General features: G+C 38.2%; 108 protein-coding genes and 1 pseudogene (2 of these 109 only partly in view). 31 read left to right on the top strand and 78 right to left on the bottom strand.

Going from position 1 to position 115,343, the window contains the following annotated elements; genetic code table 11:
- Positions 1 to 815, top strand: the 3' portion of a protein-coding gene (locus AOR04_RS19065; RefSeq protein WP_096794339.1) for an IS110 family transposase. 454 nt of this gene lie to the left of the window's left edge; the window shows 815 of its 1,269 coding nt (coding positions 455-1,269); the start codon falls outside the window, past its left edge; it ends in the stop codon at positions 813 to 815.
- 39 nt (positions 816 to 854) lie between these two features.
- Here AOR04_RS19065 and AOR04_RS19060 read toward each other — a convergent pair whose 3' ends face one another.
- From AOR04_RS19060 to AOR04_RS19045, 4 genes are all read right to left on the bottom strand, one after another.
- Entirely contained in the window at positions 855 to 1,400 is a 546-nt protein-coding gene (locus AOR04_RS19060; RefSeq protein ID WP_096794338.1) for a hypothetical protein, read from the bottom strand.
- 139 nt (positions 1,401 to 1,539) lie between these two features.
- Positions 1,540 to 2,163 carry a hypothetical protein gene (locus AOR04_RS19055; RefSeq protein ID WP_033038243.1) on the bottom strand — a complete coding sequence of 208 codons (624 nt, stop codon included), beginning with the start codon at positions 2,161 to 2,163 and terminating at the stop codon, positions 1,540 to 1,542.
- Between the two features lie 516 nt (positions 2,164 to 2,679).
- A complete protein-coding gene (locus AOR04_RS19050) occupies positions 2,680 to 2,931 on the bottom strand; it encodes a Rho-binding antiterminator (protein ID WP_096794337.1) in 252 nt (83 codons plus the stop codon).
- A 10-nt stretch (positions 2,932 to 2,941) separates the two neighbouring features.
- Positions 2,942 to 3,781: a DUF417 family protein gene (locus AOR04_RS19045; protein ID WP_096794336.1), complete on the bottom strand. Its 840-nt coding sequence runs from the start codon at positions 3,779 to 3,781 to the stop codon at positions 2,942 to 2,944.
- 299 nt (positions 3,782 to 4,080) lie between these two features.
- On the opposite strand from AOR04_RS19045, the gene AOR04_RS19040 reads away from it, so the two are divergent.
- The gene (locus AOR04_RS19040; RefSeq protein ID WP_096794335.1) at positions 4,081 to 5,547 is read left to right on the top strand and encodes a DASS family sodium-coupled anion symporter; all 1,467 of its coding nucleotides are present in this window, start codon (positions 4,081 to 4,083) and stop codon (positions 5,545 to 5,547) included.
- A 97-nt stretch (positions 5,548 to 5,644) separates the two neighbouring features.
- Entirely contained in the window at positions 5,645 to 6,079 is a 435-nt protein-coding gene (locus AOR04_RS19035; RefSeq protein ID WP_096794334.1) for a GNAT family N-acetyltransferase, read from the top strand.
- A gap of 2 nt (positions 6,080 to 6,081) precedes the next feature.
- On the opposite strand, the gene AOR04_RS19030 is transcribed toward AOR04_RS19035, so the two are convergent.
- The 3 genes from AOR04_RS19030 to AOR04_RS19015 form a co-directional block, all read right to left on the bottom strand.
- Positions 6,082 to 6,717 (bottom strand): trimeric intracellular cation channel family protein, encoded by a 636-nt coding sequence (locus AOR04_RS19030; RefSeq protein ID WP_096794333.1) that lies wholly within the window; start codon positions 6,715 to 6,717, stop codon positions 6,082 to 6,084.
- Positions 6,718 to 7,463: 746 nt separating this feature from the next.
- Positions 7,464 to 8,060 carry an RDD family protein gene (locus AOR04_RS19020; RefSeq protein WP_096794332.1) on the bottom strand — a complete coding sequence of 199 codons (597 nt, stop codon included), beginning with the start codon at positions 8,058 to 8,060 and terminating at the stop codon, positions 7,464 to 7,466.
- A 105-nt stretch (positions 8,061 to 8,165) separates the two neighbouring features.
- The gene (locus AOR04_RS19015; RefSeq protein WP_081824533.1) at positions 8,166 to 8,336 is read right to left on the bottom strand and encodes an ATP-binding cassette domain-containing protein; all 171 of its coding nucleotides are present in this window, start codon (positions 8,334 to 8,336) and stop codon (positions 8,166 to 8,168) included.
- 225 nt (positions 8,337 to 8,561) lie between these two features.
- Here AOR04_RS19015 and xdhA point away from each other — a divergent pair, with 225 nt between their 5' ends.
- Genes xdhA through puuE form a run of 8 tightly spaced genes read left to right on the top strand, consistent with a single transcriptional unit; the run spans position 8,562 to position 17,620 of the window.
- Positions 8,562 to 10,061 carry a xanthine dehydrogenase small subunit gene (gene xdhA / locus AOR04_RS19010; RefSeq protein WP_096794331.1) on the top strand — a complete coding sequence of 500 codons (1,500 nt, stop codon included), beginning with the start codon at positions 8,562 to 8,564 and terminating at the stop codon, positions 10,059 to 10,061.
- A complete protein-coding gene (gene xdhB / locus AOR04_RS19005) occupies positions 10,048 to 12,387 on the top strand; it encodes a xanthine dehydrogenase molybdopterin binding subunit (protein ID WP_096794330.1) in 2,340 nt (779 codons plus the stop codon). The genes xdhA and xdhB overlap by 14 nt, the downstream gene beginning before the upstream one ends.
- The gene (gene xdhC, locus AOR04_RS19000; RefSeq protein ID WP_096794329.1) at positions 12,380 to 13,270 is read left to right on the top strand and encodes a xanthine dehydrogenase accessory protein XdhC; all 891 of its coding nucleotides are present in this window, start codon (positions 12,380 to 12,382) and stop codon (positions 13,268 to 13,270) included. The genes xdhB and xdhC overlap by 8 nt, the downstream gene beginning before the upstream one ends.
- Positions 13,267 to 13,767: a 2-oxo-4-hydroxy-4-carboxy-5-ureidoimidazoline decarboxylase gene (gene uraD / locus AOR04_RS18995; RefSeq protein WP_096794328.1), complete on the top strand. Its 501-nt coding sequence runs from the start codon at positions 13,267 to 13,269 to the stop codon at positions 13,765 to 13,767. The genes xdhC and uraD overlap by 4 nt, the downstream gene beginning before the upstream one ends.
- On the top strand, positions 13,764 to 14,102 hold the full coding sequence (uraH, locus tag AOR04_RS18990; protein ID WP_096794327.1) for a hydroxyisourate hydrolase: 339 nt from the start codon (positions 13,764 to 13,766) through the stop codon (positions 14,100 to 14,102). Before uraD ends, uraH begins: the two co-directional genes overlap by 4 nt.
- 2 nt (positions 14,103 to 14,104) lie before the next feature.
- Complete coding sequence (gene guaD, locus AOR04_RS18985; RefSeq protein WP_096794326.1) at positions 14,105 to 15,469, top strand: guanine deaminase; 1,365 nt, start codon at positions 14,105 to 14,107, stop codon at positions 15,467 to 15,469.
- 5 nt (positions 15,470 to 15,474) lie between these two features.
- A complete protein-coding gene (locus AOR04_RS18980) occupies positions 15,475 to 16,686 on the top strand; it encodes a urate hydroxylase PuuD (protein ID WP_096794325.1) in 1,212 nt (403 codons plus the stop codon).
- 1 nt (position 16,687) lies between these two features.
- A complete protein-coding gene (gene puuE, locus AOR04_RS18975) occupies positions 16,688 to 17,620 on the top strand; it encodes an allantoinase PuuE (protein WP_096794324.1) in 933 nt (310 codons plus the stop codon).
- 102 nt (positions 17,621 to 17,722) lie between these two features.
- Here the strand turns inward: puuE and AOR04_RS18970 are convergent, their stop codons facing one another.
- Positions 17,723 to 20,227, bottom strand: a complete 2,505-nt coding sequence (locus tag AOR04_RS18970) for a S8 family serine peptidase (RefSeq protein ID WP_096794323.1) — start codon at positions 20,225 to 20,227, stop codon at positions 17,723 to 17,725.
- A gap of 581 nt (positions 20,228 to 20,808) precedes the next feature.
- Here AOR04_RS18970 and AOR04_RS18965 point away from each other — a divergent pair.
- The 4 genes from AOR04_RS18965 to AOR04_RS18950 are packed head-to-tail and all read left to right on the top strand — an operon-like array spanning position 20,809 to position 23,936.
- The gene (locus AOR04_RS18965; protein ID WP_096794322.1) at positions 20,809 to 22,311 is read left to right on the top strand and encodes a curlin; all 1,503 of its coding nucleotides are present in this window, start codon (positions 20,809 to 20,811) and stop codon (positions 22,309 to 22,311) included.
- A gap of 38 nt (positions 22,312 to 22,349) precedes the next feature.
- Positions 22,350 to 22,751, top strand: a complete 402-nt coding sequence (locus tag AOR04_RS18960; protein ID WP_096794321.1) for a curli production assembly/transport protein CsgE — start codon at positions 22,350 to 22,352, stop codon at positions 22,749 to 22,751.
- Positions 22,741 to 23,163 (top strand): curli assembly protein CsgF, encoded by a 423-nt coding sequence (locus tag AOR04_RS18955; protein WP_033015061.1) that lies wholly within the window; start codon positions 22,741 to 22,743, stop codon positions 23,161 to 23,163. Before AOR04_RS18960 ends, AOR04_RS18955 begins: the two co-directional genes overlap by 11 nt.
- Entirely contained in the window at positions 23,163 to 23,936 is a 774-nt protein-coding gene (locus AOR04_RS18950) for a CsgG/HfaB family protein (RefSeq protein WP_096794320.1), read from the top strand. The genes AOR04_RS18955 and AOR04_RS18950 overlap by 1 nt, the downstream gene beginning before the upstream one ends.
- Positions 23,937 to 24,001: 65 nt before the next feature.
- On the opposite strand, the gene AOR04_RS18945 is transcribed toward AOR04_RS18950, so the two are convergent.
- The 4 genes from AOR04_RS18945 to AOR04_RS18930 form a co-directional block, all read right to left on the bottom strand.
- Entirely contained in the window at positions 24,002 to 24,691 is a 690-nt protein-coding gene (locus tag AOR04_RS18945; protein ID WP_008134135.1) for a helix-turn-helix transcriptional regulator, read from the bottom strand.
- Between the two features lie 96 nt (positions 24,692 to 24,787).
- Entirely contained in the window at positions 24,788 to 26,299 is a 1,512-nt protein-coding gene (locus tag AOR04_RS18940) for a trehalase family glycosidase (RefSeq protein ID WP_096794319.1), read from the bottom strand.
- A 14-nt stretch (positions 26,300 to 26,313) separates the two neighbouring features.
- The gene (locus tag AOR04_RS18935) at positions 26,314 to 27,552 is read right to left on the bottom strand and encodes an MFS transporter (RefSeq protein WP_096794318.1); all 1,239 of its coding nucleotides are present in this window, start codon (positions 27,550 to 27,552) and stop codon (positions 26,314 to 26,316) included.
- Positions 27,553 to 27,727: 175 nt separating this feature from the next.
- Positions 27,728 to 28,735, bottom strand: coding sequence for a LacI family DNA-binding transcriptional regulator (locus AOR04_RS18930; RefSeq protein WP_007378432.1), 1,008 nt, complete (start codon positions 28,733 to 28,735; stop codon positions 27,728 to 27,730).
- 285 nt (positions 28,736 to 29,020) lie between these two features.
- Here AOR04_RS18930 and AOR04_RS18925 point away from each other — a divergent pair, with 285 nt between their 5' ends.
- Positions 29,021 to 31,273: a TonB-dependent receptor gene (locus AOR04_RS18925; protein ID WP_096794317.1), complete on the top strand. Its 2,253-nt coding sequence runs from the start codon at positions 29,021 to 29,023 to the stop codon at positions 31,271 to 31,273.
- A gap of 80 nt (positions 31,274 to 31,353) precedes the next feature.
- Here the strand turns inward: AOR04_RS18925 and AOR04_RS18920 are convergent, their stop codons facing one another.
- The 5 genes from AOR04_RS18920 to AOR04_RS18900 form a co-directional block, all read right to left on the bottom strand.
- The gene (locus AOR04_RS18920; RefSeq protein ID WP_096794316.1) at positions 31,354 to 31,872 is read right to left on the bottom strand and encodes a hypothetical protein; all 519 of its coding nucleotides are present in this window, start codon (positions 31,870 to 31,872) and stop codon (positions 31,354 to 31,356) included.
- Between the two features lie 75 nt (positions 31,873 to 31,947).
- Entirely contained in the window at positions 31,948 to 33,486 is a 1,539-nt protein-coding gene (locus AOR04_RS18915; RefSeq protein WP_096794315.1) for an EAL domain-containing protein, read from the bottom strand.
- Between the two features lie 88 nt (positions 33,487 to 33,574).
- Entirely contained in the window at positions 33,575 to 34,198 is a 624-nt protein-coding gene (locus AOR04_RS18910; protein WP_096794314.1) for an SGNH/GDSL hydrolase family protein, read from the bottom strand.
- Positions 34,198 to 34,707, bottom strand: a complete 510-nt coding sequence (locus AOR04_RS18905) for a DsrE family protein (protein ID WP_096794313.1) — start codon at positions 34,705 to 34,707, stop codon at positions 34,198 to 34,200. The genes AOR04_RS18910 and AOR04_RS18905 overlap by 1 nt, the downstream gene beginning before the upstream one ends.
- Positions 34,708 to 34,979: 272 nt before the next feature.
- Positions 34,980 to 35,453, bottom strand: a complete 474-nt coding sequence (locus AOR04_RS18900; RefSeq protein ID WP_007377069.1) for a flavodoxin family protein — start codon at positions 35,451 to 35,453, stop codon at positions 34,980 to 34,982.
- 74 nt (positions 35,454 to 35,527) lie between these two features.
- On the opposite strand from AOR04_RS18900, the gene soxR reads away from it, so the two are divergent.
- The gene (soxR, locus tag AOR04_RS18895; protein ID WP_008134124.1) at positions 35,528 to 36,010 is read left to right on the top strand and encodes a redox-sensitive transcriptional activator SoxR; all 483 of its coding nucleotides are present in this window, start codon (positions 35,528 to 35,530) and stop codon (positions 36,008 to 36,010) included.
- A 544-nt stretch (positions 36,011 to 36,554) separates the two neighbouring features.
- Here soxR and AOR04_RS18890 read toward each other — a convergent pair.
- The 38 genes from AOR04_RS18890 to tagH all read right to left on the bottom strand — a co-directional run bounded on the left by AOR04_RS18890 (position 36,555) and on the right by tagH (position 79,372).
- Positions 36,555 to 37,721, bottom strand: coding sequence for a lipase family protein (locus AOR04_RS18890; protein ID WP_096794312.1), 1,167 nt, complete (start codon positions 37,719 to 37,721; stop codon positions 36,555 to 36,557).
- A 27-nt stretch (positions 37,722 to 37,748) separates the two neighbouring features.
- A complete protein-coding gene (locus tag AOR04_RS18885; protein ID WP_007377072.1) occupies positions 37,749 to 38,267 on the bottom strand; it encodes a DUF6795 domain-containing protein in 519 nt (172 codons plus the stop codon).
- A gap of 321 nt (positions 38,268 to 38,588) precedes the next feature.
- Positions 38,589 to 38,855: a hypothetical protein gene (locus tag AOR04_RS18880; RefSeq protein ID WP_096794311.1), complete on the bottom strand. Its 267-nt coding sequence runs from the start codon at positions 38,853 to 38,855 to the stop codon at positions 38,589 to 38,591.
- Positions 38,856 to 38,904: 49 nt separating this feature from the next.
- The gene (locus AOR04_RS18875) at positions 38,905 to 39,501 is read right to left on the bottom strand and encodes a tetratricopeptide repeat protein (protein ID WP_096794310.1); all 597 of its coding nucleotides are present in this window, start codon (positions 39,499 to 39,501) and stop codon (positions 38,905 to 38,907) included.
- Positions 39,495 to 40,268 (bottom strand): ChaN family lipoprotein, encoded by a 774-nt coding sequence (locus AOR04_RS18870; protein WP_096794309.1) that lies wholly within the window; start codon positions 40,266 to 40,268, stop codon positions 39,495 to 39,497. Before AOR04_RS18870 ends, AOR04_RS18875 begins: the two co-directional genes overlap by 7 nt.
- A gap of 244 nt (positions 40,269 to 40,512) precedes the next feature.
- Positions 40,513 to 41,103: a hypothetical protein gene (locus AOR04_RS18865; protein ID WP_232525566.1), complete on the bottom strand. Its 591-nt coding sequence runs from the start codon at positions 41,101 to 41,103 to the stop codon at positions 40,513 to 40,515.
- Positions 41,097 to 41,870, bottom strand: a complete 774-nt coding sequence (locus tag AOR04_RS18860) for a ChaN family lipoprotein (protein WP_096794308.1) — start codon at positions 41,868 to 41,870, stop codon at positions 41,097 to 41,099. Before AOR04_RS18860 ends, AOR04_RS18865 begins: the two co-directional genes overlap by 7 nt.
- Before the next feature lie 304 nt (positions 41,871 to 42,174).
- Entirely contained in the window at positions 42,175 to 42,900 is a 726-nt protein-coding gene (locus AOR04_RS18855) for a hypothetical protein (RefSeq protein WP_096794307.1), read from the bottom strand.
- Entirely contained in the window at positions 42,897 to 43,769 is an 873-nt protein-coding gene (locus AOR04_RS18850; RefSeq protein WP_096794306.1) for a hypothetical protein, read from the bottom strand. The genes AOR04_RS18855 and AOR04_RS18850 overlap by 4 nt, the downstream gene beginning before the upstream one ends.
- 263 nt (positions 43,770 to 44,032) lie before the next feature.
- Entirely contained in the window at positions 44,033 to 44,389 is a 357-nt protein-coding gene (locus AOR04_RS18840) for a hypothetical protein (RefSeq protein WP_096794304.1), read from the bottom strand.
- Positions 44,390 to 44,591: 202 nt separating this feature from the next.
- A complete protein-coding gene (locus AOR04_RS18835) occupies positions 44,592 to 44,978 on the bottom strand; it encodes a hypothetical protein (protein WP_096794303.1) in 387 nt (128 codons plus the stop codon).
- 9 nt (positions 44,979 to 44,987) lie between these two features.
- Positions 44,988 to 45,710: an EndoU domain-containing protein gene (locus AOR04_RS18830; RefSeq protein WP_198403038.1), complete on the bottom strand. Its 723-nt coding sequence runs from the start codon at positions 45,708 to 45,710 to the stop codon at positions 44,988 to 44,990.
- A gap of 229 nt (positions 45,711 to 45,939) precedes the next feature.
- The gene (locus AOR04_RS18825) at positions 45,940 to 46,914 is read right to left on the bottom strand and encodes a transposase (RefSeq protein WP_096794301.1); all 975 of its coding nucleotides are present in this window, start codon (positions 46,912 to 46,914) and stop codon (positions 45,940 to 45,942) included.
- A 41-nt stretch (positions 46,915 to 46,955) separates the two neighbouring features.
- The gene (locus AOR04_RS18820) at positions 46,956 to 47,660 is read right to left on the bottom strand and encodes a hypothetical protein (RefSeq protein WP_232525565.1); all 705 of its coding nucleotides are present in this window, start codon (positions 47,658 to 47,660) and stop codon (positions 46,956 to 46,958) included.
- Positions 47,661 to 48,555: 895 nt separating this feature from the next.
- On the bottom strand, positions 48,556 to 48,873 hold the full coding sequence (locus AOR04_RS18810) for a hypothetical protein (RefSeq protein ID WP_096794299.1): 318 nt from the start codon (positions 48,871 to 48,873) through the stop codon (positions 48,556 to 48,558).
- 9 nt (positions 48,874 to 48,882) lie between these two features.
- Positions 48,883 to 53,106 carry an RHS repeat-associated core domain-containing protein gene (locus AOR04_RS18805; protein ID WP_232525564.1) on the bottom strand — a complete coding sequence of 1,408 codons (4,224 nt, stop codon included), beginning with the start codon at positions 53,104 to 53,106 and terminating at the stop codon, positions 48,883 to 48,885.
- Positions 53,106 to 53,957, bottom strand: a complete 852-nt coding sequence (locus AOR04_RS18800) for a hypothetical protein (protein WP_096794298.1) — start codon at positions 53,955 to 53,957, stop codon at positions 53,106 to 53,108. Before AOR04_RS18800 ends, AOR04_RS18805 begins: the two co-directional genes overlap by 1 nt.
- On the bottom strand, positions 53,954 to 54,982 hold the full coding sequence (locus tag AOR04_RS18795; protein ID WP_096794297.1) for a hypothetical protein: 1,029 nt from the start codon (positions 54,980 to 54,982) through the stop codon (positions 53,954 to 53,956). The genes AOR04_RS18800 and AOR04_RS18795 overlap by 4 nt, the downstream gene beginning before the upstream one ends.
- A gap of 2 nt (positions 54,983 to 54,984) precedes the next feature.
- Positions 54,985 to 55,275 carry a PAAR domain-containing protein gene (locus AOR04_RS18790; protein WP_007377083.1) on the bottom strand — a complete coding sequence of 97 codons (291 nt, stop codon included), beginning with the start codon at positions 55,273 to 55,275 and terminating at the stop codon, positions 54,985 to 54,987.
- 40 nt (positions 55,276 to 55,315) lie between these two features.
- Entirely contained in the window at positions 55,316 to 55,672 is a 357-nt protein-coding gene (locus tag AOR04_RS18785) for a hypothetical protein (RefSeq protein WP_007377084.1), read from the bottom strand.
- Positions 55,673 to 55,679: 7 nt separating this feature from the next.
- Entirely contained in the window at positions 55,680 to 57,557 is a 1,878-nt protein-coding gene (locus tag AOR04_RS18780) for a type VI secretion system Vgr family protein (RefSeq protein ID WP_096794296.1), read from the bottom strand.
- 73 nt (positions 57,558 to 57,630) lie between these two features.
- A complete protein-coding gene (locus tag AOR04_RS18775; protein ID WP_007377086.1) occupies positions 57,631 to 58,110 on the bottom strand; it encodes an Hcp family type VI secretion system effector in 480 nt (159 codons plus the stop codon).
- A 239-nt stretch (positions 58,111 to 58,349) separates the two neighbouring features.
- Positions 58,350 to 60,953: a type VI secretion system ATPase TssH gene (gene tssH / locus AOR04_RS18770; RefSeq protein ID WP_008137754.1), complete on the bottom strand. Its 2,604-nt coding sequence runs from the start codon at positions 60,951 to 60,953 to the stop codon at positions 58,350 to 58,352.
- Positions 60,954 to 60,975: 22 nt separating this feature from the next.
- Positions 60,976 to 61,965, bottom strand: a complete 990-nt coding sequence (gene tssG / locus AOR04_RS18765) for a type VI secretion system baseplate subunit TssG (RefSeq protein WP_033028453.1) — start codon at positions 61,963 to 61,965, stop codon at positions 60,976 to 60,978.
- On the bottom strand, positions 61,962 to 63,788 hold the full coding sequence (gene tssF, locus AOR04_RS18760) for a type VI secretion system baseplate subunit TssF (RefSeq protein WP_096794295.1): 1,827 nt from the start codon (positions 63,786 to 63,788) through the stop codon (positions 61,962 to 61,964). Before tssF ends, tssG begins: the two co-directional genes overlap by 4 nt.
- Complete coding sequence (gene tssE / locus AOR04_RS18755; protein ID WP_096794294.1) at positions 63,785 to 64,270, bottom strand: type VI secretion system baseplate subunit TssE; 486 nt, start codon at positions 64,268 to 64,270, stop codon at positions 63,785 to 63,787. The genes tssF and tssE overlap by 4 nt, the downstream gene beginning before the upstream one ends.
- A 17-nt stretch (positions 64,271 to 64,287) precedes the next feature.
- Entirely contained in the window at positions 64,288 to 65,064 is a 777-nt protein-coding gene (locus tag AOR04_RS18750) for a type VI secretion system accessory protein TagJ (protein WP_007377091.1), read from the bottom strand.
- Positions 65,065 to 65,066: 2 nt separating this feature from the next.
- Positions 65,067 to 66,593 carry a type VI secretion system contractile sheath large subunit gene (tssC, locus tag AOR04_RS18745; protein WP_096794293.1) on the bottom strand — a complete coding sequence of 509 codons (1,527 nt, stop codon included), beginning with the start codon at positions 66,591 to 66,593 and terminating at the stop codon, positions 65,067 to 65,069.
- Between the two features lie 36 nt (positions 66,594 to 66,629).
- On the bottom strand, positions 66,630 to 68,120 hold the full coding sequence (tssC, locus tag AOR04_RS18740; RefSeq protein WP_007377093.1) for a type VI secretion system contractile sheath large subunit: 1,491 nt from the start codon (positions 68,118 to 68,120) through the stop codon (positions 66,630 to 66,632).
- Entirely contained in the window at positions 68,117 to 68,620 is a 504-nt protein-coding gene (gene tssB / locus AOR04_RS18735) for a type VI secretion system contractile sheath small subunit (RefSeq protein WP_007377094.1), read from the bottom strand. The genes tssC (AOR04_RS18740) and tssB overlap by 4 nt, the downstream gene beginning before the upstream one ends.
- A 16-nt stretch (positions 68,621 to 68,636) precedes the next feature.
- Entirely contained in the window at positions 68,637 to 69,752 is a 1,116-nt protein-coding gene (gene tssA, locus AOR04_RS18730) for a type VI secretion system protein TssA (RefSeq protein WP_096794292.1), read from the bottom strand.
- 203 nt (positions 69,753 to 69,955) lie between these two features.
- The gene (locus AOR04_RS18725) at positions 69,956 to 70,753 is read right to left on the bottom strand and encodes a PP2C family protein-serine/threonine phosphatase (RefSeq protein WP_007377096.1); all 798 of its coding nucleotides are present in this window, start codon (positions 70,751 to 70,753) and stop codon (positions 69,956 to 69,958) included.
- Positions 70,746 to 71,474 (bottom strand): type VI secretion system-associated protein TagF, encoded by a 729-nt coding sequence (tagF, locus tag AOR04_RS18720; protein WP_007377097.1) that lies wholly within the window; start codon positions 71,472 to 71,474, stop codon positions 70,746 to 70,748. The genes AOR04_RS18725 and tagF overlap by 8 nt, the downstream gene beginning before the upstream one ends.
- Positions 71,456 to 74,965, bottom strand: coding sequence for a type VI secretion system membrane subunit TssM (tssM, locus tag AOR04_RS18715; RefSeq protein WP_096794291.1), 3,510 nt, complete (start codon positions 74,963 to 74,965; stop codon positions 71,456 to 71,458). Before tssM ends, tagF begins: the two co-directional genes overlap by 19 nt.
- Positions 74,966 to 74,975: 10 nt before the next feature.
- Positions 74,976 to 76,256 carry a type VI secretion system protein TssL, long form gene (gene tssL, locus AOR04_RS18710; protein ID WP_096794290.1) on the bottom strand — a complete coding sequence of 427 codons (1,281 nt, stop codon included), beginning with the start codon at positions 76,254 to 76,256 and terminating at the stop codon, positions 74,976 to 74,978.
- A gap of 19 nt (positions 76,257 to 76,275) precedes the next feature.
- The gene (gene tssK, locus AOR04_RS18705) at positions 76,276 to 77,604 is read right to left on the bottom strand and encodes a type VI secretion system baseplate subunit TssK (RefSeq protein ID WP_008137773.1); all 1,329 of its coding nucleotides are present in this window, start codon (positions 77,602 to 77,604) and stop codon (positions 76,276 to 76,278) included.
- A gap of 16 nt (positions 77,605 to 77,620) precedes the next feature.
- Positions 77,621 to 78,085 (bottom strand): type VI secretion system lipoprotein TssJ, encoded by a 465-nt coding sequence (tssJ, locus tag AOR04_RS18700; RefSeq protein ID WP_007377101.1) that lies wholly within the window; start codon positions 78,083 to 78,085, stop codon positions 77,621 to 77,623.
- A gap of 15 nt (positions 78,086 to 78,100) precedes the next feature.
- Positions 78,101 to 79,372 carry a type VI secretion system-associated FHA domain protein TagH gene (gene tagH / locus AOR04_RS18695; protein WP_096794289.1) on the bottom strand — a complete coding sequence of 424 codons (1,272 nt, stop codon included), beginning with the start codon at positions 79,370 to 79,372 and terminating at the stop codon, positions 78,101 to 78,103.
- A gap of 523 nt (positions 79,373 to 79,895) precedes the next feature.
- On the opposite strand from tagH, the gene AOR04_RS18690 reads away from it, so the two are divergent.
- Positions 79,896 to 81,869, top strand: a complete 1,974-nt coding sequence (locus AOR04_RS18690) for a serine/threonine-protein kinase (protein ID WP_008137777.1) — start codon at positions 79,896 to 79,898, stop codon at positions 81,867 to 81,869.
- A 208-nt stretch (positions 81,870 to 82,077) separates the two neighbouring features.
- Positions 82,078 to 82,425: a hypothetical protein gene (locus AOR04_RS18685; RefSeq protein ID WP_007377104.1), complete on the top strand. Its 348-nt coding sequence runs from the start codon at positions 82,078 to 82,080 to the stop codon at positions 82,423 to 82,425.
- A 90-nt stretch (positions 82,426 to 82,515) separates the two neighbouring features.
- On the opposite strand, the gene AOR04_RS18680 is transcribed toward AOR04_RS18685, so the two are convergent.
- The gene (locus tag AOR04_RS18680) at positions 82,516 to 82,887 is read right to left on the bottom strand and encodes a DUF1294 domain-containing protein (protein ID WP_096794288.1); all 372 of its coding nucleotides are present in this window, start codon (positions 82,885 to 82,887) and stop codon (positions 82,516 to 82,518) included.
- Between the two features lie 51 nt (positions 82,888 to 82,938).
- Between AOR04_RS18680 and AOR04_RS18675 the strand changes: the two genes are divergently transcribed.
- Positions 82,939 to 83,472 (top strand): hypothetical protein, encoded by a 534-nt coding sequence (locus AOR04_RS18675; RefSeq protein ID WP_033028445.1) that lies wholly within the window; start codon positions 82,939 to 82,941, stop codon positions 83,470 to 83,472.
- A gap of 62 nt (positions 83,473 to 83,534) precedes the next feature.
- Here the strand turns inward: AOR04_RS18675 and AOR04_RS18670 are convergent, their stop codons facing one another.
- A complete protein-coding gene (locus AOR04_RS18670; protein WP_007377107.1) occupies positions 83,535 to 84,077 on the bottom strand; it encodes a carboxymuconolactone decarboxylase family protein in 543 nt (180 codons plus the stop codon).
- A 111-nt stretch (positions 84,078 to 84,188) separates the two neighbouring features.
- Between AOR04_RS18670 and AOR04_RS18665 the strand changes: the two genes are divergently transcribed.
- Complete coding sequence (locus tag AOR04_RS18665; protein ID WP_007377108.1) at positions 84,189 to 84,776, top strand: TetR/AcrR family transcriptional regulator; 588 nt, start codon at positions 84,189 to 84,191, stop codon at positions 84,774 to 84,776.
- Between the two features lie 66 nt (positions 84,777 to 84,842).
- Here the strand turns inward: AOR04_RS18665 and AOR04_RS18660 are convergent, their stop codons facing one another.
- From AOR04_RS18660 to AOR04_RS18640, 5 genes are all read right to left on the bottom strand, one after another.
- The gene (locus AOR04_RS18660; RefSeq protein ID WP_096794287.1) at positions 84,843 to 86,963 is read right to left on the bottom strand and encodes a methyl-accepting chemotaxis protein; all 2,121 of its coding nucleotides are present in this window, start codon (positions 86,961 to 86,963) and stop codon (positions 84,843 to 84,845) included.
- Between the two features lie 105 nt (positions 86,964 to 87,068).
- Complete coding sequence (gene arsJ, locus AOR04_RS18655) at positions 87,069 to 88,286, bottom strand: organoarsenical effux MFS transporter ArsJ (RefSeq protein ID WP_096794286.1); 1,218 nt, start codon at positions 88,284 to 88,286, stop codon at positions 87,069 to 87,071.
- A gap of 24 nt (positions 88,287 to 88,310) precedes the next feature.
- Entirely contained in the window at positions 88,311 to 89,321 is a 1,011-nt protein-coding gene (locus AOR04_RS18650) for an ArsJ-associated glyceraldehyde-3-phosphate dehydrogenase (protein ID WP_096794285.1), read from the bottom strand.
- Positions 89,322 to 89,353: 32 nt separating this feature from the next.
- Entirely contained in the window at positions 89,354 to 89,710 is a 357-nt protein-coding gene (locus tag AOR04_RS18645; RefSeq protein WP_096794284.1) for a metalloregulator ArsR/SmtB family transcription factor, read from the bottom strand.
- Positions 89,711 to 89,874: 164 nt separating this feature from the next.
- Entirely contained in the window at positions 89,875 to 90,303 is a 429-nt protein-coding gene (locus AOR04_RS18640; RefSeq protein WP_096794283.1) for an organic hydroperoxide resistance protein, read from the bottom strand.
- A gap of 123 nt (positions 90,304 to 90,426) precedes the next feature.
- Here AOR04_RS18640 and AOR04_RS18635 point away from each other — a divergent pair, with 123 nt between their 5' ends.
- Positions 90,427 to 90,861 (top strand): MarR family winged helix-turn-helix transcriptional regulator, encoded by a 435-nt coding sequence (locus tag AOR04_RS18635; protein ID WP_008137797.1) that lies wholly within the window; start codon positions 90,427 to 90,429, stop codon positions 90,859 to 90,861.
- 67 nt (positions 90,862 to 90,928) lie between these two features.
- On the opposite strand, the gene AOR04_RS18630 is transcribed toward AOR04_RS18635, so the two are convergent.
- Positions 90,929 to 91,897: an IS30 family transposase gene (locus AOR04_RS18630; protein ID WP_096794282.1), complete on the bottom strand. Its 969-nt coding sequence runs from the start codon at positions 91,895 to 91,897 to the stop codon at positions 90,929 to 90,931.
- 107 nt (positions 91,898 to 92,004) lie between these two features.
- Between AOR04_RS18630 and AOR04_RS18625 the strand changes: the two genes are divergently transcribed.
- Both AOR04_RS18625 and astB read left to right on the top strand, forming a co-directional pair.
- Complete coding sequence (locus AOR04_RS18625) at positions 92,005 to 93,111, top strand: L-dopachrome tautomerase-related protein (RefSeq protein ID WP_096794281.1); 1,107 nt, start codon at positions 92,005 to 92,007, stop codon at positions 93,109 to 93,111.
- Between the two features lie 637 nt (positions 93,112 to 93,748).
- Entirely contained in the window at positions 93,749 to 95,095 is a 1,347-nt protein-coding gene (gene astB / locus AOR04_RS18620; RefSeq protein WP_033039790.1) for an N-succinylarginine dihydrolase, read from the top strand.
- 81 nt (positions 95,096 to 95,176) lie between these two features.
- Here the strand turns inward: astB and AOR04_RS18615 are convergent, their stop codons facing one another.
- On the bottom strand, positions 95,177 to 96,031 hold the full coding sequence (locus AOR04_RS18615; protein ID WP_096794280.1) for a mechanosensitive ion channel family protein: 855 nt from the start codon (positions 96,029 to 96,031) through the stop codon (positions 95,177 to 95,179).
- Positions 96,032 to 96,307: 276 nt separating this feature from the next.
- Between AOR04_RS18615 and AOR04_RS18610 the strand changes: the two genes are divergently transcribed.
- A complete protein-coding gene (locus AOR04_RS18610) occupies positions 96,308 to 96,988 on the top strand; it encodes an SDR family oxidoreductase (RefSeq protein WP_096794279.1) in 681 nt (226 codons plus the stop codon).
- A gap of 127 nt (positions 96,989 to 97,115) precedes the next feature.
- On the opposite strand, the gene AOR04_RS18605 is transcribed toward AOR04_RS18610, so the two are convergent.
- On the bottom strand, positions 97,116 to 97,454 hold the full coding sequence (locus AOR04_RS18605; RefSeq protein ID WP_096794278.1) for a carbon starvation protein CstA: 339 nt from the start codon (positions 97,452 to 97,454) through the stop codon (positions 97,116 to 97,118).
- 228 nt (positions 97,455 to 97,682) lie between these two features.
- On the opposite strand from AOR04_RS18605, the gene AOR04_RS18600 reads away from it, so the two are divergent.
- Positions 97,683 to 98,861, top strand: a complete 1,179-nt coding sequence (locus AOR04_RS18600) for an IS4 family transposase (protein ID WP_096792381.1) — start codon at positions 97,683 to 97,685, stop codon at positions 98,859 to 98,861.
- Positions 98,862 to 99,261: 400 nt separating this feature from the next.
- On the opposite strand, the gene AOR04_RS18595 is transcribed toward AOR04_RS18600, so the two are convergent.
- From AOR04_RS18595 to AOR04_RS18575, 5 genes are all read right to left on the bottom strand, one after another.
- The gene (locus AOR04_RS18595; protein ID WP_096794277.1) at positions 99,262 to 99,642 is read right to left on the bottom strand and encodes a VOC family protein; all 381 of its coding nucleotides are present in this window, start codon (positions 99,640 to 99,642) and stop codon (positions 99,262 to 99,264) included.
- A 425-nt stretch (positions 99,643 to 100,067) separates the two neighbouring features.
- Positions 100,068 to 100,598: a hypothetical protein gene (locus AOR04_RS18590; protein WP_157770568.1), complete on the bottom strand. Its 531-nt coding sequence runs from the start codon at positions 100,596 to 100,598 to the stop codon at positions 100,068 to 100,070.
- A gap of 25 nt (positions 100,599 to 100,623) precedes the next feature.
- Positions 100,624 to 102,169 (bottom strand): IS3 family transposase gene (locus AOR04_RS18585; RefSeq protein ID WP_096794275.1). Its coding sequence is split into 2 segments (ribosomal slippage): positions 100,624 to 101,689 and positions 101,688 to 102,169, totalling 1,548 coding nucleotides; the frame shifts between segments, so codons are not numbered across the junction.
- A gap of 34 nt (positions 102,170 to 102,203) precedes the next feature.
- Positions 102,204 to 102,545: a hypothetical protein gene (locus tag AOR04_RS18580; protein WP_096794274.1), complete on the bottom strand. Its 342-nt coding sequence runs from the start codon at positions 102,543 to 102,545 to the stop codon at positions 102,204 to 102,206.
- Between the two features lie 612 nt (positions 102,546 to 103,157).
- The gene (locus tag AOR04_RS18575) at positions 103,158 to 103,550 is read right to left on the bottom strand and encodes a hypothetical protein (protein ID WP_033028434.1); all 393 of its coding nucleotides are present in this window, start codon (positions 103,548 to 103,550) and stop codon (positions 103,158 to 103,160) included.
- A 311-nt stretch (positions 103,551 to 103,861) separates the two neighbouring features.
- Here AOR04_RS18575 and AOR04_RS18570 point away from each other — a divergent pair.
- Positions 103,862 to 104,443 (top strand): annotated as a pseudogene (locus AOR04_RS18570) (transposase); the annotation flags it as partial.
- 40 nt (positions 104,444 to 104,483) lie between these two features.
- Here AOR04_RS18570 and AOR04_RS18565 read toward each other — a convergent pair.
- Positions 104,484 to 105,278, bottom strand: a complete 795-nt coding sequence (locus AOR04_RS18565; RefSeq protein WP_096794273.1) for a hypothetical protein — start codon at positions 105,276 to 105,278, stop codon at positions 104,484 to 104,486.
- A 125-nt stretch (positions 105,279 to 105,403) separates the two neighbouring features.
- Complete coding sequence (locus AOR04_RS18560; protein ID WP_096794272.1) at positions 105,404 to 106,030, bottom strand: LysE family translocator; 627 nt, start codon at positions 106,028 to 106,030, stop codon at positions 105,404 to 105,406.
- 396 nt (positions 106,031 to 106,426) lie between these two features.
- Between AOR04_RS18560 and AOR04_RS18555 the strand changes: the two genes are divergently transcribed.
- Positions 106,427 to 107,740, top strand: coding sequence for a M20/M25/M40 family metallo-hydrolase (locus AOR04_RS18555; protein WP_096794271.1), 1,314 nt, complete (start codon positions 106,427 to 106,429; stop codon positions 107,738 to 107,740).
- 6 nt (positions 107,741 to 107,746) lie between these two features.
- On the opposite strand, the gene AOR04_RS18550 is transcribed toward AOR04_RS18555, so the two are convergent.
- Positions 107,747 to 108,640 (bottom strand): LysR family transcriptional regulator ArgP, encoded by an 894-nt coding sequence (locus tag AOR04_RS18550; protein ID WP_007379089.1) that lies wholly within the window; start codon positions 108,638 to 108,640, stop codon positions 107,747 to 107,749.
- A gap of 95 nt (positions 108,641 to 108,735) precedes the next feature.
- Between AOR04_RS18550 and AOR04_RS18545 the strand changes: the two genes are divergently transcribed.
- Positions 108,736 to 109,338, top strand: coding sequence for a LysE/ArgO family amino acid transporter (locus AOR04_RS18545; protein WP_096794270.1), 603 nt, complete (start codon positions 108,736 to 108,738; stop codon positions 109,336 to 109,338).
- An 87-nt stretch (positions 109,339 to 109,425) separates the two neighbouring features.
- Here the strand turns inward: AOR04_RS18545 and AOR04_RS18540 are convergent, their stop codons facing one another.
- The 4 genes from AOR04_RS18540 to AOR04_RS18525 all read right to left on the bottom strand — a co-directional run bounded on the left by AOR04_RS18540 (position 109,426) and on the right by AOR04_RS18525 (position 112,846).
- Entirely contained in the window at positions 109,426 to 110,223 is a 798-nt protein-coding gene (locus tag AOR04_RS18540; protein ID WP_007379040.1) for a response regulator transcription factor, read from the bottom strand.
- 154 nt (positions 110,224 to 110,377) lie between these two features.
- Complete coding sequence (locus tag AOR04_RS18535) at positions 110,378 to 111,094, bottom strand: SIR2 family NAD-dependent protein deacylase (RefSeq protein WP_096794269.1); 717 nt, start codon at positions 111,092 to 111,094, stop codon at positions 110,378 to 110,380.
- Complete coding sequence (locus AOR04_RS18530; RefSeq protein ID WP_096794268.1) at positions 111,091 to 112,107, bottom strand: Kelch repeat-containing protein; 1,017 nt, start codon at positions 112,105 to 112,107, stop codon at positions 111,091 to 111,093. Before AOR04_RS18530 ends, AOR04_RS18535 begins: the two co-directional genes overlap by 4 nt.
- Before the next feature lie 106 nt (positions 112,108 to 112,213).
- Positions 112,214 to 112,846: an NAD(P)-dependent oxidoreductase gene (locus tag AOR04_RS18525; protein WP_096794267.1), complete on the bottom strand. Its 633-nt coding sequence runs from the start codon at positions 112,844 to 112,846 to the stop codon at positions 112,214 to 112,216.
- A gap of 101 nt (positions 112,847 to 112,947) precedes the next feature.
- Between AOR04_RS18525 and AOR04_RS18520 the strand changes: the two genes are divergently transcribed.
- Complete coding sequence (locus tag AOR04_RS18520; protein WP_096794266.1) at positions 112,948 to 113,847, top strand: LysR family transcriptional regulator; 900 nt, start codon at positions 112,948 to 112,950, stop codon at positions 113,845 to 113,847.
- 21 nt (positions 113,848 to 113,868) lie between these two features.
- On the opposite strand, the gene AOR04_RS18515 is transcribed toward AOR04_RS18520, so the two are convergent.
- Positions 113,869 to 114,735, bottom strand: coding sequence for a diguanylate cyclase domain-containing protein (locus AOR04_RS18515; protein WP_096794265.1), 867 nt, complete (start codon positions 114,733 to 114,735; stop codon positions 113,869 to 113,871).
- Between the two features lie 474 nt (positions 114,736 to 115,209).
- Here AOR04_RS18515 and AOR04_RS18510 point away from each other — a divergent pair, with 474 nt between their 5' ends.
- Positions 115,210 to 115,343, top strand: the 5' portion of a protein-coding gene (locus AOR04_RS18510; protein ID WP_096794264.1) for a TonB-dependent receptor plug domain-containing protein. It continues 1,927 nt past the right edge of the window; the window shows 134 of its 2,061 coding nt (coding positions 1-134); it begins with the start codon at positions 115,210 to 115,212; its stop codon lies beyond the right edge, outside the window.

Raw genomic sequence — 115,343 nt, 5'->3', positions numbered from 1 at the left:
ATCGTGTTAATTTAACCAATAAAATAGCCACAACGCTAAAAAATTATTATCCCCACGTGATTGATTGGTTTAAAGAAAAAGACACTCAAATATTCTGTGACTTCTTACTGCGCTGGCCCTCTCTTGCTCACGCTAAAAAAGCGAGGAAACAAACACTACTCGACTTCTTTAATCAACATAATTCCCGCTATCCACTCGTTAATGAAAAGCGGATAAAAGAAATCAAGGATGCAGAAATACTCACCGAAGATATGGCGGTGATCACGCCAAATTTATTGCTTATTGAATGCCTCGTTCCGCAACTTAAACAGCTGATGTTGGCAATAACACTATTTGATGACGAAATTAAAACACTTTATAAGCAACATACAGATCGCGCTATTTTTGATAGTTTACCTGGGGCGGGGCCACAATTAGCACCTCGATTATTAGCCGCTATGGGATCAAATCGTGACCGCTATAAGTGCGCCGCTGACATACAAAAATACGCAGGCATTGCTCCAGTAACCGAACGCAGTGGCAAAAAGGAATGGATACACTGGCGATACTCGTGCACTAAATTTTTAAGGCAAACATTTGTGGAATGGGCAGGATTATCTGTGCGCTATTCATTTTGGGCAAAAGCCTATTATCGGCAGCAAGAAGCCAAAGGAAAACCCCATAATACCATCATCAGATCATTGGCATTTAAGTGGATACGAATTCTATTTAGGTGCTGGAAAACATATATGCCTTACGACGAATCAACTTACTCAACTGCATTGAAAAGTAAGGGATCACCGCTGTTAAAATTTGCGGTGGAAAGTGAGCTTTAGCGCTTGCTGTCCACCTCAGGGCGTGTTGTTTTATGTTTGTTACTTTTTCTTAAGGTCAATACCATCAAGTAATTTATTAAGTACTATTGCTGTTAAATCTGAGGATGGGTATCCAGGTAAAGGACTGTCTACTTTTTTGTCTTTAGATGAAAACACTGTCGAAGGATTATATATAAAAGCATCATTTGTTAGGGACTCTCTTACCTCAGAATTAAAACCCTGATCTGTATGATTATTAGCGGCTACGCGGATTCGCATAAACCCCATTTTATAATGTTCTGAGCGTGCAATTTCATTTAAATGAAAGCGATACACAGCCATTAAAACACCGAATACAACAACAAAAATGACAAACAAACCATACAATACACTTTCTGGTATTCTTGAAACTTCAGTTTTAGCCGTTACCTCTGCCGTTTTCAAAAATGCCGTCGGAAAAATGTATAACATCATAATGACCATCAAGATTGAAATACTGAACATCATTAAATAAGTTAAAAGTCTTCGAGCTGATTCTTGGTTTTTACCAACATAACTCTCTAATGCTTCAATTGAAACATCAATGCTATTCATTTCTTCTGACATATAATAATCCTTTAAAATTGTAACTACTGACTATGAGCAACACTGACATATAACGTCATTTAACAGGCAAGAAACAGATGGTTAAAATTAGCGACGGAGGAGCAAAACCAACTATTTTTTATCCTTGTTTAACAGCTTGTTAGCTTTTGTTAGTTAATGCATTAAAAATCGGAATAATGTGTTCTTTCGCGGTACCATAAAGACTTGCAACTTGTTCAAAATGTTCTGGAGCTACTGCACATGTGACACTAGTTATGATGCTATATGTTGTTTGTCTCCAACTAGTTTTAGTACTATTTTCAAGATTTTTATTTATTAAATCGAACGCTTTTCTAGTAAACTCAGCTTGTTCTTTAGTGAATTCGTACATGGAGTGTAACTCACTCTCCATAGATTCCAATTTAGACTTAAGTTCATTTATTTCACTTGAAGAAAATTTTTCATCCGAATCTGATACGCTAAATAGATCTGAATTAGCTAAAACACTGCAGATACTATTACTAACTTTCTTTTCCCCAATTTGAATGTTTACCGTGTAGCTTTCAATTTTAAAAATCCTAAATTCAAAAATAAGACCAAAGTTAAATACATGTGTTTGACCTCGCTCTAGGGTGATAGTTTGAGAGTCAAATCCATCAAATCCTACCGTAACACTTACTGCTTTTTGACCATCCGTATGATCAATATCCACGTAAAGACAGCCGTCAAAAAAAGTAGCTGTTTCGTCATAACGAATTGTCATATCTTGTTTATTGAAACTCAAATTAATCTCCTGGGTAGATAAAAAGCCTAACAGCTTCTGAACACAACTTTCGAGATCATAACACCCCAAAAACGGTGTATATTACATTGTTTAATAATTCCACTAAATAACTTTAATGTAAACAAGTAATTAGGCATGTTATAAAACGGCGTTTAATAATGTTATTGGACAAAGCAAAAATAGCTATTTATACAAACAGTTGGTTCTGTAAGTTAGCTTTATTTATGTAGCTACCTTTTACGACCATAATTAACAAACACACGGATACTAAGCGCTACACAAAAGCTTATTGAGGCTTACTTATACTGGTTTAGCATTTTTATACGCTTTAATAGTTGGCGTTTAGCCTTATTCGGTAAAAAAACTCGATTAAAAACAGAGGAAAGTAATACGAATATTTTGGCTTTATGTATTTAGCACGTATGAGCTAAAGCATTAGTTAGATAAGCGAGCCTTAACATATTGATGATACAGGCTCGCTGAGGTGTTTATGATAAAAACGAATGAATGAGGTATTTACTTTACATCAAAGTTCACATGGTCAAAGTATGGGTTTTTCTCACGCGCTTTAAGTACACTTATTGTAGTAAGCACAATGAGTTGCAGTTCGTTATTTACGTTAACAACTATGCATTCGTCTTTTTTTGCATTGCGCTTTGTGTCAGTTGCTACGCCACATACACCATCACCATTTTTTAATATAAGCTCAATGCTTAAATGGTGCATACAGGCAATTTCGATGTAGTCGTATTGGTTGCAACTGATCATAACGCTCTCTTTATTTAGTCGGCTTAAAAATCATTAAAAAAGCAATAACAACAAGGTTGGCTATATACCACAAATCTTTAATTACAAATTGCCCTAAACGATCCAATAAAGTGGATGAACTAAATGCACCGGTTGCGGTAATTAAGAATGTTTGGGTCATCATAAATACGCTTAAACACGCTAAGCCACTTACAATAATTAGCTTTTTATTATTTAAAAATAGCCCTGAGCCCAATAACACGGCAAATAATACATCAAACCCGCCAATCACGTTAGACGCGCCTTGTACGCTAAATACCGTGTATAACCACGACATAAACGGTGAGGTTTCTACTAAACTTACAATGCCTTTTGCTTCAAACTCATAAAACTTCATGCCGCCAATCCACAATAAAACCATAGCAACCGGTATAAAGTTTAAAAGTACGTGTTGTTTGTCGGTAAGTTTGTCTTTATAAAATAAAAACAAATACAAAGGCACTACTGCAAAATATTTAATTATGCCCTGCCCGCTACCAATGATTGGAAAGCCGCCAAGTTGAGCCATCCAGCGGTTACTGGCAAACAAGGTAAATAATGCAACTAAACTTATAATTGCTGCAAGTAAAAGTGCTGGCGTAGGTTTCATTAGTTTAAGGCGAGCGAGCACGGTGGCAAACGCTAGAGCAACCATAAATGAGCCACTAATTAAACCTAACGCAGATACAGACATTAGCGAATCAACGCCATAAAAACTAAACGTAGCCGTTAACGTATTAGGGTTTGATCCTAATGCAAACGACAAGCCAAGTAGCAAAAAGCTACTCGCTAATAAAAAAGTAATCACGTTATTGGTTAGTTTTAAGTTCATTGTATTTCCAAGTATTCGTTGAGGTTTATAAAGACCTTACGAGCCGATAAAACAATTCAAGCTAACTCTTAAAAATCATAGTTGATTAAGCACACTGTAAGCTCTTATCGGGTAATGTAATCAATCACTTTAGTTTATAGTTTATAGTTTATAGTTTATTTCCTCTTTATTAATAAAATTAAATAAGTCTAATATTCATATGATGTGCGTCATCTTTTTTATTATTAAATGAAGTAGAATAACGTCGCCTTTTCAATAAACAGAATGCATGCATTTCTAAAACTTAGGGACATTTTTTAATGAAGGGTACTGATATTCGAGTTACCTCTGGACTGATTTCTGTGGCCATTGTTTTACTACTTTGGTTTGCTGTACCGCCTCCGCAAGGTGTTACCGAAAACGCATGGCATTTGCTCGCTTTATTTATTGGTACTGTAGTTGCCATTATTGGTAAAGCAATGCCTATCGGCGCCATTGCTATTTTAGCTATTACTTCTGTTGCGTTAACCGGCGTAACTAATGACAGCCCATCTGGCGCTATTAAAGATGCATTAAGTGGCTTTTCTAACTCATTAATTTGGTTGATTGGTATTGCTATTATTATTTCTCGGGGTTTAGCTAAAACTGGTTTGGGAAATCGTATTGGCTATAATTTTATTTCTCTTTTTGGTAAAAAAACAGTTGGTATTGGCTATGCACTCGCACTTTCTGAACTTGTTATAGCACCTGTAACGCCAAGTAATACCGCGCGAGGCGGCGCTATTATTCACCCAATAATGAAGTCTATAGCAACAAGCTTTGGCTCATCCCCTGAGGAAGGCACATCTCGTAAAATTGGGCACTACCTTGCTTTAGTGAGCTACCATATAAACCCTATTACATCAGCTATGTTTATTACAGCGACTGCGCCAAACCCGCTAATTGTAAAACTTATTGCAGATGCTACTGGTGCAAATATCAGTATTACTTGGAGTACGTGGGCGCTCGCAGCGCTTGTTCCTGGTTTGCTATGTATTGCCCTTGTGCCTTTGGTTGTTTATGCCATTTACCCACCTGAAGTTAAAAGTACGCCCGACGCTAAAACCTACGCAGAATCTAAATTAACTGAAATGGGCCCAATGAGTTATGGCGAAAAAATAATGGTGGGTGTTTTTGCTATGCTGCTTGTTTTATGGGCCGGCGTACCTGCAATGATTTTAGGGGCTGACTACGCAGTTAATACAACCGCAGTGGCTTTTTTAGGTTTGTCGGTTTTATTAGTCACTGGTGTATTAAGCTGGGACGATGTACTTAAAGAAAAGTCTGCGTGGGATACCGTTGTTTGGTTTTCAGCATTAGTAATGATGGCCACTTTTTTAAATAAACTAGGTTTGGTAACGTGGTTTTCAACACTTGTTGAGAGCAACATTGCGCAACTGGGCTTTGACTGGATTGTATCGGCCATTATACTGGTAGCTGTGTATTTTTACGCTCATTACTTTTTTGCCAGTACCACAGCACATATTACTGCTATGTTTGCCGCATTTTACGCCGCAGGTTTGGCGCTTGGCGCTCCGCCTTTATTTTTAGGTTTACTGTTAGCTGGCGCTTCATCACTCATGATGTCGTTAACGCATTACGCAACAGGCACATCACCCATAGTGTTTGGCTCAGGCTATGTATCGTTAAAAGACTGGTGGGTAATGGGCCTTATAATGAGTGTTATTAATTTAAGTGTATGGGGAATTGTTGGCGGGCTTTGGTGGAAAGCACTTGGGTATTGGTAGTATTGCCTTTGTTAGTTTGGCTTGCACATTTAATACTGCGCACTTATTTTGATTCGTTCTACAAATATAAACATTGAGGCTGTTGCAAGGGAGCACTATGGTTTTTAAATTTATAAAGGCAGCATATTCAGACCGAGACTACTTATTAAGCCTCAGAAAGCTGACTATGGTCGAACACTTAGAAAATGCCGGGTTATTTTTAACAGATCAACAGCATGTTTTAAGGCTTGATGATCAATATGACTGCTCCCATCTTATAGTTATAAATGAGGTACTAATTGGTACTTTAAAATACCAAACGCACGCTCAACACGTTGAAATAATGCAATTACAAATACATCCATTGCACCAAAATAAAGGGTATGGGAAAGCGGTTATTGAACAAGTAATTACAAATGCGCAGTCAAAACCCATTAAACTCACCGTGCTTAAAAACAACCCAGCATTAGGACTTTATAAGCGGCTGGGTTTTACTATAACGGATGAGGATAATTACGAGTACCACATGCAAACACGGGCTATTCGTAGCTAAAATTAGTCGCTTTGATCTCTGAAGTCTTTTTTTCTGAAAATAGTTAAATGCCAACCCCAATGCAAAGAGCCTAATCTTAAAAAGATAGTCGTGAAAAATGAGCCTAAAATACACCAAATGTAATCTACATTAAGGCTAAATAAAGCAGCATAAACTGCGCCACCCGCTAAACACGCAGAGGCGTAAGGTTCGCTGCGCATAACAGTTGGTACTTCACGGCAAATTACGTCACGTATTAAACCACCAAATATACCTGTAGTGATACCCATGGTAATTGCGACCACCATGCCAGAGCCATTAATGAGTGCTTTTTCTATCCCCATAATATTAAATAGCGCCATACCCACAGCGTCTACCAATAAAAAGTAGTAGTTATTAACGCGCGGTAAATATCTAATAAAGGCAATTGTTGCTATAACGGCCCCATAGGTTGAATATAAATACTGTGGGGTAGCAATCCAAAATACCGGTTTGTTTAAAAGTATATCTCTGAGGGTACCGCCCCCTAATGCTGTAACAGTTGCAACCACTACGACGCCAAAGCCACTAATGTTTTTTTCATACCCAAGCAATGCCCCTGCAACAGCAAAAAATGCAACACCGAGTAACCCTAGTACCATAAAGTATTCAGCAGTCATGGTAATTCCTTTTTAAAGTTTATTAGGAGTTGTATCAACTTACGTGCCAAAAAACTGAGTAAATATAAATAAACTCACAATTTAAGTGACTGAAATTTATAAGCTTAGTTCATTTATTAAAAAACGTTAGCTATGTGATATTTAGTGAAGGATTAACAAGAGTAATTATTTTAATTATGGGTAGTTTTTACACGTTAAAGTACAGAGGGATTTTGTTACAGAGTTGCAGTCGAGCACTTTTAAATTTTAAGCAAAAATTAAATGAACAATAAAGCTATTACCAATATTACAAAAATAATAGGCAATATTGCATGTTGCCAGTTTTGTTCTTTATTTTGATTATAGAGTGTTTGCATTGAGCTTTTATCATTATTGGTAAAACTATGCTGGCACTGCATACAGTTTTGGGCTTTTATGCTAACCCAAGTACCACATTTAATACATGCGTAACACCTCGACAGTTTATCAAACTCGTTTGTGTTCCTAAATATTCTCATTTATCACCTCATTGATTTTCGCCGCAGTAAGAAACCCAATGAATAATATATATGTTGAGTAACAAATTAAAGAAGCCGCTAGTGCTAAAATTAGCTGTGTGTTGTTTTTCATAATCATCCTTGGTTACTAGTCAAAAAACAATCGGTAAGGTTTATTAATTATATTACCAATTTAGTGAAATACGCCATTTTGTAACTTTTGCTAATCAAACTTAAATCCGGGCAAAGTTGTCCTAATTAATATCTTGATTAATCTACATAACTCACTTTTGTTCCCGCTAAATGATCATGTAAACATCGTTTATCTTTTCCAAATATAAATAATGGATTAACAAAACCAGCTATAAACTGACCTACCGAAGGGACAAGTGATAATAGTTGCATACAAAGCATGCGTTTAAAGTAAATTGTAGTAAAGCTTGCTTGTGTACCATCTAAATTTTCAATACGGATAGACAGTAAAGATTTACCAATTGTTTGTCCGCGTTGGTACATAAGGTAACCATGAAGCACTAACGTGCTTAATATGCCATAACCTAGCAAACCTGCAGATAAAGTAAGTGTTGGTTGGCTTAAATTATCAAACCCTACGAGCATGAATACAGGTACAAAACAAACAACACCTAAAACGCCATCAACAATAGCAGCCACTAACCTATCTGAGCGCGTTGCTTTTTCTCCTGCTACTTTTGATACAACATTTACAGATGGGCTCTGCGCTTCTCGCGTTTTAATTAAGTTGTCTATTTCTTTTGCTCGATCTGGGTAGGCTTCGCGATCTATAGCTTTCGCTGATGAGTAAAGCTCATCTAAAGTGTAGGTAGAAAAATCAATTTGAGAGTCCATTTAAATCAAGTCCGCATTTTCATTTAATCGTAATTTAACACAATTAATTTAGGTTATTCAAATGTTTATGTGATTTTAATAACATACCATAACGTGTTGACGTTGTTATAACTCGAACCGCAAGCGTGCTGCTAAATCGCGCGTATCAGCAAGTTCTTTTATATTCATTATAAAAAACATGTCCCCTTGGTCAGGTTTAATCACACCATAAAGCATTTTCATTAATGTGTTTTTACCAGCACCATTTTCACCTTTGGACCCACATATTAAAAGCATCCACTTTACCTAGCTTTATTTTTAAGGCTACGCCGTTATTACCTACACCTCGACAATTTTGCCGCTTCGAATCACCAACTGACCAAGCGGTCAACAATGGCATAGTAACTGCAATAAGCTAACTAAAGATGAAAAAGTATTTTTGTTACCCGTGCGCAAACAACAAGAAAAAACATACGCCAAGCCTTTATGTATCAGGGCTTTATAAAAATTAAGGGGGTCTGTGTGATTCAATTTTTATTAAATAACACGCCAATTGAAGTACAAGAATATTCGCCAAGTCTCACCATTTTGGACTGGCTACGCACCAAAAAAGGGAAAGTGGGCACCAAAGAAGGGTGTGCAACTGGCGACTGTGGCGCGTGCACAATTTTAGTGGGTGAAGAGCGTATAAATGCAAACGGGCAAACTAGTTGGCAATACAAAACAATGAACAGCTGTTTATTGTTATTAGGTAATGCGCATGCAAAACATATAGTAACAGTAGAGGCTGTGACTACTGGCTTATACCCAAACTTAACCGATTTACACCCCGTACAACGTGCACTGGTAGAGTGCCATGGTTCGCAATGTGGTTTTTGCACGCCCGGTATAATAATGAGTTTGTTGGCTCTTTATATTAATGAGCCAACGTACCCTGGTAAAAAAGCGATTATTCATGCACTTGGCGGTAACTTATGCCGTTGTACAGGTTATAGCCCTATATTACTTGCAGCCGAAAAAGCCTATAGCTATGAACGCAAAGCTGAACCGTACTCAGCAATGGCCGTTCAATTTAAAGCATCACTTAATACGCAATATGATGACGATATTCCATTTTTAAAAAATGGTCCTCGCAAATTTTACTTACCACAAACTGCCCAGCAACTTGTTGAGCTAAAAGCGCTTTATCCTTATGCACATTTAGTTGCTGGTGGCACCGACTTTGCCATTGAGCTTAGCCAAAACATGCTCTTACCGGATGTAATTATTTCCCTTAGCCAAGTAAAGGATCTTTGCACCTTGGCAGATAATAACGGTGAGTTACACATTGGTGCAGCACTTCCTTATAGCCAATTTGTTGAAGTATTTTATAACCATTACCCAGAGTCAAAAGAGCTATTTGAACGCTTAGGATCAAGCCAAGTACGTAACAGCGGCACACTGGGTGGCAGCATAGGGAATGCCTCTCCTATTGGCGATCCAGCTCCCCTTTTAATCGCTCTTAATGCATCAATGGATTTATTAAGCAGCGCAGGCACGCGCACTATTAAAGTTGCCGACTACTTTATTGATTACAAAAAAACGGTTCTTAAAAGCGATGAAGTAATTAGTAAGTTCACCATCCCAAAGCGCCCAGAGTCACTAAAACTGGCATGTCATAAAATATCAAAACGCTTTGAAGACGATATATCTACCGTTTGTTTGGTACTTGCTATAGAGCATTCACAAAACATGATTACTCAAGCCCGCTGCGCTATGGGCGGTATGGCAGCTATTCCTAAGCGCGCGCAGCATATTGAGCAAAAGCTGATATCTCAATCGTTACAAGTAAGTAGCTTTATAGACGCAGCAACGGCTATTAACGATGACTTTACACCTATGAGCGATGTAAGAAGCAGTGCGCATTATCGCACTACGGTAAGCAAAAACTTATTACAACGCATTGGTATTGAGTTTTGTGAGTCGCAAGCACGCAACAATAACAACATTGCCATTACGAGGATCTCACATGCGTCACTTTGAAATGGATAAACTAAAAGCGCAAGGTGGTAGCGTTGGACAGTCTAAATATCACGAAAGCGCTATTAAACAAGTTTGTGGCAGTGCAAATTTTGCCGACGATAACCCTGAGCCATACGGTTGCCTGCATGCTTACCCAGTGCTCGCCCCTGTTACAAGCGGCTTTATTAAATCAATAGATACAAGTCACGCACTGGCAGTTGAAGGCGTTAAACGTATTTTATCGGCCGAAGATGTACCGGGTAAATTAGATATTGGCCCAGTATTTCCTGGTGACGTATTACTCACTAACCATGAAATTCAATACCACGGACAACCTGTATTAATTGTCGTTGCCGACAGCTACACCATAGCACGTCGCGCGGCACGTTTAGTGGTTATAGAGTGCGAGCAAACCACACCCATACTCGATATTAAAGAAGCTATTAGCAAAGAGCATTGGGTAAGGCCGCCCCATTCACTTAACCGTGGTAACAGCGAAAACGCCATTAATAACGCAGCCCACCAGCTTAAAGGCGAAATAAACATAGGCGGGCAAGAACACTTTTATTTAGAAGGCCAAATTGCGCTGGCGCAACCTGATAACGACGGAGGCATTCATGTTCAGTGCTCTACGCAACACCCTACTGAGGTGCAGCACTTAGTCGCTAAAATTTTAAAAAAGCCATTTAGCTTTGTAAACGTAGAAACCCGCCGTATGGGCGGTGCTTTTGGCGGAAAAGAAACCCAAGGCGCACCATGGGCATGCCTTGCAGCTCTTGCGGTTTACCACCTTGGCTGCGCAGTAAAAATGCGCCTAGCCCGTAGCGACGATTTTAAATTAACCGGTAAGCGCCACCCGTTTTATAATCACTATCATGTTGGTTTTGACGAAAATGGTTTAATAGAAGGTGCCGACATTACCGTAAACGGATTTTGTGGCTACTCGCCTGATTTATCAGATGCAATTGTAGACCGCGCCATGTTTCATGTCGATAACGCCTACTACTACCCAGCCGCCACAATTAAGGGTAATCGCTGTAAAGTAAATACCGTAAGCCATACCGCATTTAGAGGATTTGGTGGCCCGCAAGGCATGATTATGGGCGAGCTAATAATGGACGATATAGCCGCCAAATTAGGTAAAGATCCGCTTGAGATCCGAAAACTTAATTTATACAAAAAAGGCCGCGATACCACGCCGTACCATCAAACCGTAGAGCAACATATTTTAATAGATATGATAAACCAGCTTGAGGAGTCGGGTGACTACTGGGCACGTAAAGAGGCTATTAAAGCATTTAACGTATCGTCACCTATTATCAAAAAAGGCTTTGCGATGACGCCGGTTAAATACGGTATTTCGTTTACCGTACAACATTTAAACCAAGCTGGTGCATTAGTACATGTATATAGCGATGGCTCTATACATTTAAACCACGGCGGCACCGAAATGGGCCAAGGGCTAAACACCAAAATTGCGCAAATTGTAGCCCATGGTTTTGGGGTCGATTTTAACGCGGTAAGTATTAGCGCTACGCGTACCGACAAGGTGCCAAACACTTCACCAACAGCGGCCTCAAGTGGTACCGACTTAAACGGTATGGCGGCGCTAAATGCAGTAAACACAATAAAAGGGCGCTTAATTGATTTTATTACCGAGCACTTTGAAGTAGACAGCCAAAGTATTACATTTAAAGATAACCTCATTACTTTTAGTAAAGGTGAAATTAGCTTTAGCGAACTTGCAAACCTTGCTTACATGAATCGTATATCGCTTTCATCTACCGGTTATTACGCCACACCAAAAATTCATTACGATAGAGCCAAAGGCGAAGGCCGCCCATTTTTTTACTACGCTCACGGCGTAGCACTCAGTGAAGTAGAAGTAGATACCCTAACCGGCGAAAACACGGTAACCCGCGTTGACATACTGCACGATGTAGGCAGTTCAATTAATCCAGCACTTGATATAGGGCAAATTGAAGGCGCCTTTGTACAAGGTATGGGCTGGCTAACAACCGAAGACTTACAATGGAATGACAAAGGCCAACTTGCAAGCTTTGGCCCTGCCAACTACAAAATACCAGCCATTGGCGATACCCCTGCCGAATTTAACGTCAATCTTTATAACTCAGCAAATCCAGAAACCACCGTGTTTAGATCAAAAGCCGTAGGCGAGCCGCCATTTATGCTGGCCTTTAGTGTATGGAGCGCTATTCGTAATGCCATAAGCAGTGTGGCTGATTACAAATACACAGCCCCACTGGATACACCCGCAACCCCAGAGCGAGTATTAAATGCAATTGAGCAAACCGCTAGCTGGTTTAAGGAGAATCAACATGACTAATTTAAATGAGTCGTTTCAGGGTTTTCATACGCAAAACTGGGCGCAGGCTATAAACGAGCACGAACAAAGCGGCACTAATTATGTAATTGCCACGGTACTTGGCACTAATGGCTCAACCCCACGTGGCACAGGCTCAAAAATGGTAATAAGCGGCGAGCATATTTACGACACCCTTGGCGGCGGCCATCTTGAGTACGTAGTAATAGAAAAAGCCCGCGAACTACTTGCCAAAGGCGAAGCCGCCCAAGTAATTGAGCAATTTAACCTAGGTGCAAATTTAGGCCAGTGCTGCGGCGGGGCTGCCACCGTTATGCTTGAATGCATGCAATGCGAGCGCTTTACCTTAGACATTTATGGCGCAGGCCACGTAGCACAGGCGCTTATTGGTATATTGGCACAACTACCTATGCGCATACGCTGGATAGATAGCCGCGCCGATGTATTCCCACAAGCTATTCCAAATAACGTAGTAAAAGTGGTTGATGAAGAACCAACAGAGCAAGTAAAACGCGCACCAAAAGCTAACAATTACTTAATATTAACCCATAACCACCAGCTCGACTTTGCACTCACCCAAGCCATTATTAAACGCGCTGATGCCAATTGGCTGGGCGTCATTGGCTCTGACACTAAAGCCAAACGTTTTAAGCAACGCCTAGCCCATCGCGATTTTACAGCCGACCAAATACAGCAAATGACCTGCCCTGTTGGGCTTAATAACATTACGGGCAAATTACCAATGGAAGTGGCTATTTCGATTAGTGGACAGCTAATTGGCCTTTATCAGGCTATGCAAACCCAAGAGCCAAAACGCCAAGGCTTGCAATGGCGCACACTAAAAAATGCCTTAATTAGCACCACGCAAGAGGAAGTAAACGCATGAGTAGTTTACAAATAAATACGCTAAATGATGCACAAGTAAAACAAGCACTTGAGCATTGCTGCGCGGCCCCTAACTGGGTGGCGGGCATGGTAAAAGCAATGCCATTTAAAAGTGCTCAGCAGCTGTTTGAATGCGCACAAAGCATATGGGATAGCCTTGGCGAAAGCGACTATTTAGCTGCCTTTGAAGGCCACCCGCAAATAGGCGACTTATCAACCCTTAGCAAAAAATACGCTGCTACCGCACAAAAAGCGGGGCATGAGCAATCGGGTATGAGCAAAGCAAACGAAGCCGTACTTACCAAAATGATTGCCCTCAATAAAGAGTACCTGAACAAGTTTGGCTTTATTTTTATTGTGTGCGCCACCGGTAAAACGGCCGAACAAATGCTCGAACTCATAGAGCAGCGCATACACAACACCCGCAGTACAGAGCTAAATATAGCCGCGGGCGAACAAGCCAAAATAACAAAAATAAGATTGGAGTCACTGCTATGAGCAAAAGCCCTATAACCACCCATATACTCAATACCAGCACCGGAAAACCAGCAGCAAACGTTGCTGTTAAGCTATTTAAACTTACAAATAACGAATGGGTACAACTAACCCAAAGCAAAACCGATTCCGATGGGCGTATTACCGACTGGCTAAATACAGAAGTAGAATTTGCAACCTATAAGCTAGTATTTGATTTAGATAGTTATTACCAAAACCAACCTACCCCTGCGTTTTACCCAGAGGCGCAAATAACGTTTAGATTACAAGATACTAAACATCACCATATTCCGTTGTTGCTTAGCCCGTTTGGCTACTCTACATACAGAGGTAGCTAATAATGAGCACGCAAAACAATAATAACTTAACAGTAGTTTGTGCCGATATACTCGACTTTGTTGACGACCCTGCCATTGCTGGCGAAAACGCCCATCGTTTTTTTGAAAAAGGCGCATTAGTTATCAAGCACGGCAAAGTAGTTAAGCTTGGCTACGAGCACGACATACTGCCAACAATTGATAAATCAGCGCGTGTTATCCGCCACGATGGCAAACTCGTTATGCCTGGTATGATTGACACCCACATACACTTACCACAAACCGAAATGGTGGGTGCGTACGGCGAGCAACTGCTAAGTTGGTTAACCGAGTATGCGTTTCCGACAGAGAAAAAGTTCACGTGTAAGCATTATTCAAAAGAGATATCTAACCGCTTTTTAGACGAGCTGCTGCGTAATGGCACAACCACTGCCCTTGTATTTGGCACAGTGCATCCGCAATCGGTTGATGCGTTTTTTAAAGAATCACAAAAACGCAATTTACGCATGATTGCCGGTAAAGTAATGATGGATCGTAACTGCCCTGACGACTTATCTGATTGCGCGCAAACAAGTTATGACGAATCTAAAGCCCTCATCGAAAAATGGCACAATATTGATAGGTTAAGCTACGCAGTTACGCCGCGTTTTGCCCCCACATCAACCCCAGAACAATTACAAAAATGCACTCAGTTACTTGAAGAATACCCAGACACCTACCTGCATACACACTTATCTGAAAACAAAGACGAGTGCGAATGGGTAAAAGGACTATTTCCAGAAGCCGAAGATTACTTAGGCGTGTACGAGCAAGCAAAAATGGTACGTAAACGCTCAGTATTTGCCCATAGTATTCATTTATCTGAGCGCGAGCTATGCTGCCTTGCAGATAACAATGCGGCAATATCGCACTGCCCTACCTCAAACCTATTTTTAGGATCAGGACTTTTAAATTTAAAAGCCTGTGAAGAGCACGGCATAAACGTAGGCATGGGTACCGATGTAGGCGCGGGAACAAGCTTTTCTATGCTACAAACAGGTAACGAAGCGTACAAAATTCAGCAATTACAAGGTCAAAAGTTTTCAGCATTTAAAGGGTTGTATTTAGCAACACTCGGCGGTGCTAGAACGCTCAATTTAGAAGGGACAATTGGTAATTTTGAAGCCGGTTGTGAAGCCGATTTTATTGTAATGGATTGTTCAGCAACCCCATTTTTAAAATTTAGAATACAGCATGCCAAAACCCTGCATGAAAAACTGTTTGCAATGATGATGTTAGGCGACGACCGCTGCGTTGAGCAAACCTACATTATGGGTAAAAGTGTGTATAAGCGCGATGATAACAATCAATTTTCAGACACCCGCTCACCGGTATTAGAAGAGGCTTAACCGTTATGGAAAACTATTTATTTGAGCTTGCTCATTTAGTACTGCGTTATTTTCATGTTATTGCTGGTATAGCATGGATTGGCGCTTCATTTTATTTTGCATGGCTTGATAACAACCTACAAACACCACCGCAGTGGAAAATAGATAAAGGCATAAAAGGCGATTTATGGGCCGTGCATGGTGGTGGCTTTTACGAAGTGGCTAAGTATCAAAATGGCCCTGAACAAATGCCTCATACTCTGCATTGGTTTAAGTGGGAAGCCTACACAACGTGGATCACCGGTATATTACTATTTAGCTTACTTTATTATGTTGGCGCCGATGTGTATTTAATTGATAACAGTAAAAGTGAGCTAAGTAAATTTGCAGCTATTGGCGCATCCCTTGGTTTTATTGGCTTAGGCTATGGTGTTTATCGTTTATTGTGTAAAACCCCACTGGTCGAAAACGGCAAAGTGTTTATTGCTGTAGTTATTGGTTTATTAGCTCTGTGGACTTTTGGGGTAGATCAATTATTTAGCGACCGCGCTGTGTATATTCATGTAGGTGCACTTATTGGCACGTGTATGGTGGGGAATGTATATCACATTATTATGCCAGGCCAGCGCTATATGGTAAGTGAAGTAGAAGCCGGTAGAATCCCTGATTCAGCGCCAGGTTTAAAGGCAAAGCTGTGTTCTATTCATAATAACTACGCCACATTACCTGTAGTATTTATAATGCTTAGCAATCACTTTCCTTACACGTATAGCCACAACTTTGGCTGGCTTATTTTAATTGCGCTGTTTGGTATTGGTATGTGGATACGCCATTATTTTAACTTAAAGCATCAAGGCGTTAATAAACCCTCAGTACTTGTAAGCGGTATTGCAGCCTTTTTTGCCCTTATGCTCGCCATAGCCCCTTGGCCCAGTACACCAACAAATGCAGGCGAAAGCGCGCCTTTACAAGCAAGTATTACCGACGCACAAACGTGGGATATAATTAGTAAGCACTGTACACAGTGCCACAGCGAAACACCCACCTCTGCGCTTTTTCAAACAGCGCCGCTAGGCTTTAAGCTCAACTCTATTAGTGATGTAAAAAAAGCCAGCACGCTTATTCATACCCGCGCGGTTATAACCAAAGACATGCCACTGGCTAATATGACCCAAATGACTGACACAGAGCGCGAAACGCTCGGGTCTTGGCTCACAGCACTTAAAAAGGAGCAATAAAATGAGTGAGCAATTTAAAAACTACCCGCGCGATTTAATTGGTTATGGCCCTGATGTACCCCATGCAAATTGGCCCAATAAAGCACGTATTGCCGTCCAAGTGGTATTAAATTACGAAGAAGGCGGCGAAAACTGCGTGCTGCATGGTGATGCTGCGGCTGAAACGTTTTTATCAGAAATAGTCACTGCCCCGCATGTTGAAGACCGCCATATAAGCATGGAGTCTATTTACGAATATGGCTCACGCGCTGGCGCGTGGAGGCTACTGCGTTTATTTAAAAAATACGATATACCGGTCACCATTTTTGCAGTGGCGATGGCCCTTGAGCGCCACCCCGATATAGCTAAAGCATTTGTTGAAGCGGGTCACGAAATTGCAAGCCATGGCCTGCGCTGGATTAATTATCAAAATATAGATAAGCAAACCGAGCGCGAGCACATGCAACAAGCCATTGAGATCATTCAAACGCTTACCGGTAAAAAGCCCAAAGGCTGGTATACCGGCCGAACTAGCCCAAATACCGCAGCACTTGTAGTTGAAAATGGTAATTTTTTATATGATGCCGACGATTACAGCGACGACCTACCTTTTTACAGTATTAAAGAAGGTAAACCACAGTTAATAGTGCCCTACACGCTTGATGTAAACGACATGCGCTTTGCTGCCGTGCAGGGCTTTAATGCCGGGGATCAATTTTATAATTATTTAAAAGATGCCTTTGATACGCTTTATGAAGAAGGCGACCCACAAGGTGAAAACGCCCCAAAAATGATGTCGATAGGTTTGCATTGTCGCTTAATTGGCAGACCAGGAAGAATAAAAGCATTAGCACGGTTTTTAGAATATGCCCGATCGCATGAGCAAGTTTGGTTTGCCACGCGTGAACAAATAGCCGAGCACTGGCTTAAAACCCACCCGTATAAAAAAGCATAGCTGTAATCCATTAAAAATAAATTCTAATTACTTATTACCCTCATCGTAAACATAAAAAAGCCCAGCTTTGCTGGGCTTAAATTACTTTAGATGTAATAAAGTTTATTCAAAAGAAACGGTGATGATATTTGAACACACATTTTCTGTTACACATAATTGGTAATCGTACGATGGTAACGTAGCTCCACGCACGTAATCACGGTAACGACCGTTATCTGAAACGGTATCAACTAACTCGCCATTACGGTAAACGCTTAATGACTCTGCACCCACTTCTTCCCAGCTAAGTTCTACACGCATTGTACCTAAACGTGTTTTGTTAGCGCGTTTTAAGTTCAGCTCAAGGGTCACGTCACTTACAACAACCGTTTGAGTAAATGAATCAGTATTACCTTCACTATCTGTAACCGTTAACTCTACATCGTAACTACCTGATTGGGCATAGGCATGTACTGGTCTTGAGTCAGTTGATGTTGCACCATCACCAAAGTTCCAGCTCCACTGTGTTATATCATTATTAGCATCACTGCTTGTGTCTACAAATGCAGCGGTTAACCCTTGTGTATCAACAGTGAAACTAGCAAGAGGTGGTTGTGCACCTACTTCACCAATAGCACTGAACGTAAGTGACCAACTATTAATATTACCTGTATCTATACCTGCCGTATCGACAACATTTAATGTCCAATCACCGGTTCCTACTTCGCCATTAAATACACTTGATGTAAACGTTTTAACAATATCGTCTTCGCTACCACCTTGATTACTTTGTAGAGTGACTTCAGAGCCTTGCGGTGAAATAAGTGTAAGTACTAAATCGCCAGACCACGTATGTGTGATATTTACATCTGCTGAAGTACCAAAAATAGTTAAATCATCAGCAACTGTGATAACCGAATTAACGCCTAATGGATCGTTATCAGGGATCGGTAGATTTTCTTCATTACTATACGTAAAGTCATTTAAACCAGCAGGTTGTAACATTAAACTTACTGTTTTTTCTTTAACAATATCATCTGATGTTGCTGTAACAGTAAACTCATAATCACCCCATGGCGTATTTTCATCGGTCTCAACACTAAGCTGTACTGTTTCGCCTGGACGTGCTGTTAATGCAGATAAATATGCACCACCAAGACTAGATGTTAAATCAAGTGTTACTTCACCATCCCACTGTGCAATAGAACCTATTTCAAATGTATACGATGCAGTTTCGCCTACTGTTTTTTGCTGTGATACAGGTGTCACAGACATTATAAAACTCGGGGTTGGGTCTGCATCAAGTAATGCTTGGTTTGCATTGAGTCGAGTGCCAGCAACCGTTTTACCTTGTAATGCAGTATTTACATCACCACTGCTCATCAATAACTGTTTAAGTTCTGTGGTTGTTAAATCTGGGTTGATTGACAACACAAGTGCAGCAACACCTGCAACATGAGGTGTTGCCATTGAAGTCCCTGAGTAAGTAGCATAACCGTTACCAGGGACTGTTGATAAAATAGCACTACCAGGTGCCCCCATATCAACACTGGTTAAACCCCATTGTGAGAAGTCAGATAAATTATCGCTGCTATCAGTACTCGCAATAGAAAAAACACTCTCGTGTTCATAGCTTGATGGGTAATGCGGGTTTGCATCATTATCAACTGCATCATTACCGGCAGCGGCAACAAATAAAATGTCAGCTTGCTCACTTACTGTAATTGCATCAGCTAAAGCTTGGCTAAAACCACCACCACCCCAACTATTGTTTAGAACACGTAAATTAACACCTGAATTTTTAAGGTTAACCATATAGTCAATACACTTAATTGCATCTGATGTTGAGCCATTACCAGCCGCATCTAAAAACTTACAACCAACAATAGATACTTCTTGGTTTACACCTACAATACCCGTTGAATTGTTACCGCTTGCACCGATTGTGCCTGACACATGAGAACCATGTCCTTGGTCATCCATTGGGTCGCCAGCATCTGTAATCGCGTTAATACCATGAATGTCATCAATATAACCATTGCCGTCATTATCAATACCATCACCAGCAATTTCGCCCGTATTAACCCATGCGTTATCAACTAAATCGGGATGACTATAATCAACACCTGTATCAATAACACCCACTACAACATCGCGGCTACCGATAGAAATGTCCCACGCTTCAGGTGCATCAATATCGGCATCTGTAACACCACCTGTTTGGCCCTCATTATTTAAACCCCATAGCTCATCAAAACGAGGATCATTAGGAGAGCTTGTAGCAATACTCACTCGGTAATCTGGCTCTACATATTCAATAGCTTGATTTGACTTCAAACGCTCAATAGCTTCTTTGGTACTCATACCAGAGACTTTAAACTTAGCTAAACGGCCCGAAAATAATGACGTAAAGTTATCATCAACCTCATCATTATTTAAATCCGATATTTTAGCTTTAACCATAGCGCGTACTTGTTTACGCATTTGTGGCGTTGTATTTTTTTTATATTTAACAATTATAGAGTCACTACTTGCAGTAACTTGTTGCAGTGCACCTGCATCAGGTAACTTTGCAGAAGCTAAACAAGGTAGTAGCGCGAGCGTAATAATAGATAATTTTGTTTTCATTGTTCTATCCATAGTAGGGAAGGCTTAGAAACACTAAGCAAGTTTTTCACTACTTCAAGTACAAGGGATCACATGGCAAGATATAAGCAAACAACCAAACACCAAATTAAACAAGTAATAAAGATTAAAAATAACAAAAAACCATTATTTTTAACTAGAATTGGCAAAAAAAAACACCTAATACAGTCATTATAATGAATTTATTACACTTATCTCTACCCAATATAGGGTCATGTTTTTTTACTGCTTTTTTCGAATAAAATCTAAAAAAGCAAGGGTATAAGCTTAACCATTTGAAATATAAAATAAAAAAATTGGTAAAAAATGATGATTTAAGAAATTCATATTGAGGAATACAGTTAGTACTTGATTATGAATTTAAGCTTAAACTTTGTCAGTGTTAGCTTTATGACAAGACTCGTTCTTACTCAATAATCATATATTTCGCTTCACTCACTTACATAAGTAACTAAAGCGGATCACAAAACATTATATCGGCACGGCATGCTGAGACAGCAAATACCTTATTAAAACCTATAACATTTAAGGTGTTTGATTTTATCATTTCAAGGAGAAAAATAATGAAGTTGAACAAATCAATTCTAAGCTGCGCGGTTGCAATTGCAATGAGTACTAGCTTTGCCTCATATGCTGAAACAGGTAATAAATCAGTATCTAGCTCTGAACTTAACACCAAGGTATCTATTGCAAGTACAGCTAATTCAATGACACTTGCTCAAACATTGAATAATAATACGGCATTGTTAATACAAAATGGCGATAGCAATACCATGCTTGTCACAACAACAGGCAATAATAACGATACAGAAGTAACCCAAGCACAGTTTGGTAACTATGCTGAAGTAACTACAATTGGTGATAGCAACTCACAAGCATACGCTCAAGATGGTACTGCGAATGGATTAATAACCGAAGTTACTGGTAATAATAACCTCTTACTTGTAACACAGGTTGGCCAAGGTGTTTTGGTCAATAACGAAGCTATAAATACAGTAACTGGTGATGACAACTTGATTGAAGTAGAACAAGGCACTGGCGGTCATTGGTTCTACAACATGGATATGCAAGGTAATGGCAACGAAATAACTTCGCTGCAAACGGGTGAATGGCATGAAGCTGAAATAACAATGCTCACTGGCGATCAAAATACACTCGATTTAGAGCAAGCAGGTTACTGGAACACCTTTAAAGTCAGTTCTTTACAAGGTAACGACAACGAGCTTGATATTGAGCAAGATGGCGATCGTAATGCGGTAACACTCAGTGCTATTTCTGGCGACGCTAACGAGTTTTCCATTGAACAAGATGGCAATACAAATGCTGTAACATTTGCAGCGGTTGTGGGTAATGATAACGAAATAGACATTGACCAAGAAGGCAGTAACAACACCGCAGACTCAGCGTTATTTGAAGGTCAAAACAATGAAGTAACCATTACTCAAGTAGATACATACAACACTGCTACCGCTGAACTTATTGGTGATAATAATGAGCTAACAAGTAATCAAAATGGTTTGTTCAATGACGCTTACATGGGCGTGTTAGGTTCTGATAATGAATTTACGATTGATCAGGTAGGTGAATTTAACTCAGCACATTTAGTTAACTTCAATGGCTCTGATAACGACATAAATCTAACACAAACAGGCCAAGATAATACCGCTGTTGTGGAGTCATCCTACCCAGACACTTCACTTACTTCAAACGATAACGATATTGATATTGTTCAAGATGGTGCTCTAAATGAAACAATGCTAACACTTGCTGGCATTTTAGACAGTAACGGTAGTCAAATTGATATTGCTCAAACTGGCGAAATGAATGTTATTGATTTAATGGTTGAAGGCAATGACCACAGCATTGATATTTCACAACAAGGTGAAAATAACTGGGTTGGCGGAACAGAGCAATCAGCCTTTTTAGTTGGCGGTGAAAACGTATCATTTAGCGTAACTCAGTTGGGTAACGATAATATTGTTGAAGGCGCTGTCATTGGCTTTAACAGTACAGTATCTGTTACTCAAATGGGTGATGGTAATACGGCAACAATTACACAAATGTAATTGCAAAGGTTGGGGAGAGTAACTCTCCCCTTTTAATTATGAACAATAAAAAAAATAGCTTCGCTGGTTTCTTATTCGTAATTTCATTATCTTTTAGCACTGCAGGTTATGCAGCTGATGAGTTGGAAATAGACGGTTTATTACTCGATAGAAGCATTAGTCGCTTTGGTCATCAATTTTATTACGAGTTCTCAAATTACTGGCGAGATTTACCCTCAACTACAGGGTTTAATATTGAAATTAAAGAAACAGTAATCCCAAAAGCAGGCACTAAACTTTCTTTAATAATGAACAATAGACTGGTGTATGCAACATACTTAGGCCGAAGGTTAGAGCCATTAGATGAACGTGTTGAACAAGCCGTGTATACCGTAATTGATGCAATGGCTCGTGAAAATATGGCAGTGTCGTCTCCCGATATGGCCATAAATGGATGGTAAAATGAGAATAATAATATTTATAATAACAACATTAAGCTTTTCAGCCGCCGCGACTGAAATAATTTATACCCCAATTAACCCAAGCTTTGGCGGTAACCCTCTCAATGCGAATATGCTACTTAGCAAAGCACAAGCTCAAAATAAACATAAAGCTCCAGTAATAGAAAAAAGTTACACCGAGCAATTTCAAGATTCTTTAGAACGCACTTACTTAAATCGAATGGTAAGAGAAATAACAGATATGGCGTTTGGTGAAAACATAGACGACAGTATTTTCAATCAAGATTCCATATTTATGAGTGGCGATTACCAAATAGAAGTTATAACCAGTACCACAGATAGCATTACCGTAAGAATAACAAATATAATTGATGACACCGTGGTGATCATTGAAGTACCGAGGTTTGGATAATGTATAAACTATTTATAACAATTGTAGTTCTTAGCGTAACGGGCTGCGCAAGTTTGGGAAATTTAATACCACCACAGCAGCAGCAAGCAATGAGCTTAGAACCAACAGAAATTTTTTCTGATTTAAAAAACCTACCCAAACCCATGGGTAGTATTCCTGTTTCAGTTTATTCATTTAGAGATCAAACAGGCCAATATAAACCGCAAACAAATGTGAGTTCATTTTCTACCGCTGTAACTCAGGGGGCTAATTCAATACTAATACAAGCCTTACATGAGTCGGATTGGTTTACACCGGTTGAACGTGAGGGTCTGCAAAATATACTAACAGAGCGAAAAATCATTCGGGCGGCTCAATCAGATAATCCAAATCAACCAGATTTACCCCCATTAACAACCGCCAAAATAATTTTAGAAGGCGGTATTATTAGCTACGACACCAATGTAAAAACAGGTGGTTTAGGTATGGAATACTTTGGAATAGGCGCATCAGAGCTTTACCGTGAAGATGCTATTTCAATATACTTACGTGCTGTTGATGTACGAACAGGGCAAGTATTACTATCGGTAGCAACCAGCAAAAAAGTACTGAGCCAAGAAATGCGTGCCGGATTTTTTAGGTACGTAAGTTACAAACGATTAGCTGAAGCAGAAGCTGGCTTTAGTGATAACGAACCTATGAGTATTTGTGTTACCCAAGCAATAGAAAAAGCACTTACAGACCTAATAACAAAGGGCATTGATAAAGGGTTATGGGCCAAAAAAGTAAGTTAATAATTAAAATAAATAAGGCTACTTTTAAGTCGCCTTATTTATACAAAAATTTAATCCTGAAAAGGTTATTTAGCCATTGGCAGTAAAACAGAAATATAACGTTGTGCCCAATTAGCTAGCTCTACTCGATTACGCGAACTAGTTTTTTTAAACGCACTGTATAAATGGGTTTTTACTGTGTGGTCACTTATATTAAGTTTATCGGCAATAGCATTATTACTGGCACCTTGCGCTATGAGATAAATAACCGATTTTTCTCGTTTAGTTAAATGATCATAATCATCTTTTTTTATTTCTATACCATCGTACAAACTGTTAAATGATGATGCTACAGCCAAAATATCATTGAATGCGATTGAAATAATTTTTCGTGCAAACCAGAGTTCACCAGCATTTATTTTAACTAATCCTTTAAAAATAACTTCTGGAGGATCCGATTTATAAAATACGCCATTGAAATGATTGAGAAGTAAGTTCTTTTCACATACCGTTTCTCGCTCAACATTAAAGACAACAACGTTACAGTGCTTCGCTAAGCAAATTAAATCGGTGGGAATAAGGTCTTGCCAATTATTTTTAGTGCCATCAATCAAAAACAAATCATAGTGCGATCGTTCTTCTAGCTGAGGTACTGTGTCATCCATTTTTATATCGGTAAACAGCGCTTGTAGTGTTCTTAATATAGCGGTGTAACTATGAGAGTGGAAAGATGACTGAAAAGTTGTTCTTACAAATACGTGATTTTTATGTGACATAAATTTCATCCATGAAACGTTTATGCAACATTACCTAAGTTATAGGTAACATACAATCCGATAATGGTATTAAAAAATTATAAGTAACCCAATTATTTAAAACTCTGGATTATTTAATAACGTATAAAATCTTGCCGTTACACCATTAGTCCAACCAAAACCCGGCTGTACTTGATATTCACCACCACCGGCTAAAACCGCTGGTGTGCACACATTGTATTTTTCGAGTAAACACTTATTTGCTGCAAAGTTTTGCTCAACCATATTTACCCAATTTTGCATTATATGTGTACTCAATTGTGTTATACCGTAGTTATTAAGCCCTTTTACCGCAAACCATTGTAGTGGAGCCCAACCATTTGGACTATCCCACTGCTGAGCCGTTTGAGTAATAGTTGTAACAATGCCACCCTCTTTTAAAAATTCATTGGCTAATCTTGTAGCTACCTTAGTTGCTTGCTCATTACTGGCTAAATTAACAAATAAAGCAGTAGTTGCCGCTGCACTAAGTATTGGAGATTGAGTCGTTGTACGGCAGTTATAATCAACAAAAAAACCGGTTGCTTCATTCCAAAGGTAAGCATTAATAAGCGCCTTGCGATTGCTAGCAAGTAATTGGTAATGCTCTGCTTGTTCACTATTGCCGAGCAATTGAAAGAATTTGCTTAACTGATTCTCTAAGTTATACATAAGGCAGTTTAAATCTATAGGAACAATATCAGTTGTTTGAATAGAGCTTAGTAAATTAGATTCACCAAGCCAACGAGAACTAAAGTCCCAACCCGACTCACACGCTGCGCGAATATTACGATAAAAATCAGATTTTTTCTCCTTCGCCAACCCTTCCGCTAGCGCTAAATCTTCACGCAATGACTCTGCCCTTGGCTCACTTACATCGTCCCAATAACGATTTAAAATACCACCACAAGGCATTCTTACTACCCGCTTTGAGCTCAATACATTAGTCGAAAGCAACTGAGCGCCTTGCATCCAAAATATATATTCTTTTTCAAGTGCTGCAACACACATGGCAAGCCATTGCGTATTGAGTGATTTACTATGCGTATGTTCCCATAATAATTCGACCATGAGTGCTAAAACCGGTGGCTGCGAGCGTGATAAATAATAGCGACGGTTACCATTTGGAATACAACCATAATCGTTAATTAAATCGACAAAGTTAAGTAGCATATCTTCAACTACATCACCTTTATCTGCATCGATTAAACCCAATGCTGTAAAATAACTATCCCAATAGTAAATCTCTTGAAAGCGCCCGCCAGGCACAATATAGCTGTGCTTTAGTGCTAGTAATGAATCTTGCTTTGGGGTATCCGCCTCTCTTCTAAGGCCACTCCACAACGAGTTTATATAATGTTTAACCGATGTCGTATCAGCCTCAGTGCCCATTGCTAGCACTGGGGAAGTAATAAAGTGTGCGTTTACAAACTCACTAAGCTGCGTATTAGTTAAAGGCGCTAATTGCTCATAACTTTTACATGCACTTTGCCAATTAACACGCGCAATTGCATCTGCGAATGTTTTACAGTCGCTAAATATATGCTGCGTTTGAACATCTTTAAATAATTGGCTGTCAAAAAAACTCATAACTTTCCTTACTGTTAAGCTGTCGTTGCATGTTGCGAGATAGCGTCGGTTCGCTTTTTGAAAAAAATCACGCTGATAAAAATCAAACTAATGGGTACCAAAGAAAGGTAAAATGCATGCTGCCCACTAAAATTCTCAAACACATAACCAGTTATTATTGAACCGGTTGTTCCTCCAAGTGCTGAAAAAACCACAATTAAACCAGTCATAGCTGCATGGCGATGTTTTTCAAGAGCGCTGAGCATAACTGAGTTAAGTACCGGATAAATAGGCGCCATGAAAAAACCAATTAACGGTAAAATAAATGCAGCAAGTGGTGCATCAAATAAACTAATTACTGTATTTTCAGTAACATTCTCAGTAAGCGGTAGGGTAATAAGTATGAGGCCAGCCATCGCAATTAAACAACTGCTCAATACAACAAACCAGTGAATGTGTTTAAGTACTTGCCCTGCCACTAAGCGCCCAAACGCAAGTGCCGCAGCAAAAATACTGGCCAGCTGAATACTAATAGCTATAGGAAGTTTTAAAACTTCATTATTGAATGTGGGTAGCCAAGTACCTACGCCCTGCTCAATTAATACGTATAAAAAAGCGCTAATTATAAATATGAGTACCAGCGGTTGATATGTTAGCTTAAGCATGGCGATAAAATCGAACCAACCAGAGCGTTTAGTTTTACTTATAATGGCGGGCTTTATAGGCGCAGCAATTACGCTCGCTATAACAATTAGGGTTAGCGCTGCCAGTAAGTAATAAACGTTGAGCCACGCGGTTGAATCGTTTGGATCTATAAAAGCAGTAAAAATCCAATAGCCACTTAACACACCAACCATGAAAATGCCTTCAATGGTGTTTAACAATGAAGAGTGGCTATTTGCATCATCTGTCACTTGGCCGATAATAGAGTAAACCGACACTTTAACCACAGCAAAGCCACAACCAATGGCGGCAAATAAAATTTTAAACGCATAAAAGTCACTAATTAAAGCCGTACTTACACAAGCAAGGGCAACAACAGTAAGTGCCCCAAGCATGGCCAGTTTATAGCCTAGGCGAGGAATAAACGAAGCCACTACAAATGACATTATCGCAATGGATAAATCTTTAAACCCCTCAAGCACTGAAGCTTCTGTTTTACTTACCCCAAGGGTATTTATTGCCTGCAAAATAACGGTGCCCACGCTATTTAACAAAATAGCGAAAATAAAGTAACTTGCTGCAATTGCCAGTGTGACTTTTGTTTTACTCATAATTACCCTCGCTTTAAAGCGTTATTTAAACGCTATAACGACCTTTATTGTATGCCCATAACAAGTGCATACACAGTGTGTGTTTATATCAGTGAGGTTTGAGTTTAGTTTAGAATAGCTACCAATGCAATCGTTTGCATTTTAAATTTAACATTAACTCAACATGATTTATAAACTATCGTTTACTTGATTGGCGGGTAATCAGTTCAATATCAATTACTTGTGATTCAACTTTTTCACCAGCTAGTTGCTGCATCAACTTTTGAACTAATAGCGTGGCTGCGTACTGTGTGTTTTGTCGGATAGTTGATAATGAAGGGTGGCTAATGTCGGCCATAGCAATATCATCAAAACCTACTAGAGCGACATCATTAGGAATGCTTACATAACGCTCTTTTAAGGCTTTCATGGCACCTAAGGCAACCATATCACTACATGCAACTATAGCATCAAAATAAAGGCCTTTTTCACGCAGTAATTGGTTGATTGATTGATACGCTGAGCTACTTGTTATATCAATAGATACAACATGTTGCTCTAATTTATGAGATGCTAATGCGGCAGAGTACCCTCTGTGACGCTCACTAATTTCACCATGTTCTGGATCGCCTAAAAATACGATGTTTTTAGCTCCGTGCTCTATTAAATGCGTTGTTGCTTGCAAGCCTCCCAAGTAATTGTCACTTCCTACAATGGGGTAATTGCTAGGTGTTTTAGGATCTCCCCATACCACCAGCGGAATACCTGCGTTAGCTGCATTTTCTATATTGGTTTGGTTTTTACCTTGACCTACAACAATAATACCGTCTGCACGGCGGCTATTAATAAAATAATTAGCCCAATCGTCTTGCGCCATGATTGAATTAGATAGTAAAAGCTCTAACCCTTGCTGATTAAGTGCAAGATTAATTTCGCTCACTACTTTAAGTAAAAACGGATCGCTAATCGACTGCTCTGTTTGTTCGTCAAGGTTAATTATAACCGCAACTACATTGGTTTTTTGTGTCCGCAACCGACTTGCAGCCGTATTAAGACTAAAATTATGCTCTTTAGCTAAGCGCTGAAGTTTATCGCGCGTTTCTTGTTTAATTAGCGGGTTATCATTAAGCGCACGTGAAACTGTAGAGGTAGACACGCCTGCTAGTTTCGCTAAATCAGTTAATTTAATTTTTTTGTTATTCATGATCTTCCTAAATAGTCGCTTACCACTGATCAATACAATTATCTAACTCGCTGACAATATAGCATTATTATTTTTTGCTGGCGCGAACAACGACCTAAAAAGTGTTTAACATATAAATAAGCTCAATAAATAAACTATATAAATTCATAAATAATTTACAAATAAATATTGCAAACGTTTGCATTTATCTCTACGGTTTCAATATACACAGCCTATTTACAATGATTTTTAGTAAAAAGACTGCAGAAATACACTGTTTAATACACTAAAAACGGGATCACACACATGAAAATCAGTAAAGCAAAAAGTACACTAGCGTGTGCCATTACTTTAGCGCTTAGCACTCAATGCGCATTTGCTGCAGAGCAAACACAAGAAAAACAAAAAGTTGAGCGTATTGTAGTATCAGGAACACCCACAGGTGTTGGAATAAGAAAAATAGATGCCAGCTATGCGGTAACTAATATCGATAGTGAACAAATTATTAAATTGTCTCCAAAAAGCACCGCTGACTTATTTAAAGCAATACCTGGAGTTTGGGTAGAAAGCTCAGGTGGTGAGTCAGGTGCGAATGTATTTGTTCGTGGTTTTCCTGGCGGTGGAGATGCCCCATTTTTAACGCTAAGTATTGAAGGTTCACCAATTTACCCAGCGTCAACCTTATCGTTTTTAGAAAATTCATCAATGTTTCGTGTTGATGAAACCATTGAAACTGTAGAAGCACTACGTGGTGGGCCAAACCCTGTTTTATCTAACGGACAACCTGGGCTAACAACCAACTTTAGGTTAAAACGTGGTGGCGAAGAAACAGAAGGCTTATTTAAATACACAACTTCTGATTACGACTTACAGCGCATTGATGCTGTAATGAGTGGTGAAATTACTGACGATTTATACTTTATGGTTGGCGGGTATGTAAAAAGTTCACCAGGTATTCGTGATGCGGGCTTTACGTCAGAAAAAGGCAGCCAATTTACAATTAACATCACTAAAAACTTAGATAACGGCGAGCTTAACTTTTATACCCGCCAAACTGACGACCACGGCGCGTGGTACTTACCAACGCCACTCAATGTTGATGGTATTGACGCACAATACACACAACTAGGCACGCTAAATCGCCAAGCAACAATATTTACAGGGCCTGATTCACAAGCACACGATATTGACTTAGGTGATGGCCGAGGCTGGGACGGTCATGTTTCAGGCGGAAGTATTAAGCTCGAACTTAAAAATGGTTGGCACTTTTCAGACCGTTTTAACATTACTAAAGGCGATGCAAACACCTACGGTTTAGTACCAAGTGGCTCAGCAACAACCATTGGCGCAGTCGCTGATAACGGCCAAACTGCATTTGGAGCAGTTACAAACACTGAATACGCAAGCGATACCCCTGTCCAACAACTTGGTCGATGGGTAGTACTTAAAGAAATCAGCTCATTTACTAATGATTTAGCTTTTTCAAAAAAGTTTGGTGATTTATCAACAACCTTTGGTTACTACACCGCAAGCACTTCGGCAAAAGATTGGTGGAGCTTAGGTAACACTGCATACCATGTACTTGAATCAGGTGGCGAAGCATTAACCGGTATTGAATGTAACCAAAGCACCGATGGCTGTGATTTTAACTACGATATTAGCTCAACAGGTGATGCCCGAACTCACGCGTTTTATGTTACTGGTGAATACAAATTTGCTGATGCATTCACACTGGATGTTGGCGTACGTCAAGAAAACCACGAAGTACATTACAGTGTAGATGAAGGCCTTGACGGCATTATTACTAAAGCCGTTAGCTACGATGAAAGTAAAACCTCTTGGACTACAGGTTTAAACTACTCAATTAACAATGATATGGGTGTGTTTGCCCGTGTTAACCGTGGTTATAAAATGCCGTATTTTGATGATTTTAGAGATAATTTTGATGCTTACCAAGGTGGCGAAAAGCTTATTAAAGAAATTACTCAAGGTGAACTAGGTTATAAATTAATTACTGAATCAACCGACTTTTATGCGACCGTATTTGTAAACGAAGTAAAAGGCGACACCTTTGTACGTCGCCCAGGTGTACCAGCAGAAATTTTAACAAATGAAGCGTACGGTATAGAGCTCGATTATAACTTTAACCATGAGTCTGGTTTTTCTGTTAATTTAAACACCACATTACAAGATGCTGAAATTACTCAAAGTCCAACAAACGATGGCAACCAATCCCAGCGCCAACCAAAATGGCAAGTACGTGTAACGCCAAGTTACGACTTTGAGCTACAAGGTATGTATGCAACTTTATACGGTACACTTTCAGCGGTTGATGATCGCTTTGGCAATAACGAAAACACTGTAACACTCGATGGCTACGAAAAAGTTGATTTAGGTTTAATACTAGAACCAATGGAAGGCATTAAGCTTCAAGTAGCAATAGATAACTTAACGGATGAGCAAGGCATTACAGAAGGTGATCCACGTAATGCTGATGCACCAAATGGTCGTTACATTATGCCTCGTACAACGCGCTTTAGTGTAAGTTACGCGTTTTAAATAAAATACAATATAAAGGGAGCATTAGCTCCCTTTCACTTTAATTAACCTAAGCAAATAAATTTAAAGGCTAAAGTGAATTACTCAATACTCGCTTTTAATTTATTTAACGCATCAACCGAAAAACCTCGGTCATAAAAATATAAAATTTCGCCGCTGCTATTTATAAGTACCACACGTGAGTTATTTGGGCTTTGATTACCTGTAAACTTTTGTACCGCTTCACCATCTTTATAGATAGTAATTACCCCACCCCATAATTCTTTAGGTATGCCTTTGCGCATACCGCTGTCTATAAATGTGCTAAACATACGTGGTGCCATACCTGCAATGGTTGGTAGTTCGTAAGTTGGAAGCGTTACACCCGCCATATCTAAACCAATTAACCAACGGTCTATATCAAACTGGCTGTCTTGCTTGTAACCAATAAGCAGCAGTGTTTTATCTGCGTTAAAGTCGCGGGGTATAGTCACTATGTTTTGCTCTAAGCTTTCACCGCTAATATTGGGAAACTGCTTACCCGTAACTTGCTGATTTGGGTACTGCGATGTACATGCGCTCAGTAATACAAAAATAAAAACACTTAGTATTGATTTCATTATGATTAAGTTCCTAACATTTTAGTTTTATAATAACGTTTGTTTATATGTTTTAAAAATTACAAATATCTAAATTTAAACACTCTGTTTTGCCATATATTCATGAAACTTATCAACCTTCATTGGTCGGCCGTACTTCCAACCTTGCCCGTAATGCACTCCCGCAGTTTTTAAGATAGCTTCTTGCTCACTAGTTTCAATGCCCTCTGCAACACAGGTATAATTAAACTTTGTCACAAGCTCCATAATGTTCGGGATCATAGAAGCCTTTAGACCCTCAGTTGCTATATCTTGCACAAATGTACGGTCTATTTTTAACTGATGAAAGCTCAAATTTTGTAAATTTTTTAAATTAGAATAACCCGTACCAAAATCGTCTAATGACAAGTTAAAACCCGATTTAACCAACGCTCTAAAATGCGCATGAGCAATACTGGTATCAAGGTATTCATCTTCGGTAATTTCAAGGCAAATAATAAATCGAGAATTAGTAAGTTCAGAAACTTGCGTTAAAGATGATACATTTCCTTGCTCTACATCATATGGAAATATATTAAGCGATACTTTAAAACCCTCAGGTAAAATATCAATAGCTGTAAGTTCCTTAAGCACCTTTGCAATCATTGCTTCAGTGAATTTCCAAGTTAAATTATTTTTTCTGAGTAACGGAATAAACTGATCTGGGTAGAGTGTTCCATATTTATCTTTAAAACGAGCAAGTACTTCACAACCTATTACTGTGCCTGTTTGCAAACAAATAATAGGTTGGTAGGTCCAATAAAAAGAGTTTTTATTTAAACCTAAACGAATACGATTAAATGTAGAACGACGATCGGCAATCAGATTATCAACAAGTAATGCACTCGATACTCCAGCCAAGCAGGTTAAAATGAGGGATATAATTAGTAAAAAGTGATTTTTAGCAAAAAATTTATTCCAAGGCATATGAAGTGCAACGCAGTAATTGCTATTTTGTTCACTGCATACCAGCTGCCTTTCATAAGGAAGATAAACATTATTGACTAACGTATCGTAAACACCACTTTGCCCTGCCAAATGATTAATAGAACGCTTATGTTTATAAACAACTTCCCACATGGGTGAGCTAATTACGTCATCATTGAATACTTTAGTATCTATTATTAGGTTGTAGTCACCTTGACGCACTATAATAACTTCCATAGGGCGGTCACTAAACAACAATAAATACAATTGAGGTTCAAAGCGTACTCGAATATTTTCATCTACAATAATATAATCTGGGCTTTTATCATTAATAACTTTATCTAACAACCCAGCTCCTGTAGTACATACAAGCTGATCGTTCTTAAAAAAACCTATATCTATTACATATTTTGCATCAAATAAAGCACGACGCATCTCAAGCAACGTTGCTTGGTCACATTGTTTAAAACCGAGGTTATTTAATGGAGTAAGAATTCTGCGCCGTTCTTGTACTGCGGTATCGATATGCTTAACTAGGTGTGTAGCGTCTTCACTTATTGTAGCTGCTAGCTTTTGGCCTGCAAAATAAAGTAGTATCAAGCTCCCTGTCACAAAAACCAATATGCCAGTTAGCAGTGCTATTATTGATTTCTTATGGCCTTTTTTCATCGTATCCTTACTAATATAGTGTGTGCTTTAAATACACATTTTATAAATACATAATGACTTAAAAAATAAATAAATGGCTTAACCAAGTTTACTTTTTCACAACATCGTAAAGCGCTTTGGCTATTACTTGATGCTGATTTTCACAAATATGAATTCCATCTTCTATTGATACGTGCACTAAAGATTGAAGATCAATAAATATAATTTTTTTATTTTGTGCAATATTTTTGAATTGCTCTTTTAGCGCAACGTTTTTGCACTCCGCACCTTCATAAATATGCTTGTAAGGGCCTCTACAACGTACATAGGCCGGGCTCAAAATAATTATTTTTGGCTTTTCATCATGTTGATTATTTAAACTATAAAAATCAAAAATATCATTAATTAAATTATTTAACCCCAGAGCAATGCATTCTGGAGCTAAATTAAAACGCTTTTTCAGATCGTTTGTCCCAAGTGCAATAATAATTACATCGAGCGCATACTCTTCCAAATAAGGTTTTAAATAACTAACACCCGAAAGTGAACCGTTATACGGCGGATGGTTTACTAAGGTACGATTGGGTTGCCCTGCTTCAATAATATTAAAGCCTGACCCTAATTTTGTGGCTAATTGTGATGTCCAGCGAATACTTTCGTCAAAACGCCCTCCTGTAACGGGGTTTAAACCCCAAGTATTAGAGTCGCCAAAGCATAAAATGTTTTTTATCATTAAAATGGATTCAACGTATAGCCTTGCTGTTGTAGTTGGGCATGAGCAGTCATCGCAGAAAGTGACATTTTAACGCCAGGAATAAGCTGTTCAGGAGTAACTTTAAAATATGTAGCTGACTGACCACACACAAAAACCTGTGTATTATTTACGAGTAATTGTTCAATTAAGTACCGGTTTTTATTATCAATATTAAACCGTTTTTTATATTCGCTATTAGCTAACACGTCAACACTTGCGCTACCGTGCACAACTAAAGCGAGTTGTATATTTTCAGGCTTTACACCATGCGCTACATGCATGTTAATAAAACGCGCTAACGAATTTATTGAATTATTTTGCGCGCCTTCTTTAGCGCCATCAGCAACATCAAAAGCTATTCTAAACGAGGTAGAAGCACTAATTGGCTCGTGTTTTGGTACATTATAGAAGCTGCCAAACCCTTTGATCGGGAGGTCATTAGCTTGTGAAAGCGGACTAATAAGTAAAAGTAATAGTAAATATTTCATAAATCCTGTGTTTTTAAGTAATCAAGCCTATTTAATATACTACCAAAAGCAGGGCGTGTTGATCTTTTTGGATAAAGTTCATTCAAATTAAAGACTGTTTAATTATGATGCAAAACTTGTAATCAATAAATGAAAGAAGTGCAACACCTTCGCTCTGCTCGAACAGCGTTTATGGGATGTTATTTCTATAAAGGAGTAATAACACGCAGCCGCTATATTGCCTGCGTGTTAACATCTAAAAATAAACACCCCGTCGAGGAATAGGTTGTTTATTATGCTGCCGATTGCGTATTTTTATGGCTATGGCTTACAAAGCGCATACCTAAATAACCAAAGGTTTGCTTAAACATCTGTACAAAGGCATCAGGGGCTTCAAAAGAAGAGGCATTTGATAGCAACGAGAACTCTTTTGTACGTAACGCGCGTAACTTAGGCTTTAAGTTTTCGTCGTCCATGTAATCTGTGATCCGATCGATAAACGATTTCATTTGTACCGTGGTGTTATACCAATACACGGGGGATGCAAAAATCCAATGTTCATAATCGAGTAACGACTCAAAAACAGTATAAAAATCATCATTTTTATAGTTCTTACTATAGCAGTATGGCGGTATTTTATAGTCATCAAGACAAATAACGCGAATATCATTTTGCTCTGCATAACTATTAGCATGTGCTGATGTATTTCCTTCTCTACGTGCACTTGAATAAATTATTACTGAATTTTTTTTAATTTTATATTGCATTTAACTCGCTCCTTTTTTATGTTGGGAGCAGCTTAAAACCTCAACCATTATTGAGGTCAATATATGGATTTAAAATGAGCACAGAACAAAAAAAATTAACAGAAGCTAACCTAACCGTCGGCTATGTGGCAAAAAGAAGTGGTGTAAAAGTATCAACCCTACATTTTTACGAAACTAAGTATTTAATAAGAAGCTGGCGAAATAGTGGTAATCAGCGTAGATATAAACCCGATGTACTTCGCCGTGTGGCGGTTATAAAAGCAGCGCAAACAATGGGAATTACGCTAGAGGAAATTAAAAACACGCTAGCCACACTGCCAGACAACAGAACCCCGACCAAGCAAGACTGGTCAGCGCTTTCTAAGCATTGGCAAGCACAGCTCGACGATCGCATTGCTTATATGCAGCGTTTACGTGACAAAGTAGATGGCTGTATTGGTTGTGGCTGCTTATCACTTAAAAACTGCCCTATTTACAATAAGGATGACCATTTAGGAGAGCAACAAAGCGGTGCTGTATTGTTAGATAAAGTTGATTATACCAATTCTCCTAATTAAGTGATCTATTTTGAGGTAAGAAAATCGTGTTGATAACAAGACAGAAACTTTTAACGCAGTTAGCGTCAGATTTAATCCCTCAAATTGATTAAGTATTTTTGCGGGTTGGTATAGCAAAAGTAAGAACGTTTGAAATTATTTGTCAGTGCTTTAAACCACTAAGGCTATTTAATCGCACCGCGAGGCTTGTAACCGAGTGAGCTCGGTAACTGCTCATGCGTACTTATTCTTACATCCATGAAAGAGTAAGTAAAAATAGAGCAAAGTTTCCGCGTCCTGTTCACGCCCTTACCTGCATTTATGTAAGCAAATACCCCCTAGGACGAACCCAAAGGGAAACGCATGCTTGGCATTTATATTACTTTATCACCTATTTTTGGGAAATAACCACATTGCATAGGCTCTGCCTTGTCTAAAAATAAAACATACTGGTGTAAATTGAACTCAAAAAGATAAACAAGCCTAGAGAGTAGTAACTAACCTGAACTCTGGATAATAAATCAATCTCGAGCAGCTATTTTCAGCGTTAACTAAATTATCTCTTTTAACCTAAACCATTTAAGCCATCTCTAGCAGCTCGGTATAAAGCACCTAACGTAGAATCAAACACCCATTTAATAAAGCTGTAAGTAAGCTCTACAGCTTTATTAATAACTTTACCGGCAAACACTAACATATGCCCTAACAAGCCTAGCGTTTGTACTGCAAATGATGCAGACGCCTTTGCTATTTTATCGATAGTACGAGCAAGCATATCGTAAAACGTTAATCCGGTTCCAATAGCTGCTTGTGCAGCGACAGCGCTGTAATAGCCCGCATCTTTTAACAAGGTGATTAATGCCGCACTTAATTTATCAGACCAATGCGCATTAAATGAAGCTTGGTTTCTATCTTCAAACTTTAAACGCACTGGTGTGCTTAGAAAATGATTAGCTTTTACGGTTAAGTTATTCCAATCACTGCTGTTTGCCGTATTAATATAACCAGGCGTTCCGTCCAACTTATGAGCAGCACCTTTAAGACCTTGCCCATTATCTAAACGGATTTCTTGCCCATTATACGGTGCATGTGAAAATGGCCATAAAGGGACTTTAGCAACTGGATCAGCGCCATGGGTACAACGGTAAATTTTATCAATTCTCGATGTCGCTGCCCTTGAAAAACCTTCAAGCCCTACTCGCGGTGAGCCAAATGTATACAGCTTTACTGGTAATGAATATTCCGCTTTGATCCAATCAGCGGATAACGTAGCTAAAGCACCACCTAAACTATGGCCAACAACATGAACACCACCCGTCATTTTATTCTTAATATTAGCAGTGACAAACTCTTGTAGCTTAGGCTTCATAGTATAAAATGTTTTATTAAACCCCGCATGCACCATACTACCGTTTGAACCACCGCTTAAACCAAAATGAGCATCAGTTATGCCATCACGTATTGTATCGGTCCCTCTAATAGCAATTACAGACTCACCTTTAAAAGCCCCCGTTCCGTGACCAACTAGGCCAAAACCAGAACTTAATCCAAATAGGTGCGAAATAAAGCCGCCTGACACACCTTGTACTGAACTAGGACTTACAGAAAAGTCGAACTTTCCACGTAAAGCCGGAGATAAAGAGTTATTAATTAGATCCGTACTTTTGATATCTTTGGCATCATAAGCAAGTAACGCGAGTTGTACCGCTTGTGCAGGTGTTAATGTATTCATGCTAAATCCTTTTAAATTGTTTATAAACTAAATTTTACAGGCTGTATAAACTGTAAAAACGTGTTCTTTATCTTCAACAACCGGTATATCGTAAGTTTGAGGCTCTTTTGCAATGTCGCACACTAGATTATTTAAATACTCATTCAAAGTTTTACTCTGCTTATGTAAACCAATTCTGGCAAACCATAAAACAATATCTTTCGAGTTATCTTTTTTTATGTAGATGTGCTGAATTAGAGACCCATTATCGAACATATTCGCTGGCTTCGAGGTTTTAATAACTCGCTCAGGAAAAGAAAAATTACCATTTTCGTCTGACGTCGTTTCATCTAAATACTCATCACCAAAAGTGAATGACTTAAATATGGTAATATTCGCAAGTGGTTTACCATCATTTAGCAGTTGACCACTAATCGGAACTGATAAAGTAAAATCCTGCTTTTTTGAAAAGCCAAACATATCTGCAAAAGCCTGTGTTGTAGTAAAAAAAATAACGGTAATAGACACTACTACCAGTAAAGAAATCTTTAAACGTGATAATAACAAAGCAAACTATCTCCCAAGTTTTAGCTATACATTACGTAATATATATTTCTATTTAATTACACTCTTTAAGTGCTTTTTATTTTAAATAACAAGCGATAATCAAACTTATTAAAACTAAAAACTCTAATAAAATACAATTATACTGCATGCATTTGGAACAAAAAACAACCAGTTTATTTTTCATCCGTACTGCGCTATACATCAGGGCAAAATCGTAGATTTAACTCTGATTTAAAAGTATTTTTTTATACTGTTTAATGAATGAATATACCGACCTATAACAACCATTGATTTAAGTACTCAACGTTAAAAAATAAGTCGTTAACGGTTTATTTTTTGAAAGTAAGTTTTAAGTTTTAATAACCCAGATTCAAGTTCAAACTTTTGTATTTTAGGGTTTTTAAACTTTAAGCCGTTTGAAATATGGGTATTAATCATCGTCGCCATACCCTCAAACCCATCTGGCGCTGTAGCCACTAAATCAATAAGTAAAGGCTGAATAAGCGGTCGATGCTCTTCTATTAAAGTGGGGGTCTCGTATATATCGTAAACGAGGTTGCTTAGTGTGTTCTGTTTTTTTTGTTCCATGTAATTTCTATAGCGCTTTAAATTAAAGCGTTAATAGCTCCTTTATATTTCAGTTTTTATTTAATGATTCATTTTCAGCTAATGATGCTTTGGCTTGCTTTTGTATATATTGAGCGCGATGCTCCCAATCGGTCCTATTTGCATAATTTATTACATAATCTGTATGAGAAATCACTTTATTCCACATACCAAGCTTTTGGTAAATAGTTGATAGTTCAAAATGTGCCGAAACAGTTTGAAAATTCATTTCATTATCATGGAGTAAATATAATTCATATAATCGTGCAGATTCTTTTAAATCCTTTTTTACGAAGTGGCCACTTCGGTATATCCAAGCAAGTTTTTTTAAAGCACTATACTCGTTATTTGCAATACGAGAATTAATTTCCTCTAAATAACGAGACCCATCTCCAGTGTGCACGCCTATGTAATACAAAGCCTCCCAATCACCAAGACTATATGCTTTTTCACACCATGCTTCTAATTGATCAGGTGCATGCATTAAGCTCTTTTCGCATTGCTTAGCGGCTTTCTCTACAGTTAGGTTAGGGGAGTTAATATCTATACTAGGAAAAAGTGATGCTCTCAAAACCGAAGGAAATACAAAACACCAAGTAAAGATAATTATTGATATTATTTTTACCATTGTAGTGAACCATCACTATTCACACGCTTTTCAGGTATATGCACTTGAAAAGATTTAACGGATGATTCGTACGGGTAGCCTTCTCGATAAAAATAGCGTTCTTTTAAGAATTCATCCTGATTAGAGTCACCTGAGCAGCGTCTATCACTTATGCAACTTAACCCTCCGATAAAGTCGATAAAGCGTACATTGAAAATATTGTGATCTTTAAGAAATACATCAACACCAGGCTGGTCTGCTGCATTTAGTACAGCATGAAAGCGATGCATAAAAGCAACAACCCTATTCTGACTTGAACGGTTTAATATAGTAGCTAAATTAACTGCCCAAAGTGCGTTTCTATAAGTATGAGTATCAAAGCAATCGCCTCCTATACCCTTCTCTGAAGAGCATACACTATCCATTATATCCATTGTTTCAACTAACACGTCCAGCGCGACTATTTTCATTCCAATATCGCGCGCAGCCTTAACAAGTTCACCATAAGCATGAGGTGTTAAATAGCCATGGGTCCAATACTTATTAAAATACTGCTGTATAACATTAAAGCCTTTACCTGTGCGCTGATAAAAGTCTATTTTTTCCTGCATAGCTCTTGGTAGCATTTCGATTGCAAAATGCGTGAAACCAGCAGCTTTTAGCTGTTTGATTGCCTTTATTGCTTCATACTTATAACCAGCAGTGCTATGACTCGATTCACCAAGTATCACTAAGCGCGCATTACCGGCCATTGTTTTATAATTTACATCCGTGTTTATCTTATTCACTGTATTTCCTTATGTTTTAAAACTTAGTCGGTTAATTACACTCATACTCTATATTTAAATGTTTGCTAACTACAAGCCATGAAGCTAACTCAAGGTTTACTCGGGCTCTAAAAAATAAATTTAGTAGTCAATACCCTATATGATGAAATTTTTATAGTAGCTATAAGTCCCCCAATATTGGGATAGGTGTCACTGTAATTTTCCGGATAGGTGTCACTGTAATTTTCCTTTGTGGATTTGATAGTTAATTGTTCATTGCTACGACAGCATCTTCTTTTAGTGCTTTAGCTAAGGTATCAGAGCCATCGCCTAACTTTTGATCTATCACATATTGTGCATTAATAATAACATTTGGCCAATCTTCAAGCTTTGTATAGATTTTTGCTAAATCGTAATGAATCGACCTTAACAGAATTGGATAGGGCTCTTTTGCTTGGGTCAGAAAAAGCTCATATAAACGGGCGGCTTCTTTTAAATCTTTCTCAATAAACAAACCTCCGTCATAAAGCCACGCAAGCTTGCGAATAGCCAAATTTTCATTTTTCAACACGCGACGTTTTACTTCATTTACATAACGTGAACCGTCTCCTGTATGATAACCAATATAAAGTAATGCTTCCCAGGCTCCCATTTCATAAGCTTTTTCACACCAGCTTTCAAGCATCCTAGGCGCGTACATCAAGCTTTTTTGGCATTGCTGCATAGCTGTACTTTTTGATAGCTTGGGATTATTTATATCAAGGTCTGGCCATAAATTTTTTGATAAAGATTTGGCCTGAACTTGAACAATGACTGTGCTATAAACAAAAAGAGCTAAAAATATTTTTTTTACCATTTTAGTGTTCCATCTGCATTAACTCTTTTCTCAGGAATATGGACTTGAAACGTTATAACTGAAGATTTATAAGGGAAGCCTTTACGATAAAAGTATTGCTGCTTGAGTGTATTTATTTCAGTAGAGTCACCTTCACAACGCCTTTGAGATAGACAAGCAATGCCACCTATAAAATCTATAAATCGAATACTGTTGATCCCCTTTTTTTGCATAAGAGTATCAAGACCAGGCTCATAATCTGCAGCTTGTACAGCATGCCATCGGTGCATAAAAGCAACTACACGATGCTTTTCCGACTCATTTAAGATTTCAACGATGTTGTCAGCCCAAATACCATTGCGACGAGTATGTGTATTAGAGCACTTTTTATCTATATACTGATCATAAACACACTCTTTATCCATTATCTCCATCATTTCTTGTGAAATATCTAAGGCTATAATTTTTAAGCCAATATCTCGAGCTGCTTTTGCTAATTCTCCATAAGCTTTAGGAACTAGATATCCCCAAGCCCAATTTTCATCAAAATATTGCTGAATTTCTTTGAAACCTTTACCTGTTCGTTGATAAAACTCTATTTTTTCTTGCATTGAATGTGGCAGCATTTCAATTGCAAAATGCGTAAAACCTGCAGCTTTTAACTGTTTGATCGCCTTAATTGCTTCATACTTATAACCAGCAGTGATATGGCTTGATTCGCCAAGCATAACTAAGCGCGCATTACCGGCCATTGTTTTATAATTGACATCCGTGTTTATTTTATTCATTACCTATCCTTGTTTTTTAAAACTTAGTCGATTAATTAAATCCATACTCTATATTTAAATGTCTTCTAACTACGAGCAGTGAAGCTAGATCAAAGTTTACTCAAGCCCTGAAAAGTAAGCTTAACAACAAATACCAATACCAATACCAATACATGATGGGGTCACTGTAATTTGTTATTTGCAATGAGGTTTGTGTTATTTTTCGTTTCAATCATTTAAAGCGGCAATTAAATAAAACACCCTCGATTTAAAGTGGATATTTTATTTAGCTGCTGATCGCTTATTTACTTTAAACTTGACGTAATTAGAACTGCTTAATTAGCGTATATGGCGCATCAGCGGCTAGCCGTGTTACCACATAACCATAAGTAGAGCCGTAACTCCCCTCTTCAACACTATTATCCATATACAACACCATATCTTCTATGCCGTCGTTGTTATAATCGCCTTTAGCCATAACAGTTAGCTTTTGAATACCGCCGCTGTTGTCGTAATAAATAGCTTGGTCCTTATTTAATGACTGCACTTCTTTAACACGGCTCATTTCTTCCCAGCTACTTGCACTTGCTAAGCGGCGCTCATCGTCATTTGAAATAATTAAAGCGAGCTCTGGAGGCATTTGTTTTGGTAGTGCTGAACCATGTTCAAAATCAGTCAAAAAACTAGCATCAGAAGCGTTCAACTCCCCCATATGTGACCATATTAAACACACTTTATTCATAGCTTTTATAACGCCCTGCTCTCGATAACTAAATGCGTTAAAACCTTCATCCAAAGCATTAAATAAAGTATTACAGCTAGTAACTACTTTATTAGGGTTACCGTCTTTAAGAAGACTTTCTTCAAAATACCACTTTTTATAAATTAGAGTCTTAACCTGTTCCTGCTGCTCTAATGCCATAGCCTCTGTAAAGTATCTATTGGTTTTATTTTCCGAGCTATATGTCGGAGTTATTTTGTTTTTGTCTATTTCTGCACATGCTGTACTTGAGATACTAATACATGCAAGTAAAATTAATTTCTTTATCATTTTGCATTCACCAGTAAATTGCGGACATAAGTATTGCGCTCAGCCGATACATCTTTTCTATTTGATTCAATAGCCGCCTTTTTAAAATCATGGACTTTCATATGCTTGTTAAAATTAGGGAAAGTGTCTTTAAGTTTTGTCATCCCTAAATTAAATATTAAATCAAACAGGGCTAACTTAACATCATCTGGGTAACTTGAAAATTCAGATGCGCCATATATACGTTTAAGCTCACTTTCAAACGTTTTAATATGCTGATCAATTTGAGCGTTTGCTACAGCTTCAGTAATTATTAACTTAGTAAAAGGTTTGAAACGACCAAAGCCTTCATCCTTACCAAACGGTCTTGATTTAATTAGTTTAAATTCATCTTCAATTTGCTTCGTTGATGCAATAATTCCCGTATCTCGAACGGTGAAAGGAACTTTTTTTGCAGCCTCAACATCTTTTAATAAATGACCTACGCCAACGGTTACATAGCCTTTTGTATCTAAATACATATGAGGAACATTACCTTCATATTTCACCATACTTTGTTTTAGTTTCGTTTTTAAATTGCCAGATATTGGTATAACCGCAACCGCTGCAGCACTCGCTAGCTTTTCATTAATTTTTTTATGAGTGCGCCCATTTGGATCTATTTTTCCATCTGGACGTACCATATTTACCACTTTGCTTTGAAACAACTTAATAGCCGCTACGGTTTTAGAGTTCTCAGGACGTGAGCCTAAACGACCGTCTACAGTAAGTTTTCTAGTAGGTGCTATAAGGGAAAGAAGTGAATTTAAAGCAGTTTGTACTGCTTTTACATCGTCTGGCTTATTTGCGTCGACAATCCCTACGGATTGGATTAATTTCATTGCTGGCATCGAAGAGTCCTTTTCTTTAGTATTATGTTGCTTAAGTGCAGCGTGTTAGTAGTAAATTAACACCCATTAATTAAAGTGGGTGTCTTAATTATTTTTCTTTTTAAATAACACTCCTTAACTCCGCCCCATAATTTCATTGCGCGACTTAAATACTCGTCACCCCACCTTTCTTTAAATTGCTTGCTGGGGTTGTTTTTTAGCGTAGATGAAACAACGTCTTGAAGTGTTAAATTTGTGATATTTATACATACCATAATGAACAGCTAATTTTCAGGTGACTTGCAATACAAATTTTCTAGGGCTGCAATCAGCGACCGATCCGGCACTAAGGAATGTACCGAAACTAGATGCTGAATAGATGAGTCCACAATAAAATTTATTTCTCCATTGGGTATTCTGTACTCATACTTGGATATGACTTTATTTTCCTCATGTAATAAAAAATTTTTTTCATTACATATAGGGCAAATTGCTATATGGCGCCTTTTATTAATTACCTCTGTCTTACCTAGAGCATCCAAAAACCATTTCAAAAAAGCGTCTTTCTCTGAATTTGATTTAAACTCATTACTCATTAAATCTAAATTGATTTTACGATCATTTGGCTTACGTGAAATCATATTCCATACCTCATTTGAAAATCTAAACGGTATTATTTCACCAGTACAATGCCACTACATTTTGAATAAAACTTATAAATAAGTAATCCAATAAAGGGAATGCTATCTTTCTATTTGAAAAATTCTTTTCTTATAAAAATGTAATAGTTTCTATGGAAAAGGTAAAATATCTCCTGATTATTTTAATTACCAAACCTCAACACTATAAATCTACTTCAATTATATTTTGTAAATTTGGGGTCGATTCTAAAAATAACTTCCATTCAAGAAGGGCCTTTTTCAGCTGTTGCGTAGTTAAAATTTGAAAGTAGCTATCATCAAGTAAAGCATAAACTTGTGCGTTCTCAATAGTAAATTCAGCTCCCCATCTTTCGCGATCCCAGTCAAGAACAGCAAATTCACTAGTTAAAACAGAGTTTATTCTTTTTATACCTTCATCAACCCAAGCAATAGTATCATTGTATGGTAATCCACCGTCATCCATGAGAAGACTAGATAGGATACTTTTACCATCGTTATTTTCTGTGATTGAAGAGCAAACTGGATAAATAGAATCAACGTCTTTTTTCCAAGAAAAACTTATTTTCATAATTAAACCTTAATATAATGGATAAACAGTAGTTTTTGGTTCTAACCACCCTTTTACTTTAATTCCGCTGGGCGTTGTTCCTGTCCACATTTCACCATCGATAACTTTATTTTTATAAGCAATATCAACTTCTACTTTGATCCTATCAGCAGTCCATGAATCTGGAAACATTGTAGATACCCCCCCACCATTTGTTTTAGCTAGATATTGACCTTCATTAGAAGGGTCAAGTACTTCTATTTCTGCTTTATATACACCATGTTCATTTGGAACTGACTTAGTCCCTGATATTACTCGAATACTCCCATTGCAAACCGAATGTCCACCCACGACTTGAATTCTTGACCCTTTACGCTTAACTTCAGCATTTAAAATATGCCCATCAAAGTCTATAGGAGCAGTTATATTAGCAACCGCTTTTGATGCATTGATATTCATATCAATATTAGTGCGTTCTAAATCACTTATGCTTTCTGTCCCTGAACGCTCATTAAAGTTCCTTTTTTCTGCATCGCCTTCTTCAGTTAATGCATCCCATTTATCACCATTCAACTGTGAATACTGTCCTGACTCTTCTTTAAATATGCCTTCTTCATCATGAATAACATTCGAATTTTCATGCCCATCAATGTAAGTACAAGCAGCCCAGTGGTATTCACCCATATTCTCAGCGAGCAGTTCAGATATATGCTTACTTTCAGTAACCTGAATTGAATTAGATGATATATTCAAACTTCCACAATTTGGATGCAGCATAAACAACTAAACTAGACAGCCACTCTAATTTAGAGTGGCAAAGCTGTGTCTAGATTTACTTTTTTAGGTCAATAATTAATGTTTTACGACTACGTTACTTTTATTTCATCCAGTAAATCAGCAATCATCACTCTTAAACCTAAATTACACGCATGATAATGACTGCATGATGCAGTTTTAACTTTTCTACTGAGTAATTTAAGGTTTATGCTAATAGCTTTTCACAATTACTTATATTAGCTCGCCGTTTTCTGCTTAAGTTTTCACAATAACTTGCTTGTGAGGTCGGCCTGCCTACTGCGCCGTGAAATACGCGTGTAAATTGTGTGGTGAGTTTCAACCAGTTTTCAGAGGAAATATTGACTCTTTCGAGTAAGGGTAACTGTATACTCTCAATATACCCTCGTTTGTCTTCTCGTATACAACGCCCTGTTAACTCAACAAGTTCAAGGTACGATTTAAGCTCAAAGGGTAGCCCTTTTGGCATGATTTGACGTGGCATGCCTGCAAAGCGGAGTAATTGTTTTGGCTGCTTGCCTTCTTTTGCGCATATTAACCGTACTTGAGCACTGGTATGGTCTGATTCTTCTGGTGTCTTTGCCATTTTGGCTCTGATGGGGTTTAAATCTACATACGCCATGCAGGCCGCCAATGCAGCTTCATCCAATAATGCTTGTGATGTAAAACGTCCCTCCCAAAACCTGCCAGTGCAGTTATCTTCTTTATTTGCTCTGCGGGCTATGTTTTCATTTAACAACCGCATAAACCAGCTAATACTTGATAGGCGTTCTCGATATTCCTTTACTGTTTGATTAAAAAAGATAAGCTCAGCTTTACTTAGCTTTTCACCTTGTATGTATTTTTGCGTGAGTACAGTGCCTTTACAAAGTTTATGCCAGCGAATAACAATTGCTTTGTCATTCAGCCGATTCGCTTTTTTATCATCAACATACAGGACTAAATGGGTGTGGTTACTCATAACAGCATAAGCACAGACGTCAATACAAAATATCTTGGCTAACTCTAGCAGTTTGTCTTCAACCCACCCTCTGCGGTGCTCGTAAGATTGACCAGTAAAATGGTCTTCACCGCACAAAAAAGCACGCCGAACACAACGTGATATACAGTGGTAGTACTTTGTATCAACCAAACTTACTTGACGCTTTCTTGCGATTGCCATAAGACACTCTGCTTGTTTTCACACTGATGAAAGCCTAGTACTTAGTTCGCCAAACTGCAAAAATTAGAGTGGGTGTCTAGTTTATTCACTACTGGGTGAAATTGATTTGGCAGGTTGATATACCAGGTATATTCACCGTGCTGGCATTCGCCAATTAGCTGGTCGTTATCCCAAATGTAGTCAATTTTACCGTGCTCGGTGTGCTTGGCGATACGACGACCTAATGGGTCGTAGTCGTATTGCGTGAGCGTGCCGTTATTGTTAAAACAGCTTAACTGGTTAAACGCGTTGTATTCGCGGCGGGTTTTAATGCCTTTGCCGGTTTCGCGTATTTGGTTACCAAACTCGTCGTAGTAAAAGTCGCTGTCGCCAAAGTGTGTTAGGCGGTCGGCGTTGGTGGCACTGTTTATTATAGTGTTGTTAGTGCTTTCATTGTTTACTACTGAGTCAGCGTTGCTACTATTTTTGCTACTACTTTCACTACTATTTGGTGCTAACTCATTGTATTCGCTATGGGTGGCGCGTGTTAAATTAATAGAAGAGCTGGCATTAGTATACTCGTTACTGGCTGCATCATGTTCTATACCCTGCTCGCCTGTATCACTAGTGTCTGTACCGCTAATGCCCGCATCGTTTGTGTTTGATTGAACAGTCTGGCTTTGCGGGTTACCAAAGCTATCCCACTGGTAATGTGTGGTTGTATCAACACGTGAGCTTGCCAGTGTTTGTTGTATTAACTGCCCCAAGCTGTTGTATTCAAAATTGATATTTTTGCTGCTTACACCTTCGTTTTTACGGGCAATCAGCTGGTTTACGCTGTCGTAGTTGTACGTACAGGTATCGAATAGTGCTTGTGCTGGGTGTGTAAGCTGTTGATGTGTTAAACGGTTAAATACATCAAACTGTTGATTGAGGGTAATACTGTTACCAAACTGCTGGGTTTTAATATTACCTTGGCTGTCGTAGCTTAATGTTACAAGCGGCTTTGCTGCGCTAGCTGAATCATTCGCTTCGCTATTGGCTTGGTGTAAATGAATAGCCGACTTCGCTTTTTGGTGGTAACACGATTATTTAGCGTGAATATTTTCTTAGCTGTCACAATTTAGCGCTGTTTGGCGGGTATAAACGATAAGGGCTTAGGCTAAAAACCTAAGCCCTTACAACATCCATGTTGTTAAAGAGCATATTCGTAATATAGATTTACAATGACTGCATTATATTATTTCGTTACTTTTTTAGTGTTATATTGTTTTATTACAACGTGTTACCAGTAAGTTAACACCTACTATTTAAGTGGGTGTCTAGTTTATTTTCTTATTAAATAAAAAGAGAGCAACATAAAGGCTGTATTGATAACTGTAGCAATGTAATAACCATTACCTTCTAAAATTATAAAAGTCGGTAAGCAAATCACAACTAAAAATAAAGCATAGAATTTTAATATCTTTGCGCAAAAAAAAGAGCCTTGGCTTACCTTAAAATTTATAAGACAAAACGCTATCCCAGTAGAAAATAAAATGCCTAACAGCCACTCAGGATCTGTATCAAAGTATTGCGTTAACACTATTTAAAGTGGGTGTCTTTGTTATTTTCCTGCCTAAAATATTATGGTCAACCAATTCACTAACCCTAAGTGTTAGATTACAACATTAACCACTCTTTAAAACATTTATTGCACACCCCTCCACCTTCTAATAATGGTAGTAAAAGTGAGTCGCTATACTGCTCGTCAGACTCACCATATAAACTAACAACATCTAAACCAACAAAAGGAGATGGAAGCTCACTTTTTGCCAAAAAGTAAGTTACAGAGTCAAAAAGTACATCACCATCATAGAAATCTAATTTTAATTTCACATAATCAATTTTTTCACCAGCTAATACAGCTTGTTGTAAAAGTTTCGAAACGTATGGATTTCCACCTGCTTCACCATGTTTCTTACAATAAATTAGAGCCATTAAAGAATCCTAATCAGTTGATAATCTTCCAAAGTCGTTATCTTTGAAGAGCTTGTAGTAACCTCTTCGTGTTTTTTCATACTGAGGACCTTCCCCAGCAGATAAAATATCAGCAACATGGGATAAACAGCTATTTGTATATACATGATAGGCTCCCAACTCTTGTCTTATCATATTTTTCTGAACTAAAATTGCAGCTTCAGCATCTGGCAGCGGTATTCTAGCCTCATGAGCTAGCTCCCCCTTTCCATTAAAGGAGCCTGCTCGGATAATAGTTGTTTCGCTCCAATCTTCAGCAGTTATAACCTGATGTGTTGCGTAACTTAGGTCATCATGAAAAACTTCTATTGTAAAATGCCCCTCTTGATGCCCATTTACAAACTGCCTCACAATTGCATAACCCTCTTTACAACTCAACCCAAACGGATCTACCCAATTAACTGGATTTGGCGCATATTGGTAGTGGTTTATCCCACCTACTAAGCCTATCGGATCTTGGTTTATAAAGCGTTGTTGTTTGGGGCTGTAGTAGCGGTAGCGGTTGTAATGCAGGCCACTCTCTTCATCTAAATATTGCCCTTGAAAACGAATTGGCTGAGTGAAGCTGCTTTCTTTATTAAAGTCGGACTCGGCTTCTGGCTCCTCATAGCCATATACATCGGCTTGGTTTTCCCATACGACTTCTGCTTTGTTATTGGTTACAAAACGCGGGGTGTTAAGTTGGTCTAGGTGATAGTAATACACCTCGCCTTTTTTAATAAGCGCTACTGGGTGAAATTGATTCGGGAGGTTGATATACCACGTATATTCACCGTGCTGGCATTCGCCAATTAACTGGTCGTTATCCCAAATGTAGTCAATTTTACCGTGCTCGGTGTGCTTAGCGATACGACGACCTAATGGGTCGTAATCGTATTGAGTAAGCGTGCCGTTGTTGTTAAAACAGCTTAATTGATTAAACGCGTTATACTCACGGCGGGTTTTAATGCCTTTGCCGGTTTCGCGTATTTGGTTACCGAACTCATCGTAGTAAAAGTCGCTGTCGCCAAATTGTGTTAGGCGGTCTGCGTCGGTGGCACTGTTTATCGTGGTGTTGTTAGTGCCTTCATTGTTTATTACTGAGTCAGCGTTGCTACTATTTACACTACTATTTACACTACTATTTAGCGCTAGCTCATTGTATTCGCTATGCGTGGCGTGTGTTAAATCAATAGAAGAGCTGGCTGCATCATGTTTTGTACCCAGCTCGCCTGTATCACTAGCTTCTGTACCGCTACTGTCTGTATCGCTTTTGCTTGATTTTACTGTTTGGCTTTGCGGGTTACCAAAACTATCCCACTTATAATGCGTAGTTGTATCAGCACGTGAGCTTGCCAGTGTTTGTTGTATTAACTGCCCGAGGCTGTTGTATTCAAAATTGATATTTTTGCTGCTTACACCTTCGTTTTTACGGGCAATCAGCTGGTTTACGCTGTCATAATTATATGTACAGGTATCAAATAATGCTTGCGCTGGGTGTGTAAGCTGCTGCTGCGTTAAACGGTTGAATACATCAAACTGTTGGGTGAGCGTAATGCTGTTACCAAACTGCTGGGTTTTAATATTACCTTGGCTGTCGTAGCTTAATGTTACAAGCGGCTTTGCAAGTTCAACCTCTTTGCTGTTGGTTTGGAGTAAGTTAATACCCCTTAGTTGACCAAACTGGTTGTAGCTGTATTTAAGCGTGGTTGAATCTGGCAGGGTCTGGGTTTGCCTTCTGCCGTATTCGTCGTAGCTATATTTTAAAATATGTGCTTGTTGCTGGTTATTAACTTGCTCGGCGCACAGTAGCCTGCCGCCTTTATCAAACTGCTGCTTTAAAGTTGATTGCGCATTATGTGCACGCGCTATTTTACCTTGCTTTGTGTAGCTGTAGTAATTGGCGTTATTAACGATATGTGAGTCACTGGCAAGGCTTGCATGCTGCGCAGTTACACGGCCTAGGCTGTCGCGCTCTATTTTTACGTGGCGTTTGTTGCTTTGCGTTACTGAGGCTAGGCGGTTACAGGCATCATATTTATACTGCTGTAGCGTGCCATCAAACCCGGTTATTTGTGTTGGGTTTTCGTTAGCGTCGTAACTTATGCGGTATACGTGGCCGTCGCTTCGCTCAATGGCCGTTAAGTTTCGCTCTTTGTCGTAGGTTAAATGCAGTGCGCTGCCGTCGGGCTGAATGACACAATGCGGCTGGCTTAGTCCTTCAAAGTGTTGCTCTGTGGTATCGCCTTTGCTGTTTTTCGAGCTAATTAATCGCCCTGCTTCGTCGTAACTAAAATATTGATGCTGTTTATTTTCAGGCTCTTTTTCATCAAAGGCAATTGTTTGTGTAAGCTGGCCGTGCTCATTGTACTTATATTGAGTGAGTAAACCTGCGTTATTAAGTGTGGCATTTACGCGGCCTAGACTGTCGTAGCTGTAACGTATTAGCTCATCGTTGTGGTGTTTTGCTAGCAGCTCACCTTGCTCGTTCCAAATAAACTTAGTGATTTGGCCGTTTTTATTTATATGCTGAGTTAACTGGCCGAGCTTATCGTAGCTGTATAATGTGGTGCGGCCATCGCCAAAGGTTTCGCTTTGTAATAAGCCAGCCACACTGTATTTGCGCGTAATGGTTTGGCCATCAGGTAAGGTAGTTAATACACGTTGCCCAAGCTGGTTGTAGGCAAAATGCGTTTGGCTACCATCTGGCTGCGTTAGTGTTTCTAATTGGCCGAAAGGTGTATAGCTATAACGTGTTGTACTGCTATCTGGCTTTATTTCACTGAGCTTTTGGCCTTGTGCATTGTATGTATATTGCCAAACATTGCCGTTAGGATCGGTATGCTTTACCAGTTTACCTTGTGCGTTATGTACAAAGTGCTCTTTATGACCGCGTGAATCTATACAGGTTGTTTCACCAGCCTCTAAGTTATATTCAAACTGGTAAGTATAGGTGTTGTTATCGCCCCACTGCTTTATACATTTAGCGCTGGGTGAGTAGCTATCCCACTCAAAATGGTGGCTAAAGCCACTGGCTCGGGTACGCTTTGTTAATAAATTAGCGGCATTGTAGGCGTAACGCTCAGTTTCGTTTTGCTGATTAGTTGCTTGAATAAGGTTGTTGTTTTCGTCATATTCATAGCTTGCAAGTACAGGGTATATAAGCTGCTGTTTATTATTTTTATCTGTGTGGTAAGCCGCAATTTTACTTAGTAAACCCTGTTGGTTGTAACTAATAATACAGCCACGTGCTTTGTTTACTTCTATACGATTTATGCGCTCTTTAGCATCGTAATAAAAACCAATACTTTGGCCTTTTTCATTGATTATTTTTTCAAGTAACCATGAATTTTCACCGGCTTTAAAGGTCAAGTGTTGATCGTCTGGCGTAACGAGGACTTGCTTACCATTAGTTTGATAATGCAGTGCAAGGTTACTGCTTAACTGATAGCTCGATTGCCCAGGCTTTACTTTTTCAAAGCGGTGTTTAGCGCCGTGCTCATCTTGGTACTCTAACCAGTAAGTCCCTTTTTGCTTAGGGCCTACTTTTGGCGGCGGCAGGTAATGCTCAGTAAGGCTTGCCAGAAAATCGTGGCGCCAACCATTTCCCATAACACTGCACACATCGGTATGGGATGAGCGGTACAAACGTCGCCATATTAATTGGCGACTGCCTGCTAAAGTAAAATCAATTAGCGGCAGTATTTCTTCACCCGATAGCATTGAAACCGGATCTGAACGGCATTCTTGCTCAGTAATGGGTGTTTCACTTGGCGTCGAATCGCTTGCCCCCCCCGTCTTTGTTACCGGTGCTTGCGCGGCACTTTTTCCTGACGCGGGTGACTCGCCCTTTTTAGCTGATTTTTTACCTGCTGAGCCAGCATTTGTATTATCGCTGACTTGAATAGCCGACTTTGCTTTTTGGTGATAGCAACTCACAGTACCTGCAACTAACGCTTGCGAAAGTACACTGGCAGTTTCACGTGCTGTGGCACTACGAGGACATTTCACACCGGCAGTGTTGAGCAAGTTAATTACGTCGAGACGTTTAGTTGCATCGCTCGTTAATGTACTGCCAACTTGAGCAATTTGCTTTTTAGCACTTTCAGGCGTGTTAGCTACTACAGGAGCATAACCAGATGGCGTTTGACCTTTACCAGCAACGAGGCAAATAGGGTAACTTTTTCCTTGTAAAACAACTGTATTACTTTGCATTAGTTGTGTGCTTCCTCACTTATCCATAAGTATGATGCTACTGCTTGGTGCTTTGCTTGTTCTTGCGAAATCATAAGAGCGTGTTTGCAATGATTTTCAATAACGGGACTCGTTGTTAATTGATATAAATTAACAACGCCTTCCAGCGCACCAATTTGGCCTAACTTATAATTAGGCAGCTCATAATGTGTCTGCTCATTAATTAACGCACTGAGCAGCTGTAAATCGTTTAACCACACTTCACTGTCGTGGTTAATGCCATTTCCTGGCGCAAAAATAATATCAATAGACTGCTGAGCTTGCTCAGCCACTCGAGTAAACATACCGTTTAATTGATTATGTTTAACAAAATCAATTGAGGGTGTTATTTCGTAGTTTACTTGCGACCACCCAGTTTTTTTTGCCCCAAGTGTTGCAAATGCTCCGCCAACACCTTGGTAGCTGTATTGCCCTGATGCATCAGCTTTAAAAGTTGCATCAAGCGCAATTATATTTACTTTTTTCCAATGATTTTTTTTAGTTAAAGCAACTACGACATGTGCACTCGTTACACCATAAAATAATAAGTGTTCAACATGATCTGGGTATAACTGCTTTAAACTGCTTTCAAGTAATTGCTTAAGCTCACTTTGATAAGATAATGCAGGCAAAAGCCAAACAAGCGGCGTATTAAAGTCTTCTACTTTATTAATTAGCTCTTTCGATTTTACGATGCAATCGTAAATACATACATCCCACGACTGCCATTTTTTCCCTTCTAGGGCGGCAGTCACATCACCATATAGTAATTCATCTACACTTGTCGTCGCAGGCATTGATAAATAATCTATTGATACGCTAAAAGCACTCATAACAATGTTCCTGAGTTTTCTTTTCTAGCGGCAACAGACTGATAATAAGTATATAGATTAAATACCGCTTGGCTTTGACAATCCATTGCTGACATCTCTATCGCATTTAATGGCTCATTTAATGTTCTGCCTGCAAGTAACCTCAGCGAAGACATCTGGCTTTCATAGCTTGGCCAGTTAGCCTGTAACTGCCGCTGAAAATCTAAACAGGCTTGTTCATTACCATTTCTCGCTTGCATTTGTGTTTCAAAGTTTACGAGTACATCTAATTTTTCACCAAGAATACGTTTAATCAAGGCAACTATTTGCTCTGGCTTTTTTACTTGATGCAGCACCGTATTAGCAAGCGGGATAAGCTTTACAAACCCACTTTGTAGTAATACTTGCAAAGTATGATCAACAGATACAATGTTGCTTGCATAGTTACTAACAACATTAACTTGTTCAAGACTTAGCGATAGTAAAAAAAGAGACATTAACGGTGAGTTAACAAGTCCATTTTTGGTTAAATTATCAAAAATATTTATTAGTTCTTTGGTATTCGATTTACTTGTGACGAATAAAATCTCTTCAATTGCACTCAAAGCTTGGTCTGAAATTTTATCCTCAGTGCTATAAGCTAAAAACAAAGTGCTTATATCAATTAAAGGCACAAGGTTGAGGCTGTGTTGCTGTAATAAAACTTTACGTATAATTAACTTTGCAACCGCGTGTAACTCAGGCTCGTTAAGCACACAGTTGATAAACTTAATATTTACGGTTTGAGGAAGGTTTGCCATTATTTCTATACAAGCTTGAGAAATAGAATTATGGGTCTGTCCACTTTCCTGAAATACAATTAGCTGCTCTAAATTTGGCTTAACAAATACTTGGCTTAAGTTATTACGTTTAGCATTTAACCAACATAACTCTAGTAGCCTTTTTTTGAGTGTTTTAACATGCCCTACAGAAGTAAACGGGCAAAGCTGCGCATTACTAATTACCAGCAATTGAGCTTCATAGTTACTTAAGTAATTAGATAGCAACGTTAGCCACCTATTAATACAGTCGGATTACCAACAACAATTTTTCCACCATGGGAGCTATCATCACCCATTCTTGCGGCTGGTTTTCCATTAATTTTAACTGAGCCAGATCCTGACTTAATGCTATCGGGTGGACCAATACATACCATCATGTCGCCTTTGCGAGCTGCGGGCATACTTCCAATTAATACATTGCTAGAGCCTAGAACAACAGGACCACCAACATGCGGAACTGTGCCGGTAGTTTTAGGACATACATGCATATGACCAATTGTAGCTGCTGGCTTACCCATTTAGACTCCTTGTCTTATTACTGATTTTTAAGTAATTCTATTATTCGTATAAAGGAATAATTAATAATTTATTATGTGCAACTAAGCGAGATAATTCATCAATTAGTTCACTTTTAGTATAATCCGAAAGCGCCACAGGGCTTTGCATTACATACTGATATAAGCCTGATACAACATCCTCACTATTTAACGAGGTATGTAAGTATACAAAAAACTGTTGTGCATAGTAGCCATCCATTGCCTTTAAATGACTTAATGCAGGATTTAGCAATGGATCATCAGGCCTATTAACTGGTAAACAAATCAAATGAGGCAACCCATAACGACAATATACAACATGCCCATTGTTATTAATGCCATTTCTCAAACCTGTTTGAAAACTATTTATTATTTCCATAATTGCATTAATTTAATTTAATTAAACCGGCAGATAAAGTAATGGCACTGCCATCCACTTTTATATTACTACCTTTAATATTTATATTAGTGCCTTCAATAGTTATATTACCACTGCTACTCATTTTAATCTGAGCAGATCCTGTTTTAATAATAATTTCATCACCGGCTTCGATATTTAATTTTTTTCCTACTTTTAAAGTATCATTCTCACCTATATCAGCAATATGGTTTTTAGCTACTTTTAAGCTGTCATTGTTAGCTATATCTACTTTTCGATCGTTACCAATTTCAACATTATGGTCGTTATCGGTTTTATCATTTTGATCGTTTTTAACATATAGTTGTTTATCTTTTTCAGCTTGTATGTATAAAAGCTCACTGCCTTTTTTATCTTCAAAACGCAGCTCATTGAAGTTATCAGCGCCACCTTCTTTTGTTGAGCGTGTTTTAATCCCACTTTGTGTTTTTTCAGCGGGTAATGCATACGGAGGCATTAAATCAGCGTTATAAATTGCGCCGCTAATAATAGGTTGATCTGGGTCACCATTTATAAAATCAACAAGTACTTCTTGCCCTACACGAGGAAAGAAAAAGGCGCCCCACTTTTTACCAGCCCAATTTTGAGCAACACGTATCCAACATGAACTTTTCGAATCTTTTTTGCCTTCTCGGTCCCAGTCAAACTGCACTTTAACGCGACCAAATTGATCAATCATTATTTCGTCAGCACTGTCGCCAGTCACTATTGCCGTTTGCACACCATTGATTACAGGCTTCTTTTTATTAATTTGTGCTCTGTATGGTATTTCTTTTGGTACACATTCAAAGTGATTTGAGTAAACCTCGTCTGCCGCGCTTTGCTGACCACCTGATTGATTAGGCACCGTTATTGACGTCATCATTGACGTTATAACAAAGGTTTTTCCTTCTAATCTAGGATCTTCATGTTTTTTAAAACCAAATAATTTACCCACGGTAAAAGAACGACAATCACTTTTACCGCTTGATAATTTCATGTCTCTTTGCAATGACTCTAACTGTACCGATGCCATACTTGCTGCACGAGGGTGACATTCAGACTCACCTGTATATTCGAATATTTCTGATACCGATTGTGTTGGCAACTCAGGATTTGCTTGCTCTCCATCAGGGTATCTTGAGGGTTGCTTAAAATCGTACCCAACACGTTTAAAGCTACCAGGGGCAATGCTTAAACCACCTTGCCAGCGTGATACATGCGACTCGCTAAGGTGTCCGGTTGAATAAACTACCTTTGCCTCTCCACACACTTCGTAGGCTGTAACATCGTCAGCTAATACAAGTGTATGATTGCTGTTTGAGTGTTCAAAGAAGTAAAAAATGCCCTCGTGTTGAAGTAAGCGTTGTATAAAATCAAAATCTGATTCTTGATATTGAACACAATATTCGTATTTAGGGTAGGTTTTGCTTGTTTTGTCTGAAAAGGCAACACCGTGTTGGCCAAACAAATCTGCAAAAATATCTTTAATTGTTTTCTTTTGAAAAATACGACTATTTTTACGGTTGCGCATTGACGCCGCAAAAGGAACTATTGTCGCTTGATAGTCAATATAATTTTTTTGTTCATCGACATCCGCTGTACGGCTGCCATTTGAAACAAGATGACTGACTATGCCATGGTAATAACGTTCGCCGCCACCCTCAGCATTTTTTACTTTTATAGAAACAGGCTTACCAACTAAGTCTTCATGTGCTATTTGCTTGCCAATCGTATACATATTAGCTGACATAACAAATAAGTCAGACATTGCCTCTTGGGCGACAAAACGAGTTAAATAGAGGGCGTCTTTACCAGCAGGGGTGCTAATTTGAATTACGTTTTTATCTTGTGTTGCTTTTTGCATTCCTTGCTTTTCCCATCCTAGAGATCAAAAAAAGCTCTGAGCAAAGCCCAGAGCCATTATTAGACAACAAATATTACATTTGTTGACCTTTAACACCGCTGTAACCATATACAAGTGGCGCAGTAATGTTATTTTTGTCGTCTGTAGGTGTAACAGTCATCATCATTTCAGTGTAGCTGATAGTGATTGTTTCAATTGGACGATCGTTCTGTACTGATACTGAATAGCTAGAAATCATTGCATCTGTTAGTTCGATTTTCATGATTTCTTCAACTTTATCACCTTGTTTAGTGATATGGAAAATAGCTGGTAAACCTTTACCAATAGTTGCTTCTTTGAAAAGGTCAGGAGACGCTTTATCTTGAAGTTTAGTAATTGTTACATCGCCTAAACGAGTAGAGCTAGATTCACGATCCATCGCTGTACCAGTGGCTGAGCTAATTTCACGGCTTACGTTCCAATCAAGTGATAAAACTGTAATTAAATCTTTGAAAGACTCAGCAGTAGTTTCGCCTTTGATTGAACCGTATTTTAAATATGTATTTGCTTGCATTTGATAATGCTCCTTTTAATTAAACAATGTTATCCATTAATACTGGATTATTTACTTTGGTTTCCCAAAATTCCTTTGAAATCATTATCTTTATAACAGCAATGAAAAGGTCTTCAGAATTCCTTTCCCTAGATGAAGACAATGTCTCAAAAATTCCATGTAGTTACCTAAGACACCAAAATTATAATGCCCTAAAACTAAAGAAACAACCTTATTACTCAGTTATATTAAAAATAAATTTAATTTAATTCAATTTCAAATTCATTATCTTTAATTAACAACAATATACTACTAACTTTGTTGCCATCTACCATACTAGATAATAAAACTTCAGATAATAAAGGTAATACTTTATTTTGCAAAATCGTATGTATATTCCTTGCACCCGACCCTGCATTTTGACAATTAGCAATAATATACTCAACAACATCACTTTTATAAGTGAGTTTTGCGTCATAATTCTTTTTAACTCTTTTAATTATTTTATCTATTTGAATCCCTGCGATTTCAGTCAGTATATTATCACTCAATGGAATATAAGGAATTACGTTAATCCGTCCTAAAAATGCAGGTTTAAATGAACCTAATAAATCGTCTTGTAATGCTTTTAATAAACCTTTTATACTTGGTTTACTCTCTTCATCTTCAAATAAGCTCATTGTGGTATCTGTGCCCACATTTGAAGTCATAATAATAATTGTATTTTTAAAATCGATGTCACGCCCTTCACCATCTTTAATTGTACCTTTATCAAACACTTGATAAAAAATATCTTGAACACCTGGGTGCGCTTTTTCCATTTCATCTAACAGCACAACACTGTAGGGCTTCCTTCTTACTGCTTCGGTTAAAATACCGCCTTCGCCATATCCGACATAACCAGGAGGTGAGCCGAGCAATAAAGACACCTTATGCTCTTCTTTAAATTCAGACATATTAATAATGGTGACATTTTCTTCACTGCCATACACTTCTTGGGCAAGTGATAAGGCTGTTTCTGTTTTACCAACACCACTTGGGCCAGCGAGCATGAAAATACCATTTGGTCGACTTTCATCGGCTAGTTGAGCACGAGACGTTTGTACAACCTTAGCGATTAAATCAAGTGCATGATCTTGTCCTACTACACGCTCTTTCATTTGGCTTGCTAGGTTTAAAATGCCATGAATTTCATCTTCATGCATTTTCCCTACAGGTATTCCCGTCCAATCAGAGATAACCTGTGCAATCAACTCTTCATCCACTTGCCAATGCACCATGTTATGCTCGTATGAGGCAAGTTTATGTTTACTTTCTTTTAACCTTTCAAGCATCTGTGCTGAAGATTCATCCTCTTCGGAGTTTATTGATTCGAGTGCTTTGTTGAGATCTGTAACAATCTCTTTTTCTAATTTAAATTGCTCATTTAATGGCTCAAGTTGCTTTTCAATATCAACTAACTCAGCTTTTAGCGTATCTAATTGTTCTGAGTGATCTAACCCCGTTTTTTGTTCGCGGTTTAGCATCTGTACTTGCGTTTCAATCTCACTTAATCTATTGACAAGTTGCTCTATATTACTGGGGGTCGATGCTTGGCTCATGGCAACACGCGCACAAGCAGTGTCGAGCAATGCAACCGCTTTATCTGGCAATTGTCTTGCTGTTATATAGCGATGAGATAAGTGAACAGCGCTCTCTAATGCTTGCTCAGAAATAAATACTTTGTGATGGCGTTCCATTACAGGCACTAATCCGCGTAACATAGCCACTGCTTTTTCTGGTGTTGGCTCTTCAACTTTAACAACCTGAAAACGGCGAGTTAATGCGGCATCTTTTTCAAAAAACTTTTTATACTCAGCCCATGTTGTCGCAGCGATTGTACGTAATTCACCTCGAGCGAGTGCTGGTTTTAATAAATTTGCAGCATCATTTTGACCAGCGGTACCACCACTCCCTATCATAGTGTGCGCTTCATCAATAAAAAGAATTACTGGATTAATCGCATTTTTCACTTCATTAATTAAAGATTTTAAGCGATTTTCAAATTCACCTTTCATACCAGCCCCAGCTTGAAGCAAAGCTAAGTCTAAGCTATGAATTTTCACATTCTGTAACACTGCGGGTACATCTTTTTGTGCGATTCTAAGTGCAAGTCCCTCTACAACAGCCGTTTTACCAACACCGGCCTCACCGGTAAGAATAGGGTTATTCTGTCTACGCCTTGTTAAAATATCGACCATTTGACGAATTTCAAAATCTCTTCCTAAAATAGGATCAATTTTTCCTTCCAGTGCTTGCGCCGTTAAATCAACAGTAAACTGGTCAAGGCTAGGGGTTTTAGAACTTAAGTTTGTTTGTGCAGTTGCACTTTGTACCGAATGGTTTCGCTCTTCTGATTGGGCAACTATTTCTGGCCAGGCATGCAAGAGTTGCCCAGGTTCAATTTTATTAAATAACTTACTGCAACGAGTCACTAAGCTCGAAAGTGTATCGTCTTTAGTGAGTGTATAAAGAACATAAGCACTGCGAATTTGGTTATCTGTAAATTCTATACTTGTGCTTAACCACGATTGCTTTAATAAGCTAGTCACATGAACGGATAAACTAGGTGAAGACTCACTACCTGTTTTTAATGATTCAAGCGACTGATTTAAGTCTTGTTGAACTCTATCAATATCAATATCGAATGAGCCAAATATAAGCCTAACGTCATCTAATTTTTGTTCAATCATAGCAAGTAACCAATGCTCTAATTCAACAGTAAAATGACTACGGCTATTACAAATTGCAACAGCAGCTTCTAGGCTCTTTCTACAGTCGGGACTCAATTTTTCAACGAGCTTATTCAGTGTCATCGAAGACATACACTATTCCTTTTAATTTTAATTATCCTTTAAACGATAACTTAGTAGGTTTATTTTTAAATGTGTTTTTACCGGCGCCTAAAAAACTATTAGCGCCTAGTTGACAATTATTTTTAGAAAGCGATACCGCCTCTAACTCATGAAAATCAGATTCAATAATTAACCGAAATTGAACTGAATTTCCGACATAATCTTTTATAATTTTATTGCTAAGCTCAAACAAAGACCCTTTAGGTAATAACGATTTAGCTTTCGAGGGGTCATCTGAAGAAATATGAATTTCAATGCTTGATGAAACATCCCATATTTGCTTACCAATCACAGTGTCAACACCTAAGCGTGCATGTTGCCCTTCAAAGAGTGCCTGACTAGCTAGGCGTGTTTGCTCTTGAGGCTTAAGATCATGCCACTGGCCAATCATTTGTTTAATCGCAACATCACACCCTAAATAAGAAGTAAGAATGCTTTTTAGATCCGATGCATTTCTTATCTTTCGGCTATATAAACCAGAAAAATGAAGTTGATGTTCGTTGTAACCTCCACTTAACAAACCTAAAATTTGTGTGTATGGGTCTTTATTCTTATCTTTATTTATATGATTCAGTGATGGTTTATATTTTTTCCAAGCTCTGTAATACAAAGAAATTAGGCGATGATTAAACATGTCGTAAAAATCACGCATAGTGGTGTCTTTATATCTCAGGCGTTGCATAACCAATTCACTGTAAAATTGTGGTAGCGCACCTGAGCAACCTGTTAAGCCCATAAAAGATACCTGCATATTTACTTTATGGAGGCCATCTTCAAAACTTGTTTCCTCTAATTTTGTAATCGCGTTACCTGGGTAACCAAACTTTTGAGTTGCCGTAAATTTAATAAGCTCGTGCTTTGGGTTACTATCGTAGCCTACGTGACGGTGCTCTAAGCCATCCTTTTTAAGCTGGTTTTCTATTATGAAAACGGCTTTATAAAAGTCTATTTGCGATGCTTGAGAAATAATATGCTTAATCATAAAAGAGGACTATCACCCACTCTAGCTGGCCACTGATAATATATTTGTTCTTGCTCTTTTAATCTGAGGCTAACACGCGTAAAGCTGTTAATTGCAGCAAATTGTGCAAAAAAATGGTCTAAAATAGAGGCAAAGAAAAACATGCCGCTGCCAGAAAAGTCATCATTAGCAAAGGTAATTTCAATATCACTACCCGTTGCAAAACTCACCCTACCACTTTGTACTACTCGTGCAGTTGAAGAGGTAACTAATACTCTGTAGATATTGTCAATCATGCCTTTTGTCTGCGGTGAAGCTCTAAAATCATAAAGACGAAGGACTTCTTTTAATTTGACACATGCATCATCACCACTAAAAGCATCTAGTGTTAAATGATTAACTAATTGCCACCTTGTTGCGTCAGCTAAAATTGGCCTAACTGCATGCGTAAAAGGGATTAAACAGCGGATTTTTTTAATTACATCACCACGTTCAGGCATAAGTAGCCCAAGCTCATCATCGCCAAAAGGCATACTTGCAGGTAAATTTCGGTTACTGCAATTTGCACGAACAGTTAATACAGTATTTCCCTCACCGTATTCCATTGCACTGTTTTCAAACGTCGCATCTACAAGTGATAAAAATGTCTCAGTTCCTGATTCAACATAACCACCGGCCCAAGATGCAGTTTCTCTTCGTATGTGCCAGAACAAGTCTTCATGCCCCTGGTATTTAGGGTGCGTTTGTCCGTAAAAAGGGGATACAATCTGCTTATTCCCTTTATGATCAAAAGCAATTACTTCACAAAGGCCAATCACCTCAGATATTTCTGAGTCCATATAGCGGGGTGTTAATTTATACTCGTATTCACTTATTTCTGGTCGTATTGGCTCTAGCTCTTGCTCAAATAGATTAATAATTGGCGTACAACCAAGTAAAAACATATTTTTATCAACTTGTTTTTCAAGCTCAGCTGATTCTGTATCTAAGTAAAAATACAAAGTACATTGATTAGACTTTTTAGGCAGTGACGACTTAATTCCTTGTAACTCAAAAAATCTAAACTTCTCTGGGAAAGTAAAATTTTCAACTAATAAACGATAACCGGAAGAAGAGCGCTGTGAATAAGGAACAACGGCTTCGTTTGCGTCGAAACCAACAGCTTTAAGTTGATCTTTTGATACGTACTTAATCCCTTCTTCGCCATTATCAATCGCAACTCCAATACAATGCTTAAAAAGTAATTCATACACTTTTAACGTATGGTGCCATTGACCATTGATGAATATACGTAGTTTCTCAAGTCCTGTTTCTGCCAGCGACACACCTTTGTATTCACCAGTTAACTCAAGTTTAAATATTGATTTTGCTTTTTCATGCCACCTCGGTTTAGGCGCAACAAATGGGCTGTTGTCAAACTGAGCGCTTGTTATTTCTATAGGCCATAAGTAAGTTTCATAGCAGGTTTGAAACTTACATTGCTTCATAGATTCAACATTTGTTTCTACTTCACTCGCTCTAGGGATCACAATACCCGTGGTAGATAGGTTTTCGGCTTCTAACTTAACTATCGACATTGATGGTATTGGTGCTTGATAGTCTGGCAGCATCTGACCCAGTAAGGCATCCGTTAGTTCAGGGAAACTATCGTCTAACTTTTGTCTAATATTGGCGGTTAAAAAAGCAAAGGATTCTATTAGTCTCGATACATGAGGGTCTTCAATATGATCTTCACTAAGCTTTAATCGCCCCGCAACCTTAGGATATTTATCAGCAAAGTCTTTACCTAAATGGCGCACAAATGCTAATTCACGATTATAATACTTTAATAATTCATCGTTCATAAAGATGCCTCAATAATTTTCATGCCTAAGTTAACTGGCTCAACTTCAGAATCAAAACTGATGAATTCAGGCTCGGGATCAGCATACAAAAGCGCATTTATTCGCAAATTAAGTACTCTATTAATTGGCACTTCTTCATCAGTAAACACCTCAACCTCAAGAAATCGTGGTTCAAATTTTAAAATCGTATCTCTGACCGTCTCACACAATAATGTTCGTCCTTCATGAGAGCTTACTGACATACTCGAAAAGTCAGGAAGCCCATATGATAAGCAAGATGTTGCTAATTCATCATATTGTGATGGCCATGTATGCCATTGAATTCGCGCATTAAGCAACGCTTCTATGTCTCTTCGCACATTTTTTCTGAGTTCACTAATCGTTATCCCTTCGGTGCGAGAAGGTGCATCTTGAAAGTCGGGCTCATCATCGATAAGTTTATCGATAATTGATGCTTGAAGCTGTTGCTTATGTTCAATCATGATTATTCAAATATAAATTAGGCAGTTTCGAGTGCGTTTATTTTTAAGTTAGGAATAGTGATTGCCTCGTCATTAACAAATAGCATTTTCATTCCTTTACCGATAATAAACTCGTCTTTAAGTTCTTCCCAATCAGACACTTGCCCTAACTTTTCAATGTCGCTGTTTGAATTTGCATAAACAAGCGGTAAATGAGCTGTACCTGATGGGCCATCTTTAATTGTTATTTCCACTCGTAACCAAATACTTTCAAGTAATGATTCATTAGGCTGTACTCTTAATGTTTCTATTTCATTAAAATTGGCTAAATAAAACTCGCCATTTGTACCTAACACTTCTAAATATGGGCCCAAGGTATCATCAAGATCTCGAATTCCAGTTGAATCATCTTGTGATATTGTAGCTCTAAGCGCTTCCATTTTTAGGGCTAACTCAGCGGCTTCATTAACTTCATTTTCGAGTAAAGCAACATGCATTTTTAAAAATAAAGTGTCGAGTTCATCTGCATCATGAAACAGTTTAGGAATTCCATTGCCTTGATAAAAATCAACTCTCGACTGCTGCGCACGAATTAAGTGACGAAGGTTGACCGCACCAACGGCAAATTCTGGGTTCTTTTGAACCATAAAATCTAATTGTTTATCTGCTTTTTCAAGTTCACCATTAATACAAAGTAGCTCTGCGTAAATACTTCTAATATCAAAGTTTAAAGGTTCATCTTGCAATTCTGTTGCGCAGCATGACAATGCATCAGTGAGTTTCCCCTCACGAATTAAGCTATGTATTTTTTTCATTACTATTCCTTTATTTTATGGTGAGGACTAAGCTCAGTTATTAATTTAATGCTAGAAACCATTTGATCTAATTGAAAGTGTGGTTGTAACTGCAAAACAGAAAAGTAATGCCCTGGATTAGCCTTATTTTCACTAACTTTTATCTTTGCATTACTTAATGGGTATTTGCTTCTGATTTGCTCAGAAGCTGAATCTGATGCTGTGGTATAGTTATTTACCCAAGCCTGTAAATCTCTTTCACATGCTTGCGCAGTACTGTATGAGCCTACGCGATCACGTGCTAATAATTTTAAATAGTGCGCAAAACGAGAAACACACAATATATACTGCAGCATTGAAGATAAACGCGCATTTATATTTGCAGCACTTGAGTCATAATTTTTTGCTTTTTGAACAGACGCATTACTATAAAAAACAATATGTTCTGTATTTGTAACCGATGAAGCAGGAATAAAACCAAGCTCAGAAAACTGTTTCTCAAACTTACTTGTTACCAATAAATTCAAAGGCGGTTTAGCCTCTTTTTGATATGTATCATTAGCAAAATTGTCTCGTGCTAGCCCTGTCACTAACCCTTTTGAAACTTTCCCTGGTTCAATGCCACGAATATGACCAAACCAGCCACTCTCACAGTAAGCTCTTATTATTGTTGATACGAACTGGAAAGAAGCATTTCCCCAAAGCATATCTGTTTCAGGGTCAACAATTTGCTCTTTAAAATAAAAATCTTGATGGCGTTTTCCGTCATTACTATAAGGTGGCCTAACGAGGACATGCGGTAATGTAAAGCCGATAAATCGCGACTCTTCCATCTTTCTAAAGCTCTGCCACTTTGCATATTCAGGCTGTTCAAAATGATTAAAAAGATCGGAGTAATAACCTAAGTCAGAAAAACTATCAGCGCCAAATAAATTGGGTGAAGCACAACAGATGAAAGGAGAAAAAGCGGCAGCCGCCGTTCTTGATATCTCTTTTATTGTATCAATATCGTTGTAAGTCGTTCCTTCAGAAAAGGTATTTGTTATTTCGTAATCGCCAATAACAACCCCAAAAGGTTCTCCCCCGGCACTATCAAACTCGCTTTGATATAATAATTGGAAAAACATGCTTTGATCAAAATCAATCGCTTTATTTACATCCTTAGATAAGGTCATCCAATTACAGTTTAATACTTTTACTTTTACTTTATTTTCTTTATCGTATTGCTCGCTCTGCAATAAAAGCCACCACATATTACGCCAGCTAGCTTCTAATTTTTGAAAGCGTTTGTCATGAATAATTATATTTAGTTGTTTAGATATCAGCTGATCAAGCTCAACTATAATACGTTGTAGATAGGGACCTAAAGACTCCTTATTCCATGAAATAGGTGAATCAGAAGAGCCTTCAAGCCATAATAATAATGCTTTATCTAGGTTTTTTTCGTTTAAAAACCTATCAAGCAAAGCTTCATTATCACTTATTCGAGACTGCGACTTTTGTTGAAAAGTGAAGTCTTGATTTATAAATGAAAACTCTTCATGATTCATTCTAATGCATTATCCTTAACGCTAGAGAGAGGTTAGTTAACCAATCTCAGGAATTTTAGCTACAAGGCGTAAAGAAGAAGTAAGCTCTTCCATTTGTAACCAAGGTTTTAACCAGGCAACAGCATTGTAAGCACCAGGTTGACCTGGAATTTCTTTAACCGATACTTTTGCATCAGCTAAAGGGTAACGTGCTCTAATATCTTGACCACCGCCCTCTGTCGCATTAACGTAAGATAGTATCCAACGATTTAACCAAGATTCAACGTCTTCTGCTTCCATAAAGCTACCAATTTTGTCACGAGCCATCACTTTTAAGTAATGCGCAAAACGAGACGTCGCCATTAAGTATGGTAATCGAGCTGAAATTGCAGCATTAGCAGTCGCATCTGGTGTAGAGTAAATTTGTGGTTTTTGACAACTTTGGCCACCAAAAAACACAGCGTAATCAGTATTTTTATAATGACAAAGTGGTAAAAATCCTAATTTGCTTAGCTCTGCTTCGCGACGATCTGTTATACCAATTTCAGTCGGACATTTTAGATCTGGGTCGCCGTCATCACTAGTGAAAATATGTGTTGGTAGGCCTTCTACTTTACCGCCACCTTCAGCACCACGAATAGCAGTACAAAAGCCGTATTGAGCAAAAGCTTTTGTCATATTTGTTGCCATAGCGTACGCTGCGTTGCTCCAGCAATAGTCTTTATTTTCAGTACTGACCGAACGACCATCTTTAGGCTCAACTTCAAACTCTTCGTAGTTAAACTCTTCCACTGGCTTCGAAGCAGCACCGTACGGCAGACGAGATAAGAAACGAGGCATTGTTAAAGATACAAAACGTGAATCGTCACTGTCTCTAAATGAGCGCCATTTTGTATACTCTAATGATTCAAAGACTTTTTCTAAATCGCGAGGTTTTGTCAATTCTTCCCAGTTATCGAAACCAAATAATGATGGCGACGATGCCGCAATAAATGGACAGAAGCCTGCAGCTGCAACATTAGACATTAAACTAAGTGCTTCAACATCTTCAGGATGATTAGTAAATTCGAAATCGCCAACGATTGTGCCGTAAGGTTCACCACCTGGTGTGCCAAATTCAGCTTCGTATATTTTCTTAAACGTCTGGCTTTGATCAAATTCAACCGCTTTACTTAAATCTTTATGAAGCTCTTTTTTCTTCATATTTAAAACACGGATTTTAAGTGTGCCACTTGTTTCTGAGTTCATCACTAGGTGATGTAATCCACGCCATGAACCTTCAAGCTTTTGAAATTCATCACTGTGCATAACAACACTTAGCTGCTTTGATATTTTTTGATCGATTAATTGAATTGCTTCATTAAACGTCACAGTCATGTTTTTATTCCACTGGACTGTCCCTTTCAAGGCTTCTTCAGTCAGTGTTTTAAGTAACTCTTCTGCGCGACTCGCATCTGTTTGCTTAGTTGCACCAATAGCTTGTTCAAGTAAAGATGAACTCACTTCAGTCGTTGACTCTAATTCTGTACTTAGTTGCTCTGTACTCATTTTTCAGTCTCCTCTAATTTAAGCTCTTTAGCGATAGAGTCTAAACTTGCGGTATTACTAAGTACTTCTTCTAATACATTTTCAAGTTCTTCTGAGCGGTCAATTTTAGTCATTAGGTCGCGTAGTTTATTACGTGTTTCCATTAATTTACGTAATGGTTCAACCTGATTTACAACAGCTGCTGGCTCAAAGTCATCAATCGATTTAAAGTTAAGCTTAACTTCAAACTGAGAACCTTCATCATTTAATGTATTGTCGACTAATAAATTCAGAGAAGGACTCATACGCTTTAAAACATCATTAAAGTTGTCGCGATCTATTTGTATAAATCGTCTGTCTTTAAGTGGCTTTAAGGCATCAGCATTATCTCCTGAAAAGTCCCCCATCACACCAACAACAAATGGTAATTCTTTTTTAACCGCTGCGCCTTCAGTTTCCACATCATAAGTGATATGTACTCTAGGCTTACGAACTCGTTTTAATTTATCATGGATACTCATTGAGAACTCCTTTTACTTATGTTTCAGTTTCGCTGATTTTAATGCCAGACAACTTAAAGTACCCAGTCCTAGCATCACTATCTGTAATTAGTTCATTTAATAACTCAGGTAGCGATAATTCGCTCCATCGAATTACTTGTTCTATCGTGTACGACATCGGCGAGTGAGGCTCTGTTTTTCTAAAGAATGTGGCTATTTCTTTTAGTTTACTTATTGCATTTTCTCTAGAGTTAATCTCATTGCTATTCGTTTTTTCAACTACGCCTTCGACTCCCGCATCGTTCTCAGTTTCTAGCTCAACATTTTCACTAGCATTCTTTTGAGCTAGTGCTTGTTCTGCCGCTTCAAGCTTATCTGCAGCAACGTGTTTTAGTGCCGCCAAACTCACTTCAAGTGCCTGTTTTATATTAGAAGTCGGCTGTGGTTGACCTGTCACTCTGTCCATGACTTCACTAAGCGTGGAAAATTGCTCAATCGCTTCTTCAATATCTAACTTTAGAGAGACAAAAAAATCAGTACTGGTTTCTGCCGCACTTTTTTCTATTAATTCGAAGTCAACTGCACCTTGAGTAATTTTTTTCTCTCTTTTATCATCACTCAAACGAGAAACATCATATCCTTGTTGATATTCCCAAAAAGAATAAGAATTCATACTTACACTATCAGTTAAGTAAATACTCTTTATTGGTATGATCAACGTACCTTCACCCGCAGAGCCATTTAACCCTACTAGTGCTGATACTTTATCCCAAATTTCATCATCTGAGTCGAGTGTAGGGTATAAATCGTCAAAGTGATTTTCAATTAGGTTGTGAGCAACTTTAAAGCCAAACGCCAAGCCTTTAAAGCCGTAAATACGACACATTGCTTCAATTAGCCATGCCAAATATTCAATATCTTTGCTTTCGGTTTTTATTGCTTTGCTACATTGCTCAAGGAGAGGTAACCAGTCTCGCGACAAAGAGGAGATACCTTGCTCATCAACCAATGCATTTCTTTCAGCCGCTCTGAGCTGATTTCTCAAATCTTTTAAAGCATAATATGTAGACGTAGGAGAGACATCTGAGCGGGGATCAATACCTGCAATCTCAGTGTCTGAAATAGGGGAGATATATTCATCTAATAAAAACATTCCATTGTCCTAATAATTATCCATAAAACTCCAATAAAGCGGAGCGGATTTTATATTACATTCTTTATATTAAAATACAAGCTTAGTTACAATTGTGTTTAAAAATTCATTATTGCCAATATATAAACAATCAATTTTTAGTATACTTTCAAATAACATCATTTAAATAATTTAAAACAATCTTATTTAAAATAATCAATATGTTATTTAGTAAATAAAGGAATCGTCGCCTCATCCATATTATTAATAGCATTAATATCTTGATTATCTTTTGTTTCATCATATTTAATTAAAATACATGTCACATTATCTCTTGCACCTCGAACTAAAGAAGAGTGCATTAGTGCCATACCCGAATCAATAATACTATTTGGTTCTAAAGACATGCATATATCGTCATCAGATAATTCTCCAGTTAGCCCATCAGAACAAAGTAAAAATATATCACCGGTTCTTATTTTATCTTTAATAACATCCACTTTTACATTTTCCATAACACCAACTGCGCGTGTTATTACATTAGATAGAGGATGATTTTTCGCTTCTTCAACAGAAATAACCCCTTCATCAATCAAGTCATTTACTTGGCTATGATCTCTTGATATCTGCTGAAGCTCACCATCACGTAATAAGTAGGCTCGGCTATCACCAGCCCATAAAATATGGTAGTTCCCATCTTTTAAAAATAACGCAGTAACCGTACTACCCGCCGTTTTATTATCTAGATAAGAAGCACTGTATTCACTGAGCTGTCTATTTGCTTCTTCAATCGCCCCCACAATATGAGAAATACTTAAAACATCTAATTCAAGCTCTTGAACTTTTGTCCTAATAACATCAACAACTAACTGGCTTGCGACTTCACCGGCTTCATGGCCTCCCATGCCATCAGCAACAACCCACAGGTTATGACTATTAATTTCTACATGGGCATCTTCATTTAGTTGCCTAACAACACCTCGGTGGGTAATGGCATAACTTGTACAAAATTTACTAATCACTATTTTTTACCTGCGTATAATTCCATTCCCAATGTTTCCACCTACCATCTAACATGGCTGCAACTTGATTTACAGGAGGTAGTGCAGATGTAATAAGCACCATTGGTTTGATGTTAAATGAACCATGTGTCCACCAAACGCTATAATCACCATGTTTCTTATGTAATATGGCATGCATTGCATCTTCTAAAACATTATCTGACAGCTCAGTACCTGAAAATTCAAACGCCTCACCCGCTTTGTTTTTATCGGGTGAATGAGAATAGCTGACCTGCTTTTTTTCAGCCGTCATTATATTAAGCGTTTGGGTGACCTCTTTTCTCCACGAAAAAAGATCAACCGAGCCCTCTAATACTTTTAAAACCACATCTTCATACTCTAAAGAAAACACACCTGAGTTTAATATAGCAATAGGGTCACTTTGCGTCTCACTCAATAGAGTAAAAGGATAATGCCTTCCAACCGCATCCATACTCGGTATTATGGTTCCCATAACCCCGTTGTCGCCAACTATATTAGGGCTCAAGGCAAAGTGCCAGACAGGCGCTACCAAGTAATTATCCTGCCATGCTTCTCCTAGCTGCTCCTTACTAACAGCAATGGCTGCTTGTAACCATTGCTCCCAATGCTCAGAAAATGCCTTAGAAACGTTATCTTGAACAAAGTCGCCTAAAGAGGGCACTTTACCAAGATAACCTATATTTATAATCGTGTCGGACATGAAAACTTCTCTACGCTTGTATTCCAAAATGGATGTCTGATTGATTTAGGCAACAATTCGACTTTTGCATTATTTCCCATAATTGAAAAGTGCAGCTCTAGATCGTTACGAGTTTGGCTTCTTTTTTCGCTAAGCTCATCAAGCATTCTATAAAGTGACCATTCACCCTGATAAGTTGTGTTAATTGAGCGGCCACCATTTGGAGGCGTAAACACCACTCTTGTTTTACTTTGACCAGATGCTCCAGGCCAAATAAAATTTGTTACTTTTAATGGACCATGTCGGTAAGTCATTGACTGTCCATCAATTTCTATCATAAGGCTAGACACTGTTTTATCCAGTTTAAATGTTCGTAAACCAAATTCTATTCTAGGGGTATTACTTCCACCATCAAAAAAAGCGGTTTGGATTTGATAAGCATGTTCAAACATTTTTAATGTTTCACTGCTAATACCAATGTCTTTTTCAAACTTCCATGGACTTGAGCTTATATCAACGCTAGGCGCAACATAGCTATTGAAAAAGCTATCAATGGTTCCACCTGGTCCAAAAAAGCGAGCAAAGTCTTTCATATTTACTTCTTTATCTGCCTGTGGAGAGAAAGGGTACCTTCCCACAATCGCAGCATTGTATTCTCTTAAAACTTTGCTTTTCCAAATTTCGTTCAGGTGCCTGTTTGCACTATTTTTGGTGATATTACTAGTGTCTCTGCTTATATCTAATAACCAGCTATTGAATGGATAAGGTAAATCTCGACTTTGAAACTCTAATTGACGTATAAAGCTTGGTTTACTCTTACCACTAATTTGATCTTTTATTGAATACTTAAGCTGATCGCCTCGATCGAGCTTGGTTAAATAAATATTAAGCTCTCGCAGATTTTTCTGAATATTATCGAGCTGTTGAGAATCAATGTTTATCACATCTTCAAATGCTTCTTCGACTTGGTAACCTGGCAACTTTATGTCGAACTTAGGCGCTTCGTCAGGTAAAAATCGCTTGATCCTATTTGCTTTCGTTTGCATTGCAATTTCAGCAGCATTAGCAGCCAGTTTACCTGCTGCTTTTTGATTTTCCGATACCGGTAGTTTTGTCAGCTGAACATTCTTTTGAACTGCAGTAATAATATTTTTAATTGGCGCTTCTGAACCCGCTAATACATCCGTAATATTAACGCCCTCTGCCGGTGAGCTATATTGATTAAGACTTAAGTCATCTAAGAACGACTGCCAATAATGAATATAGTCTTGAAAATAACGCTGCTCTAATTTCTTTTCTATTTCATCTTTTGAAATATCGTAAGTGCCTGATGCTTCTTCACCATATACCCAACTACTGGCCATTAAATTACCTAACATTTTACTTTTTTCAACGTTAAAAATACCGTGAAATCCATTAAATGTGTACAACCCAGGGATATTTCTGGTTAGCTCACCATTATTACGAAACGTAAATTTTTGCGCACTTTCAAAACTAATAATATCGGTTAATCTAAATGGCGGAATACTACTATTAAGGAAGTCAGCTTGCAGACGTTGATACGCTCTTTCTGCTATAGGCAACTTAGTTAATTCAGCGCGTGCAGTACGTACCGCTTGGTTATCAACATCAGTTTGATTAATACCTTTGTTCAACAAAGCTGAAATATGACCCATTAATTCATCTCTAATTTGAATACTCTTATCACCCGGAAGGTTTCTTTCTAAGTAAGCATCAAACCATGCTGTAATGTCTTCACTTTCAAAATACTCTGGTTGAAATAGCATTAAATAACACTTCAAAGTCTCATATAAATAACTAAGGTGCTCTGGATGGGCTGCCATTTCTTTTATAAGGGTATTGCTGATAAATGGTTCTAAATAAGTTTGTAAAGAGCGATCGTAAGCATTAACAGAAGATGCTTTAATTTCATTTAATTTATTAAAACCAAATGATGGTGACTCTTCCGAGTCCATTAAAAATGGCGCACTTGCTGGTAAATTTCTCAGCGCGTTTAACCTATCATTTAAAACCACTAAGTTATTTCGATCAAATGACGCTGAATCAAGCTCTTGATATGTCGAAATAGCCTCTTCAGTTTCTGCAATTAAATTACTATTCCATGCAAAACTAAAGTACCAAGAAATTGAAAAGCCAAATAGCGCAATAACAGCTAATGAGATACTAGCAACGCGTAGCCATTTATTTTGTTTGTCGTGATGTTTATTTGTACTTGCTAAATTTTGCTCTGGAAAAATCACGCTTTCTAAAACATTTTTTATAAAAAAGCTTTTTGATTGATTGATATAATCTGTTTTACCTGAGTTAACATCATTCAAAAAGCTAGAAGGCGTTCCTTCTTGAGTTGCGCTCGTTAAGTAAACGCCCCTAAACATGGGCAGCTCTTCATATGCATTAGGTGTAAATATTTCTTTTAAAAAGCCATCAGCGACACCTTGAAGTACTCTTAGCTGCCTAGGGAATTCGAATATTTTAGCTCTAATCGCTTCGTTTCTTTCATTTATCAATCTGCGATTAAGCATTTCTGTTAATTTAGAAATTAAAGTATGAAATTCTTTATTAAACGCTTCTACCTGGGTGTCTTTAGCAAGATCAAGCTCAAAGGTAACTCCCCATACTTGTTCACATTCTTCTTCCGTTAATTCGCCAAAAAATTCTCTGAATCCTTCAATTAAATCAACCTTAGAAAAAATAACATAGACAGGAAATGTCATCCCAAGCTGATTTTGAAGCTCTTGTAGCCGTTGCTTTATTGCACGTGCATGCAAGTTACGCTCAGTTTTAGTCTGACTCATCAACTCAGATATACCCATGCTGATCATCACACCATTAATTGGCCTAAGTGGACGATACTTTCGCAATAGACCTAAAAACCCTTCCCATGCTCGTGAGTCATGTTTTGCATGACTATTTTGAGTTGTATACCTACCGGCGGTATCGATCAATACCGCTTTATTAGTAAACCACCAATCACAATTTCGTGTACCACCGATGCCATGAACTAAATCAACGCCCAGTTTATCTTTTAATGGATAATCCAATCCTGAATTATTAATAACGGTTGTTTTACCCGCGCCAGGAGGGCCGATCATTATGTACCACGGCAACTGGTAAATATTTTTACCTTTGAACAACTTAACATCTTTTAACAAGTCGATAGCTTCATTCATTCTTGTTTTTAGAGTCGTGATTTCTTCGTTTACTTCACTGCCGCCTGAGTCATCGCTATCGATTAACTCATCAGCCATTTTTTCATCTCTTTTATTTTGCTGCACAAGACGATAAATTTTTGTCACAGAAAAGAGCAACAATATAAGTAATATTGTTAGCAACCTTGCAGCAATACTTGCTAAAGGGACGTAATCTGCCACTGCAATTAAAGGACCACCAAACCAAATCAATAATGATAAAGCTAGGAAACCTATAATTAGCATCGCGGTACGAGATGTAAGAGCGTATGTCATTTTTTTAAATTTTTGCGAGAAACTCATATCAGCCTCATTAAAATAATAGATCGATTTCAATTCGTCGGTTCAATGACCTAGAAGCTGAATCTGAATTGCTGGCGATTGGCTCTGCGGCCCCTTTACCTTCAGGCCATAAACGGCCACTAAGGTTAGTACTTTTAGCCATAGAATTAGCAACTTGTGTTGCTCTAGCTAAAGAAAGGTGCCAATTTGAGGGGTATCTGTCGGTACTAATAGGCGTGTCGTCTGTGTGACCCGTAATTAATATTCTGCCTTTTGTTCCCTCTAAACTAAGTGCAAGTTTTTCAAGAATAGGCTGAAAAGAAGGCAGTAGCTGTGAATTACCTTGATTAAACAAACTTTCACTTTTAATGGAAATTCTGATCCGATCATTACTTTTTTTAACAACCACAATGCCCCTCTGTATTTCGGTTTGTAGTAGCTGCTCTAAAACTAATAATTGCTGGTCTTTTTTATCGATAGTTTGCTCATTTGCGAGTGGATGAATAACGGCAAGTTTTTCATTAATAGCAAAAACATCATCATTGAGTTTCATATTGATAAATAAATAAACGGCAAGTAACACGAGCCCTAAAACAGAAAAAATCACCCAAAGCGGTACTTGATTTCTAAGTTCAACACCTGCAGCAACTCGCTCCTTCCAATTAGGTGATAACTTGTTATTGATTGGCCCATCTAATTGATTTAAAAGGTGGTACATCTGAGAACGGTATTCTTCAACTTTATTATCACCAACAGTATCTAATCTATATTTGCCCTTAAAACCAAGGTTTAAACAATGATACTGTAACTCTAAAAATTGCTTGTTTTTTTCAGGTTGTAACAGCGCGTCATCGAGTAATGTATAAAAATATTCACCACCAAATGTTTCTTTATGAAATGTAGATAATAAGCTTTCATCGGCCCATTCCATTGAGCTCCATTTTGAATTTAATACCGATTCATCGAGAATAGCACATAGGCAGTAGCGCGCATTGTTGATGATATCTTTAGATAAATTTTGGTTGCGAACTTCAACTTCAAACCGCTTTATGGCCTCAACACAACGATGTTTTAAAGCTGCTAAATTTGTCATTTCGGCTGATTGACTAATAGATATGACTATTGAAAAACAGTCAGTTGCAGCTTCTAAAAGAGGGTTTTTAAAGATAGACACTTTGACGCTACTTGGTAGCTTTGTCGATGGCGATTCGACAGACATCACCGTTTTATCAGCATCACTGTCAGTATTTGCTTTACTATAGGTATCACGTCCTAATCTACCAGGGCGTGGTTTGATAATGGTTTCGTCCATTGAAACTCTTCCTTTAAAATTAAGTTCTAATTGCCCAAAGGCTTAATTGTAGTTCTGGGTAGCTACCTGATAAATGAATGGCAATTCCGCCACTAGAGCGCAACTTATCCCAATGCTCTCCCTGTTTATTTAATTCAAAATAATGGAAACCTGCATGATATGGGATTTGTCTTGGGGCTGTAGGTAAACTACTGATTGTTATTCCTGGTATTTGGTTATTAACAAGATCACGTATAGTTTCTACACTGCCTATTTTTATCTGTGATGGCAGTATTTTACGTAACTCTTCATGCGGGACACTTGCTTTTATTGCTAGAATAAATTGAGCTGAATTTAGCACCGACTTATCGTTTAATGCACCAAATGAAATTCCAAATTTGCTTTGTTCTAACTTTATTTCAGTTGCTGTTTGCTCAATAACATGACTCAACGACTGATATAGAAAGTTAACGACTTCGCTAAACACTTGACCCAAGTTTTTATGATCGTATTTAGGGAGCTTAGGAACTCGTTTATTAACAGTACTAAACGTCGACAGCTCTCCGGCAAGCTCAATCAACCTAATATACAAGATATTTGGATGGATATTATTGACTGATAATAAGTTGTCAAATACTGCATCATACTTATTTAATGTTTGCAGCATAATAAAGTCGGCAACTGATGTACTTCCTGCATATCCTTGACACAATCTAACGGCGATGCTTTCTGAGCGCTGTTTGATCATTGAACCAATTTCGCGAACAAGACCCAAAAGAGGCTTGCATTGCCCTACTTTTAAAGATGCCGGTATATACTTATTATCTAGCTTTATTTGCCCTTCACTACTAACGTCCAGAATTCTTGCTAAAGGCAGCAATATATAACCAGAGTGATCATCAGAGGAAAGTACTAACTTACTATATATTTTAGCGACTTGAATAACTTCTTGAGATTGCGCCCCCACTAAATCATCACTCACTGATAAATCATTCAATTTATAACGAGTTACAATATTTTCTTCTGGGGCAGATAAGTTTATGCCGCTATTTTTCAATGCCGGTATTGCAAGATAAACTATCTCGTCATATATATCTTTGCCGACCACTAATGGCTCAGGCAAAGAAGTTGACTGAGGCATATCTATCGGTAGTAAATCTGGGGTAATTGCCGACAGTGATTCAATCGCAAATTGACCCGATTTTAGCAGTTCAGTATCAATTGCTACCTCAAGTATTCCCCAAGGATCTGCAAGGTTACCACTGCACACTTGTTGGATTACATTCGCAATATGTTTATCTGATTGCTGGAAGTGTTGCGGCCTTAAAAACATCCCTTCAGTCCAAGCAACACGAGTGTTATCACCCATTTTACAAATCCTTTTTTTATTTCTCTCTCATGTATGTAGCAATAGCTTCTACATTGACATTTATATCATCATAACCGGTAGGATCAACTTCAATTACAGCTCTCCATCTTGCCTGATCAATGTTTCTATAAGCAACCACAACCCCCACATAGCGAGTGTTTCGATTGAGACTCATTTTATATTTTTGTACTGTATTTGGCTGTAATTCAAGCTCGTCTTTTTTTAACAGATCAGGCCCTAATAATTTTTCAGGCGTATCGTAAAGGCTAAAAAAATCTTGTGTATCAAAAATAGTTCGAGAACTAAGTTCAAATATTTTCATAACTACAGGTGAAGGTCTATCCGACGTATCAGGATTAACATTCTTAGATACATTAATAATCAGATCTGTTGAAGGCGGAACAAGTTTATTAACGGTAGAACATCCTAGTACTAAAAATAGTAAACTAAAACTCATTAAGTAGAGCTTAATTTTATACATTGTTTAATTTCCTTTCTAAAGCGTTTCTTTAAGTCTATCGTTGTATGCCTTTAAAAAATCATCTGACAAAGCCATTGCCCCTTTGGAACTAACGTCTTGTGACAAATCATCATGTAAACTCTGATATAACTTCCAGCATTTAGATTCAATTTGCCCAGGGATAATTTTTAATACGTTAGAATTATCATTTGCTTGCTGACTTATCTGTTGGGGAGAAACTTGGTCTAATATCCCTTTAAGTACACCATCTGCACCGGCTAATAACGCATGTTCGTGCCTGCGAGAGTCAATAAAGCTTTCATTTATCGACTCCTTAGACGAAAGGAAGCTTGCACTATTCCTTATGAATAAATTCTGAATAACGTCATCTATATTAGCAGAAAATTTTAAAGGGTTGTTTTGTTCAGTTTGAAACATTGTATGATTTAACCTCAATTGACTTTTTACATGCGCTCTTTGACGTAAAGAGTCCATAAGGCCATTGAGTAATAAATTAAGGCCTTGCCCCATTTCAAACCAATGCTTTTCTGTATTTAACGAATTTTGTACTTCAGGCTTTATATTTAAACCTTTTAAAAATGCATCAGATAACGCAGTACTGTTTTTTGCAGCTATTTTTGGTGATGCAGTCTCGACAGTTTGTTCTTTAGGGGCTATTTTTCGACTTTCCGATTGTACTAATGGAGAATTCGTTTTTAACTCTTGAACATTCGCAGAGTCATGTTTTGATGCATCGGAGTGTTCTGGGTTCATCAGGCGTGATAAATCATCCCAATCTTCTGGGATCTGGTTACCTGAGTTCAAAAAGGGCTCTTGCACCATAGAAACTCCAGGCATTGATTCATCTAAAATAGATTCGTCTAAAAACTGATGCGATTGTGAAAATGAATCTTTACTATCCGCACGGTAATTATTATCACTGTTTTGACTGGCCGAAAAATCGGTATTACTCACTGGTGAAACGCGATCATCAACCAACTTAACATCAATTTGAAAGTCGCCAATAGTTAATACGTCACTGTCAGCAAGAACCTGCCTATTTCCTTGACCAAGTGGGGTTACAGCAAAGTTTATAAAGGTGCCATTCGTTGAATTATCGTAAATATAAAAAGAATCACCTTCTTTTACGATTTGTCCGTGTTTACTTGATATTATTTTTTCAGGATCGGGCAGGTGCCAATCACAAGCCTCAGAGCGACCAAAGATAAGTTTATCTACTACAGTCTTAGATGCTTCAATTTCAGGTGAGAGTCTATGATAACTAGTTATGTTTAGTATCAGTTCCATTTGATAAGTCAGTCCCTTAAATCTTTATTGTCGGTAGGATAAAGTAGAAGAGAAACTATTGTCAACATTGAAATTAATATATAAATATAGACTGACTTTTGTTGAGCCATAAAATACTGTAAAAATAAATATTAACTTAATCGAAATACTGAACAATTGTGGCCGTTAATATTTTTACATTTCGGCCAAAATCCGTTCTCTATAAAATGAAAAAGTAAAACCTCAATTGATTTATCTTGATTACTTAATCTCATTCATTGACGCCCTAAACTCTCTTTTTTACTTAAGTATGTGCTCAAAAGTGGGTTTATTTTTTATATTTTTATAAAGTTACATTTGTTAAATATTCCCGATAGCGTATAAATTAGCTGTTTCAAAATTTAGATATAAATATTCAATAATTGAAACATTGCTATAGTCGAGATTTTTTGTAAAAATGTACGACAATATCAGAGGGAAATTGATAATAAGTATAAAGCTTACCTTTGTAATTATTTAAATAAACACAATAAAAGGATTTATAATGAGCGGTATTAACAACCCGAGTGACAAAACTCAAATTGCATCACTTGATTCTAATCAAAAAAGAACCTCTGCTAAAAATAAGATTAACCTCATCGGAAAAAAGATTTCCGATCGCTACCTGGTTGAAGAACTAATTGGACAAGGCGGCATGTGCTACATTTACAGAGCGCGTGATACCTTCTTAGAAAATGTAAATCGTGCTGAAGCATTTGTTGCTTTAAAAGTGTTGCAAGAAGAGTTTTCATACTCAGAAGAAGCAATTACTCTTCTAAAAGACGAAACAGCAAAAACACAACAGCTCTCCCACCCTAACATCGTTAAAGTGTTTTCAGCAGATTCCGATGGCGATTTATATTACGTCACAATGGAACTTGTTGAGGGAGAAACTTTAGAACAAATAATTAAACGCAACAAGCCCTCAGGCATGGCATTTAAAAAAGCGAAAGTGATTTTAGAACAGCTTGCTGATGCTCTTATATATGCACATTCAAGAGGGGTGATTCATAATGACCTCAAACCATCCAATATCATATTTGACAGTAATGGGGACTTAAAAGTACTCGACTTTGGTATCGCAAAGCATAAAAACATTGAAGATGCGTATGCCGTTAGAAGTAATGTTGAGTTGGGCGATATTGGCGGTTATACACCGACCTACGCAAGTCCTGAACAACTAAATGGTGCCAGTGCTACCGTTAAAGATGACGTGTTTTCATACGCATGTATTGCGTTTGAACTATTAAGTAGTAAACATCCATTTAATCGAGTTGCAGCCGATAAACTACCAAAGAGTACCACTGCTAAACGTCCAAGCAATTGTCCACTTTGGTTATGGCAAAGTATAAATAATGCACTATCGTTAGAAACGTCACAACGACAAAGTTCTTTATTACCTATTTCTAAAAAACTTAAGTCTAATTTAAAGCCAGCGATCGGTTTAGTCGCAGCATCCGTTATTTTAGTTATTGTAGCTATTCAATATCAATTAGCTAACACTGTGCAAGTAAAGCAACTAGAGGCAAAACTTGATAATGCGAACGCAATTAATCAACAAGTAGAAACCTGGATGTCTTGGAATGGGCCTCATATTTTAGATAAGTTAGCTGAAATTCCTCCGCAGTACGAAGTATTAAAGCAGGGCCTATTAAGAGTAAATCAAACGAGCATATTAGGCAGTTTTGATAAAAGAGCTAATAACTTTAATAATAATAATTCAAATAAATTTAAAGATTTTGATAAAACAATTTCAATCTACTCTAAAGCTCTCGACTACTACCCTGACTCAGAAAAACTTTCAGTGCAGTTAGAGAGCATCCTAAGAGAGCGTCAGTCAATAATTTTTGATATCACATCGAGAATTAATTTATTGTTAGAACAGTCTCGTTATAACGAAAGTGACAATAATAATATCCCGCAGCTAATTCAAGACTTAAAAGAAGTTGATAATACCTACGTGTACGAGCCCTCTTCCTTACATTTTGATAATTTTAAAATAGCGTTAGACAAAGCAGTAGAAGAAGATGACGTAATTGCGCAAAAAGCACTCTTAAATGTTGGTAAAGCGATATTTACCAGCAATCAAAAAGCTGAACTCCTTTTCGCAAATTTACTCAAAAGAGAATCTGCAATTGATGCACTGACCTTTTATCAGAAAAAATTAGCGATAGGTGAGCAAATTACCTACCCACTCTCGGATGCTATTGTTTTTTATCAACCAAGATTTCAACGTTACTCTGAACAATTGGAAGGTATTGAGGATTACAAGCAGCTACTAGAGTTTGAAGAACTTATTAATTTAGAGTCTGCTGATCTACCAACTGATTTTCCTCTTCTAGTGACATTAAAACAAGATTTGTCAAAGCGATATATTACTATGGCTAATACTCTAATGAAGCGAAAAATGTACCGAACTGCGGAGCAATTAGTCGAAAGAAGTGAGGCCATTACGCAGTCGTTAGACAGTATGCTGTAAATAAAATAGTTAGGCTACTAACTCAGAGTTTGTTTAGATGATGAGCGTAGCAATAAGAAAATAACTATAATTGAATATATGGTGGATACATATTAGACTATCCACCGCTTTTTAAACGAGAGTCAAGGACGACGAGTTGAGCTTTTAAGACACTCCTCCAAGATTTTTCGTAACCTTCAACATTTTTAAATTACTTAATGGAGTATCGATGAAAAACTTAAGCGCACTTGCAGCCATCCTATTACTAAGCGGTTGTTCAACCACCTCAACAGTTGATAAAGTCGTCACTGAGGTTGTTACCGAAGCCAAAGTAGATGTTGAAGAAGTTGTAGCACCAATTTCATTAACCGTTATTACGACTCCCGCAGATGCTCGCGTTCGTATTATGAACATAAACCCGGTCTATCAAGATGCCATTGAGCTAAAAGAAGGCAAATACGATATTGAAGTCAGCAGAGCTGGATACCAAACCTACAGAAAATGGGTCGTTGTTGACAAAAAAACTATTTTAACTGTTGGATTAGATGAAGCACTAACAAGTCAATCTGAACAGTAAGCCATTTATACTGTTAAGTAACCTGAACTCTGAGTAATATATTATTTACCAAAGTTCAGGTTAAGTTAGCTCAGCAAACCTTCTATTTAGTCAAACGAGTAAAGACCCCCTATTCAACCAAAAATACACGATCCCACCTAAATTAACTGCAATGCATACCCACAGCACAAATATAAAACGACGTTTTTTAGATTTATGACGTAGTAATTGTTGTGCAAATAATGCACCTGGCCAACCACCACACAGAGCAAGTAATTGCAACGTGCGCTCAGGCGTACGGTTTACTTTTTTATGTGCCGATTGTATTGCTTTGCGCTTATCCCAAGCATACATTAAAAATGTTAACATACTCAAAATACTGAGATAAATTGGTATATAAAGAGCAATATAGTTAAGCATGTAAGCTAGCCAAGTTAAAGCAATAAAAAGACTCGATATTGTTATTAAGGCTTTTTTTATCAATTAATTATCACCTATACTGAACGCACAGAATTTAAAAATAAGAGTTAAATTATGACACATTTTAAAGCGTTATTCTTAGCGTTGCTCCTCTGTTCATTTACTTTTAGTTACGCGGACGAAAACAACTTAACCCTCGATAAAGAGCTAGCAATATTTCAGCCTTACTTAGGCACTTGGCAAACCGACTTTAAGGTAGTCTCAGGCGCAAAGCCAGTTCAGGATGTCGGCAGGTGGGAACGTACGCTAAACGGTAAAGCTATTCGTACTATGCACTCTATTAATGAGGGTGAGTATGGCGGCGAATCGACGATTTTTTATGATAGCAAAAAAAAGTCACTCGTATTTTATTACTTCACAACAGCAGGTTTTTATACAAAAGGCACTATAACAGTATTAAGCCCGACTCAGTTTGTAGCCTACGAAGAAGTAACAGGCAGTAAAGAGGGAGTGACTAAGGTTAAGTCTACAAGTGATTTAAAAGACGATAAATTCATTGTATCAATCTCTTATTTAAAAAAGGGTGAGTGGACAAAGCCCGAACAACGTATTTATACACGCAGTACAAAAGCCGTTAAGTTTAAATAATCGCAATTTATAAACACAAAAAAGGCAGCCTAAGCTGCCTATTGTCATTTATAGAACCGTATTTATTTTACGTATTTTTTAAATGCATCATCTACTGGTGTATCAGCAAGGTGATTAGTGTAGTTGCTCATTACTTTTTGAGACAAGCCTACAATAATTTCAAGTAGTTGTTGCTTAGCGTAACCTGCGGCAAAGAATTTTTCGATTTGCTCATCGCTGATCACGCCACGTTCACGTGTCATTGCGAGTGTAGTTTCACGAAGAGTTTCTAGCTTAGGGTTTTCAAGTGGTGTTTTGTTAACAAGTGCGTCAACAATACCTTGATCAACCTTCATTGCCGCTGCAATACCACTGTGAGCAGGAACACAGTAATGACAGTCGTGCTCTACGTTAATTGATTGCCATACTACTGTTAGCTCTTCTGCATTAAATGACGTTTTTTGAAACAAGTCATGCAGTACTTGGTAACCTTTAAGTAATGTTGGTGCTTCAGCCATTACTGCATGTAAGTTAGGAAGCATACCAAATGCTGCTACTGAATCAGCTAAAAGTGGTTTTGCTTCTTCTGGTGCATTTTCTGCCGTGTATAAAGTAAATTCTGCCATGTTTAGCTCCAAAAATAATTAGGTTTATGTAACTTCGAAACACATACTATTTGATTTTGAGCGACTGTTCAAGTTAAAATTGAGCAACTGTTCAAATTAATTGAGAATGAAATGGTTAATAAGGTTAAATTTGAACGCGAAAATGTTGTTCGTGTTGCCAGCCAATTATTTTGGGAAAAAGGCTTTCATGCAACCTCAACGCGAGACTTACAAGAAGCCGTTAATATGCGACCAGGCAGTATTTATTCTGCATTTGGTTCAAAAGAGGGGCTATATAGTGAGTCACTAAAAGACTATACGGTGCAAATGAAAAGCCAAATTGACGGTTTTTTATCTTCGTCAGACACAACCTTAGGTGGCTTACGTGCATTTGTAGAAAATGTGGTAATTAAAAACAAAGATTGTAGCCCGAGTGCAATCTGTATGTTAGTAAAAGCTAACAATGAGTTTGCCGATAAAAACAGTAGTTTATATGAATTGAGTTTAGATTTAGCGGCTAAGTTTGAAGGTTATCTCACTGTACTTTTCGAGCAAGCAATAGCAAAAAATGAGTTGAGCGATAAATTAACAGCTATTGAGTACGCACGTTTTTTTCAGATTCAGTTTACAGGGTTACGTGGTTATTTTAATCGACCAGGCGTTGAACTACTGGCCCAACCTATGATCAATCAAATGTTTGCGCTCATGAAAAACCTATAAACCGCTTGTTTTAATTAAAAAAGGCAGTAATTTAATTGCTGCCTTTTTATTTTTTTACGTTCAATATTACGTTTTTAACTTATTAAGCTCTGAATCTTGTTGCGTTACAAGCTTGTTGAGTACTTCACTGCTATCGCCTGCTTGTGCCGATAAATCGGATAGCTGCGAAGCTGCATCTGATATAAGTGTTAAATTACGATTTATTTCTTCAGTTACTAAACTTTGCTCTTCAGCTGCCGTGGCAATATGTGTAATTTGATTAGTTATTTCATCAACTTTAACCACTACACTGTGAAGAGCATCAAATGCAATTGAGGTTTCATCAACAGCACTTTGTGCGCGCACTACGCCTTTTTCTATTACAGTTGAGGCATTGCCAACTTCGTGTAACAAACTATCGATCAATTTACTGATATCGTCAGTCGATGAACGCGTTTTAGACGCAAGCGCTCTTACCTCATCAGCAACTACCGCAAAGCCTCGGCCATGTTCACCAGCACGCGCAGCTTCAATTGCCGCATTAAGTGCCAATAAGTTAGTTTGTTCTGAAATGGTACGGATCACATCCAAAATTTGCGTAATATCTTTACTACGCGATGCTACTTTTTCAACCGCTTGGTTAGCTTCTTTAATTTCTTCAGACATAGTTTTAACTTGGCTCATCGCTGACGACAAACTCGACTCACTACTAACCACTAAGCCATTAATTTCATCTGCCTGCTGCGCTGACTGTTCTGATGCTCTGGCAACTTCGAGTGCTGTTGCGCTCATTTCGTTCATAGCCGTTACCACACTTTCAATTTCTTGAAATTGCGATTGCACATTTTGCTTTGTATCTATCGCAATGTGTTGCGCTATCTCGCCTTGCTGTTTGGTTTGCTCAGACACCGCTTTTAGTTCAGAAATTAAATCACGTAGTTTTGCTAAAAATCGATTAAACCCACCAGCTAATGCAATAAGTTCAGCGTGGCTATCAACATGCAATGTATGCGTTAAATCACCCTCAGAGCTTGCAAGGTTATCAACACGTTGTTGAATTTGTCGAAGCGGTGCAACGATGCCGCCAACCATTAATTTCATTATAACAAATGCAATTGCAGCTATAGCTAAACCGGTTACTAAAATAATAGACCCTAACGATGCTGCAGTTTCTTGCATGTTTTCAGCCAACGCTTCAGGACCTGCGAGCGCAAGTTCTGTTGGTACTTCAATAATTAAAGACCACTGCTTATTGGCAAGTTTAATATTGATAGGGTAATTAACAAGGTACTCGTTATTAACCTTAAAAATACCGCTTTGTCCTTTTGACTTTTCAATATCGTTGTACAACGATGAGCTAATCGCTTCTTTTAGTGGACGCCCTAGTTTAGTTTTATAATGGCTACTGCCAACAATTAAGCCTATGTCACTCAATAATGTTACTTTTGCTTTACCGTTATAGAGTTGTTTAGAAAGCTGTTCAGTCATCACTTGAAAAGTAGGAAGTGTTAAGTCTACGCCAGCTAAACCAATAAACTGCCCAGATTTTAAAATTGGCACTGTTAATGACGTTAACATTACCGAATCACCAGACGGAATTTCGTAAAGGTAAGGCTCCATAATACATGGTGTGAGCGTATCCTTTGCACATAAGTACCATTCAGCTTCGCGAAGTCCAAATTCGTTCAAATTTGTTATATATTTGTCAGCTGCATTAGCCACTTTTTGCTGTTCTACCGTACCATTCTCGTCCCGAGTAATATAGACTTCGAGCGTGCCATCACCATCAACAGAATGCTTAAAGCCCCGCTGGAATTGAGCATCTTGCCCATCAAAAGCATTAGCTTCGAACTGAGAATAAATAGAAGATAAAAGTGTATTATTTTCTAAAATAGAGCGGTTTATGCTTACAACTGTATCTCTACTTAGCGTATTTTGTTTTGCAGCATCACCAAGTAATGCGGCTAATGAATACGGAACTCGGTAAGCCTCGTTAACAAAGCCAGCAATTCGTTCACCATATACTGCAGCATTAGCATTAAGTTTTTCTTCAACCTCAGCAACGATATACTCTTCAGATTTGATCGCTAACTGCTCATTGCTTGATGATAATTCCCACCATAAAACACTAGAAAGTACCAATACTGTAATAAATATACTCCCGACGGTAAGCCAGAGTAACTTTTTTGCTAACGATATTTCCCGCATTCCATACACCTTTTGATTAAATCTACAGCTATAGTTTAGTAGTTTTAAAAAATGAAGCTATGAATATCATCAAACAATTTGAATTTAATACAATTAATTGGGTTTTTACTGCTTTTTCAGGTATGCCGTCGTAATTGTCGCCATTATTAACAAACAAACACTTACCCATAAACACGCACTAAGCCCATATACTTGAAAAACCCAACCAGAAAGCACCGTACCAAGCAAACGCCCTATCGCATTGGCCATATAATAAAAGCCTACGTCGAGTGACACCCCATCATTTTTAGCAAAACTTACTATTAAGTAACTGTGCAGCGATGAATTTACAGCAAATACTCCACCAAAAATAAGTAAGCCGATTACAAGCGTAAAATGTACCGCTATATCCAATTGCATCAACAACGCTAAAATGCCAGTTACACCACTTAATAAAACGACCCACCAATACGCTTTTTTGACCGAATGTGAAGTTGAATCACCTTGCCCAGTTATTCGCGGTGCTTGCGATTGCACCAGCCCATAAGCAATTACCCACAAAGCCATAAAGCCGCTGACCCACCAATGATCCCAGTTAAACTGAGCGGCTAAGTAAACAGGTAGTGCAACTACAAACCATACATCGCGCGCCGCAAACAAGCATAAACGCGCTGCACTAAGTAAGTTGATTGCCCGGGATTTAGAAAATAATTCTTTAAACTTAGGTTTGTTTTTAGCTTTACCAATCTCGCCTTTTAAAAAAATTAAACTAATAACCCACGCAACACTGAGTAAAGCAATTAGGCTTATTAATGCCCCCACAAAACCAAACACAGTTAGTAATAAGCCGCCTAAAAAAAAGCCCACTCCTTTTAACGCATTTTTAGAGCCGGTAAGTATGGCAATCCATTTATATAATTGGCTTTGCCCTGCATCGTCTTGTGGTACTAAATACTTAATGGCGCTCTTTGCGCTCATTTTATTTAAGTCTTTTGCTATGCCACTCAGTGCTTGCGCTGCCATAACATAGGCAACGGTTAGCCAATCCCCTGGCACGCAAAGCATGGCTAAGGCGACAAGTTGTAGCCCAAGCCCTACATTCATGGTTTTGTTCAACCCTAAATGCGCGCCAAGCCAACCACCTACTAAATTGGTGATCACCCCAAATATTTCATAAAACAAAAACAACATGGCTATCGCAAATGCACCATAACCCAACTGATGAAAATACAGCACCACCAACATGCGTAGCGCACCATCAGTTAAAGTAAATGCCCAATAGTTACCAGTAATTATTAAATATTGCTTTATAGAACTTGGTAAATTAGCTAACTGCGCAAGCATAGCGTTAAACCTTTTTAAACGAGATTAAGCAAAATCACTTTGTGCAACTTTAAGCATTAGCTCAGCAGTACGGTTTGCATAACCCCACTCGTTATCGTACCAAGCGTATAGTTTAAGTTGAGTGTTGTTAATTACCATGGTTGAAAGCGCATCTATGGTGCAGCTGCGCGGATCTGTTTTGTAATCTATAGATACAAGCGGTCTTTCTTCGTAGCCTAAAATACCTTGTAACTCGTTATTTGCAGCGTCTTTAAACCAAGTGTTTACTTCATCTTGTGTAACACCTCGCTCTAGCTCAAAAACACAATCGGTAATTGACGCGTTAGTAAGAGGTACACGCACAGCATGACCGTTTAATTTACCTTTAAGCTCGGGGAAAATATGCGTAATAGCCGTTGCACTACCGGTTGTAGTAGGGATTAAACTAGTACCGCACGAGCGCGCACGGCGTAAGTCTTTATGAGGTGCATCAATAATTGTTTGAGTATTAGTAATATCGTGAATAGTAGTCATTGAGCCGTGCTTAATGCCCACTTTTTCTTGCAGTACTTTTACTATTGGCGCTAAACAGTTAGTTGTGCAAGAAGCAGCCGTAACAATTTTATGCTCACTTGGGTTATAAAGATCATCGTTTACACCCATTACTACATTTAATATACCGTTTTCTTTTACAGGCGCGGTTACCACAACACGCTTAACACCTTTCGCTAAATATTGATTTAACAGTTCAGTGGTTTTCATTTTACCGCTGGCCTCTATTACTACATCGCAATCTGACCAATCAGTTTCGTTTATGGTTTTGTTGTTGGTAACTGCAATCGTGTGTTTACCCACACTAAAGCTATTATCGTCACTAGAAACCTGTTGTGCTAAACGTCCGTGTACTGAGTCAAACTCAATTAAATGTGCGTGGGTTTTAGCATCGCCCGCTACATCATTTACTTTAATAAACTCTATTTCTGGCCAATCAACTGCTGCACGCAGAGTTAAACGCCCCATACGGCCAAAACCGTTAATACCTACTTTAATAGTCATAATTAAATACCTTTAATAAGTTAATTTATTAGTTAGTTACAGCAGCTAGTAATACGTTCAGGGCGATTACCCATAACATTTAAGCGCGTTAAATCGTTTTCATAAAATGAAGGGTTAGCAGTAAGCGTTTGCGTTAATACATTTTTAGCCCACTCTGGCAGGGCTTTATTAATACTGTAATAAACCCATTGATTTTGTTTACGGTCGCTCAATAATCCGCATTGTCTTAACTGTGCTAAATGGCGAGACACTTTAGGTTGGCTTAGCTCAAGTGCAGCAACCAGTTCGCATACACATAGCTCTTCTTGGTCGCTAATAAGCAACATTGCTTTTAAACGCGTATCGTCCGCTAGGCATTTATAAAATTGAAGTGGGTTGAATTGTTCCATACTGTCCTCACTGTGCTTATGCATACACAATAAAACAAAATAACAATATATGGAATAGTGAATATACGATTTATCGTATATTTAATTTTTATGCCTTAAACGCAAAAAAGCACACAACGACTAATTCTCGTTGTGTGCTTTTATAACTTTTCTTTATTTAGTTATTAAATAACTGAAAGCTCTACTTCAATATTGCCACGTGTTGCGTTTGAATATGGGCATACTTGGTGTGCTTTATCTACAAGCGTTTGCGCTGCAGCTTTATCCATATCACCTAGTGACACAGCAAGTTTTACTGCAATACCAAAACCGCCTTCAATAGCACCAATAGACACTTGTGAATTAATACGTGTGTCGCTTGGTAAATCTATTTTTTCACTACCTGCTACAAATTTAAGTGCACCAATAAAACATGCTGCATAACCTGCGGCAAATAATTGCTCTGGGTTAGTGCCTTGTCCGTCGTCTCCGCCTAAACCTTTAGGTGTTGATAAATTTACATCTAAACGACCATCATCAGATTTAGCTACGCCTTCACGGCCGCCAGTTGCAGTTGCTTTTGCAGTGTAAGCTACGTTTTGTAATACATTCATAATGAACTCCAAAGTTTAGTAATTAATTTAGTTTGTGTGCAAAATAATAGAACAAGTAATTAGAGATTGCAAATACTTTGCATGCAAATTAAAATAGCATGTATCGAAATAAAGGATAACGTTATGCCGTTTGAGCAATTAAAGTTAAAAAATCAGTTATGCCATCGGTTATACATGGCATCTAACAGCATTGCGCGTGCGTATCGCGAGCCTTTAAACGAGCTAAATTTAACTTACCCGCAATACGTAGTAATGATGGCCCTGTGGGAGCAAGACGAAATAACAATTGCAGAGCTAATAGATAAAACCGCGATAGACGGCGGTGCAATGACCCAAATACTCAAAAAAATGAGCGACAAATCATTACTGGCTGTTGTTAAAGATGAGCACGACAAACGCAAACGCTTAGTGCAGCTAACCCAGCATGGCCAATCACTTAAGTTAAAAGCGGCCGATATTCCTAAAAATATTTTATGTAAATTTGATAGTGTAGATGCAACACAAGCGAAGCAGTTAATGCAGCTGCTCGATTTAGTAGTAAACGACTTAGCCGATTAGGCTCTTAATTTTTAAACAATAAACGTGTTTTAAAAGGTCGCGGATTCAAATCTGAAGTGCATAACGTTTAGGCGGCTTTAGCCGCCAAGTGATCCTGCATCAATTTTGCAGGCGTTTCAAATCCAAGTGTCTTCCTCGGACGATTATTAAGTTGCTCAAGTACTGGTATAACTTGCGCTGGTGTTTCCGCCTTAAAATCTGTGCTCTTCGGCCAATACTGGCGTAGTAATCCATTCGTGTTTTCATTCAATCCGCGCTCCCATGAGTGATAAGGGTGAGCAAAATAAACAGGAACACTTAATGCCTTTGTGATTTGCTCATGATAAGCGAACTCTTTTCCATTGTCAGCCGTTATGGTATGAAGCGCTGACCTATATGGCCTTAATAGTTCTATCGTCGCCGCAGTGACGGCTTGTGCTGTTTTTCCTGCCACCTGAGTTGATACAGTGAATTGGGTGACCCGCTCTACAATGGTAACAAGGGCGCCTCGATGGCCTTTACCTATGACGGTATCTATTTCCCAATCTCCGATACGGCCTTTCTCATCAACTATTTGTGGACGTTCTTCAATGCTAACGCGATTTTTTATTTGTCCTCGGTTTGTCTTACCATGACTGCGCTTGTGATATTTCTTACCGTGTCGGCGTAGATGTAGGTATAACTCACCACCTGCTTTTTTATTTTCCCAGATATATAGATAAATGCATTCATGACTGACAGATTGTTTATTTTCCTTGCGCAACCATCCCGTTATTTGTTCAGGACTCCACTTCTCATTAAGCTTCTGGGTAATTAAAGCCATCATTTCAAGTGTCATCTTAAGTGGTTTTCTTGCACTTCTTCGGCGAGACAAAGCCCGCTCATGAGCTTGTTTGTATCTGTAACCTCGCTTGCCTGTATTTCTAGAAAGCTCTCTTGAAATCGTAGATTGCGATAAATTAGTTAGCTCAGCAATACTTTGTTGCGTAAAACCGCTTTTCTTTAGAATAGCGATCTGGCATCTTTGCTCATAGGTCAGTTGTTTGTAATGTCTCATTGTAAAATCTCTTGCCGGAGAAAAAGCAGTTAGCTTATGAGCAACTGACCACTTAATCTAGCCAAAACAAGTTATGCACTTACAATTTGAATCTAGGGGTTTTAAAAATGACTCATATTAAAAAATTACTATTAGCAGCGGCGTGTAGCACGGCACTTTTAGGTAGCAACGCTGTAACTGCTAACACCGCTGGCCAAAATGATGATTTAAAAACAGTAGCCACATTTGATGCGCAGCACCCACCGGGCAACATTGCTATTACCCCATCAGGCAGAAAATTTTTATCTGTGCATGGCTTTTTTGGCCAAAAGCAAAAAATTATGGAGCTTTTAAGCGATGGTACAACTAAGCCCTACCCTAATGAAGAATGGGCATACGCGTACAATAACGGTAAAGGTTTTTACGACGTACTTGGCATAAATGTATCAAGTGATGGCGTTTTATGGATGCTCGACACTTCAGGGCCCGATCACGCTGGGCGCTTAGTAGGTTGGGATACAAACAAAGAGCAACTGCACAAAATTATTTATCTGGCTAAACCGACCATTACCGACACCTCGTTTTTAAACGATTTAGTCATCGATAATAAGCATGGCGTTGTATACATTGCCGACACAGCCCAAGGCAACCAAGCCGCTATTATTACGGTAAACCTTAAAACAGGTGTCGCACGTAGAGTGTTACAAAATAGCCATTACACCACCGCCGAAAATATCGATATGGTTATTGATGGGCGCACAATGAGCCTTGGCGGCCAACCTGCCCGCTTAGGTGTTAACCCTATTACGCTTGACCCTAACGAAGACTGGCTTTACTTTGGCTCAATGTCGGGCACGTCGGTTTACCGCATTGCCACCAGCGATATAAATAACGAGAGCCTTTGGGCTAAAGCGCTTGAAGACAAAGTTACGCGTTACGGCACTAAGCCAATTTCAGACGGTATTATTGTTGATGGCGGCGGTAACGTATATGTAACCGACATAACCAATGGCGCAATTGGCGTAGTTAAACCCACTGGCGACTACGAAGTATTATTTAAAGACGAACGTTTGAGCTGGCCTGATGGTTTTAGCTACGGAGCCGATCATAAAATATACTTTACCGTTGACGATTTACATAATTCGCCTGTACTTAATAATGGCAAAAATCAAAGCCACGGTAAGTTTAAAGTAATGTCGTTCGAGCCTTTAGTAAAAGGAAAAGTAGGCCGCTAATTTACTTTTTAAGTGACTACATTTTTTAAAAAGCCTTGCACATTTAAGTGACCCAATAGTTGCAGGGCTTTTTGTTAAAAACACACCACACTGGTGCACATTTTAAAAATACATCACCGCTTTGGTGCTAATGCTTTAGTACGTATTTACACTTAAATACTAAATACCTGATTTCTATTCATAAAATATTCAAGTTAATGTTGGCATACTTCTTCCTATAAACTGATGTGTTCAGTGAAAATACCAAGGAAAAACCATGTTCAACTTATACCATACCCTTTACCTTTTATGGCGTTTAGACATTAGCGTTTGGCAAGTTAATGATCCAACAAATACCCATACCACCGCTGACAAAGAGCGCGTCTATGTTAAGTAACATCGTATTGTGTAAAGGCTTGGCATAAAGCTTAAATGTAAAAACCTACTTTAGGCTAAGCTTTTGCACACTATGAAATTTATGTGTACATTTTAATTAAACTTCAAATTAATCGTTCAATATAAAAACAACCCCCTTGTAATAAACTCCACATTTAAAAACGTCGAAAAAATTAGTAAAAACACTGCGTTTATAACTTTGCAAGCAGCCCTATTGCGTTGTATTGTTGCATCCTATTGAAAATTTTTAGTTGGAACGTGTATGCACGCTTTGGAAGTTAATTTTGATGGCTTAGTTGGCCCTACTCACAACTACGCTGGTTTATCGTATGGTAATGTTGCCTCGTTAAATAACGCAGCAAGCTTTTCAAATCCTCAAGAGGCAGTGCTTCAAGGCCTTGAAAAAATGAAAGCGATGCACGACAAAGGCCTAACTCAAGGTGTATTTGCCCCTCATGCGCGCCCCGACTTAAACGTACTGCGCCGCTTAGGCTTTACCGGTAATGATGCACAAGTAATTCATAAAGCATTTAAAGCTGATCCTATTTTATTACGCGCGTGTTATTCAGCGTCAGCAATGTGGACAGCCAATGCCGCTACGGTATCGCCATCTCCTGATACAACCGACGGCAAAGTACATTTTACTTCAGCTAATTTAAATAATAAGTTTCATCGTTCATTAGAGCCTGCAACCACTACACGCTTATTAAAAGCGATGTTTAACAACGACAAATACTTTGCGCACCATACCCATTTACCCGACCAAGGCTTTTTTGGCGACGAAGGTGCAGCAAACCATACTCGTTTTTGTGACAGCCACGGCGAGCAAGGCCTTGAAATGTTTGTATTTGGTGCCAGCGCGTTTAACAGCCAATTACCAAAACCAGCTAAATTTCCTGCAAGGCAAACACTCGAAGCCTCAGAAGCAATTTGCCGTTTACATAACTTAAAAGATTCAAGCCAAATTTTACTACAGCAAAATCCAGACGTAATAGATCAAGGCGTGTTTCATAACGATGTAATTGCAGTAGGTAACGCCAACGTATTACTGTGCCACCAGCAAGCATTTTTAAACCAAGCTTTGGCACTGCAAGATATTCGCGAAGCGTATGTGGGCAATAAAGAATTTTACATTATTGAAGTACCTACCGATAAAGTAAGTATTACCGACGCTGTAAGTAGCTATTTATTTAACAGCCAGCTAGTGAGCCTTGAAGATGGTTCAATGCTGTTAGTGGCACCACAAGAGTGTAAACGCAACAGCGCAGTTAACGCCTACATTGAAGAAATGATCATGGCTGATAACCCAGTAAACCAAGTACAGTTTTTTGATTTACGCCAAAGTATGCAAAATGGTGGCGGCCCAGCTTGCTTGCGTTTACGTGTAGCCCTTAACGAGCAAGAACTTGCTGCAATAAACCCAGAGGTTATTTTAACTGATACTAAATATACACAACTGTGTGACTGGGCAAAACGTAACTACCGCGACAAATTAGGTGCAAGTGACTTTGCAGACTCAGCTCTACTCACCGAGAGCTACCAAGCACTTGATGAGCTAACGCAGCTACTTAATTTAGGCTCAGTGTACGACTTTCAATTAGAAGGTTAATACCTCAGCCTACACAAAGGCTAATACAAAAATAGCGAGCCAAGGCTCGCTATTTTTATTTGTGTTTATGTTAATACATATTTAGGTATCTTTGTTAACAATTACTGCCGATGCCATAGACTCAGATATATGCAGCGTACGCTGCGGAAATGGAATACTCAGCCCAGAACCTTCAATAGCTTCTTTAACGCGCTTATTTAAATCCCACACGGTTTGCCAATAATCACCATTAACAGCCCACGCACGTAATTGAATGTTTACTGCGCTTTCGCCTATTGATGTCACCATTACTTTAGGGGCAGGCTCTGCGAGTAATCGGCTCTCTGATGCGGCTAATTCTTTAAGTACATTTAAGCCAACGTCAATAGAGTCGGCATACGAAATACCCACCACTATATCCATTCGTCTTTTGCCATTACGGGTAAAGTTTTTAATATTTCCACCCCATACTTTGCCGTTAGGGGATGCAATATAAAGGCCGTCGGTGGTTTTAAAAATAGTGGTAAATAGGTTTATTTCACTCACAGTACCAAGCGTGCCACTGGCATCAACAAAGTCGCCTATTTTAAAAGGTCTGAGTATTAGCAGCATAATACCCGCAGCAATATTGCTCAGCGTATTTTTAAGGGCTAAACCAATCGCTAAACCAGCAGCACCCATTAGCGCAATTAAACTGGCCGTGTTTACGCCAAAAATATCTAAAATAAATAGCCCGCCAATTATATAAACTAAATAACCAGCAATACTCGATAAAAGAGGAAGCAGCGTACTATCCACTTTTTTTAATGGCGATTTAGCGTTTTTAATCGCTTTTTTAACCGAGCGTGCAATTAAGGCACTCGCAATTAAAATCACCAACGCTAAAATCACTTTGTACCCTAAAGTGATGATTGTTTCTGAATGGCTTTGCCAAAACGCTAAAAGTTTATCTTTCATGTTTGTTCCGATAAATGTTGCTGACACTCAGCAAAATAATGGTTAAATCTAATAAAAATCGACTTCAAAAGAAGTGGCGCGAGTATATAGAATAAAAAATTTAAACCTATCTTTTTTAATCACTTACTAAAATTTTAATAAACGGCCTAAAAACCATGGTTATTAGAATATAAAACACGGCCATTTACGGCTAATTTATAGCGACTATTCAATGTAGGTTAATCGCTTCTTGGTATCCTCGGTTTAAGTTTTTAACGTTCATTAAAGAGGTTATCTATGGCAAAAGAAAAAATAGTACTCATAACCGGCGCTTCAAGTGGCATTGGTGAAGCAACCGCAAAAACCCTTGTAAATAATGGTCATAAAGTAATACTTACCGCTAGACGCGAAGATAAGTTAACTGAGTTAGTAAAGTCGTTAGGCTCAAATAATGCGCTGGGCGTAGCCGCAGATGCAACCGACTTTACCGCGCTTGAAAGCGTGGTTACCAAAGGCATTGAAAAGTTTGGCCGATTAGACGTAGCCTTTGCTAACGCGGGTATGGGCGTTTCAACCGCTGGCACCGAAAAAGGCGACCCCGATGAGTGGTCAACCATGATCGATATAAACATTAAAGCCCTACTGTGGACTGCAAAATTAACACTGCCGCATTTACGCCAAAACAAAGGTCACTTTATATTAACCAGCTCTGCCGCTGGCCGTAAGCCAATTGGCGGCTCTATTTACGGTGCAACTAAATGGTTTGCTTATGGTTTTGGACAAAACTTAGCTGAGGAAATGAGCGAATGGAACGGACGCTGTACCACCATAGCCCCAGGCATGGTAAACACCCCGTTTTTTGATGACGCTAAACCCGATAAACTCGACCCACAAGATGTAGCCGACGCCGTACTGTTTGCTATTGAAGCAAACCAGCGCAACAGCGTGCGCGAGATTTATTTAATGCCAACTAATTAAACATTCTTTAGTTTGGGCTGTTAGGTTTAATACTAATGGTGTTAAGCCTGATGGTTGTAGTGCTTAGTTTGGGTTAGATGTTAGTAGGTAAGAATGAATTAAAGGTATTGAACATTTAGAGGCTTTGTTAATTGCCAATGCTGCCCTTAAACCATATGTAAGCAAAATATAGAACAACGGCAATATATCCAAAAGAAATAACTAGGTTTACTTTCCAAAGGTTTAGCCAAAAATTGCCTCTGAAATAAGTGCGTTCTCTTACTTTATGATTGAACAATGCTACTGAAGAGGGCACTAATATTAACGCAGACCAACCAAGAATAGGTAACACCATAAACATAACGCCTATGCCTGCACCTCCTGCTGAAGCATCGGATGCTTCACCATCAATTGAGGCTAGCATCACGTAGCCTAAAATAAACCCTGCAATCGCAAGTATAAAACCTAAAAGCTGAAGTGTTCTCATTATTATCCTAGGGTCTGTTGATCTTTACGGATTAAAATTTGTTCAAATTAGGGGCTATTTAATCGCGGCGCGAGGTTTGTAACCTAGTGGGCTAAGTAAGAACCGAGCAACAAGGAGTAAATAGCCCCTAGGAAGAACCCTTTGGGCTGACGAATCCCCAAAACGTGACAGGCACAGCAATTTATGATCTTATGTAAATCACCACAACCCACATAAGTCACAACTGCTATGCCTGACACATCAGTTTGCCATAAGTACTTTAAACATGCATTAGCGCCATTCAATAATGCCAGAGTAAAAACATTACTAAGCTGCAGTAATGCATTAATTTCGGGCAATAAACTTACCTTAACTGAAATCGGCAGAAATTTGTCTGGCGCTGTGGATGTAAAACATAAAATAAAACGCGTTGATCGCTTCTTAAAAAATACTCACCTCTACAATGAAAGGGTCGCTATCTATAAAGCATTAGCTCATCCTATTATCGACTCTTTACCAATGCTTGCAATTGCCGTTGACTGGAGCGGTGCCTGTGGTCACGACTATCACTTACTGCGAGCAAGCTTACTTGTGGATGGGCGCTCTATCGTGATTTATAACATGATTGTTGAGCAGAAGAATTTTGATAGCCCAGCAACCAACAGCCTGTTTTTAGATGAACTTTATGAAGTGCTTGGACGACATCCTAGTGTCTATATTGTAACAGACGGCGGCTTTCTTACGCCTTGGTATAGTAAAGTACGCGAACTTGGTTGGCATATGATAGGTCGATTAAGAGGCTCAATGAAGTGTAAACTAGCCATGCAATCACAATGGCATACATTAAAACAACTTAGGGCTGGTGCCAGCGATATACCAAAGGCGTTAGGTCAAGCAAGACTAACTCAGTCCAGCCCGACAGCATGCGATGCATTTTTACACGTATATCATGGAAAAAATAAAGGAAGAAAAGGAAAAAGCAGATTTACGAAAGATACAAAAATGTATCAAAACTTAGCGAAAGAGCCATGGTTACTCGCGACATCAGACAATACAATGACGAGTAAGCGAGTAGTTGGTTTATATAGTAAAAGAATGCAAATAGAGCAAAATTTCCGCGATGACAAAAGTTTGAGATATGGTTTTTCGTGGCGTTTTAGTAAAAGTACCGGCATAAATAGAATAGGAATATTATGCTTGATAGCCACAATAGCGAGCACTGCGTTATGGTTTATAGGGTGTGAAGCAGAAAAAAGAAAGTGGCATATAAAATTTCAAGCAAATAGTGTTAAGAATCGCCGAGTTCTTTCATTTTTAACCTTAGCCAAGCAAGTCATAAAGCTATGTAAGAGACGTATTACACAAAGCTATATAGAAAAAAGTTTAAAAAACTTTATTTTTAATTATCAAAAAGAGGCCGCTGGATAAAGTGGGGATCCCTCAGCCCTTTGGGCAGCGCCTGTTTGGCATTAATGCTGCGTTATCGCCCATTTATGGGGAATAGCCACACTACATAGGCTCTGCCTTGCCTAAATACCAAACAGACTGCTGCAAATTTAACCTTGAAAGTTCAACAGACCCTAGGCTCATAACGAGACTGTAAAATAACTCCAACAGCCAAATTCAATTAAAAAACGAGTTCCTGTAATTAACTCTAATCGTTTTTAAAGCATTAGGTAATGCATTTGGAACCCATAAAACAGGCTGTTTTTCTTAAAAAAGAGTAATTCCACAGCCTTAACGTCCACATGATCGGACAAAAATAGTTGGTTGGGACATGAAACGAGGTAAAACCTAACCAGCTTTTTTATTATCTTTAAATTACTTACTAGGCGCGCTTATCTACTCGCCATGGTGGATTAAGCCTGTTTTTCCCCGCCCAATACAGTTTGATTTTATTACCTGATGGATCGTGCAATATTGCTTCACGCCACAGATAACTTTGATCTGTTGGCTCTTGATAAAACTCGATGCCAATAGATTTTAAATCAGATACCCACTGATCAAGTTTTTCATGCTCAAAATAGATTACTACGCCATTTAAAAAACTACCAGTTTCTAATAAAAGTGAAAAGGTTGAGTTTCCGTCAGGACATTCGAAACGGGCATAATGGGGAGTATCGACAATTTGGGTAAAACCTAGTTTTAAATAAAACTCAGTCGCTTTATCCATGTGTTTAACTGGCAATGTAACTTGATTAAGATTCACGAAACCTCCATGTGTGCCTAACGACACTGTAGAATAACTCGTTTTAATTTATTTTTATTGATGGATAAACCATAGCTGAGTTCCTATTTCGGTTCAATCAATTACTGTACTTTTACGCAGCATATAAAGAAATTTTTGATATCGTTTTAATTAGCATTTTAGAAGGGATTACGGGTGTTTAAGTGGCTTTTTATTTAGGTTAAAAGGGCTTCCCCTTCTCAATGCATCGTGTACACAGCCCTTCTATATAATAAACAAAGCAGTACAATTGCCATCGACCTGCTGACTTTCTCTTTTTACTTTCACCTTACTAATGTAGCTCAGTTTTTACGTGATTCATTATTTATAAAACCCACTTGCCATCATGATCTAATTGACAATTTCCGTAACAGTTAGGATGGGTGTCAACGCTATTTTGGTTAAACTTACATCAAATTTACATTCGACTTTTTCTCGGTCAATTGTTGACGTTCCTCATCACTTAAATCATCTCTGCGCAACAAAATGTTTAAATGTTTTAACGCTTCTTGTTTTTTACCAAGTTTTACAAAGGCGTCAACGATATGAAGCCTAGAGCTATATGCAGATGGCTCCTGACTGATGTTGTAGCTAAAATACTTAATTGCTTCAGCAGGATTTTCTAAGTAGGTGAGTTGTCCTATGCCTTCATCATACATTTGCCAGGATTTTGGTTCAATTTGATACCCATATAGGGTTGATAGCTTTTTGAAGTGCGCTAGGACACTTTCGTAGCCTTCAACTGATGTTTCATATGGAATAGACCACTGAGGGTACAAACCTCTGAGTGCCCCAATTGTCCCGTAAATCGGTGTATTCTGATGAGGCTCTTCTCGAAAGTATTCAAATTTGTAACGCAGGTTCGGTGTATTTAAATTCGCAAGTTCTCTCTCTATCTTTTGAATCCCTGAGAGCATCTGAATACCGGAGTTTTTCAAGTTAGTTGTCGCATCAAGTTAAATTTTATGCCGCCCGCATTGCTTCTTTTTTCTCTGGATTCAAATTTACTTCATTGATCATTGTCCAATCTCGTGACTTTCCTGACCAACGACTTGGATTCTCTAATTTCGCCATTTCATTAACCCGATGGCGCTTCGCTAGGATCGCCTTATCTAAACCTAAATGACGCTGATTGGGTGTGACAAACTTAATACCGCTATGTAAATGTTCATCGTTGTACCAATCTACAAATCCGTTAACCCATTTTCTTGCGCTCGCGATATCTGCGAAGGCTTTTTCAGGGTATTCTGGGCGATACTTTAATGTTTTAAATAATGACTCAGAATACGGATTATCGTTACTCACAGATGGTCGGCTAAATGAAGGCACAATCCCTAACTCCTGCAATGTCGCTAATAATGTTGCTCCTTTCATTGGGCTGCCATTATCAGAGTGCAACGTGACTTGCTCGGGTTTTACCTGCTCTCGCCTGCAAATATCTACCATTAAATCAGCCGCCAGTGTGCTTAGTTGTGTGTCATGAACCTGCCACCCAACTATTTTTCGACTATAAATATCCATCACTAAATATAAGTATAAAAACTGACCTTTAACTGCTGTCGGCAAATACGTGATATCCCATGTATAAATTTCGTTTTCACGTGTTGCCTTGAACGCTTTTGGTTTTTTTATCTTTTTATTTGGTTTAACTTTTTCTCTATGTGTTAGTAATTTATGTGATTTCATAACACGATAAAACGAGCTTTCTGATGCTATCCACACACCTTTATCCAATAGTTTAGGGACTATCTTGCTGGGTGGTAAATGTCCATATTCTATTGAATTAACAGTCTTAATTATACGCTGTTGCTCTAATTCAGTTAGCCTGTTAGGTGGTCGCTTTATCGTACTTGTTCGCTTATCTGTCATATCATCAGCTACAATCCAGCGTTGAATTGTTCTTGCCGATAGACCAAGTAACTCACATGCTTTTGCTTGCCTTGCTCCTGATTTCTGCGCGTCTGTAATGAGCTTTATCAATTCATGACGTTCAGTTGAGCTGGTTAATCGTCCTCGTTGAAACCCCAAAGCGCATCTGCTTTTTTTTGAGTACAAGTAAAGCGGCTGTTTCTGCTAATGCTTTATCTTTACGATTAAGCTCTTTTTGAAGCTGCTTAATTTCTTGTTTGAGCTGCTTGCTGTCTGATTTTACAGGCTTCGTTGCTGGCCCTTTAGCAAAATCTTGCTTCCATTGTTGAATATGATGCGGGTAAAGTCCTTTGGCACGACAATATTCATTAAGAGCTGCTTCATCTAAACTCGCACATTCAATAATGGCGTTGAGCCTGTCTTCTAAGCTCCAGTCATGAGGGCGTTTTTCTGTTGTCATGTGACTACCGTTATTTTTAGTTTCAAGTTCATGGTTTTTAGCAAGTGCAATCCACCGTTGTAGTGTTGAATAGCCGACGCCTAAATCATCTGCAATATCTTCTATACGAACATCATCACATTGAGATAGTGCTTTTTCAACAGCTTGTACTTTAAATTCATGTGTAAACCGACGACTCATTTTATCTGCCTCTCTTAAAAGTTAGAGGCGACAACTATCCTGACACAGGGGGGTTGGAAGTAGAGATCCCAACGATGATCATTTGAGGGGCGCTATTGTAGCCATTCAGCGGGGCAAGAACGCCTGATACAAGAGGCAACCCTACAGGTGCATCTAAAGTGTAAAGAACAGGATAACGATAGTTTTGATTGAATTCACTTTCATACTTGAAAGGCAATTGAACATAGATATCAACGGTTTCATTTAACACAGAAGATGAAATTGGTATTTTTTGAAAAGGTAAATGCCGCTCAACAGCATTTTCTTTAAATGAATCCGCATACGCACTAAAGGAAGCCGTGACAATAAAAAAAATCGTGCAGAAATACTTGGTCATTCAATGTCCTTATTTAAATGCTTGTTTAGTAAAAGAAACTCAAGAATAAGGGATTGCTTAGATGGAGTCTAGTCACATGGAAACAATCAAGGTGTTGAAAAAAATTAGCAGCTCCGAATTCTGACACGGACGCTTGTTGCGCTCTTGATACAAATTCCTAAATCATACGAACGAGTGCTTTAGCAGTGGTAGATACCTTCGAATAAGACAATTATTGATCTGTGTTTCGTTTTTTTTGTTTCGATCAGATTGCCCAAATAGGTATTACTTGCTAAGGTCACTACGGCAAAGTCGCTCGGTAATTAGACTGACAGAATCCCTTGGTAATCACACTAATACAGCTTAGAGGCCAATTCCACTGAATAGGAGTCTTTTACAACTATCATCCTCCGTATGGTGGCCCGCAAGGTAAACGTCATATGAGGTATTAGTCTCGGAAACAAGCGCTTCGTTCATGGTTTGTCAGTCGAGGTTTCGATACTCACCACTTTGATAACCGACTTGTAGCTTCAATCATTCGGTACACAGACCAAAATATTCATATAGAATCTATAGCAAATCAGTTGTAACGAAAAGTTCTAAGTGGCTGATTAACCGATGTAAACAATTTCACTATTTATTGGTCGCAGTGGTCCTATACAAACCTGCTTCAGCTAACAATCTGAAATGGTTTAGCGATGATTCTTTTAGTAATTTCATATAATAATTTCGAGCACTATCCAAATCACCATTCCCTTCAAACCCCTCAGCTTTGGAAGCTAATTCATCCAGTCGGTTAAAGTCTAATTCGTTGGATTTGAAGTCGTTTACTACATCCGGAGTTAACGAAGGGTCTATCTCATAGATACGAGTTCTTATTTCCCACAAAGAGTGAATTGCTGTGCCAATATCAACCATATTTTTCCGCGTATCCAATGAACTAGAATCTTCAATTAGTTTTGAAGTATCAACTACCGTTTCGATAGCTTGGCCCAGTAACAAGTCGACGCTTTTAAGCTTATCCATAACACTACCTACTTATAAATCGAGCTAATATATTACCCTAACTTGATATTCGAGTCTGCAATTCAGACCGCAAACAAACAACTTTTAACTAAACATGTGAATCGAAAATTTAATACGTTTTGCAAAGTGGATTAGTATTGAAATTAAGCACTACTAACTTTCGCAGCCGTCCGTGCCATCCACGATCCCAATGCTCCTCTATCGTTTAATATTTTTTGATCAGGATGCTCAAGATAGAGAATTTAGGATGGATGTCATCTCAATTTGTCCGAAAAGTGCAAAAATTAGGATAGGTGTCATTTTAATTGGTTGAAATACTCACCGAAGATATGGCGGTGATCACGCCAAACTTATTGCTTATTGAATGCCTCGTTCCGCAACTTAAACAGCTGATGTTGGCAATAACACGATTTGATGACGAAATTAAAACACTTTATAAGCAACATACAGATCGCGCTATTTTTGATAGTTTACCTGGGGCGAGGCCACAATTAGCACCTCGATTATTAGCCGCTATGGGGTCAAATCGTGAGCGCTATAAGTGCGCCGCTGACATACAAAAATACGCAGGCATTGCTCCAGTAACCGAACGCAGTGGCAAGAAAGAATGGATACACTGGCGGTACTCATGCACTAAGTTTTTAAGGCAAACATTTGCGGAATGGGCAGGATTATCTGTGCGCTATTCATTTTGGGCAAAAGCCTATTATCGGCAGCAAGAAGCCAAAGGAAAACCTCATAATACCATCATCAGATCATTGGCATTTAAGTGGATACGAATCCTATTTAGGTGCTGGAAAACACATACGCCCTACGATGAATCAACTTACTTAACCGCATTGAAAAGTAAGGGATCACCGCTGTTAAAATTTGCGGTGGAAAGTGAGCTTTAGCGCTTGCTGTCCACCTCAGGGCGTGTTGTTAGAAAGCGATTTACTCCCATGTATCATCTATTTTCAAGTAATTTCTGATCTCCATCATAACTTGATGAATTTTTTCTTTATGATGAACACGTACATGATTGAAATTATTATATATACCTGCAGATTCAAAGTTTGGGTAACCCTCTCCAGTCTTTGCTTTATCGATGAATTCATGAATAAACTCGATAAGTATTTCTGGCAAAATATCTCTCAAATTTTTATTAATATCTTTTAATAAATCTTGCAATGAAAGTTGTATTGATTTAGGCATAAAAGGATCATTCGCAAGAATGTCAATTTTATGAATAAATATACTATGCTCTTTTGTCAAAAAGACCTTATCAATGATTATGTTTCCAATCTGAGCCTCATCATATTTGTACTTCCCGTATGAGGAGTCGCTTTCTTTCTTGTCTTTTTTAAAAGCACCTACTACTTCCACATCTCTAAGAATCATTGATTCACCTACAGGTGTCCAACCAGAAACAGCATTGCTAATCATTTCAATTTTCTTTTTGTGATCATTGAACAAATAACCAAATTCTTTAAGTTGAAGATATAGATTTACACGAACTAAATTAACGTAATCTACGCTACTCTCAAATTTAGAGCCGGGTTGGCACATGGATAATAAATCACTAAGAAGCTCAGATTGTTTTTTAATAACTTCATTTCTTATTGGCTGAAGAACTGTATGTCGAGCTCTTCTGTAAGTTAAAATAGCTAGTATTGTGCCAGTCAGAGTAAAGAGAATTGTGAATCCGTCTTTTATCCAACCTATGTTTTCGGAGATCAATTCAATCATTGTGTGCTCAATACTCCATAGCTTTCTAACGCCCAATTAACGGGCTAAAAATTGTGGGTTAAAATGAGTGAGGCACGAGCGATAGCCCACTGTTTTTAGTCCTGTTAAATTGCTTGTTATATGCACTATTTATTACTCAAAGCTATTTTTGCACTTAAACCAATTAAAATAGTTCCAGATACACCTTCAAGAACTCTTGAATACTTCAGTGCTTTTGGACTACTAAACACAACACTTCCTAAACTGGCATAGAATAAATTACAACATGTAGCCAATACACTAAATAACAAACCTAAAGTAAGTAACTCTCTTGTAGCATTAAGCGCAGTAGGGTCAATAAACTGCGGTAGAAAAGCTAAAAAAAACATTGCAACCTTCGGATTTAATACACTAACAATTACGCCTTGCTTGAAAATATTATTTTGTTTTTCATTTGTACTTTCAATGAAAATTTTCGATTTGTTTTTATAACAATTAATAAGTGATTGGACACCAAGGTAGAGCAGGTAGATAGCACCTAAGTATTTTATTACTGTAAACAAAAATGCAGAGCTTAAAATTAAAGCAGAAAGTCCCAAAACAGCAGCTAAAGTATGAATCAAGTAACCAACACCTAAACCCAGTGATGCTTTAATACCTGACTTCATCTTTCCTTTCATAGTGTTTGTAACTATATAAATTACATCAGGCCCAGGAATCAGGTTTATAGATAAAGCAGCCATTACAAACAATATTAATGTATTCATTTCCATTATGACAACACTCCCATGTGCATATAACAATTTAGTCTACGACATTTGTCGATTTACAAACCGACAAATGTCTTTATATTACAATGATTTTATCCTAGCTATAAAATAAACAACTGTAAACAGTTAGTTAGCTTCGCCTTACCTTTTCTAAATGTAGCAAAACCCCAAAATGGTGGAGATCAGTAATATAAGACATATTGCTATGTTGTAATACTGGCTGCTTAGTTAACAGGTTATATTTTAAATACCTGTGTTTAAACTAATAACGCGTTCACCCTTAAACTCGTAACTCGTTATTGCTTATAAAATTAGTTAAAAATCACAATCTACTTCTATTGAATCCTTATTAATTTTACTTCATATTAAATATTCTTATTTTTTACTTATTATACTGTTATGTCATTTTTAAAATTTAGCCAAGCACTTATTTTTACCCTTGCGAGTACCCTATCGCTTACAAGCCATGCAGCGCTTGATAAAAACGAGCGTGAAATAGTAAAACAGGTCGATAAAAATATTCCCCAAGCACTTAAAGAAATAGAGCAAGCCGTAAATATTAATAGCGGTTCGCTTAATATTGAAGGTGTAAAAAAGGTGGGCGCTATTGCGAGCGAGCAACTAAAAGCCATTGGTTTTAAAGTAGAATGGCTGGATGGCAGTGCGTTTAACCGCGCAGGCCACGTATTAGCAACCCATGAGAGCAATGATCCCAATGCAATAAAAATACTGATGATCGGCCATCTAGATACGGTATTTGCCAAAAACGATAACTTTACCACTTATAAAAAGCTTGATGCCAATACAGCCAGTGGCCCAGGCGTTGCCGATATGAAAGGCGGTAACACGATAATAATTACCGCACTTAAAAGCTTACAAGCCCTTAATTTGCTCGAAAGTGTAAGCATAAAAGTATTACTTACAGGCGATGAAGAAAGCAGCGGTCGCCCGCTTAGCTTATCTAAACAAGCTATTGTTGATGCCGCAATTTGGGCTGACGTAGCGCTTGGCTATGAAAATGGCGACAACAATATTAAAACAGCGATGGCGGCGCGCCGTGGTTATACCGGCTGGACGCTAAACGTAACGGCAAATGCTGCACATTCGTCGCAAATATTTAGCGAAAGCGTTGGTTATGGCGCTATTTACGAGGCATCGCGTATTTTAAATGATTTTAGGGAGCAACTTGCCACGCAACCTAATTTAACATTTAATCCTGGGCTTATTGTAGGTGGTACCAATGCCGACTACGACAGTGCTAATTCGTCAGCAACGGCATTTGGTAAAAGTAATGTAATAGCACAAACCGTGCATGTTGCAGGTGATTTACGCGCACTTTCGCCAAAGCAGGTAGAAAGCGCTAAAAAGGTTATGCTAAAAATTGTGGCTAAAAACTTAGATGGCAGTAAAGCAGAGCTTATTTTTGAAGACGGTTACCCGCCAATGGCATTAACTGATGGCAATAAAAAACTATTAGAATTATACAGCGACGCAAGCCACGACTTAGGCTTCAACAAAGTAGTAGCCGCCAATCCACGTAATGCAGGTGCGGCTGATATTTCGTTTGCGGCAAACCATGTTGATATGGCACTTGATGGTTTAGGCTTGATGGGCAGCGGTGCGCACACTAAAAACGAAACAGCCGATTTAACCAGCCTTGATAAAAACATTAAAAAAACGGCATTACTCATTTATAGATTAGGGCAGTTATAAACACCTTTAAATTGGTTCTAATCGGTTAGCCGCAACTTGCATTGCAAACTTACGCAGTGCTTTAAGTTGCGGGCTTTCACTTTGCCAATAATGCCAATACAAGGGCGTATCAATATAATACTCTGGAAATAAGTCAACTAACTCCCCTTTTTGCAGGGAATCACCAAGCTGCAAAGTCGGTAATAAGCCATACCCAAGGCCTGCTATCATGGCTTGTTTAAATCCTTCTGATGAGGGATATATATGTATATACTCTGGCGTTGAGCCGTTAATATCGGCTAAAAACTGGTGCTGTAGCTTGTCATATTCACTAAAAACTAAACAAGGTACCTGCGCCAATTGCGTAAGCGAAGTGAGGTTATGCTGTTTAATAAAGTCAGGACTCGCAATTGCCTTGTAACGTATAGCGCCTAATGGGCTCGCTAACCCGCCATTTACAGGCTCAGAAGATGAGCTAATACATACCATTACCTCGCCGTCTTTCATTCTTTTATGGGCGATGGATTGATCCTCTGAGATCACTTCAAATCTAAATTTACAATCAGATTCTGTATCTAGCACGGCAAGGGCTTCTGGCAACCATGTGGCTAGTGAATCAGCATTGGCAGCCAACTTTACACTAAGAGGTGTGTTTAAGCTGGAGTGCTCGTTAAGTGCATCTACGTTTAAAGCAACTTCTAACTGCAGGACTTGTTGTAAATGATTAAGTAAACGCTTGCCAAGAGCGGTTGGGCGCGGTGGCTGCGTCCTAATTATTACAGGCTCTCCAAGTTTGGCTTCAAGTTGATGAATACGCCGACTTACTGCCGATTGCGTAATAAATAGCTTTTTAGAGGCTTTTTCAAACCCGCCTTCACTAATAACCGCCGACAGTGCATTGAGTAGTTGATAATCAATCATGAGTTTTACGCATATAACCCTAAATATATTCATTGGATTTGTAACAGAATTACCAATACCCTGCAAGGCATTGAATAGTTGAGTAGATTTATAGTATGTCGTTTTTATCGGGTGTGATGCTGGGGCTAAGTTTAATTATTGCCATTGGCGCGCAAAATATTTGGATTTTAAGCCAATGCATGGCTGGCGCTAATCGATTGGTTTTAGCCACGGTATGCATTATTTGCGACGCGACTCTTATTTTAATAGGTGTATTTGCAGCAAATGAATTACAGCAGTTATTACCAGGATTACTGCCTTGGTTAACATGGGGCGGTATTGCGATGCTATTGTACTTAGCGTATGGATCTGCAATGCGAGCGATTAAAGGGACTTCAGGTTTAAAAATAAGCCAAGTAGAAAAAGTAAGCTGGTGGAGTACTGCCCTTTCGGCCTTTGCAATCAGTTTGCTAAATCCACATGTGTATTTAGATACCGTGTTATTACTTGGCAATATTGGCGCTTTACAACCAAACCCAATGCATTTTGCACTTGGTGCTTGTGTTGGGTCAATAATTTGGTTCAGCACTTTAGTGCTTTTTGCACCTAAACTTAAAAGTATATTAAGCTCATCATTAAGATGGCGAATATTTGATACCACAATTGCAGTTATATTATGTTTTGTGGCGTTTAGTCTTTATAACGTACCTAGCCAATAATAAAAAAGCAGCGACTTTTAACAAGCGCTGCTTTAGTTTTATCTGCTCAGGCTAATACATTTTTACTGCTAGCCTTAAGTTTATAAGTTAAGACATTATTTTAAACAATAAATCTCTAACTGTTGCAGGCTCAAATGGTTTATCACAAATGGCATCAACGCCAGCTTGAGCAATATTGGCTAAGTGAGTGTCGTTTGCTTCTGAACTCACCATTAAAATAGGGATATGTGAGTAGGTGTTTGACCCTCTGACGGTTTCGGTTAGCTCTTTGCCATCCATTTCAGGCATATTATAATCAGTAACAATCAAATCGAATGACTGTGTATTTAATTGTTCGATGGCTTGTTTGCCATCTTCAGCTTCTACTGGTGCTGGGATCCCCATCCCCGCAAGTACGCGAATAATGTGTTTACGCGCAAAGCGACTGTCATCAACTACAAGTACACGTAATAAAGTAATATCAAAGTGTTCAAGCTCAACTTCTTCTTCACTAATAATATCTAAAGTAGCTTTAAGTGCGCGCGTTATAGCTTCAGCACTAAATGGTTTAGGCAAAATAGCTAATACACCCGACTGCCTTAACTGCTCTAAGTACTTTTTGTTACGCTCACTTGACACCAACATAAATGCTTGGTTTTCTGTTAATGGATTTGATCTGATTTTTTGTAGTAAGGAATCAGCGGTACCGTCTGAAAAGTACATACTACTAATAACTAAATCAGGCTGGTAACTATTAAGCATTGTTAGCGCTTGTTCTTGCGATGTTGCTTTTTCAACCTGCTTTACACCACACTGAGTCAGTGATTTTATAATAAGCTTTTGTTGAACATCTGAAGGCTCTACTAATAATATTGATAAGTTTGCTATTGCTGTTAAATCACTCATTTACATCTCTTCAGTGTTGTTATGTTTACAGTATGACGATTAATGTATAAGTTAAGATTATAGATCAACAATGTACAAGCGAAGGAGAAATACTTTATAAAATTGTAAAATAAATATAAATAGCGTATTTATCACACATAATCACCAACTTAATTTAGCTATTTTGAATATACTCAAGCGCAGTCATTTTTTTATAACTCACATTGGGGTGTAAAATATGAGCTGGTTCGGGGTCTACAACTTCAATGGGAATATTGTAATCACGCGCTATTTCTATCGCCATTTGCGTAATATTAACGCTAAACGAAGTCCCCATAAATACAATTTTACCGGCATTACTCATGCGTTTTTGCGCTTCGCTAATTCTATAAAGCTCGGTGTAATACTCATCAAACAATAAAACAAAGGGTTTAAAAGAATAATTAAGCTCAGGTGATCGGTTTTTAATATTAAACACTTCAAATAAGGAGTCGTGCAGGCAGCTTTCATCTACCTTTTCCCACGGAGCGGCAAACGGGGTTACATCATCGCCTTGATGGTGAAATAGCGTCATTTGATCGAGCCTGCCATGAATAGCAATGTAATTTTTATTGCCTGCTTTGCCATCAAGCCCATCTATATTTTGAGTAATTAGGTTTTTATCACTCAGCCAATGGTGTACGTCGTTTGGACCATGGTTGCGATACGTTGCAAAGCGATGGTAATACCACGCTAAAAACTCTTTCGGTGCGTTTTTATACATTGCGCGCGTTGCCATTTCCATAGGCGTATAATTTTTACTGCCGATGGTCCAATAACCATCCTCCCCTCTAAAGGTTGGAATACCGCTGGCTGCGCTTACTCCTGCTCCTGTGATGTAAAGAGTGTTCACTTTTCAGCCTCGTAACCCAGTACGTTAGTACTTACTTGCTGTTTATTGTCAATACCGCCAATTCGATATAAAACCCCATTGTGTTCAAGTAAACCACGGTGATCCATACTCTTTACCTCAACCGGTGATAAAACCTGCCATCCATTTTTTTCGATATTAAAGCGCCAAACATGATCACTTGCTGGTGCAGGTTTACCGTCGTAGCCTATTGCGCTGTAATTATATGGATTGTTAGAACCTGCCAGCATATAAATATTGCCATTATAGCTGGTGGCTGCCATTCGATAGTGGGCGGAACCTGTTGGATGTGGCAATGTGCGCCAATCTATTTTTTGTGGATTAGTTGAATCTATTGTACCTTTTAAGCACTGTGCTACGCCTGCAAACGAGCGACGCGAATCAGGATTGGCTTGTGTTTTAACGCCATCACACACAACAATTGTATTGCCGCTAATTGCTGCCGCTTGACCAAATACGGGCTCACCTAAAAATGGCGAGGCCTGTTGCCATGTATTATTTTGCGTGTCGTATACTTGTACTAAATTTACGTTACCGTCGTTATGCCAACCACTAATTAAGTAAATGTAACGCGCTTTGTAGCTCAGCGCTACGCTATCATCTACAGGCACCGGCATATTGGCTAAAGGAGTATAGGTATCTTTTATTACGTCGTACCTATATACGTCGGGGCTTGAAACTTCAGTATGATCCTCTGCAACTGTATAGCCGCCAAACACATAGGCGTATTCACCTAAACCGACTGCGGTACTTGCTAAGCGCCCTTTTAATGGCAAGCTTGAAGGCACACCAGTTTTAGATTGCCACTGTGAATCGCCAACTTTAAGCGCCCACACTTTGTTATGCACTGACGAGTACTGTTTATCGCGGCCTAATCCCATAAAACTTAAAAAATAAGGCTGATTTTTAATAATAACTTTAGCCACAGCATTATTTGCAACAGGCTCAGGTAAAGCAGGAAGACTTGCTAACGCAAGCGAAAAAAGAAGGCTCATAAGACAAATAATTTAATAAGGATTAATACTCTCAGATTAAATTATTTTGCCCTTAGGAGCCAGCGCTTAGCATCTAAATAATCAAATGCTTTAAACTTAATATAAGTTAATAAGCAACACTGATACGTTGGTTTAAGTGTGCAGCTTTTTGTGCTTCGTCAACTAATGCTATTGCATAATCAGTGACTGATACTTTGCTTTCACCTGCTTCATTTGTAAAAAACTGATCTCCGCCAATACGATAAGGACCTTCACTTTCAGCAGGATAAATTACTGCAGCAGGGCTTACAAAAGTCCACGAAGCAGAACTAGTGGTCGTTTTAAATACATTTAATGCTTCACCTTGTGCGAGTGCTTCATCTTTGTAATCTGCAGGAAACTCAGGTGTTGATACAAGTGTTACCCCTGGTGCAACCTCTAAGCTACCCGCACCACCTACCCAAATCAAACGCGTGCTTGTTCCATTTAATGCTGTTAATAAACGCTCTGCGGTTTGTGCAACTAATTCATGATTACCTACTGCACGTCCGCCCACTGAAGCAATAAGTACATCTATACCTTTAAGTACTGAAGCAATATTATCTTGGCTTTGTAAATCAAATACGCGAACGGCAGTTGTATTATCTGTTATTTTCGCTGCGTCACGTACAATGCTGACCACTTCTAAACCGCGCTTAGTTGCTTGTTGTACGATTGTGCTGCCAATCCAGCCTGTTGCGCCTAAAACTGCTACTTTCATTATCTGTATCCTATTATTGAGTTAATGAAGTTAGTTTACTTGCACGCTTTTAAGTGATAAACACACTCTTAAGATACATATTAGTTCATAATAAGTTACAAATGGATAAGATTACTGCAATTACAAGCTTCGTAGAAGTTGCCCGCTGTGGCAGCTTTACTAAATCTGCTGAGCACTTAAATCTAAGCCGCTTACAAGTTACTCGTCACGTACAAGAAATAGAACAGTGGTTATCGTTGAGATTATTTCATCGCACAACACGTAAAGTAAGTTTAACTATTCAAGGTGAAGAAGCATTAATTTACTGCCAACAAATACTCAGTACAGTCTCTGATTTAAAAAGTCGTGCTCATAGCCATAATAATGAACTAGTTGGTACAATCAGAATTGCATCGCCTATTGGGCTGGGTCAAAATTTATTATTTGAAAGAGTGGAGCAATTTTTACAACTACATCCCAAAACAAATGTTCAGCTTGTACTTTCGGATAACTTATCACAGTTGGTAGACGAACGTGTTGATGTAGCACTGCGCTATATTGAACAACCTGATGATCAACATATTGCCCGTAAACTAATGCATATTGATGGTGTGTTATGTGCCTCGGCAAACTACTTAGCTGAGTCGCCCCCCTTAATTAAACCTCAGGACTTACTAAATCATAATTGCCTAGTGCACAGTAGTGCGACAAAATGGCGAATAATATCGGCAACAAATGATCAAAAAGTTGCAATTAAGGGGAATTTGCAATCAAACGAAATGGGCATTTTAGTTAAAGCGTCAATTAGGGGGATGGGAATTGCTAATATTCCTTGCGATTTAGCAAATAAACACTTAAAAAATGGCGAGCTAGTAGAAGTCTTGCCGCATTATTATTCACCTGGCCATAGCCTATGGGCTGTGTACCTATCACGAAGTTATCAGCAAACGTTAGTACGTACATTTATTGATTTTTTAGCACTCCATTGGCAACAAGATATTATAAAAAGTAGTTCAGCATAGACATTAAATTAATAAAAATGACTACATAACTTTAGCAACATTTGCGCCTTTAATTTTGTACATAGCTTGATCGGCATACTTAATGAGTTGATGATCAGTTTGTCCATCATTAGGGTAATTGGCAATACCAATACTAGGATAGATATTGAGACTTAATTCATCCAATTGAAATTCAGCCTTAAATTGAGCTAAAATTTTACGCCTAATAACAACACTTTCGGTTGGTGACTTTAAATTATCTAAAATAATTAAAAACTCATCCCCACCTAAACGCCCTACAGTGTCATATTCCCTCATTACATTCGACAGCCTCTGTGCAATGCTATGCAACAACTTATCACCAACGTTATGACCATAAGTATCATTTACAGCTTTAAAGCCATTTATATCAATAAACAGTAGTGAAAAAAATAAATTATCTCGGTGAGCTTTTACAATTACTTTTTGCAATCGATCCATTAATAACGAACGGTTTGGTAAACCCGTTAATGCATCATGCCCTGCCATGTAATAAAGCTGCTCTTCCATCTCTTTTCGCTCGGTAATATCGTGAGCCACTGCAATTCTTACTTGATGTTCTTCAGACCAGCGAACAGACCATAGTATGTGGACTAATTGTCCATTTTTTCTGAGCCAACGATTTTCAAAACGAGGGTTTATTAACTCTCCTGATAAAAGCGAAGCAATTGCATCGTGCGTTTTTTGATGATCTCCAGAATAGACATAATTAATCATTTTTTTACCAACAACTTCATTGGCTGAATAACCAAAAATTCGCTCAAACGCGGCGCTAACAAAAACAAATGTACCTTGCTTATCTACAACACAAACAGCATCAAGCATTAAATCTAGTACTTCTTGTAAATCCACTAACCCACTTTTTATCATACCTGCTTGCCTCTAGGTTTAATGAAGCTAAATCCAGTATTCGACCCCCCTACAACAAAAGCAAAAAATAGCTTTAAAGAAACGATATATTCACTCACATTTTAATAATGTGCCATCTATATAAATAGCGAGTAATAATTAAGCCTATAACGCATTGCTAAACCATGGCAGCTCAAAACTACTTATACTTGATGATTACCTATGAAACAGAGTTAAAATATAGGATCTGTATTTTGCTTTTTCCAATTTAGTAACCAGATAAAATAGCCCCGAGATAGAATGAATTTTAATTCTGAGAGGTCAACTGGCCCAAGACGTTTATTATTTTGAGCTAACTAAACAAATTCCAAAATCAATTTTATTAATAATATAAAGTGCTTTCACATCATTAATTTATGTTAATATCATGTGATAACAGATGCTTTACAAAAACAACGATTGTTTTTGAATTTGGATTGTGTAGGAGACACCTCATTGAAAATATCACAACGCTTTTTATGGCCATTAACCTTTATTTCTCCCTTACTAATGGCTGAGCAATTTGATTACGAAAACCTTGACCTTGATGCCCTAATGGGAATGGATGTTCAAGTCACTTCAGCAATGAA

The sequence above is a fragment of the Pseudoalteromonas sp. 1_2015MBL_MicDiv genome (assembly GCF_002407505.1).
Classification (GTDB): domain Bacteria; phylum Pseudomonadota; class Gammaproteobacteria; order Enterobacterales; family Alteromonadaceae; genus Pseudoalteromonas; species Pseudoalteromonas fuliginea.
This window is presented reverse-complemented; position numbering and strand designations above follow the sequence as displayed.

What these genes read in the sequence shown, in the direction of transcription:
- AOR04_RS18905 (WP_096794313.1), bottom strand. Translation starts at nt 34,707, where the DNA reads ATGAAATATTTACTATTACTTTTACTTATTAGTCCGCTTTCACAAGCT.
- tssC (WP_096794293.1), bottom strand. Translation starts at nt 66,593, where the DNA reads ATGAATCATGAAGAGTTTTCATTTATAAATCAAGACTTCACTTTTCAA.
- puuE (WP_096794324.1), top strand. Translation starts at nt 16,688, where the DNA reads ATGAGTGAGCAATTTAAAAACTACCCGCGCGATTTAATTGGTTATGGC.
- AOR04_RS18525 (WP_096794267.1), bottom strand. Translation starts at nt 112,846, where the DNA reads ATGAAAGTAGCAGTTTTAGGCGCAACAGGCTGGATTGGCAGCACAATC.
- AOR04_RS18575 (WP_033028434.1), bottom strand. Translation starts at nt 103,550, where the DNA reads ATGGATAAGCTTAAAAGCGTCGACTTGTTACTGGGCCAAGCTATCGAA.
- AOR04_RS19050 (WP_096794337.1), bottom strand. Translation starts at nt 2,931, where the DNA reads ATGATCAGTTGCAACCAATACGACTACATCGAAATTGCCTGTATGCAC.
- AOR04_RS19030 (WP_096794333.1), bottom strand. Translation starts at nt 6,717, where the DNA reads ATGACTGCTGAATACTTTATGGTACTAGGGTTACTCGGTGTTGCATTT.
- AOR04_RS18890 (WP_096794312.1), bottom strand. Translation starts at nt 37,721, where the DNA reads ATGAATACATTAACACCTGCACAAGCGGTACAACTCGCGTTACTTGCT.
- AOR04_RS19035 (WP_096794334.1), top strand. Translation starts at nt 5,645, where the DNA reads ATGGTTTTTAAATTTATAAAGGCAGCATATTCAGACCGAGACTACTTA.
- AOR04_RS18645 (WP_096794284.1), bottom strand. Translation starts at nt 89,710, where the DNA reads ATGGAACAATTCAACCCACTTCAATTTTATAAATGCCTAGCGGACGAT.
- AOR04_RS18635 (WP_008137797.1), top strand. Translation starts at nt 90,427, where the DNA reads ATGCCGTTTGAGCAATTAAAGTTAAAAAATCAGTTATGCCATCGGTTA.
- AOR04_RS18640 (WP_096794283.1), bottom strand. Translation starts at nt 90,303, where the DNA reads ATGAATGTATTACAAAACGTAGCTTACACTGCAAAAGCAACTGCAACT.
- guaD (WP_096794326.1), top strand. Translation starts at nt 14,105, where the DNA reads ATGAGCACGCAAAACAATAATAACTTAACAGTAGTTTGTGCCGATATA.
- AOR04_RS19045 (WP_096794336.1), bottom strand. Translation starts at nt 3,781, where the DNA reads ATGAACTTAAAACTAACCAATAACGTGATTACTTTTTTATTAGCGAGT.
- tssF (WP_096794295.1), bottom strand. Translation starts at nt 63,788, where the DNA reads ATGAACGATGAATTATTAAAGTATTATAATCGTGAATTAGCATTTGTG.
- AOR04_RS18805 (WP_232525564.1), bottom strand. Translation starts at nt 53,106, where the DNA reads ATGCAAAGTAATACAGTTGTTTTACAAGGAAAAAGTTACCCTATTTGC.
- AOR04_RS18615 (WP_096794280.1), bottom strand. Translation starts at nt 96,031, where the DNA reads ATGAAAGATAAACTTTTAGCGTTTTGGCAAAGCCATTCAGAAACAATC.
- uraD (WP_096794328.1), top strand. Translation starts at nt 13,267, where the DNA reads ATGAGTAGTTTACAAATAAATACGCTAAATGATGCACAAGTAAAACAA.
- AOR04_RS18910 (WP_096794314.1), bottom strand. Translation starts at nt 34,198, where the DNA reads ATGATAAAAAACATTTTATGCTTTGGCGACTCTAATACTTGGGGTTTA.
- AOR04_RS18750 (WP_007377091.1), bottom strand. Translation starts at nt 65,064, where the DNA reads ATGAAAAAAATACATAGCTTAATTCGTGAGGGGAAACTCACTGATGCA.
- AOR04_RS18960 (WP_096794321.1), top strand. Translation starts at nt 22,350, where the DNA reads ATGAACAATAAAAAAAATAGCTTCGCTGGTTTCTTATTCGTAATTTCA.
- AOR04_RS18925 (WP_096794317.1), top strand. Translation starts at nt 29,021, where the DNA reads ATGAAAATCAGTAAAGCAAAAAGTACACTAGCGTGTGCCATTACTTTA.
- AOR04_RS19060 (WP_096794338.1), bottom strand. Translation starts at nt 1,400, where the DNA reads ATGTCAGAAGAAATGAATAGCATTGATGTTTCAATTGAAGCATTAGAG.
- AOR04_RS18835 (WP_096794303.1), bottom strand. Translation starts at nt 44,978, where the DNA reads ATGAAAATAAGTTTTTCTTGGAAAAAAGACGTTGATTCTATTTATCCA.
- AOR04_RS18945 (WP_008134135.1), bottom strand. Translation starts at nt 24,691, where the DNA reads ATGTCACATAAAAATCACGTATTTGTAAGAACAACTTTTCAGTCATCT.
- tssA (WP_096794292.1), bottom strand. Translation starts at nt 69,752, where the DNA reads ATGTTTTTATTAGATGAATATATCTCCCCTATTTCAGACACTGAGATT.
- AOR04_RS18675 (WP_033028445.1), top strand. Translation starts at nt 82,939, where the DNA reads ATGACACATTTTAAAGCGTTATTCTTAGCGTTGCTCCTCTGTTCATTT.
- tssE (WP_096794294.1), bottom strand. Translation starts at nt 64,270, where the DNA reads ATGATTGAACATAAGCAACAGCTTCAAGCATCAATTATCGATAAACTT.
- AOR04_RS18650 (WP_096794285.1), bottom strand. Translation starts at nt 89,321, where the DNA reads ATGACTATTAAAGTAGGTATTAACGGTTTTGGCCGTATGGGGCGTTTA.
- AOR04_RS18545 (WP_096794270.1), top strand. Translation starts at nt 108,736, where the DNA reads ATGTCGTTTTTATCGGGTGTGATGCTGGGGCTAAGTTTAATTATTGCC.
- AOR04_RS18980 (WP_096794325.1), top strand. Translation starts at nt 15,475, where the DNA reads ATGGAAAACTATTTATTTGAGCTTGCTCATTTAGTACTGCGTTATTTT.
- AOR04_RS18915 (WP_096794315.1), bottom strand. Translation starts at nt 33,486, where the DNA reads ATGAAAAAAGGCCATAAGAAATCAATAATAGCACTGCTAACTGGCATA.
- tssM (WP_096794291.1), bottom strand. Translation starts at nt 74,965, where the DNA reads ATGAGTTTCTCGCAAAAATTTAAAAAAATGACATACGCTCTTACATCT.
- AOR04_RS18930 (WP_007378432.1), bottom strand. Translation starts at nt 28,735, where the DNA reads ATGAATAACAAAAAAATTAAATTAACTGATTTAGCGAAACTAGCAGGC.
- AOR04_RS18780 (WP_096794296.1), bottom strand. Translation starts at nt 57,557, where the DNA reads ATGCAAAAAGCAACACAAGATAAAAACGTAATTCAAATTAGCACCCCT.
- AOR04_RS18625 (WP_096794281.1), top strand. Translation starts at nt 92,005, where the DNA reads ATGACTCATATTAAAAAATTACTATTAGCAGCGGCGTGTAGCACGGCA.
- AOR04_RS18670 (WP_007377107.1), bottom strand. Translation starts at nt 84,077, where the DNA reads ATGGCAGAATTTACTTTATACACGGCAGAAAATGCACCAGAAGAAGCA.
- xdhB (WP_096794330.1), top strand. Translation starts at nt 10,048, where the DNA reads ATGCGTCACTTTGAAATGGATAAACTAAAAGCGCAAGGTGGTAGCGTT.
- AOR04_RS18840 (WP_096794304.1), bottom strand. Translation starts at nt 44,389, where the DNA reads ATGATTTCACGTAAGCCAAATGATCGTAAAATCAATTTAGATTTAATG.
- AOR04_RS18600 (WP_096792381.1), top strand. Translation starts at nt 97,683, where the DNA reads ATGCCTGACACATCAGTTTGCCATAAGTACTTTAAACATGCATTAGCG.
- AOR04_RS18685 (WP_007377104.1), top strand. Translation starts at nt 82,078, where the DNA reads ATGAAAAACTTAAGCGCACTTGCAGCCATCCTATTACTAAGCGGTTGT.
- AOR04_RS19015 (WP_081824533.1), bottom strand. Translation starts at nt 8,336, where the DNA reads ATGCTTTTAATATGTGGGTCCAAAGGTGAAAATGGTGCTGGTAAAAAC.
- tssK (WP_008137773.1), bottom strand. Translation starts at nt 77,604, where the DNA reads ATGGGTGATAACACTCGTGTTGCTTGGACTGAAGGGATGTTTTTAAGG.
- AOR04_RS18810 (WP_096794299.1), bottom strand. Translation starts at nt 48,873, where the DNA reads ATGGCTCTAATTTATTGTAAGAAACATGGTGAAGCAGGTGGAAATCCA.
- AOR04_RS18920 (WP_096794316.1), bottom strand. Translation starts at nt 31,872, where the DNA reads ATGAAATCAATACTAAGTGTTTTTATTTTTGTATTACTGAGCGCATGT.
- tssC (WP_007377093.1), bottom strand. Translation starts at nt 68,120, where the DNA reads ATGAGTACAGAGCAACTAAGTACAGAATTAGAGTCAACGACTGAAGTG.
- AOR04_RS18935 (WP_096794318.1), bottom strand. Translation starts at nt 27,552, where the DNA reads ATGAGTAAAACAAAAGTCACACTGGCAATTGCAGCAAGTTACTTTATT.
- arsJ (WP_096794286.1), bottom strand. Translation starts at nt 88,286, where the DNA reads ATGCTTGCGCAGTTAGCTAATTTACCAAGTTCTATAAAGCAATATTTA.
- AOR04_RS19040 (WP_096794335.1), top strand. Translation starts at nt 4,081, where the DNA reads ATGAAGGGTACTGATATTCGAGTTACCTCTGGACTGATTTCTGTGGCC.
- tagH (WP_096794289.1), bottom strand. Translation starts at nt 79,372, where the DNA reads ATGGAACTGATACTAAACATAACTAGTTATCATAGACTCTCACCTGAA.
- AOR04_RS18970 (WP_096794323.1), bottom strand. Translation starts at nt 20,227, where the DNA reads ATGAAAACAAAATTATCTATTATTACGCTCGCGCTACTACCTTGTTTA.
- AOR04_RS18800 (WP_096794298.1), bottom strand. Translation starts at nt 53,957, where the DNA reads ATGAGTGCTTTTAGCGTATCAATAGATTATTTATCAATGCCTGCGACG.
- AOR04_RS18610 (WP_096794279.1), top strand. Translation starts at nt 96,308, where the DNA reads ATGGCAAAAGAAAAAATAGTACTCATAACCGGCGCTTCAAGTGGCATT.
- AOR04_RS18690 (WP_008137777.1), top strand. Translation starts at nt 79,896, where the DNA reads ATGAGCGGTATTAACAACCCGAGTGACAAAACTCAAATTGCATCACTT.
- uraH (WP_096794327.1), top strand. Translation starts at nt 13,764, where the DNA reads ATGAGCAAAAGCCCTATAACCACCCATATACTCAATACCAGCACCGGA.
- AOR04_RS18790 (WP_007377083.1), bottom strand. Translation starts at nt 55,275, where the DNA reads ATGGGTAAGCCAGCAGCTACAATTGGTCATATGCATGTATGTCCTAAA.
- AOR04_RS18630 (WP_096794282.1), bottom strand. Translation starts at nt 91,897, where the DNA reads ATGAGACATTACAAACAACTGACCTATGAGCAAAGATGCCAGATCGCT.
- AOR04_RS18515 (WP_096794265.1), bottom strand. Translation starts at nt 114,735, where the DNA reads ATGATAAAAAGTGGGTTAGTGGATTTACAAGAAGTACTAGATTTAATG.
- AOR04_RS18530 (WP_096794268.1), bottom strand. Translation starts at nt 112,107, where the DNA reads ATGAGCCTTCTTTTTTCGCTTGCGTTAGCAAGTCTTCCTGCTTTACCT.
- tssL (WP_096794290.1), bottom strand. Translation starts at nt 76,256, where the DNA reads ATGGACGAAACCATTATCAAACCACGCCCTGGTAGATTAGGACGTGAT.
- AOR04_RS18555 (WP_096794271.1), top strand. Translation starts at nt 106,427, where the DNA reads ATGTCATTTTTAAAATTTAGCCAAGCACTTATTTTTACCCTTGCGAGT.
- tssB (WP_007377094.1), bottom strand. Translation starts at nt 68,620, where the DNA reads ATGAGTATCCATGATAAATTAAAACGAGTTCGTAAGCCTAGAGTACAT.
- AOR04_RS18860 (WP_096794308.1), bottom strand. Translation starts at nt 41,870, where the DNA reads ATGAATAAAATAAACACGGATGTCAATTATAAAACAATGGCCGGTAAT.
- AOR04_RS18965 (WP_096794322.1), top strand. Translation starts at nt 20,809, where the DNA reads ATGAAGTTGAACAAATCAATTCTAAGCTGCGCGGTTGCAATTGCAATG.
- AOR04_RS18785 (WP_007377084.1), bottom strand. Translation starts at nt 55,672, where the DNA reads ATGGAAATAATAAATAGTTTTCAAACAGGTTTGAGAAATGGCATTAAT.
- AOR04_RS18660 (WP_096794287.1), bottom strand. Translation starts at nt 86,963, where the DNA reads ATGCGGGAAATATCGTTAGCAAAAAAGTTACTCTGGCTTACCGTCGGG.
- AOR04_RS19020 (WP_096794332.1), bottom strand. Translation starts at nt 8,060, where the DNA reads ATGGACTCTCAAATTGATTTTTCTACCTACACTTTAGATGAGCTTTAC.
- AOR04_RS18605 (WP_096794278.1), bottom strand. Translation starts at nt 97,454, where the DNA reads ATGAGAACACTTCAGCTTTTAGGTTTTATACTTGCGATTGCAGGGTTT.
- AOR04_RS18825 (WP_096794301.1), bottom strand. Translation starts at nt 46,914, where the DNA reads ATGGCAATCGCAAGAAAGCGTCAAGTAAGTTTGGTTGATACAAAGTAC.
- tagF (WP_007377097.1), bottom strand. Translation starts at nt 71,474, where the DNA reads ATGTCCGACACGATTATAAATATAGGTTATCTTGGTAAAGTGCCCTCT.
- AOR04_RS18955 (WP_033015061.1), top strand. Translation starts at nt 22,741, where the DNA reads ATGGATGGTAAAATGAGAATAATAATATTTATAATAACAACATTAAGC.
- tssJ (WP_007377101.1), bottom strand. Translation starts at nt 78,085, where the DNA reads ATGTATAAAATTAAGCTCTACTTAATGAGTTTTAGTTTACTATTTTTA.
- AOR04_RS18565 (WP_096794273.1), bottom strand. Translation starts at nt 105,278, where the DNA reads ATGATTGAATTGATCTCCGAAAACATAGGTTGGATAAAAGACGGATTC.
- AOR04_RS18850 (WP_096794306.1), bottom strand. Translation starts at nt 43,769, where the DNA reads ATGCCAGCAATGAAATTAATCCAATCCGTAGGGATTGTCGACGCAAAT.
- AOR04_RS18940 (WP_096794319.1), bottom strand. Translation starts at nt 26,299, where the DNA reads ATGAGTTTTTTTGACAGCCAATTATTTAAAGATGTTCAAACGCAGCAT.
- AOR04_RS18550 (WP_007379089.1), bottom strand. Translation starts at nt 108,640, where the DNA reads ATGATTGATTATCAACTACTCAATGCACTGTCGGCGGTTATTAGTGAA.
- AOR04_RS18560 (WP_096794272.1), bottom strand. Translation starts at nt 106,030, where the DNA reads ATGGAAATGAATACATTAATATTGTTTGTAATGGCTGCTTTATCTATA.
- tssG (WP_033028453.1), bottom strand. Translation starts at nt 61,965, where the DNA reads ATGATTAAGCATATTATTTCTCAAGCATCGCAAATAGACTTTTATAAA.
- AOR04_RS18880 (WP_096794311.1), bottom strand. Translation starts at nt 38,855, where the DNA reads ATGGAACAAAAAAAACAGAACACACTAAGCAACCTCGTTTACGATATA.
- AOR04_RS18540 (WP_007379040.1), bottom strand. Translation starts at nt 110,223, where the DNA reads ATGAGTGATTTAACAGCAATAGCAAACTTATCAATATTATTAGTAGAG.
- AOR04_RS18520 (WP_096794266.1), top strand. Translation starts at nt 112,948, where the DNA reads ATGGATAAGATTACTGCAATTACAAGCTTCGTAGAAGTTGCCCGCTGT.
- AOR04_RS18775 (WP_007377086.1), bottom strand. Translation starts at nt 58,110, where the DNA reads ATGCAAGCAAATACATATTTAAAATACGGTTCAATCAAAGGCGAAACT.
- AOR04_RS18950 (WP_096794320.1), top strand. Translation starts at nt 23,163, where the DNA reads ATGTATAAACTATTTATAACAATTGTAGTTCTTAGCGTAACGGGCTGC.
- AOR04_RS18875 (WP_096794310.1), bottom strand. Translation starts at nt 39,501, where the DNA reads ATGGTAAAAATAATATCAATAATTATCTTTACTTGGTGTTTTGTATTT.
- soxR (WP_008134124.1), top strand. Translation starts at nt 35,528, where the DNA reads ATGAGCACAGAACAAAAAAAATTAACAGAAGCTAACCTAACCGTCGGC.
- AOR04_RS18855 (WP_096794307.1), bottom strand. Translation starts at nt 42,900, where the DNA reads ATGATAAAGAAATTAATTTTACTTGCATGTATTAGTATCTCAAGTACA.
- AOR04_RS18665 (WP_007377108.1), top strand. Translation starts at nt 84,189, where the DNA reads ATGGTTAATAAGGTTAAATTTGAACGCGAAAATGTTGTTCGTGTTGCC.
- AOR04_RS18865 (WP_232525566.1), bottom strand. Translation starts at nt 41,103, where the DNA reads ATGGTAAAAAAAATATTTTTAGCTCTTTTTGTTTATAGCACAGTCATT.
- tssH (WP_008137754.1), bottom strand. Translation starts at nt 60,953, where the DNA reads ATGTCTTCGATGACACTGAATAAGCTCGTTGAAAAATTGAGTCCCGAC.
- AOR04_RS18580 (WP_096794274.1), bottom strand. Translation starts at nt 102,545, where the DNA reads ATGACCAAGTATTTCTGCACGATTTTTTTTATTGTCACGGCTTCCTTT.
- xdhC (WP_096794329.1), top strand. Translation starts at nt 12,380, where the DNA reads ATGACTAATTTAAATGAGTCGTTTCAGGGTTTTCATACGCAAAACTGG.
- AOR04_RS18900 (WP_007377069.1), bottom strand. Translation starts at nt 35,453, where the DNA reads ATGCAATATAAAATTAAAAAAAATTCAGTAATAATTTATTCAAGTGCA.
- astB (WP_033039790.1), top strand. Translation starts at nt 93,749, where the DNA reads ATGCACGCTTTGGAAGTTAATTTTGATGGCTTAGTTGGCCCTACTCAC.